Annotated in this window: 89 protein-coding genes, 2 tRNA genes and 8 pseudogenes (2 of these 99 only partly in view); 41 read left to right on the top strand and 58 right to left on the bottom strand. The window is 53.5% G+C overall.

Annotated elements, in window-relative coordinates:
- The 6 genes from ybtE to ybtA form a co-directional block, all read right to left on the bottom strand.
- A protein-coding gene (ybtE, locus tag AM379_RS23335; RefSeq protein ID WP_032414542.1) for a yersiniabactin biosynthesis salycil-AMP ligase YbtE crosses the window boundary here: on the bottom strand, nucleotides 1-133 show its 5' portion. It extends 1,445 nt beyond the left edge of the window; 133 of the gene's 1,578 nt are visible here — the first part of the coding sequence; the start codon lies at nucleotides 131-133; its stop codon lies off the left edge, out of view.
- A 3-nt stretch (nucleotides 134-136) separates the two neighbouring features.
- Nucleotides 137-940, bottom strand: a complete 804-nt coding sequence (gene ybtT / locus AM379_RS23330; RefSeq protein ID WP_000194282.1) for a yersiniabactin biosynthesis thioesterase YbtT — start codon at nucleotides 938-940, stop codon at nucleotides 137-139.
- Nucleotides 937-2,037 carry a yersiniabactin biosynthesis oxidoreductase YbtU gene (ybtU, locus tag AM379_RS23325; RefSeq protein ID WP_000982853.1) on the bottom strand — a complete coding sequence of 367 codons (1,101 nt, stop codon included), beginning with the start codon at nucleotides 2,035-2,037 and terminating at the stop codon, nucleotides 937-939. Before ybtU ends, ybtT begins: the two co-directional genes overlap by 4 nt.
- Nucleotides 2,034-11,525 carry a yersiniabactin polyketide synthase HMWP1 gene (irp1, locus tag AM379_RS23320; RefSeq protein ID WP_024622777.1) on the bottom strand — a complete coding sequence of 3,164 codons (9,492 nt, stop codon included), beginning with the start codon at nucleotides 11,523-11,525 and terminating at the stop codon, nucleotides 2,034-2,036. The genes ybtU and irp1 overlap by 4 nt, the downstream gene beginning before the upstream one ends.
- Before the next feature lie 87 nt (nucleotides 11,526-11,612).
- A complete protein-coding gene (gene irp2 / locus AM379_RS23315; protein WP_024622776.1) occupies nucleotides 11,613-17,720 on the bottom strand; it encodes a yersiniabactin non-ribosomal peptide synthetase HMWP2 in 6,108 nt (2,035 codons plus the stop codon).
- Between the two features lie 190 nt (nucleotides 17,721-17,910).
- Nucleotides 17,911-18,870, bottom strand: coding sequence for a yersiniabactin transcriptional regulator YbtA (ybtA, locus tag AM379_RS23310; RefSeq protein ID WP_000140406.1), 960 nt, complete (start codon nucleotides 18,868-18,870; stop codon nucleotides 17,911-17,913).
- 256 nt (nucleotides 18,871-19,126) lie between these two features.
- On the opposite strand from ybtA, the gene ybtP reads away from it, so the two are divergent.
- From ybtP to ybtS, 4 genes are read left to right on the top strand one after another with little or no spacing between them, the layout of a single operon-like run.
- Nucleotides 19,127-20,839: a yersiniabactin ABC transporter ATP-binding/permease protein YbtP gene (gene ybtP, locus AM379_RS23305; protein ID WP_001327262.1), complete on the top strand. Its 1,713-nt coding sequence runs from the start codon at nucleotides 19,127-19,129 to the stop codon at nucleotides 20,837-20,839.
- Entirely contained in the window at nucleotides 20,826-22,628 is a 1,803-nt protein-coding gene (ybtQ, locus tag AM379_RS23300) for a yersiniabactin ABC transporter ATP-binding/permease protein YbtQ (RefSeq protein WP_024622775.1), read from the top strand. Before ybtP ends, ybtQ begins: the two co-directional genes overlap by 14 nt.
- Nucleotides 22,621-23,901 carry a yersiniabactin-associated zinc MFS transporter YbtX gene (gene ybtX, locus AM379_RS23295; protein WP_001286279.1) on the top strand — a complete coding sequence of 427 codons (1,281 nt, stop codon included), beginning with the start codon at nucleotides 22,621-22,623 and terminating at the stop codon, nucleotides 23,899-23,901. The genes ybtQ and ybtX overlap by 8 nt, the downstream gene beginning before the upstream one ends.
- A 27-nt stretch (nucleotides 23,902-23,928) precedes the next feature.
- Nucleotides 23,929-25,233, top strand: coding sequence for a yersiniabactin biosynthesis salicylate synthase Irp9/YbtS (ybtS, locus tag AM379_RS23290; RefSeq protein WP_000703034.1), 1,305 nt, complete (start codon nucleotides 23,929-23,931; stop codon nucleotides 25,231-25,233).
- A 193-nt stretch (nucleotides 25,234-25,426) separates the two neighbouring features.
- Here the strand turns inward: ybtS and AM379_RS23285 are convergent, their stop codons facing one another.
- Nucleotides 25,427-26,689: a tyrosine-type recombinase/integrase gene (locus tag AM379_RS23285; protein WP_000059622.1), complete on the bottom strand. Its 1,263-nt coding sequence runs from the start codon at nucleotides 26,687-26,689 to the stop codon at nucleotides 25,427-25,429.
- 173 nt (nucleotides 26,690-26,862) lie between these two features.
- On the opposite strand from AM379_RS23285, the pseudogene AM379_RS23280 reads away from it, so the two are divergent.
- The 3 genes and pseudogenes from AM379_RS23280 to AM379_RS23265 form a co-directional block, all read left to right on the top strand.
- Nucleotides 26,863-27,180: pseudogene (locus AM379_RS23280) on the top strand (ABC transporter ATP-binding protein); the annotation flags it as partial.
- Between the two features lie 21 nt (nucleotides 27,181-27,201).
- Nucleotides 27,202-28,158, top strand: a complete 957-nt coding sequence (locus AM379_RS23270) for an ABC transporter substrate-binding protein (protein WP_000732537.1) — start codon at nucleotides 27,202-27,204, stop codon at nucleotides 28,156-28,158.
- Entirely contained in the window at nucleotides 28,158-29,177 is a 1,020-nt protein-coding gene (locus AM379_RS23265; protein WP_000930220.1) for a FecCD family ABC transporter permease, read from the top strand. Before AM379_RS23270 ends, AM379_RS23265 begins: the two co-directional genes overlap by 1 nt.
- 205 nt (nucleotides 29,178-29,382) lie before the next feature.
- On the opposite strand, the gene AM379_RS23260 is transcribed toward AM379_RS23265, so the two are convergent.
- Complete coding sequence (locus AM379_RS23260) at nucleotides 29,383-29,865, bottom strand: Fur family transcriptional regulator (protein ID WP_021575198.1); 483 nt, start codon at nucleotides 29,863-29,865, stop codon at nucleotides 29,383-29,385.
- Nucleotides 29,866-29,997: 132 nt separating this feature from the next.
- On the opposite strand from AM379_RS23260, the pseudogene hisI reads away from it, so the two are divergent.
- Together hisI and zigA are read left to right on the top strand one after the other, a co-directional pair.
- Nucleotides 29,998-30,417: pseudogene (gene hisI, locus AM379_RS24580) on the top strand (phosphoribosyl-AMP cyclohydrolase).
- A 36-nt stretch (nucleotides 30,418-30,453) separates the two neighbouring features.
- Nucleotides 30,454-31,677, top strand: a complete 1,224-nt coding sequence (gene zigA, locus AM379_RS23250; protein WP_000005768.1) for a zinc metallochaperone GTPase ZigA — start codon at nucleotides 30,454-30,456, stop codon at nucleotides 31,675-31,677.
- A gap of 266 nt (nucleotides 31,678-31,943) precedes the next feature.
- Here zigA and AM379_RS23240 read toward each other — a convergent pair whose 3' ends face one another.
- Complete coding sequence (locus AM379_RS23240; RefSeq protein WP_001190536.1) at nucleotides 31,944-33,593, bottom strand: nucleoside recognition domain-containing protein; 1,650 nt, start codon at nucleotides 33,591-33,593, stop codon at nucleotides 31,944-31,946.
- A gap of 11 nt (nucleotides 33,594-33,604) precedes the next feature.
- Nucleotides 33,605-34,342 (bottom strand): NAD(P)-binding domain-containing protein, encoded by a 738-nt coding sequence (locus AM379_RS23235; protein ID WP_228705405.1) that lies wholly within the window; start codon nucleotides 34,340-34,342, stop codon nucleotides 33,605-33,607.
- 95 nt (nucleotides 34,343-34,437) lie between these two features.
- On the opposite strand from AM379_RS23235, the gene tnpA reads away from it, so the two are divergent.
- The 3 genes from tnpA to tnpC are packed head-to-tail and all read left to right on the top strand — an operon-like array spanning nucleotide 34,438 to nucleotide 36,811.
- Nucleotides 34,438-34,845: an IS66-like element accessory protein TnpA gene (tnpA, locus tag AM379_RS23230; protein ID WP_015632445.1), complete on the top strand. Its 408-nt coding sequence runs from the start codon at nucleotides 34,438-34,440 to the stop codon at nucleotides 34,843-34,845.
- Nucleotides 34,842-35,192 (top strand): IS66 family insertion sequence element accessory protein TnpB, encoded by a 351-nt coding sequence (tnpB, locus tag AM379_RS23225; protein ID WP_032414478.1) that lies wholly within the window; start codon nucleotides 34,842-34,844, stop codon nucleotides 35,190-35,192. The genes tnpA and tnpB overlap by 4 nt, the downstream gene beginning before the upstream one ends.
- Nucleotides 35,193-35,221: 29 nt before the next feature.
- Nucleotides 35,222-36,811: an IS66 family transposase gene (gene tnpC / locus AM379_RS23220; RefSeq protein ID WP_015632444.1), complete on the top strand. Its 1,590-nt coding sequence runs from the start codon at nucleotides 35,222-35,224 to the stop codon at nucleotides 36,809-36,811.
- Nucleotides 36,812-36,840: 29 nt separating this feature from the next.
- Here tnpC and AM379_RS23215 read toward each other — a convergent pair whose 3' ends face one another.
- From AM379_RS23215 to AM379_RS23205, 3 genes are all read right to left on the bottom strand, one after another.
- Nucleotides 36,841-37,236, bottom strand: a complete 396-nt coding sequence (locus tag AM379_RS23215) for an NAD(P)-binding domain-containing protein (RefSeq protein ID WP_071562427.1) — start codon at nucleotides 37,234-37,236, stop codon at nucleotides 36,841-36,843.
- A 70-nt stretch (nucleotides 37,237-37,306) separates the two neighbouring features.
- The gene (cysS, locus tag AM379_RS23210) at nucleotides 37,307-38,689 is read right to left on the bottom strand and encodes a cysteine--tRNA ligase (protein ID WP_024622774.1); all 1,383 of its coding nucleotides are present in this window, start codon (nucleotides 38,687-38,689) and stop codon (nucleotides 37,307-37,309) included.
- 81 nt (nucleotides 38,690-38,770) lie between these two features.
- Nucleotides 38,771-39,223 carry a Fur family transcriptional regulator gene (locus AM379_RS23205; RefSeq protein ID WP_000211298.1) on the bottom strand — a complete coding sequence of 151 codons (453 nt, stop codon included), beginning with the start codon at nucleotides 39,221-39,223 and terminating at the stop codon, nucleotides 38,771-38,773.
- Between the two features lie 97 nt (nucleotides 39,224-39,320).
- On the opposite strand from AM379_RS23205, the gene AM379_RS23200 reads away from it, so the two are divergent.
- From AM379_RS23200 to AM379_RS23180, 5 genes are all read left to right on the top strand, one after another.
- On the top strand, nucleotides 39,321-40,520 hold the full coding sequence (locus AM379_RS23200; protein ID WP_000831732.1) for a CobW family GTP-binding protein: 1,200 nt from the start codon (nucleotides 39,321-39,323) through the stop codon (nucleotides 40,518-40,520).
- Between the two features lie 70 nt (nucleotides 40,521-40,590).
- Nucleotides 40,591-41,013, top strand: coding sequence for an RNA polymerase-binding protein DksA (gene dksA, locus AM379_RS23195; RefSeq protein ID WP_000165782.1), 423 nt, complete (start codon nucleotides 40,591-40,593; stop codon nucleotides 41,011-41,013).
- A 63-nt stretch (nucleotides 41,014-41,076) separates the two neighbouring features.
- Nucleotides 41,077-42,012 carry a GTP cyclohydrolase FolE2 gene (gene folE2, locus AM379_RS23190; RefSeq protein ID WP_000020322.1) on the top strand — a complete coding sequence of 312 codons (936 nt, stop codon included), beginning with the start codon at nucleotides 41,077-41,079 and terminating at the stop codon, nucleotides 42,010-42,012.
- Entirely contained in the window at nucleotides 42,002-42,562 is a 561-nt protein-coding gene (locus AM379_RS23185) for a carbonate dehydratase (RefSeq protein WP_000944851.1), read from the top strand. The genes folE2 and AM379_RS23185 overlap by 11 nt, the downstream gene beginning before the upstream one ends.
- Nucleotides 42,563-42,691: 129 nt before the next feature.
- Entirely contained in the window at nucleotides 42,692-43,558 is an 867-nt protein-coding gene (locus AM379_RS23180; protein WP_001419903.1) for an isocitrate dehydrogenase, read from the top strand.
- Nucleotides 43,559-43,574: 16 nt separating this feature from the next.
- Here AM379_RS23180 and AM379_RS23175 read toward each other — a convergent pair whose 3' ends face one another.
- The 4 genes and pseudogenes from AM379_RS23175 to AM379_RS23160 form a co-directional block, all read right to left on the bottom strand.
- Nucleotides 43,575-44,384, bottom strand: coding sequence for a DUF1460 domain-containing protein (locus tag AM379_RS23175; protein WP_000709111.1), 810 nt, complete (start codon nucleotides 44,382-44,384; stop codon nucleotides 43,575-43,577).
- Between the two features lie 15 nt (nucleotides 44,385-44,399).
- Nucleotides 44,400-45,227, bottom strand: coding sequence for a metal ABC transporter permease (locus AM379_RS23170; protein WP_021575195.1), 828 nt, complete (start codon nucleotides 45,225-45,227; stop codon nucleotides 44,400-44,402).
- Nucleotides 45,221-45,580: pseudogene (sitC, locus tag AM379_RS23165) on the bottom strand (iron/manganese ABC transporter permease subunit SitC); the annotation flags it as partial. The gene AM379_RS23170 and the pseudogene sitC, both read right to left, overlap by 7 nt.
- Nucleotides 45,577-46,488: a metal ABC transporter substrate-binding protein gene (locus tag AM379_RS23160; RefSeq protein ID WP_024622772.1), complete on the bottom strand. Its 912-nt coding sequence runs from the start codon at nucleotides 46,486-46,488 to the stop codon at nucleotides 45,577-45,579. The gene AM379_RS23160 and the pseudogene sitC, both read right to left, overlap by 4 nt.
- 252 nt (nucleotides 46,489-46,740) lie before the next feature.
- Here AM379_RS23160 and thrS point away from each other — a divergent pair, with 252 nt between their 5' ends.
- The 7 genes from thrS to AM379_RS23125 all read left to right on the top strand — a co-directional run bounded on the left by thrS (nucleotide 46,741) and on the right by AM379_RS23125 (nucleotide 54,301).
- Nucleotides 46,741-48,699, top strand: coding sequence for a threonine--tRNA ligase (gene thrS / locus AM379_RS23155; RefSeq protein WP_106504310.1), 1,959 nt, complete (start codon nucleotides 46,741-46,743; stop codon nucleotides 48,697-48,699).
- Nucleotides 48,692-49,543 (top strand): M14 family metallopeptidase, encoded by an 852-nt coding sequence (locus AM379_RS23150; RefSeq protein ID WP_000595497.1) that lies wholly within the window; start codon nucleotides 48,692-48,694, stop codon nucleotides 49,541-49,543. The genes thrS and AM379_RS23150 overlap by 8 nt, the downstream gene beginning before the upstream one ends.
- A complete protein-coding gene (locus tag AM379_RS23145; RefSeq protein ID WP_000803506.1) occupies nucleotides 49,540-50,886 on the top strand; it encodes a dihydroorotase in 1,347 nt (448 codons plus the stop codon). The genes AM379_RS23150 and AM379_RS23145 overlap by 4 nt, the downstream gene beginning before the upstream one ends.
- A 60-nt stretch (nucleotides 50,887-50,946) precedes the next feature.
- Nucleotides 50,947-51,969, top strand: a complete 1,023-nt coding sequence (hemB, locus tag AM379_RS23140; protein ID WP_004175376.1) for a porphobilinogen synthase — start codon at nucleotides 50,947-50,949, stop codon at nucleotides 51,967-51,969.
- A 152-nt stretch (nucleotides 51,970-52,121) separates the two neighbouring features.
- Nucleotides 52,122-52,457: a hypothetical protein gene (locus tag AM379_RS23135; RefSeq protein WP_000230473.1), complete on the top strand. Its 336-nt coding sequence runs from the start codon at nucleotides 52,122-52,124 to the stop codon at nucleotides 52,455-52,457.
- A 41-nt stretch (nucleotides 52,458-52,498) separates the two neighbouring features.
- Nucleotides 52,499-53,683, top strand: coding sequence for an NAD(P)/FAD-dependent oxidoreductase (locus tag AM379_RS23130; RefSeq protein WP_024622770.1), 1,185 nt, complete (start codon nucleotides 52,499-52,501; stop codon nucleotides 53,681-53,683).
- 363 nt (nucleotides 53,684-54,046) lie between these two features.
- Nucleotides 54,047-54,301 (top strand): hypothetical protein, encoded by a 255-nt coding sequence (locus AM379_RS23125; RefSeq protein WP_001419900.1) that lies wholly within the window; start codon nucleotides 54,047-54,049, stop codon nucleotides 54,299-54,301.
- Between the two features lie 223 nt (nucleotides 54,302-54,524).
- Here the strand turns inward: AM379_RS23125 and aztD are convergent, their stop codons facing one another.
- From aztD to AM379_RS23090, 7 genes and pseudogenes are all read right to left on the bottom strand, one after another.
- Nucleotides 54,525-55,775, bottom strand: a complete 1,251-nt coding sequence (aztD, locus tag AM379_RS23120; protein ID WP_000746719.1) for a zinc metallochaperone AztD — start codon at nucleotides 55,773-55,775, stop codon at nucleotides 54,525-54,527.
- Between the two features lie 38 nt (nucleotides 55,776-55,813).
- On the bottom strand, nucleotides 55,814-56,764 hold the full coding sequence (gene aztC, locus AM379_RS23115; RefSeq protein ID WP_004175378.1) for a zinc ABC transporter substrate-binding protein AztC: 951 nt from the start codon (nucleotides 56,762-56,764) through the stop codon (nucleotides 55,814-55,816).
- Nucleotides 56,765-56,795: 31 nt separating this feature from the next.
- Complete coding sequence (aztB, locus tag AM379_RS23110; protein ID WP_001104308.1) at nucleotides 56,796-57,653, bottom strand: zinc ABC transporter permease AztB; 858 nt, start codon at nucleotides 57,651-57,653, stop codon at nucleotides 56,796-56,798.
- Nucleotides 57,650-58,387, bottom strand: coding sequence for a zinc ABC transporter ATP-binding protein AztA (gene aztA / locus AM379_RS23105; protein ID WP_000544020.1), 738 nt, complete (start codon nucleotides 58,385-58,387; stop codon nucleotides 57,650-57,652). The genes aztB and aztA overlap by 4 nt, the downstream gene beginning before the upstream one ends.
- Before the next feature lie 278 nt (nucleotides 58,388-58,665).
- A pseudogene (locus AM379_RS23100) lies at nucleotides 58,666-60,638 on the bottom strand (PhoX family protein).
- Between the two features lie 184 nt (nucleotides 60,639-60,822).
- Nucleotides 60,823-62,079, bottom strand: a complete 1,257-nt coding sequence (locus AM379_RS23095) for a tyrosine-type recombinase/integrase (RefSeq protein ID WP_000059621.1) — start codon at nucleotides 62,077-62,079, stop codon at nucleotides 60,823-60,825.
- Nucleotides 62,080-62,240: 161 nt separating this feature from the next.
- A tRNA-Asn gene (locus AM379_RS23090) sits at nucleotides 62,241-62,316 on the bottom strand.
- Between the two features lie 320 nt (nucleotides 62,317-62,636).
- On the opposite strand from AM379_RS23090, the gene nac reads away from it, so the two are divergent.
- A complete protein-coding gene (gene nac, locus AM379_RS23085; RefSeq protein ID WP_014170773.1) occupies nucleotides 62,637-63,554 on the top strand; it encodes a nitrogen assimilation transcriptional regulator NAC in 918 nt (305 codons plus the stop codon).
- A gap of 96 nt (nucleotides 63,555-63,650) precedes the next feature.
- Nucleotides 63,651-64,601: an HTH-type transcriptional regulator Cbl gene (gene cbl / locus AM379_RS23080; RefSeq protein ID WP_073396092.1), complete on the top strand. Its 951-nt coding sequence runs from the start codon at nucleotides 63,651-63,653 to the stop codon at nucleotides 64,599-64,601.
- A 286-nt stretch (nucleotides 64,602-64,887) separates the two neighbouring features.
- Here cbl and AM379_RS23075 read toward each other — a convergent pair whose 3' ends face one another.
- On the bottom strand, nucleotides 64,888-65,496 hold the full coding sequence (locus AM379_RS23075) for a glutathione S-transferase family protein (protein WP_106504309.1): 609 nt from the start codon (nucleotides 65,494-65,496) through the stop codon (nucleotides 64,888-64,890).
- A gap of 203 nt (nucleotides 65,497-65,699) precedes the next feature.
- Here AM379_RS23075 and AM379_RS23070 point away from each other — a divergent pair.
- Nucleotides 65,700-66,820 (top strand): IS3 family transposase gene (locus AM379_RS23070; protein ID WP_106504308.1). Its coding sequence is split into 2 segments (ribosomal slippage): nucleotides 65,700-65,958 and nucleotides 65,958-66,820, totalling 1,122 coding nucleotides; the frame shifts between segments, so codons are not numbered across the junction.
- A gap of 30 nt (nucleotides 66,821-66,850) precedes the next feature.
- On the opposite strand, the pseudogene AM379_RS24180 reads toward AM379_RS23070, so the two are convergent.
- From AM379_RS24180 to AM379_RS23060, 3 genes and pseudogenes are all read right to left on the bottom strand, one after another.
- A pseudogene (locus AM379_RS24180) lies at nucleotides 66,851-66,958 on the bottom strand (RHS repeat-associated core domain-containing protein); the annotation flags it as partial.
- Between the two features lie 194 nt (nucleotides 66,959-67,152).
- Nucleotides 67,153-67,488, bottom strand: a complete 336-nt coding sequence (locus tag AM379_RS23065) for a DUF7716 domain-containing protein (protein ID WP_032678492.1) — start codon at nucleotides 67,486-67,488, stop codon at nucleotides 67,153-67,155.
- A 22-nt stretch (nucleotides 67,489-67,510) separates the two neighbouring features.
- A pseudogene (locus AM379_RS23060) lies at nucleotides 67,511-69,010 on the bottom strand (RHS repeat-associated core domain-containing protein); the annotation flags it as partial.
- Between the two features lie 347 nt (nucleotides 69,011-69,357).
- On the opposite strand from AM379_RS23060, the gene AM379_RS23050 reads away from it, so the two are divergent.
- On the top strand, nucleotides 69,358-69,705 hold the full coding sequence (locus tag AM379_RS23050) for a hypothetical protein (RefSeq protein WP_106504306.1): 348 nt from the start codon (nucleotides 69,358-69,360) through the stop codon (nucleotides 69,703-69,705).
- 182 nt (nucleotides 69,706-69,887) lie between these two features.
- Here AM379_RS23050 and AM379_RS23045 read toward each other — a convergent pair.
- The 7 genes and pseudogenes from AM379_RS23045 to AM379_RS23015 form a co-directional block, all read right to left on the bottom strand.
- A pseudogene (locus AM379_RS23045) lies at nucleotides 69,888-71,171 on the bottom strand (tyrosine-type recombinase/integrase).
- Between the two features lie 167 nt (nucleotides 71,172-71,338).
- Nucleotides 71,339-71,414: transfer RNA gene (locus tag AM379_RS23040), tRNA-Asn, on the bottom strand.
- Between the two features lie 164 nt (nucleotides 71,415-71,578).
- Nucleotides 71,579-73,768, bottom strand: coding sequence for a TonB-dependent siderophore receptor (locus tag AM379_RS23035; RefSeq protein ID WP_106504305.1), 2,190 nt, complete (start codon nucleotides 73,766-73,768; stop codon nucleotides 71,579-71,581).
- Between the two features lie 26 nt (nucleotides 73,769-73,794).
- Nucleotides 73,795-75,120 carry a lysine N(6)-hydroxylase/L-ornithine N(5)-oxygenase family protein gene (locus AM379_RS23030; RefSeq protein ID WP_020883310.1) on the bottom strand — a complete coding sequence of 442 codons (1,326 nt, stop codon included), beginning with the start codon at nucleotides 75,118-75,120 and terminating at the stop codon, nucleotides 73,795-73,797.
- A complete protein-coding gene (gene iucC, locus AM379_RS23025; protein ID WP_106504304.1) occupies nucleotides 75,117-76,859 on the bottom strand; it encodes an IucA/IucC family protein in 1,743 nt (580 codons plus the stop codon). The genes AM379_RS23030 and iucC overlap by 4 nt, the downstream gene beginning before the upstream one ends.
- Nucleotides 76,856-77,803 carry a GNAT family N-acetyltransferase gene (locus AM379_RS23020; protein ID WP_106504303.1) on the bottom strand — a complete coding sequence of 316 codons (948 nt, stop codon included), beginning with the start codon at nucleotides 77,801-77,803 and terminating at the stop codon, nucleotides 76,856-76,858. Before AM379_RS23020 ends, iucC begins: the two co-directional genes overlap by 4 nt.
- Nucleotides 77,803-79,545: an IucA/IucC family protein gene (locus AM379_RS23015; RefSeq protein ID WP_106504302.1), complete on the bottom strand. Its 1,743-nt coding sequence runs from the start codon at nucleotides 79,543-79,545 to the stop codon at nucleotides 77,803-77,805. The genes AM379_RS23020 and AM379_RS23015 overlap by 1 nt, the downstream gene beginning before the upstream one ends.
- A gap of 138 nt (nucleotides 79,546-79,683) precedes the next feature.
- Here AM379_RS23015 and AM379_RS23010 point away from each other — a divergent pair, with 138 nt between their 5' ends.
- A complete protein-coding gene (locus tag AM379_RS23010; protein ID WP_106504301.1) occupies nucleotides 79,684-80,895 on the top strand; it encodes an MFS transporter in 1,212 nt (403 codons plus the stop codon).
- On the opposite strand, the gene mtfA is transcribed toward AM379_RS23010, so the two are convergent.
- Nucleotides 80,892-81,689 (bottom strand): DgsA anti-repressor MtfA, encoded by a 798-nt coding sequence (mtfA, locus tag AM379_RS23005; RefSeq protein ID WP_014170764.1) that lies wholly within the window; start codon nucleotides 81,687-81,689, stop codon nucleotides 80,892-80,894. The genes AM379_RS23010 and mtfA overlap by 4 nt on opposite strands.
- 314 nt (nucleotides 81,690-82,003) lie before the next feature.
- On the opposite strand from mtfA, the gene AM379_RS23000 reads away from it, so the two are divergent.
- Nucleotides 82,004-82,903 (top strand): LysR family transcriptional regulator, encoded by a 900-nt coding sequence (locus AM379_RS23000; protein WP_032678483.1) that lies wholly within the window; start codon nucleotides 82,004-82,006, stop codon nucleotides 82,901-82,903.
- Here AM379_RS23000 and AM379_RS22995 read toward each other — a convergent pair.
- The 3 genes from AM379_RS22995 to AM379_RS22985 form a co-directional block, all read right to left on the bottom strand.
- Entirely contained in the window at nucleotides 82,878-83,666 is a 789-nt protein-coding gene (locus AM379_RS22995) for a substrate-binding domain-containing protein (protein WP_032678482.1), read from the bottom strand. The genes AM379_RS23000 and AM379_RS22995 overlap by 26 nt on opposite strands.
- Entirely contained in the window at nucleotides 83,663-84,976 is a 1,314-nt protein-coding gene (locus AM379_RS22990; RefSeq protein ID WP_020883317.1) for an MFS transporter, read from the bottom strand. The genes AM379_RS22995 and AM379_RS22990 overlap by 4 nt, the downstream gene beginning before the upstream one ends.
- A 295-nt stretch (nucleotides 84,977-85,271) precedes the next feature.
- Nucleotides 85,272-86,579, bottom strand: a complete 1,308-nt coding sequence (locus AM379_RS22985) for a serine hydrolase domain-containing protein (protein WP_032679710.1) — start codon at nucleotides 86,577-86,579, stop codon at nucleotides 85,272-85,274.
- A gap of 95 nt (nucleotides 86,580-86,674) precedes the next feature.
- On the opposite strand from AM379_RS22985, the gene AM379_RS22980 reads away from it, so the two are divergent.
- On the top strand, nucleotides 86,675-87,580 hold the full coding sequence (locus AM379_RS22980) for a LysR family transcriptional regulator (RefSeq protein WP_106504300.1): 906 nt from the start codon (nucleotides 86,675-86,677) through the stop codon (nucleotides 87,578-87,580).
- Here AM379_RS22980 and fumA read toward each other — a convergent pair.
- Nucleotides 87,569-89,218, bottom strand: coding sequence for a class I fumarate hydratase FumA (fumA, locus tag AM379_RS22975; protein WP_032678480.1), 1,650 nt, complete (start codon nucleotides 89,216-89,218; stop codon nucleotides 87,569-87,571). The genes AM379_RS22980 and fumA overlap by 12 nt on opposite strands.
- A 55-nt stretch (nucleotides 89,219-89,273) precedes the next feature.
- Nucleotides 89,274-90,782, bottom strand: coding sequence for an anion permease (locus AM379_RS22970; RefSeq protein WP_106504299.1), 1,509 nt, complete (start codon nucleotides 90,780-90,782; stop codon nucleotides 89,274-89,276).
- Nucleotides 90,783-91,394: 612 nt separating this feature from the next.
- Between AM379_RS22970 and AM379_RS22965 the strand changes: the two genes are divergently transcribed.
- Both AM379_RS22965 and AM379_RS22960 read left to right on the top strand, forming a co-directional pair.
- Complete coding sequence (locus tag AM379_RS22965; protein WP_032678479.1) at nucleotides 91,395-94,175, top strand: flavocytochrome c; 2,781 nt, start codon at nucleotides 91,395-91,397, stop codon at nucleotides 94,173-94,175.
- Between the two features lie 65 nt (nucleotides 94,176-94,240).
- Nucleotides 94,241-95,203: an FAD:protein FMN transferase gene (locus AM379_RS22960; protein ID WP_032678478.1), complete on the top strand. Its 963-nt coding sequence runs from the start codon at nucleotides 94,241-94,243 to the stop codon at nucleotides 95,201-95,203.
- Here the strand turns inward: AM379_RS22960 and dcuR are convergent.
- Nucleotides 95,184-95,903, bottom strand: coding sequence for a two-component system response regulator DcuR (dcuR, locus tag AM379_RS22955; protein ID WP_014170753.1), 720 nt, complete (start codon nucleotides 95,901-95,903; stop codon nucleotides 95,184-95,186). The two genes, AM379_RS22960 and dcuR, sit on opposite strands and share 20 nt — an antisense overlap.
- Nucleotides 95,900-97,516 (bottom strand): sensor histidine kinase, encoded by a 1,617-nt coding sequence (locus tag AM379_RS22950; RefSeq protein ID WP_032678477.1) that lies wholly within the window; start codon nucleotides 97,514-97,516, stop codon nucleotides 95,900-95,902. Before AM379_RS22950 ends, dcuR begins: the two co-directional genes overlap by 4 nt.
- A gap of 164 nt (nucleotides 97,517-97,680) precedes the next feature.
- Here AM379_RS22950 and AM379_RS22945 point away from each other — a divergent pair, with 164 nt between their 5' ends.
- Nucleotides 97,681-98,544 carry an N-acetylmuramic acid 6-phosphate etherase gene (locus AM379_RS22945; protein ID WP_032678476.1) on the top strand — a complete coding sequence of 288 codons (864 nt, stop codon included), beginning with the start codon at nucleotides 97,681-97,683 and terminating at the stop codon, nucleotides 98,542-98,544.
- Nucleotides 98,545-98,600: 56 nt separating this feature from the next.
- Here AM379_RS22945 and ompC read toward each other — a convergent pair whose 3' ends face one another.
- Nucleotides 98,601-99,767, bottom strand: coding sequence for a porin OmpC (gene ompC / locus AM379_RS22940; protein WP_106504298.1), 1,167 nt, complete (start codon nucleotides 99,765-99,767; stop codon nucleotides 98,601-98,603).
- Nucleotides 99,768-100,119: 352 nt separating this feature from the next.
- Here ompC and AM379_RS22935 point away from each other — a divergent pair, with 352 nt between their 5' ends.
- From AM379_RS22935 to AM379_RS22925, 3 genes are all read left to right on the top strand, one after another.
- Nucleotides 100,120-100,821, top strand: a complete 702-nt coding sequence (locus AM379_RS22935) for a phosphohydrolase (RefSeq protein ID WP_086532336.1) — start codon at nucleotides 100,120-100,122, stop codon at nucleotides 100,819-100,821.
- A gap of 61 nt (nucleotides 100,822-100,882) precedes the next feature.
- Entirely contained in the window at nucleotides 100,883-102,298 is a 1,416-nt protein-coding gene (locus AM379_RS22930; protein ID WP_063156598.1) for a DNA cytosine methyltransferase, read from the top strand.
- Complete coding sequence (locus tag AM379_RS22925; RefSeq protein ID WP_106504297.1) at nucleotides 102,279-102,770, top strand: very short patch repair endonuclease; 492 nt, start codon at nucleotides 102,279-102,281, stop codon at nucleotides 102,768-102,770. The genes AM379_RS22930 and AM379_RS22925 overlap by 20 nt, the downstream gene beginning before the upstream one ends.
- On the opposite strand, the gene yedA is transcribed toward AM379_RS22925, so the two are convergent.
- Nucleotides 102,742-103,656 (bottom strand): drug/metabolite exporter YedA, encoded by a 915-nt coding sequence (gene yedA / locus AM379_RS22920; protein ID WP_020883329.1) that lies wholly within the window; start codon nucleotides 103,654-103,656, stop codon nucleotides 102,742-102,744. The genes AM379_RS22925 and yedA overlap by 29 nt on opposite strands.
- A 178-nt stretch (nucleotides 103,657-103,834) precedes the next feature.
- Here yedA and AM379_RS22915 point away from each other — a divergent pair, with 178 nt between their 5' ends.
- From AM379_RS22915 to dgcQ, 3 genes are all read left to right on the top strand, one after another.
- Entirely contained in the window at nucleotides 103,835-104,746 is a 912-nt protein-coding gene (locus AM379_RS22915) for a DUF808 domain-containing protein (RefSeq protein ID WP_106504296.1), read from the top strand.
- A 78-nt stretch (nucleotides 104,747-104,824) separates the two neighbouring features.
- The gene (locus tag AM379_RS22910) at nucleotides 104,825-105,007 is read left to right on the top strand and encodes a YodC family protein (RefSeq protein ID WP_014170745.1); all 183 of its coding nucleotides are present in this window, start codon (nucleotides 104,825-104,827) and stop codon (nucleotides 105,005-105,007) included.
- 73 nt (nucleotides 105,008-105,080) lie between these two features.
- Entirely contained in the window at nucleotides 105,081-106,781 is a 1,701-nt protein-coding gene (gene dgcQ / locus AM379_RS22905; protein WP_106504295.1) for a cellulose biosynthesis regulator diguanylate cyclase DgcQ, read from the top strand.
- On the opposite strand, the gene AM379_RS22900 is transcribed toward dgcQ, so the two are convergent.
- Together AM379_RS22900 and yodD are read right to left on the bottom strand one after the other, a co-directional pair.
- The gene (locus tag AM379_RS22900) at nucleotides 106,766-107,566 is read right to left on the bottom strand and encodes a mannosyl-3-phosphoglycerate phosphatase-related protein (protein WP_032678470.1); all 801 of its coding nucleotides are present in this window, start codon (nucleotides 107,564-107,566) and stop codon (nucleotides 106,766-106,768) included. The two genes, dgcQ and AM379_RS22900, sit on opposite strands and share 16 nt — an antisense overlap.
- A gap of 302 nt (nucleotides 107,567-107,868) precedes the next feature.
- A complete protein-coding gene (gene yodD, locus AM379_RS22895) occupies nucleotides 107,869-108,096 on the bottom strand; it encodes a YodD family peroxide/acid resistance protein (protein WP_032678469.1) in 228 nt (75 codons plus the stop codon).
- Between the two features lie 129 nt (nucleotides 108,097-108,225).
- Between yodD and dsrB the strand changes: the two genes are divergently transcribed.
- Nucleotides 108,226-108,414: a protein DsrB gene (dsrB, locus tag AM379_RS22890; protein WP_020883333.1), complete on the top strand. Its 189-nt coding sequence runs from the start codon at nucleotides 108,226-108,228 to the stop codon at nucleotides 108,412-108,414.
- A 104-nt stretch (nucleotides 108,415-108,518) separates the two neighbouring features.
- Here dsrB and rcsA read toward each other — a convergent pair whose 3' ends face one another.
- From rcsA to fliI, 11 genes and pseudogenes are all read right to left on the bottom strand, one after another.
- Nucleotides 108,519-109,142, bottom strand: coding sequence for a transcriptional regulator RcsA (gene rcsA / locus AM379_RS22885; RefSeq protein WP_008500313.1), 624 nt, complete (start codon nucleotides 109,140-109,142; stop codon nucleotides 108,519-108,521).
- Between the two features lie 278 nt (nucleotides 109,143-109,420).
- A pseudogene (gene fliR / locus AM379_RS22880) lies at nucleotides 109,421-110,222 on the bottom strand (flagellar biosynthetic protein FliR).
- Nucleotides 110,223-110,229: 7 nt separating this feature from the next.
- Nucleotides 110,230-110,499 (bottom strand): flagellar biosynthesis protein FliQ, encoded by a 270-nt coding sequence (gene fliQ, locus AM379_RS22875; protein ID WP_008500315.1) that lies wholly within the window; start codon nucleotides 110,497-110,499, stop codon nucleotides 110,230-110,232.
- A 9-nt stretch (nucleotides 110,500-110,508) separates the two neighbouring features.
- A complete protein-coding gene (gene fliP / locus AM379_RS22870; RefSeq protein WP_008500316.1) occupies nucleotides 110,509-111,246 on the bottom strand; it encodes a flagellar type III secretion system pore protein FliP in 738 nt (245 codons plus the stop codon).
- Nucleotides 111,246-111,620 (bottom strand): flagellar biosynthetic protein FliO, encoded by a 375-nt coding sequence (fliO, locus tag AM379_RS22865; RefSeq protein ID WP_025203802.1) that lies wholly within the window; start codon nucleotides 111,618-111,620, stop codon nucleotides 111,246-111,248. Before fliO ends, fliP begins: the two co-directional genes overlap by 1 nt.
- A 2-nt stretch (nucleotides 111,621-111,622) precedes the next feature.
- Nucleotides 111,623-112,036 carry a flagellar motor switch protein FliN gene (gene fliN / locus AM379_RS22860; RefSeq protein WP_014170738.1) on the bottom strand — a complete coding sequence of 138 codons (414 nt, stop codon included), beginning with the start codon at nucleotides 112,034-112,036 and terminating at the stop codon, nucleotides 111,623-111,625.
- Nucleotides 112,033-113,037 (bottom strand): flagellar motor switch protein FliM, encoded by a 1,005-nt coding sequence (gene fliM, locus AM379_RS22855; protein ID WP_014170737.1) that lies wholly within the window; start codon nucleotides 113,035-113,037, stop codon nucleotides 112,033-112,035. Before fliM ends, fliN begins: the two co-directional genes overlap by 4 nt.
- 4 nt (nucleotides 113,038-113,041) lie before the next feature.
- Nucleotides 113,042-113,512: a flagellar basal body-associated protein FliL gene (gene fliL, locus AM379_RS22850; protein ID WP_020883336.1), complete on the bottom strand. Its 471-nt coding sequence runs from the start codon at nucleotides 113,510-113,512 to the stop codon at nucleotides 113,042-113,044.
- Between the two features lie 106 nt (nucleotides 113,513-113,618).
- A complete protein-coding gene (gene fliK, locus AM379_RS22845) occupies nucleotides 113,619-114,857 on the bottom strand; it encodes a flagellar hook length control protein FliK (protein ID WP_032678468.1) in 1,239 nt (412 codons plus the stop codon).
- The gene (fliJ, locus tag AM379_RS22840) at nucleotides 114,854-115,297 is read right to left on the bottom strand and encodes a flagellar export protein FliJ (RefSeq protein WP_014170734.1); all 444 of its coding nucleotides are present in this window, start codon (nucleotides 115,295-115,297) and stop codon (nucleotides 114,854-114,856) included. The genes fliK and fliJ overlap by 4 nt, the downstream gene beginning before the upstream one ends.
- Nucleotides 115,298-115,318: 21 nt before the next feature.
- Nucleotides 115,319-115,343 carry the final stretch of a flagellar protein export ATPase FliI gene (fliI, locus tag AM379_RS22835; protein ID WP_032678467.1) on the bottom strand. Its footprint extends 1,346 nt past the window's final position, so only the last 25 of its 1,371 coding nucleotides appear in the window; its start codon lies beyond the right edge, outside the window — the gene reads right to left on this strand; its stop codon occupies nucleotides 115,319-115,321.

Below are 115,343 nucleotides of genomic sequence, written 5' to 3'. Positions count from 1 at the left end.
GCGCGCTGTAGGTTAACGACCCCTTTGCATCAACGACGGCAATTCGCGAGGCATAACGGGCCGCCCAGTGGCGCAACTGTTCGGCAATGGGTAAGGGATACTGTTCAATCAGAGATTTAAAGGAAGAATTCATGCGTCACCTTTCTGAAGTACTGGGCTGTTTTTGCAACGCGGTCATTGCAGAAAATGCGTGGGGAAAATGGCGGACAATCTGCGTAAAAAAGGACCGGGCTTGTTGAATGGGATAGAAATGATCGCCGTCAATCACCACCGGGCCTGTAACGTGGCTCAGCCACTGACGCCAGGCATCGACCTGCTGCCAGGAGGCTTCGCGATCGTGGCTGCCGCACAATAACAGCGCAGGCGTGCGCAGCGGCGGACAGACGTCGGGCGAGTCGTAGTGATAGCTCTCGGTGGCGTAAAAATCAGCGCGCAGAAGAGGAAGAAACAGCGACATTAATTCCTGGTTTTCCCGCAGTTCAGGAGAACATCCGCCAATGTCTATCAGCTCAGCGATAAAGTCGGCATCATCGCGATGGCTGAGCTGGCGTTCAGAATGCAGATGCGGGGCATGGCACCCGGAAATAATCAGTCCTTGTGGCGCAAGCCCCCGTTGCTCCAGAAGTCGGCAGGTTTCAAACGCCACCTGCGCCCCCATGCTGTGCCCGGCGAGTAAAAGCGGCGTGTCAGGCGATACGGATGCTTCCAGCTCGTTCGCCAGCAGTGCCGCCAGTTGTGTAATGCTTCTGAGCGGTTCCAGATGGCGAAGGCGATCGCGCCCCGGCCAGGTCACCAGAGAAAGCGCGCAATCAGCCAGTTGCTCAGCTTGCCAGTGGCGAAACGCGCTACTGCTGCCGCCAGCGAAAGGGCACATGACCAGATGCGCAGTATTGCCGTTCCGGGCGGGCCACAGCGGGATGCACATTGCAGATTGCGTCACAGCGCCTCCTTATCATCATCGTTGTAGAAACCGGCTAACCGGTCGTGGTGAGGCGGTGTCAGGCGTCTGATCTCCGCATTGCCGGTCTTACGTAAAATCTGCTGCCATAAACGTGATAACGCGATCTGATGTACGCTTTGGCAGGCCGCTGGTGGATGTTCGCCCGCCAGATGGCTGCGCAACTGGTGTAGCAACCAGCTGACGCCCTCCGGCCCGACGGTTTCGCAGCAGTCGCGCCAGCTCAGGGGCGCCGCGCTGCGCGTCAGACCCGGCAGATCGCGCAGGATCTCCGGTCTGCGGTAGAGGCTGTGGGCGTTCTCCTGATGGTCTGCGACAAACAGGCTGGATGACCAGATGACGGGGCCGTAGCTCGCCTCCAGCGAAAGATGACCTTCCGGCCAGCCCAGCAGCAGGCGGTGCATGATAAGGCTATGCATATCTGGATCGTCAGGATCGAGATAGCGCTGAAGCAGCAGGCAGGCTTCTCCCTCCGGCCAGAAGAGTCTCAGACAGTGAAAATCGCTAAAGCTGCCAACCACGTCGCACTCCACGGCGGCGGCATCAACGCCCAGAGCCAGCAACAACAAATCCAGAGTGGAGTAGAGCAACTGTCGGCTGGTGGTGGCGTGGACTACCGGCGGCGTCTTAGCCAGGCAGCGACGCAGCTGCTGAGCATCGCGAAGCCATGTGCGTCCCGCGCGCGTATGCGGATAAAACGTGTTTACCCAATAGCAGCAGCCCTGTTCCTGCGCCAGCGTTTGTAAGGAACTGATGTCATCCGGGTGGAGGGGATGCTCCTGAATGACGTGTACGCCGCGCGTCAGAAAGTGTCTGGCAAGCTGCGTACCGGTTCCTCCGGCGACGGTCGAACGCACGACAATACAGGCGATATCCGGCATCTTGGTTATCTGTTCCGGCGAGGTATACAGCGGAATGCCAAACGCATGAGCCAGCTCTCTTGAACGGGCGCTTCCCTGCGCCAGCAGGCCGACCAGTTCCAGCCCCTCCGGGGGCTGCATAAAGGCATTCAGGTACATTTCGCCAAATTTGGCGCCCACAATCAGTACGCGTTGTTTTGGGGAGGCGGACGGCATCATAACGTGTTCTCCGGTTGCATTGAGGTTGCGCAAAGCCAGCGCGTAATGTGTTGCGCACAAGCCTGAACGTGGGGGGCTTCCATCATGATTTGCCAGTGGCTGGCTTCAATCACAGCGTCGTCGGCGTTGTTTATCCAGCCCTGCCACTCGGTTTCTGCTGGCGTCCAGCGCGCGGGTCTCCCGGCGGCATACACCATGAGACAGGGGACCGGAACGCTTTCGCCCGGCGTATGCTCAGTCAGTAAACGCAGCAGATGCGCGATGTTGTCGAGCCACGTTTCTGCCGCTTGCAGCGTCAGGTTTTGCGACACCATACCGGCCGTTTTAGCGAGGCTGATAAAGTCGGCAAGCTGGCTGTCGGGCGTCTGCTGGTCGAAATGTTCGGGCAGTGCCAGAGGCGTTTGTCCTTCGGCTAACAGGCGCAGCAGGGCCGCCCGGTTTTCGCAACAGAAATCCTGTCGGCACACGGGATCGATTAACACCATCCGAACCTGCTCGCCTTTGGCGTACAGGCGCTGTGCGGCGCCCGCTGCAAGAAACGCGCCATACGACCAACCCGCCAGCACATAAGGGCCGTGAGGCTGCTGACGACGGATGCACCCGACATACTCATCGATCATCTGGTCGAGCGTGGCAAAGCGCTGCGGCGATTTTGCTTGCAGGCCGAAAACGCGCCTGTTCAACGCGCTAGCGAGCGGCAGCCAGGCGCTGATATCGCCGTCTGAAGCGTGGAAGACAAACAGGGTTTCCTCACCGTCGCCCTGGCAAAGGGGTATCGGGTTGTCCTCTCCTGACGTAGCCGCCTGTAGATGGGCGCAGAAGTCGCTCAGCGTCGAATGGCTGAACAGATCCTGAAGGTTAGCCCTGGCAATCCCTCTCCGGTTTAGCTGCGCGACCATCCTTGTCGCCATCAGGCTGTCGCCGCCCAGTTCGAAAAAGTCGTGATGCCTTGCCACGGGGCGAGACAGCAGCGATTGCCAGAGTTCAGCCACCTGTTTTTCCAGCGCCGGATTCCCCCCGGCAACTGGCGTGGGTTTGGCTGGCTCAGTCGGCGTATCAGACGGGGCATGCAGCGGCGTAAATAACGCTTCTCTTTGCCGGATCTGTAAAATGGGCAGACCGGTGCCAAAGCGCTGCTGTAAATAGCGGCTCACGGCTTTTTTATCCGGGCGATTTACGCCAGGCGAACGCGCCACCAGCAGATGCTGGCGCAGCGGCGACGATTCCTGCGCGGGCCACGCCAGCTCGTTTGCAAACCCGGCCTGAACGAGAACCTCCTGCCATGCGGAGCGGGTGAGCATCGGTTTCTCATCCCGGCGGCGGAAATCGCGGTATCCGCTTAATCCCTCAATAAAGCCCACGCTCGCCAGCTGGAATACGCTGTTTCGCTCCGTCGCTTCAACGATCAGCAAACGTCCGCCGGCTTTCAGCAACAGTTTTAATCTGCGCAACGTCTGGACGACATGGCTGGCGTCGTGGAGCACATTGACGGCAACGATCAGGTCGTAACCCGCCTCCGGGTGGGCGGTGAAATCCAGCGGCTGGTTGATGTCGAACAAGGCATAAGACACCTGCGATTCATCATGGAAACGGGCTCTGGCGTCATTGAGGAACTGCGCGGAGACGTCCGTGAAGTGGTACGACTGCCGCGTGTTCCGCGTGGCCTTCAGCACCGGCGCGGTAGTGGCTGCGGTTCCGGCGCCAACCTCCAGAATCCGTTCTGCGCTGCACAAGGCGGCAATCTGCGCGGTATAGCGATTCAGACAGGCGCTGGCGGGGTTGTCGCGATACAGCGCGTCGGTAACGCGATGCTGCTCGTTGAACAGCAATTCCAGCGGAGAACACCGCCCGGAGAAGAGGGCGTCGTGCCGGGCGATGCAGGTTTCCAGATACTGCGCCAGCGCCTGGCTCCATTGGCTTTGCGGGCACGCTTCCTGAGGCTCAGGAATCTCGCTGAGCGGAATGCGGCAGCGCCAGCTTTCACCTTCGCGGATTAACCACTCTCTTTCCGTCAGACACTGTAGCCACTGGCGCAGCAGACGCTGGTGAGACGCTTGCGCGGACAGCGCCTGTACTATTGCGCTAAAGCGATGGGCGATCTCCGGCGTGGTAAACAGGCCGTGACGATTTAGCGTAGCCGCGATCCCCTGTAGCGCACGCGCCTCCAGCCAGCGCCAGGTCGCCTCCAGCTCATCAAGCTGCGCCTGCTCAGGCAACGGCAGCGCCAGTTGGGTAAGTTCGTGCTCATCAGGCATCGCCGCTGATGGCGACGGATCGTCGGCCATCACGATATCCAGCGTCAACGCGCCCTGTTCGGTTATTTCCGCTCTGGCCTGCCGGATGCCGGGGTATTCGAGCGTCGCCTGCTCAATATCCCGCAGGTCGTAGTCCGCCTGCGCGTTCAGCGGCCAGCGTCGGCGGGGAATGTGCCCGGCGATGCCGCTGGCGAGAGTCTTCAGGCTTTCAGGGGCGGCGATGACGGCTTGCAGGATGGCGCAATAGTCATTAAACATCGCCTCGGCAGCGCCGGGTTCCAGCACGTTGTCCATGCAGTACCAGCTAAACATCAACTCGCCGTCGCTCTCCATGACCTGATGATCCAGCCAGACCTGCGGCGTTTGCGTGAATACATAGCAGGGTTCGCCGAACAGATGGCTCATCGCCTGATCGATAGTCATGCCTTCCAGCGTCATCCCCAGCATACTGGTAAACACTACCGGCATCAGCGGTTGACGTTGTGATCCGCGCAGGCGGCCCAGCTCACGGATCACCTCAACACCGTTCATTTCACTGTGCGCCATGTTTTGCCAGAGGCGCTGTTGGGTCTGTTGCATCTGCTCTTGCAACGTCACCGGCGCTGAGAAGTTAAAATCAACCAGCGTGACGGAGGTAAAATCACCAATCAACTGGTTGATTTGCGGATGGATCGGCTGGCGATTGAAGAACGTCAGGTTCAGCGTAAATGTTGTGGTACGGCTCCAGCGCTCAAGGGTGGCGGCAAACAGCGTGAGCAGCGCGGCAGACGGTGTGACGCCTTGCTGCTGCCAGCGCTGTTTCACGGCCTGCCATTCTGTCTTGCCGATCGTCGATTTGAAGGTGGTGAAGTGTGGCGTTTCCGGGGGCGTCTCAACCACCGGCAGCTCTGGCGCTAAGGGCAGTTGCGGCAGTTTTTCCTGCCAGTAATCCCAGGCATCGTGCCATGCCGATGTCTGTCGGCGCGCCTGTTCAGCCATCACATAATCACGGAAGGTAATAGCGAGCGGCGCCAGCGTTTCACCGCGCCAGACCTGCGCCAGGTCGTCCATCATGACTTTAAAACTCTGCACATCAAACTGCAAAAGGTCGAGGTTCATATGCAGACGGTAATGGCAATCGTCGATTTCGCTGACCACCAGCTCAAAAAGAGGCCACTGGTCGGCAGGCAAAACGCGATAGCTCAGTTCATGCCGCCGTTTTTCCAGCGCGATGCGCTGTTCTTCCGGGGAAAGCGCGCGCAGATCGTCACGCGGGATGTGATACTCCGGCGTTGTCGCCAGGATTCGCTGCTGCCCGTCGGCATCAACCACCATACGCAACATATCGTGGCGTGCGATGAGCTGGTTCCATGCTTTCTCCAGTATGGCGAGATTGAACTCATCGTGGCGTTTATCCCACTCAAACAGGACGTGACAGGCGACGCCGCCATAGCCAATGAGGTGGGTTCGCCCCAGCCAGTAGGCGTGCTGAATGGGCGTCAAAGGGAAGGGCGCATAACGCTCGTCGGCGTCGTGCCGCAACACTTCCGGCTGCGAAGCGGCAGGCGTCGCCTCTGGCTTAGAACAGATAAGCTGCGTGAGTCCATGAGGAGACAGATCCTGCCACGCCCGTTCCGCATTGATGCGTACGCCCAGGTAGTGCTGAATATCGCTACTGAGTTCAAGGAAGAGCAGCGAGTCCATGCCGAGTTGCAACAGATCCTGGTTTGGATGCAGTGACGCCGGATCGCTCAGCCTTAGCTGAACCGCAATCCGCTTTTTCAGCCATGCCATCACCGCTGTTTCATCGCTCAGGCTGCCGTTAAAGGCGTTGTCATCAGCAGGAGGAATGACCGGCGTTGCGGCTTTTTCTGTGGCGCTGATGTTAAACAGAGCCTGTTGTAACGGGGGCATTTTGTCGGTAAAAACGCGCATCGCCAGTCGCCACGGGGCGCCGCGCATCACCGCCTGTTCCAGGTGCCAGCAGCCTTCGGCATCGCTTAACGCGCCCATACCTCGGCTGGCGAGCGTCGCCAGCATTTCCGGCGTGGCCGCCCGACCGCTTTCTCCCCATGCGCCCCAGGCGACAGAGAGCGTTTTCGGCGCATCAAGGGTGGAAAACTGCTGGGCCAGCCCGTCCAGGTAGCCGCAGGCCAGCGCATGGGCGCTCTGACCCGGCGCGCCGAGGGTGGCGGCAGCGGAAGAGTAGAGAATAAGATAGCGTCCGTCGTGGTTGCGCAGGGTTTGCAACAGCTGGCTTGCCGCCTGCGCTTTTACCGCGAAAACGGCAGCCAGCTGGTGGTCATCAAGCTCCTGCAAGGGCGCGTCAGCCAATACGCCAGCGGCATGAATCGCTCCGGCAATGCCGCCGTTGGCCGCCAGATCGTCAAGAACCGTGGCCAGTTGCCCGGCATCGCCCACATCACAACGGCAGACGCGCGTCTGCCCGCCCTCCACGTCGCGTAGCCATGACTCATCCACGCGCGGCGCCAGCAGGGCGATGCGTCGCGCCCCTTTTTCTCTGAGCCAGTTCACGGCAAGGCGGCCTAATCCGCCAAACGCTCCGGTCACCAGATGCCAGCGGCTATCGCCGGTAAACACGTTTGCCGGTAATTCAGCGGCGCATCCCGTATTGGGCGCCAGTGAAGGGAGCCAAAGGGTGTCACCCCGTGCGGCGAGCCAGCGCTGTGATAGTGAGACTGCGCTCAACCCTTGATGCAGCGTTTCCCACGGGGGGTTTTCGGCGAGATCGATGGCGGCAAGCAACCGTTCCGGCTGTTCGTTGGCCGCGACGCGAAGCAAGGCCCATAGCGCGTGATGGGATGCAGAGAGTGCTTCATTTTCCTCGACTCGCCACGCGCGGCGAGTAACCACAATCAATCCGGCTGCGCTGGCGGTGAGCGCTGCTATCACTTTCTCCGCTAAGGCCAGCGTATCCTCGCTCTCCTCAACAATCATCAGTCGCGAAGAGGCGTGCGGATCGTGAATGATGCCGTATTGCGCCAGCTCGTCGCTGCGCGCAAGCGTACCGGCGCTGAAGCTAAAGGTAAGCGGTTGGTCAATGCTGGCGACGTTGAGGGGCGTCCAGCGCCATTGATAATGCGTCTGCGGCGCAGGAAGAGGCGCGGCGGGCGATAGCGGCAGCCACTCGCCAGCAGGATGACGGGCTTCAACGCGCATCTGACCGCGGGAAAAGGCTTCGTTTTGCCAGCTTAAGCGAACCTTCCCCAGCCACTCCGGGGCGGCGACGGGGGGCGGTTCCACAGGCAGAGCGTCGCCATGACGCTGTGAAAGCAGACGCCAGGCCTCCTGCCAGCGGGTGTTAAACCGTTCGGGCTGACCTGCGCAATCAGACCAGTCGGCGAGATAATCACCGTTATCCGTCAGCGCCTGCCCCAACACGGGTTCTGATGGCGCGGTGAATGTTACGGCGCTAACCGCCTGACCGGGCAGCGTGGCGAGAATGATATGTTCGCTCATCCCGGCGGTCGGGCTGCCATCCTGCGGTAGCCACGCCACTTTGCTGAATCCGGCGTGGCGGCACTGTTGTTGCCACTGAGCGGTGGTGAGGAATAACTCACCTTCGCGGGCGTCGAGATCCTGTAGCGGAAGAACCAGCGGGCCGAAAACGAAGTCAAACAGACGCATTGGCTGGGTGATTTCGCGCATCAGCAGGCGCCCGCCCGGCTTGAGCAGGGGGCGCAGATTATCGAGCGTGCGGCCAATATGGCGGGTGGCGTGAATCACGTTCGCTGCCACGATAAGATCGTAAGACTGTGCCTGGAAACCCTGAGACTGCGCCTCTTTTTCGAGATCCAGCTCGCTATACTTCACAAAATCATAGTCGGCGAATTTCTGCTGGGCGCGACGGGTGAACAGCGCCGAGATATCGGTGAAATGGTACTCCAGTGCCGGAACGCCGTTGAGTTCCGGCAGCAGCCACGCGGTGGTGCCGCCGGTTCCGCCGCCAACTTCAAGAATACGCAACGGCTGGCGGGGCTGACGCGTCTGGACAATGCCGCGTAATACCCCGGCGGCGATTTGGTTGAAATAGCGGCCAAAGCTGAATTCCTGATACAGCACTTCCACGCCGTCGGAGGCGCTTTGCGGGAAGATAATCGCCACCGGTTCTTCCGCGCCGCTCATCATTTCATATAACCGATCGCCGGCACGGGCGATGGTGTCGGGAATAGCCTGAAAACCTTCACAATAACCGGCAAGTTCCGTCAGCAGTGATTCCCGCTGTTGATGTTCAATGGGGCGGGCGCGGACGTATCGCCCGTCGGTGCAGCGGTAATCGCCGTCGACCACGCAGTTATTCAGCAGGCGCTGGAGTAGCTGCTGGTAGCGGGGCAGCAGACGTCCACGGCGCATGATGGTCATGGCGTCCACGCCGTTCTCAATGGCATCGCCGGTACAGCGTTGTACCAGTTGATCGACGTAGATGGCGTGCAGTCGCGTGGCGCACTGTTTAAGCGCTTCCAGGCGAGGGAGATCGAGCGCTGTCGCGGCGCGACTCGCCACCTCCAGCCCGGCAGACAGCGCTGCGTCGGCAGGCTCGCAGGCCGGGGAGACGCGCTCTTTCCAGTAACGCTCAGTATCAAACGGATAACATGGCGCAGCGATACGTTGTCCATCGCCCGCCAGCAGGTCGGCCCACGGTAGGGCGACGCCGGCAGCGTAAAGCTGGAGCAGGGCCTGATTGAGGACATCGCTCGCCTCTTTGTTACGCCGGGCGCTGGCTATCCAGTATGCGTTATCGCGGTATTCGCGCTGCCCGCAAGCAACCAACTGGGCATCGGGCCCCATCTCCAGAAAAACGCGGGCGCCGAGCTGATGCGCCACCTGAATACTCTGGATAAAACGCACCGGCTGGCGCATGTGTCGGCGCCAGTAATCCGCCTGGTTGAGCGTTGACTCATCAATGACGTCGGCGGTGAGCGTGGAAATAATCGGTATTTGCCCCGGCTCCGCGTGCAGTCCCGCGCAGGCGTCCTGGAACCGATCGAGTATCGGCTCCAGTAAAGCGGAGTGCGCCGCACCGGTTACGCTCAGGCGACGATAGTTAATGTCATGCTGCGAGAGCGTGGCGCAAAATACTGCGAGACGGGCTTCCGGCCCGGAAAATACCGTATGTTGCGTACCGTTATTGGCGGCGAGATCCAGCTCAAACTGGCGAGCCAGCGGCATCAGCGTGTCTTCGTCTGCAAATACCGCCACCATCGCGCCGCTTGCGCACTGCTGCATTAGCGCGCCGCGCCGACAAACCAGTGGCATGACCTGTTCAATCGTATAGTGTCCGCAGACAACAGCAGCGGCAAATTCACCGACGGAATGCCCAATGGCGAAGTCTGGCTTCAGTCCTTCAGCACGCCAGTGCGCCGCCATCGCGATTTCAAACGCGACAATCGCCGGCTGCGCCCAGGCCATATTGTCCAGTTGCGCCGAATCGGGGTTAAACATCGCTTCGCGCAGTGACGGCGTGAGCATTTCGCTACAGGCGGAAAAACAGCGATCCAGCGTGTCGGCAAACGCCGTTGAGTGCTGGTACATCGTTTGACCCATAGTGCGCCAGTGCGAGCCCTGGCCGGTAAACAGCCACACCTGCTTGCCGCTGGCGCCGTGGCCGCTGTAAACCAGCGCCCCCGATTTCTCACCGGCCCAGGCGCTGAGCGCCTCGGCGGTTTCACGGTTTAATGGCGCCGCCAGGCGGAAGGGGAGATCGAGACGGCGCGCGTGCAGGGCTGTGAAGGCCAGAGAGCTGGCATCCGCATTCTCTCTCAGCGCCCCGGCATAATCCGTCGCCAGCCGCCGCAACGCGCTGTCGCTGGCGGCGCTGAGCAGCAGCGCGGTACTTTTTCTGCCGCTATCCGTATTGGGGAGGCGCGCGTTGAGCGCGTCGGGCAGCGAGGCGACGATCATATGGCAGTTGGTGCCGCCAATACCAAAGGAGGAGACGCCCGCATAGCGCATTTCGTCCTGCCATGCCTGTGCCGACACCGGTATGGTAAAGGGGCTCTCTTCAAGTTTCAGCGCCGGGTTGGGGGTGTGAAAATTCAGTAAGGGAGGAATTTGCCCGCGACTGACTGCCAGAACGGTTTTCAGCAGTCCGGCAATGCCCGCCGCGGTATCCAGATGGCCCATGTTACTTTTCACGGAACCGAGCGCACAGCGCTGATCCTGCGGGCGAGGCGCATAGACGTTGCGTAACGCTTCAATTTCAATCGCGTCGCCCAGCGGTGTGCCGGTGCCGTGGGTTTCAATGTAACCTACCTGCCTGTCGTCGATGGCCGCCAGCATTAACGCCTCTTCGATGACTGCCTGTTGCCCTGCGACGGAAGGGGCGGTATAGCCGACCTTTCTGTTGCCGTCGTTGTTGACCGCGCTGGAGAGGATCACCGAGATAATCGGATCGCCTGACAGCAGCGCGTCTCTCAGGCGACGCAGCACCACGCAGCCGAGACCGTTACCGGCCCAGGTGCCCTCAGCCGAGGCGTCAAAGGGACGACAGTGACCATCAGGAGAGAAAATCATTCCGGGCTGGTAGCGGTAGCCTGCCTGCTGGGGGAAAGAGAGCGCCACGCCGCCGGCAACCGCCATATCGGATTCGCCTGCGCGCAGGCTTTCACAGGCCAGATGCACGGCAACCAGCGAGCTGGAGCAGGCGGTCTGTACCGATAACGCCGGGCCGTGCAGGTTGAGTTTGTACGCGGCGCGGGTGGCAATATAGTCTTTATCATTGCCCATCAGAGATTGCAGACCTTTTACCTGCGCGACTTCTGTCACGTTCAATGCTTCGCGACCGGGGTAGGTACTCATCCGGGAAGAGGCGAAAACGCCGGTCTTATGGGGGACGGCGCCGGGGGCATAACCGGCATGTTCCAGCGCATGCCAGACCGCCTGCAAAAATAGGCGCTGCTGCGGGTCCATCGACTCCGCTTCCTGTCGCGAATAGCCAAACAGGGTGGCGTCGAAGCAGTCGGCGTTGTCTAACACCGTACCGATATTGACATAATGAGGATCGTCAATGATGGCGGCATCCAGACCGACGGCCAGAAGCTCTTCGCGCGTAAAGCGTCGGCTGCATTCACGACCTTCCAGCAGATTTTGCCAGAACGTTTCGCCATCCGGCGATTCAGGAAAATGGCAGGCGTAGCCGATAACCGCGACAGGTTCGCAGTCCGGGTAGTGTTGAGCGATCGATGCATCAATGGAATCTGCTGTCGGCGCAGAAGAGAAGCGCAAGTTATCCATAATCGGTCCCGTTTCCTAAGATTCACAAAGTCAATGGAACGCCATGCGTTCGCGATGGCGTTCCGGGGAAAATCAGTTTGCTTCGCGCTATATCCGCCGCTGACGACGGCGAACAGGGCGAGGTCGTTTTGTTTTCTCCACCGTGGCGACGCCGGCCAGATAATCGGCCAGGGCAGCAGGAGAAGGGTGGGTGAAGAGGTCAAGCAACGTCAGGGTGGAAAATTCGTGACGTTGTAACAAAACGTGCAGTTGCACCAGATTCAGCGACGTTGCGCCCGCCTCAAAGAAGTTTTCTGCGGGCGTGACAGACTCGCCAACCACCTCGCGGAAGGCGTCGCAAATCAGGCTGACGGTGCTCTCGTCCGCCGCAATGTGTGGCTGAGATTGCTCAGGGCATACGCGCGGTGAGCGCTCTGCGCATTGCCCTGCGTGTTTAACGGGAGGCACCAGCGCGGCGAGCGGCAGTTGCCAGCCGCTTTCATCCTCGGCCATTCGGTTTAGCAATGCGCAATACTGTTCAAACTGGCGCTCCACCTGCCCGGCAGGAAACAGCGCGGCGACAAAATCCCAGTTAAAGCGCAGTTCGCCTTCGGATTCATAAATCTGGTGATCGAGCCAGACCTGCGGCGTCTGGGAGATGCCCCAGACCGGTTTGAGCAGATTACGCCGGGCGAGGAAGTTATCCTGCTCAAAGCCCAGCGCGCTGGTAAAGACGACGGGCATCGGAACGGCAGGCACGTTTTGCTGTTGCGCCAGTTGACGCATCACGCGGATGGCTGACACATCGCGGTGGTTGAGGTTCTGGCTCAGCCGCTGCTGTAGTGACTGCGCGCTGTGCAGCCAGCTTTCGCCGGGATGCCAGCTCAGCAGCATCAGCGAGGTGAAATCGCCCAGAATCTGGTTGATTTGCGGGTGCAGCGGTCGCCTGTCGAAAAGCGTAAGGTTAAGCGTGAACTCAGGCTGTGCACTCCATGCAGAGAGAACCGTTGACCACACCGACAACAGTACGGCCGACGGGGTGAGATGGGCGTCAGCCGCCCGTTTTTTCAGCCGATGCCAGCGCGTGCTGTCCAGCGCGCCGTTCAGGCGGGCGAAGCGCGGTGTTTCAACCTCCTGAGGCAAGCAGCGCAGCGGCAACGCAGGCGCCGGAGGAATATCATCAAGCTGCGCCTGCCACCATGCCAGAGAATCTGGATTGGGCGACTGTAGCGAGGGTTGTTGCAGATAATCCCTGAAGGTGACGGGCAGCGGCGGAAGCAGCTGTTGCGGGTAGCGGTAGCCGTGCTCCAGCTCCGCCAGCAGGATCTGCATGCTCAGACCGTCAAGCAACAGGTTATCCAGACACAGCCACAGGCGGGCAGGCATCCCGTCCACGTATCCGACCTGGAGATCGAATACCGGCCACACTTCGGGGTTGAGTACCTGATGCGCCAGTTTTTCGCGCACCCGCAACGCCTCTTCAGGCGTATGGAGGGTGTGTGCGGGTATCACCCAGGGGGGCGTCTGTTCGAGCACCTGTTGCTGTCCATCACGCACGATGGCGCGCAGCATATCGTGGCGGGCGATTAATCGGTTCCAGACCGTCTCCAGCCGGGTGAGGTCCAGATCGGCAATTTCAAATTCAACAAAGAAATGTGAGCCGACGCCGCCCAGGGCAAAGCCCGGCTGACGCCCCACCAGGTAAGCCTGCTGCACGTCGGTAAGCGCAAAGGGCTGGTAGCGATCTTCAGGGGAGTGGACGAATGGTTGTTCGACCGGGACGTCGGTTTTCCGCAGCGTGGCGGCAAAATCCGCCAGCCGGGGATGATTAAACAGGTCGCTTAATTGCGCTTCATAACCTGCCTGATGAAGTTGCCCGGTCAGACGGGTCGCCAGCAGGCTATCGCCGCCTTGCTGGAAGAAGTCGGTTTCTCTGGTGACATTGCCAGTTGATAAGAGTTGCTGCCAGAGGGCGGCAACCTGTTTTTCAATGTCGCCCTGGGGTAAATCCGCTTCGGCCGGGTTTTCCGCTTCAGGGGTATGACGACGCTTCAGCGCCTGGTAGTCAATTTTCCCATTAGCCGTCAGCGGTAAGGCGTCGAGGAAGACGATCCGTTGCGGCACCATCCACCCCGGCAGACGTCCAGCGAGGGCGGCCTGAAGTTGACGGGGATCGCGGCGCACCTGCCTGTCAGGACATTGTACGAGGAAGCGTTGTAACCCCGCGACCTCATCGCCATGCTGACAGTTGAAGGCGGCCGCGCTAAATAATGCCGCCCAGTCGGCGCTGTTATGCAGCAAGGCCTCCGGCTGCCCATTGGTTAACAGGAGCGTGCTGAGCAGGGCGGACGGCGTTAACTGGCGAAACTCCATCACGTAGAGCAGCGCGCCGGGAACGGCAAGCTGTTGTAATGTCGCAAGGAGCCCGGGATCTTCCGGCAGCAGACGATGCAGGGCGTTATTAAGCCAGATAATGTCCGCCGAGTGAGCGTGCGCCGCCAGCGTGTCTGCATTCCAGAGGGACAGACGGGCGCCAGGCCAGGGGGCGAGCCTCTGCCGGGCGCTCAGCAGCATCTCCTGGCTCTGCTCAAGCCCGACATACTCAATCTGTCCGGCGTTGAGCTGTGCTAACAGCGATTCTGCGGCGCGGCCAGTGCGGGTTCCCACCTCAAGCAGGCGTATCGGGCGCTGTAAGCGCTGTGCAAGCTGTTGGCAAATTGTCGCCAGTTCCTGAATATACGGGGCGCTGGCCGGATGGTTAAAGGCCAGGCTTTCCGGCGACCACTGCGCGTCGTTCAGTAACGACAGTTCGTTACGGGCACCGCGAAGAATTTGCGATAACGTTAAATCATGTCCGCTGAAGTGCGGGTGCTCATCCTCGCGTTCTTCACCAGCGCAGACCTGATAACCTTCAGCAGCGGGCTTCAGTCGCCGTTGTGTCACCAGAAATGCTAACCAGCGTTCCACCACGGCCTGCCAGCGCGGCTGGATAGCGAGTGAGTTCATCAGGGGGAGAGGATCGGCGCCAGCGGTGTGACCCGGCTTCAGTTTTAGCAGGCGATGCTGAAGGAAATCGGCTACCTGTTCTGCGGAGATCTCTGGCGAGATGGCGCAACAGGGCAACGTTCCCGCAAGCGTGTGCCACGCCTGCGGCAGTGCCGGGTTCCGATGATCGGTAATGCAAAAAGCCTCGCCTTGAGGAACAACGTATGCCGCCAGCGTTTTTTCTTTTTCGCCGATCGCCAGAACGGTTGCTTGTTTCACCCCCGCCAGCTGGCTGAGCGCGCTTTCGATTTCGCCCAGCTCGATGCGATATCCTCCGACTTTGACCTGCTTGTCGCGACGACCGAGGAACTCGATTGTGCCATCTGGCCAGTAGCAGCCGAGATCGCCGGTGCGATACCAGCGCTCGTCCGGGAGCGTCAAAAATTGCTGCTCGCTACGCAGGGGATCGTTGAAATAGCCTTCCGCGACCCCAATGCCGCCAATCCATAATTCACCCGGCACCCAGTCAGGGCAGTCCCGGCCCTGTTCATCCACCACCCGGTAGCGTTGGTTGGTTAGCGGAAAACCGTAAGGGATGGAACGCCAGTGGGCGGGGACGTCGTGAATTTCGCAGGCGTTAGACCAGATAGACGCCTCGGTGGCGCCGCCCATCGCGATAAATTGTCCTTGTGGCCGGAAGGCCCGATAACGGGCGGGGAGGTCAAGCCCGATCCAGTCGCCGGAAAGCATCACTGCGCGCAGGTTTTCCGGCGTGGCGTCGGCGAAACCTTCACACCAGGTCAGCAGCATATCGAACAGCGCCGGGACGCTGTTCCAGAGCGTGACCTGATGGCGCTGGATCAGCTCACACCATGCGTGAGGATCGCGCCGTTGATTTTCCATCACCATCACCAGCGCGCCGCCCGCGCGCAGTACGCCAAAAATGTCGTAAACCGATAAATCAAAATGTAGGGCGGAGAGGGCCAGCACCCTGTCATGCGGGCCAACCTGATAGCGGGTATTGATATCGCAACAGGTGTTAAGCGCTCCCCGGTGAGAAATGACTACCCCTTTCGGCGTACCGGTAGAGCCGGAGGTGTAGATAATGTAGGCCGGTTGCGTGGGGGCGCGTACTACCGGGTTGGCGATCGGCTCCGCCTCAATGGCCTGCTGCCAGGCAAGGACGGGAATATCGTCTGACCCGGCGCTGGCGTCGTGCTGACAAATGAGCACCAGCCGGACGCTGGCGTCAGCGTAGATTTTCTCGCGCCGTGCGGCAGGCTGATCCAGCGAAACCGGAACGTAAACCGCCCCGGCCAGCAGGACGGCCAGAACCGCAACAAGTTGTCCTGCGCCTTTCGACATCGTGATAGCCACATTATCGCCGGGCTGAACCCCGCACTCGATTAACCTGCCCGCGCAACGGCGGGCATAGTCTGTCAGCTCATGATAATTCCACTGATAACGCATGTCCGTTACCGCCAGCGCCTGCGGCTGTTGCAGAGCGATACGGAAAATGCCTTCATGCAGCAAGCCTTCGGGAATGGGGGCGCCGGTGGCGTTGACCCGTTCGCGTATCGCGCGCTGGCTGGCGGGCATCATATCTGCGAACGGCTTTTGCCAGGCGCTTTCGTCATCGCAGAGTTGGTTAATCAACTGGCAGTAGGCGTCGAACAATGTTTCGACTAACGCCGGAGGGAACAGCGCGTCGTTGCTGTCCCATTGTAGCCAGACCTCGCCGTGATGCTCGAACGCCAGATGATCTATCCAGACCTGCGGCGTTTGCGAGATGCCCCATTCCGGCTCGCCCAACGGCGATTCTGCGCGGCTGCTGTAGAGGGAATGCCCCAGATTGCTGGTAAATACCACCGGGGCGCCGTGGGGGTAGCGCTGCTGGCGTTTGAGTTCACGGAGTAATTCGACGCCGGACCAGTGGCGATGCTCCCAGTCCTCCGTAAACGTGAGCTGGTTTTTACGCGCCAGGTTGCTGACGGTATCGCCATCGCAGGCGGTATCCAGCAGAAGAATATTGGTGAAGTCGGCAAGCATCGCGCCAACCGCCGGGTGCAGCGGCTGGCGGTCGAATAAGGTGATGTTAAGCAGCAGACGCGTCAGGCCGCCCCAGCGAGCCAGCACGGCAGAAAAACAGGTCGCCAGCGCCATTGTCGGCGTCACGCCATACTCGCCGGCCCGGTTGCTAAAGGCGTGCCAGCGTGTTGCCGGGACAATCATGCGGCGTCGGGTATTACGGACTTCACGTAGCGTGGCGGGTTCGCAGGCCAGCGGCAAGACGGGCGCGGGGGGAAGCGTCGATGCTTTCGCCAGCCAGTAAGCGCGCGCGTCGTCTCTCAGTGGTTGATTGATCTTCTGCTGGTGCAGCAAATACGAGCGGAAATCATAGCGGGTGTCGATAGCCGGCAGCGATTCTCCGGCCAGCAGGGCGTTAAGCTCATCGAAGAAAAGCGTAAAGCTGGAGGCATCCATAATCAGCAGGTCAATATTGACATGGAGGCGGTGGCGATTGTCCGGCAAGAGCGTCAGCTGAAAATCAAACGTTTCGCCGATTTCCACGCGTAAAAGACGGTGGCTCAGGCGCTGGCGCAGTGCGTCCAGATAGGCCTGGCGGCTTTCAGCGTCGTTATGGCGTAAATCATGAACGGTGACGCCGTTCCAGTAAGGTTGCGGTAGCCAGACCTGCTGCCCGTCGGGGCGAAAGGCGATATGCAGCATTGGGTGGCGTTGCAGCAAGGTCGTGATGGCCTGCTCCAGCTGCGACGCCGTCAGACAATGGCCTTCAAACTCCTGATACAGGTGGCAACCCACGCCGCCAAGCTTCTGCCCCGGCATGCGGCCCGTCAGGTAGGCGTGCTGTACTGGCGTCAATGGGAAGGGGGTACTTTCGGTCATGTTCGGCCAGGATGATTCGTCGGGCGGCGTTTCTTCTTCCGCGTTCTCAGGCGACCGGCTGAGCATTAACTGGTTCCATGCCGCCAGCGTGGGGGCGGCATACAGCTCGCGAAGGGTAAGGCGGTAGCCATTTTTACGAAACCAGTGTAACCATCTCATCAATCTTATGGAATCCAGGCCGGCCTGGATCAGGTTGCTCTCTTCATGTAACTGCTGCGGCGTTAAATTCAGTTCCTGTATGAGCCGCTCGCGTAATTGTTGGTAATCAGCCGCGTGGCGGTTGTCCGGTAACAGCGAATCCTGAGATGGTGCGCCAGAAATCATTCTTCCTCCTGATGGCACGTCTTACCGAAAAGCATTGCTCATATGAGAATAATAATTATTAACAATTGGATGCTACCCGAAACGGGTTTATTTATGCCCGTTTCGGGTTGGTAACAGGCGGAAAGAACAGAGGCCCGGATGGGGTATCCGGGCCTCTGTCAGGGAGGAGTTTAGGGGGGCGCGACCCCGGTTACATCACGCGTTTAAAGGTCGAAGGGGTTACGCCAAACTGTTTCTGGAAGGCGGCAGAGAAATGGCTGGCGTTGGCATAGCCCAGATCGGCCGCCACCGTCATGACGGAGGTATTGCCGTTGGCCAGGCGTCTTCTGGCTTCCTGCATTCGTTCAGCCTGAAACAGGCCATAGACGCTGTTGTTGAACAGAACGCGGAAGCCTCGCTTAATTTTGAGAACGCTCAGACCGGACTCTCTGGCCAGCTCCGCGACGCCCGGCGCTTGCGTCAGATCAGCCAGCAGCAGATCCTTCGCCCGCAGCAGTTTCTGGCGTTCCATCGGGTTGAAGTGGCAGGAGAGGCAACTGGCGTCTTCGCGATGTTCATCCAGCACCAGACTGAGCATGACCAGACTTTGCCCCTGCAACCATAGCGTCGACGGCTTTTGTTCATGACTGAAGCCGCCGTGCATGCGCATCAGCGCGTGACGCAAGGCCTGAGCCGTTAAGTGGGTTTCAGCATTACAACGCTGCTGCTGGCAACAGCAGTGGGAGTCGATCTTATTCTTAATGACCGCGCTAATATCCGGCACCCACAGCGCGAGGGTTTCAGGGCTGAAGGAGAGGGTAATGCTCTCGAATCGGCCACAATAGGAGGCGCTGCCGCGACAGTCTGGCGTATGGGTAATGTAATGGCGATTGCGCGCAAGCTCCCAGTCGGTGTGGCGCCGGAGTCCCTGAATCGCAAAGCGCGATGTGCCTTCCAGGATGCACGAGAAGTTAATCCTGCCCAGATCGTCGTGTAGCTGCAACGTCTCAGGCCGCGCAAAATGGCCCCTCCAGAGCAAAATATCCATACCTTCCTGCAACGAACAGCGCAGCAGTTCACACTGAGCAGGAATATTGCCATCGTTTGCAGGTTTCCCGACCACCAACTGGTGAATAGAGATTTCAGATTGCGTTTGCGGTGACTCCGTCATGACCTGGTTATCTCCCTGTGGCTTAGACCAATGCGGGTATAAATAGAACCGAATGGGGTAGATGAGTTATTGATAATGGTTATTATTCACATTAATTCTCAGAACGCCACCCTGAATTGTCGTTTTTGGCGTCCGTAAAAATTCATCAGGAAATTCAGTTACTCCCATGTCATCTCAATCATCCAATACTGAATCGCTGTCCCGATTTCCTCTCTGGCAGGTGATTACACCGGTTCGCAGGAAGGTTATTTTAGCTATGGCGCTGGCGGGGCTGGCGGCATTAACCAGCCTGGGGGCGCTCCTTTTTCTGGCGTGGAGCCTGCGTGACATTCGCGCGACGCCTGACGCTATTCCGGCCTGGCCGCTGGGCGGCGTGATCGGCTGCGTGGTCTTAACTTTTGTTCTGCGCTTACAGGCGTTCAACACCTCTCATTACGCGGCTTTTCATCTGGAGAACATTCTGCGCAGCAGGTTAGCCCGTAAAGCATTGCAGCTTCCGCCTGGCGTGTTACAGCAAATGGGCAGCGGGTCAGTGGCGAAAGTGATGCTGGATGACGTGAAGTCGTTACATATTTTTGTGGCCGACAGCACGCCGCTCTATGCCCGCGCGATCATCATGCCGCTGGCGACAATCGTTATCTTGTTCTGGCTGGACTGGCGGCTGGCAATCGCGACGCTGGGGGTACTGGCGTTTGGATCGGTTGTTCTCGTGCTCGCCCGCCAGCGTTCGGAAGATATGGCTCAGCGTTATCATAAGGCGCGCGAGCAGGTTAGCGCGGCGGTGATTGAGTTCGTGCAGGCCATGCCCGTGGTGAGAACGTTTGATAGCGGCAGCACCAGTTTTTTGCGCTATCAACGCGCCCTTGAAGAGTGGGTCGATGTGCTCAAAACCTGGTATCGCAAAGCCGGTTTTTCAGCGCGTTTTTCCTTCTCGATTCTGAATCCTCTCCCGACCCTGTTTGTCCTGATCTGGTCGGGATACGGCCTGCTGCACTATGGCAGTTTCGATTTTATCGCGTGGGTGGCCGTTTTACTGCTGGGCAGCGGAATGGCCGAAGCCGTAATGCCAATGATGATGCTCAATAACCTGGTCGCGCAAACGCGTTTAAGCATTCAGCGTATTTATCAGGTTCTCGCGATGCCGGAGTTATCGCTGCCGCAGTCTGACCAGCAGCCGCAAGAGGCGAGCATTACCTTTGAGCAGGTGAGCTTTCATTATCCGCAAGCGCGTACTGGCGCCGCGTTGCAGGAGGTGAGCTTTCATGTGCCTGCCGGGCAAATTGTGGCGCTGGTCGGGCCAAGCGGCGCCGGAAAAAGCACCGTGGCGCGCTTGCTGCTGCGTTACGCCGACCCGGACAAAGGCCATATCCGTATTGGAGGCGTGGATCTGCGTGATATGCAGACGGACACCCTGATGAAGCAACTCTCGTTTGTGTTTCAGGACAACTTCCTTTTTGCCGACACGATAGCCAATAACATTCGTCTGGGCGCGCCGGATACGCCGCTGGAGGCGGTAATAGCGGCGGCCAGAGTGGCGCAGGCCCATGATTTTATTAGCGCTCTGCCAGAAGGTTACAACACACGAGTCGGGGAACGTGGGGTATTTCTCTCCGGCGGCCAGCGGCAGCGCATTACTATCGCCCGGGCGCTTTTGCAGGATCGCCCCATCCTGGTGCTCGATGAGGCGACGGCGTTTGCTGACCCGGAAAACGAAGCGGCGCTTATCAAGGCGCTCGCGGCGGCCATGCGTGGCCGGACGGTCATCATGGTCGCGCATCGTCTCTCAATGGTGACTCAGGCCGATGTGATATTGCTGTTTTCCGACGGACAGCTCAGGGAAATGGGGAACCATACGCAACTGTTGGCGCAGGGCGGCCTGTATCAACGGCTCTGGCAACACTATCAGCAGGCGCAGCATTGGGTGCCGGGTGGAACACAGGAAGAGGTGGTGGAAAATGAAAGACAATAATCCTGCGGATAACCTGGCCTGGCGCGTCAACTGGCGCCAGCTTATCTCCAGCGTTGGCAGTCAGGCCAGGATGCTGCGACGCAGTATGCTGGCGCTGTTGCTGGCGGCATTCATGCAGGGGATCGCCTTTGCCTGTCTTTATCCGATCATTGATGCGCTGTTACGGGGAGACGCGCCGCAACTTCTTAACTGGGCTATGGCCTTCAGCGTCGCCGCAATTGTGACGCTGGTGCTACGCTGGTATGGCCTGGGCTTTGAATACCGTGGTCATCTGGCGCAGGCCACCCATGAGTTGCGCCTGCGACTTGGCGAGCAGTTACGCCGCGTGCCGCTGGAGAAGCTCCAGCGCGGCAGGGCGGGTGAAATGAACGCCTTGCTGCTGGGCAGCGTGGATGAAAACCTCAATTATGTTATTGCGATAGCCAATATTTTGCTGCTCACCATTGTCACGCCGCTGACGGCGTCGCTGGCGACATTGTGGATAGACTGGCGGCTGGGGCTGGTGATGTTGCTGATCTTCCCTCTGCTGGTGCCGTTTTATTACTGGCGCCGCCCGGCGATGCGGCGACAAATGCAGACGCTGGGGGAAGCGCACCAGCGTCTGAGCGGCGATATCGTTGAATTTGCTCAGGGGATGATGGTATTGCGCACCTGCGGCAGCGATGCCGATAAAAGCCGGGCGCTGCTGGCGCATTTCAATGCGCTGGAAAACTTACAGACCCGCACTCACCGTCAGGGCGCTGGCGCGACGATGCTGATCGCCAGCGTCGTGGAGTTGGGCCTACAGGTGGTGGTGTTATCCGGGATCGTCTGGGTAGTGACGGGCACTCTGAACCTCGCCTTTTTGATTGCCGCCGTCGCGATGATTATGCGCTTCGCAGAACCGATGGCGATGTTTATCAGCTACACCTCGGTTGTGGAACTGATCGCCAGCGCCCTGCAACGGATTGAGCGGTTTATGGCGATAGCACCGCTTCCCGTCGCAGAGCAAAGCGAGATGCCGGAACGTTACGATATCCGCTTTGACAACGTCAGCTATCGCTACGAAGAAGGCGACGGCCACGCGCTTAATCATGTTTCTTTGACGTTCCCGGCAGCCAGTATGAGCGCGCTGGTGGGTGCCTCCGGCGCAGGCAAAACTACGGTCACCAAACTGTTAATGCGCTATGCCGATCCGCAGCAAGGGCAGATTTCTATTGGCGGCGTCGATATTCGCCGCCTGACGCCGGAACAGCTCAATAGCCTGATTTCTGTTGTTTTCCAGGATGTCTGGCTGTTTGATGACACGCTGCTGGCGAATATCCGTATCGCGCGCCCACAGGCGACGCGGCAGGAGGTAGAAGAGGCCGCCCGCGCGGCGCAGTGCCTTGAGTTTATTTCCCGTCTTCCGCAAGGCTGGCTGACGCCAATGGGAGAGATGGGCGGCCAGCTATCGGGCGGCGAGCGCCAGCGGATTTCCATTGCCAGAGCGTTATTGAAAAACGCGCCGGTCGTCATTCTCGATGAACCGACTGCCGCGCTGGATATTGAAAGCGAGCTGGCGGTGCAAAAAGCGATCGATAACCTGGTTCACAACCGGACGGTGATTATCATCGCTCACCGTTTATCCACCATCTCCGGGGCCGGAAACATTCTGGTGATAGAAGAGGGACAGGTGGTTGAGCAGGGTACTCATGCGCAATTGCTCTCACATCATGGACGTTATCAGGCGCTGTGGCAGGCGCAAATGGCCGCGCGCGTGTGGCGCGACGACGGGGTTTCCGCGTCTGGAGAGTGGGTGCATGAGTGATGTTCAGTCGAATGTGAAACCGCTGACGTTGACGACCGGGCGGGTGATTTTTGCTATTGCCGGCGTCTATGTGACGCAGAGTCTGGTATCGGCGCTGTCTATGCAGTCCTTACCCGCGCTGGTGCGCGCTGCTGGCGGATCGCTGGCGCTTGCCGGTGCGACAACCCTGTTCATGCTGCCCTGGGCGCTGAAGTTTATTTGGGCGCCGTGGATCGAACGCTGGCGGCTTCCGCCCGGTAGCCAGGAACGCCGTTCGCGGATGTTAATCCTGCGTGGTCAGGTCGCGCTAGCGGCGATCCTGATGATTGCCGCAGCGATTGGCTGGTTTGGGCGAGAAGGAGGATTTCCCGATACGCAAATCGTCGCGTTATTTGTTCTGTTTATGGTGGCAGGCACGGTCGCTTCCACCATTGATATCGCCAGCGACGGCTTTTGCGTCGATCAACTGACTCGCGCGGGTTACGGCTGGGGAAACAGCGTGCAGGTCGGCGGCAGCTATCTGGGAATGATGTGCGGCGGCGGGGTGTTCCTGATGTTGTCGGCAGCATCCGGCTGGCCTGTCGCCATGCTGATGATGGCGATGCTGATTATGGCGCTGTCATTCCCGCTGTGGCGCATTACGGAGCCGACGCGAACAGCGCCTATCCCGCATGTTCCGGCGTTAGGTTATGCGCTAAGGAGGAAGCAGGCGCGCCTGGGCTTACTGCTGGTATTAATGCTGAATTCAGGCATGCGGTTTGTGCTGCCTCTTCTGGCGCCGCTGTTGTTGGATCATGGGTTGAGCATGTCTGCGTTGGGCGCGCTGTTCAGCGGCGGCAATATTGCAGCGGGCATAGCAGGAACGCTGGCCGGCGGATTACTGATGAAATACACCTCACCCGGCAGAGCGCTGTTGACGGCTTATGGCGTCCAGGGGATCGCGCTGCTGGCGGTGGTGATGACGTTCATGATGGCGCCGGGTCATCTGTTGCTGCCGATTCTCCAGTGTCTGGTCATTGTCCAGTCCATTTCGCTGGCCTGCGCGCTGGTCTGTCTTTACGCCACGCTGATGTCGCTTTCATCGCCTTTGCAGGCCGGTGTCGACTTCACCCTCTTTCAATGTACTGACGCGGCAATCGCCATCCTGGCTGGTGTTATCGGCGGCGTTGTTGCTCAACATTTTGGCTATGCGGCCTGCTTCCTGTTTGCCGGGGTATTCACGTTGCTGGCGGCGTGGGTTGCTTATATCCGGCTGCATTCGGCAAGAGAACTGATGACAAGCGCAATTGATTGATCCGGGAATAACACAGAGAGGTAAGGGATGAAAATCAGTGAATTTTTACACCTGGCGTTACCAGAGGAACAATGGCTGCCGACGATTTCTGGCGTTTTACGCCAGTTCGCAGAAGAAGAGTGTTATGTCTATGAGCGTCAACCCTGTTGGTATTTAGGCAAAGGGTGCCTGGCACGGTTGCACATTAATGCCGACGGAACGCAGGCGACATTTATTGATGATGCCGGGGAGCAACAATGGGCGGTGGATTCCATTACCGACTGCGCGCGTCGTTTTATGGCACATCCTCAGGTCAAAGGACGTCGGGTTTATGGACAGGTTGGGTTCAACTTTGCGGCGCATGCGCGGGGGATTGCCTTTAACGCCGGGGAGTGGCCGCTGCTGACGTTAACCGTTCCCCGTGAAGAACTTATTTTTGAAAAGGGAAATGTCACCGTTTATGCGGACTCCGCCGACGGGGGCCGACGTTTGTGTGAGTGGGTAAAAGAGGCCAGTACAACGACGCAGAACGCACCACTGGCGGTGGATACCGCCCTCAATGGCGAGGCGTATAAACAACAGGTTGCACGCGCCGTTGCGGAGATCCGCCGTGGCGAGTATGTCAAAGTGATTGTCTCGCGCGCTATTCCCCTGCCATCGCGGATTGATATGCCCGCCACGCTGTTATACGGGCGGCAGGCAAATACACCTGTGCGCTCGTTTATGTTCCGTCAGGAAGGACGCGAAGCGCTGGGCTTTAGCCCGGAACTGGTGATGTCAGTGACGGGCAATAAAGTGGTCACTGAACCGCTTGCGGGCACCCGCGATCGCATGGGAAACCCGGAGCATAATAAGGCGAAAGAGGCAGAACTGCTGCACGACAGTAAAGAGGTGCTTGAGCATATCCTTTCTGTCAAAGAAGCGATTGCTGAACTGGAGGCCGTTTGCCTGCCGGGCAGCGTGGTGGTTGAAGATTTAATGTCGGTTCGCCAGCGCGGCAGCGTTCAGCATCTGGGGTCCGGCGTGAGCGGTCAGCTTGCGGAAAACAAGGATGCCTGGGATGCGTTTACCGTGCTGTTTCCGTCGATTACCGCCTCAGGTATCCCTAAAAACGCTGCCCTGAACGCGATTATGCAAATTGAGAAGACGCCGCGAGAGCTCTATTCCGGCGCAATTCTGCTGCTGGACGATATGCGCTTCGATGCGGCGCTAGTTCTGCGTTCCGTATTTCAGGACAGCCAGCGCTGCTGGATACAAGCGGGGGCGGGAATCATCGCGCAATCTACACCGGAACGCGAACTGACGGAAACCCGGGAGAAATTAGCGAGCATTGCGCCCTATTTAATGGTGTAGGAGTAACTGTTTTCTAACCTCACAACCAGACTGTCCAAAGACAATTGAGTCGCTCTTTGATTCCTCTGTGACTCTATTGTCTTCTTTTTGGATAAAATAGGTGTTTTTCGTCATGAAGTTGATAAAAGTCTATATAGAACCACCTCCTGTAGAGGTGGTGGTAATTTGCCAGAGTGTGGGATTCGTTAGTATACTATGGGATAAACTTATTTTTACCAATTGTATAAGGCGGTGCATAAGATTCTCGGCATGCTTCCAGATAATCCGACCACCACTGCATCATCGCTTTGCGGGCTTCTAGGTGCTCTGCCTTATGAATATAAGCCATGCGCACGGTATTGCGCTCCTGATGACTCATCTGGCGTTCTACTGCGTCCTTTGCCCATAAACCCGATTCCATCAGCGCACTGCATGCCATTGCCCGGAAGCCGTGACCGCAGATATCCTTTTTCGTGTCGTAACCCATCACCCGCAGTGCCTTATTGACCGTGTTTTCACACATTGGCTTATACGGGTTATGGTCGCCGGGGAAGATCAGTTCATTATTACCGGTGATATCCTTAATCTGTTTCAGAATGGCGATGGACTGTTCTGAGAGGGGGACGATATGCGGCATTCGCATTTTTGCCCCGCGGCCGGAATAACGCACGCCAATAATGGGTTCTCGCGTCGCGGGTATCGTCCAGACTCGGTTTGTGAAATCAATCTCTGACCAGCGGGCGAAACGCAGTTCACTGGAGCGAATGAACACATGCAGCATCAGCAGAACGGCATGCCGGGTCAGTTCACGGCCCTGATGATATGCCCCAATACGTTCAAGCAGTTCAGGCAGCCGCTCCAGCGGCAGGGCAGGATAGTGCCGTCTGACAGGAGGTGTGGTCACGCCGCCAAGGTTTGCTGCAGGGTTCGTATCGATTAACTCCTGATGGACCGCATGGCGCATTATGTTACTCAGGTGCTGCCGTGTGCGGGACGCAACCTCCAGCAGACCTTTTTCCTCGATCCCTTTCAGCAGGTCAATGAAATGACGGGGTTTAAGTTCTGATACAGGTAGGTTCCCGATGACCGGAAAGATGTGATTGTTCAGGCTGGCAAGCAGACGGTCGGCGGTGTTCTGCGACCATTTCCTGTTACTTTTATGCCACGCCAGCGCCACGTTTTTAAAAACTTTCTCCGGTGTTCGTGAGCCACGTTCAGCAGCCCGCTGCTGTACCGGGTTGATATTCAGCGCCAGCATTTTACGGATACCTTCACGTTGCTGTCGCGCATCAGACAGGGAGATGGCTGGATAGGCACCCAGCGCAATGCGGGATTCTTTACCGCTAATACGGTATTTGAGATACCAGTGGCGGGAGCCACCCGGCTTGACCAGCAGATACAGACCGTGGGAATCGGAGACTTTAAAGGGTTTATCAGAAGGCTTGAGGGTGCGGATTTTTGCGTCGGTAAGGGACATATGGGGGTCACTCCATTATCGAACTAACCTGACCCCAGATTTGACCACCAATTTTTCCCGATGCGTAGGGTAAAATCAAAATGCACCGGGAAGAGTTTTCACACTAACCTGTTGAATCAACATCAGATAAGGATTCGCAAGGAAGCATGAAAACAGAAAATTGGCTCCTCTGACTGGCACAGACGCCCGACCTGGTATTGCTTGATGAACCCACCAATCATCTCGATCCTCCCGGGCGCGAGGAACTACTTTCCCTTGTAAAAACCAAGGGAATTACCGTCGTGGCGGTATTGCACGATCTGACACTGACAGAATCATTTGCTGACCGTGTTCTCCTCTTGTCGCAGGGGCAATCAGTGATCTGTGACACACCGGAGAGGGTATTGGTATCAGAATACCTTTATCCCATCTTTGGCTTGACCAGTTTTACCGTACCGCATCCCCATACAGGAAAGGCGTTGCGTATTTTTGAAGTTCCGCATTGTGCATAAATTACTTTCTGAGAGTCAGTGATGAAAAAATTGTTTATATCCCTGCTGGCGGTACTGTCTGCCTCAGTAGCCAGTGCTGCTGATTTTCCTGTTACTATTGAAAGTTGTGGGACTCCTGTCACATTCGCCGGTCCGCCGAAAAGGGCTGTTATCAACGACCTTAATATGTCAGAAATGGCGTTTGCACTGCATTTACAGGATCGTATTGTTGGGCTGACTGGTATTAGTGGCTGGTACAAAATGACGCCGGAATTTAAAAAGGCGATGGGCTCGATCCCAGAACTGGCACCCAAATATCCCACTCTGGAAACATTGCTGGCAGCCGAACCTGATTTCTTTTTCGCTGGCTGGAACTATGGGATGAAGGTGGGTGGCGAAGTGACGCCGGATACGCTAAGCAAATATGGCATCAAGACTTTTGTTCTGAGTGAAAGCTGTGTGTTCACCACTGCGCACAAAAATAAAGCCACCATGGATCTGCTGTATAACGATGTCCTCACGCTGGGTAAGATTTTTGGCAAGCGCAATGACGCACAGTCCCTGGTCAGCGGCTGGAAAAAGAGGTTGAATGAACTGCCGAAGCCAGCGGCAGGTACCCGTCCTTTAAAGGTGTTCGTCTACGACTCAGGCGAGGATAAACCGTTTACCAGTGGTAAATATGCGATGCCTACGGCCATAATTGAGGCGGCTGGTGGTAAAAATGTAATGGAGGCGGTGGATACCAGTTGGGGAACGACTTCCTGGGAAAGCGTGGCCGCTACTGAGCCGGACTTCATTATTTTGTTGGATTACCAGACGGGCAGCGGTGCGGATGCACTGCGTCATTTTCTTGAGAATCATCCGTTAATGAAACTGACTCCGGCTGTTCAGCATCATCGATACCTGAAATTACAATATGCTGAACTGACACCGGGGCCTGCCAACGTTGATGCGGTGGAAAAACTCGCGCGGGCGATGTACCCGTCAACGGCGAAGTGATGCTCATGTCGTACCGTTATCACTGGGCGATGTGGGGAGCCATGGTAGTGCTGATTGGGTTGATGTTATTCAGTATTACCAGAGGGACAGTTTCACTGTCGCTAATGCAGGTGCTGGGAGCACTGAAGCTGGTGGATGAGCCGGTATCTGCCATGGTCAGCAGAATTGTGACGGATTTACGCGTACCGAGGATGTTGCTCTCTGTGCTGACAGGGGCGGGACTGGCAATGGTAGGGGCGTTGTTACAAACTACCACCCGTAACGATCTGGCCGATCCTTTTTTGTTCGGGCTATCCTCCGGCGCGTCAGCGGGGGCGGTGCTGGTGATCACCCGTTTTGGTGATCGACTTGGTGTATTAACGCTCCCCGTATCGGCGTTTGTTGGTGGTGTGTGTTCCGCCATAGCAGTAATGCTGTTGTTTCATTTTAAAAAGCAACGCGGAGCTGAGCATCTAATTCTCTGCGGTCTTGCCATCTCTTTTTTGTTCGGGGCGCTGACCAGTTATTTCATTTTTTCGGGCGATCAGCGAGCTGCCAGCTCTGTGCTGTTCTGGTCACTGGGTGGTCTGGGATTAGCCACCTGGAATAATTTGCCTTTCGCAGTGTTCAGCCTGGTGTTGCTGTTTGCTTTTGTCCTGTTACGGTGGCGCTCTCTGGATGGTGTGCTGGCAGGAGAACAGACAGCGTTGTCGCTGGGGATTAACGTGAGTCGTCTGCGCATCGAGATTTTTCTTTGTTGCGCACTGGCAACATCGTTGATGGTGGCATTAACCGGCGTGATTGGATTTGTTGGCTTAATGGTGCCTCATCTGTGTCGGCATTTTGCAGGAGTTAAGCATCTGTTGTTGTTACCTTTGTGTGGCGTCTGGGGTGCAATATTACTGTGTGGCGGCGATATAGTCAGCCGGACGATACTGGCACCGCAGGAACTACCAATTGGCATTATTACGGCGGGCATTGGAGGGTTGTTTATTATCATGTTACTCGCACGAAATTCGTCCAGAAATACGGCCTGTTAAGCACATATAAGACAGAAAAATAAGGCTCTGATGTCTTTTATTCATTCTGAAGGTTGAGGTTGTTGACGCCAATTATGAAAGCAACCGACAATCCTTGTTGACGGTTATATTTATTATAGAGTCAGGTAATAGTGTGATGGCTTTTAGATATTTTAAAATTTATTTATCGCCTGACTCGATTTCAATGATTATTCGTATTGGTGATTTAACCCTTTCCTCGACAATCAGGGCAAATTACTTTAACTTCAATATCTTTTTTTTGTACAGCACAACCATAATCTATTGCTTTTTTCTCAATGTAAGTATGAATGAGGTGGTCAGTATGTTGGATTATTGTTCCGCAGTTTGAGCAAATCAAAAAAATAGTCACAACATCAGAGGATAAATTATTTTTTTTGATAAATTTGCTACAGCATTCTATTTTTACGATAATCCCTGCCTGTTGCAAATAATCCAGAGAACGATAAACCGTAGCCGGTTTTGCATTCGGATTATATTTCTTCATTAATTCCAGTATCTGGTATGCGCTAATGCCTTTTTCTTTAGCATGACTGACGAAATTATAAACTCTCTCCCGGAGCGGTGTGATTCGTATTTTCTTACTCTCAATCAGCTCTCTCCGCCCGGAACAATCCGTAGACGATAATGCAGTGTCCCTTGTACTTAGAGAATATGGGCTATTACTCACCGGGCCTCCTGTAATTTTCAAGCGATGTTATCTTTTCTTGTCCTGAAACGATGGAAATCTACTGATGTTTTGATCGTGCCATGTAAGGAAAGAAGAACTGGCAAATTTTATTGTTACGTTATAACATAACACATGATAAGTGAGGTGCCAATGTTTCTCTTACTGGAAAAAGCCCATGCAGGTGCAGTTTTTAAACTTGAAGATATCCTGGCATCAATACCCTGGGATTCTCATGGATTGATCGCTGCGATTGCACAGCAATATGACACTGGAGAGGTGTTGATGCTTGCCTGGATGAATCAACAGGCTCTTGATGAAACCTTATTGACTGGCAGAGCCTGTTACTGGTCGCGATCCCGATCATGCCTTTGACGAAAAGGTGAGACCTCCGGCTGCGTTCAGCAAGTACATGATATCCGTCTGGATTGTGACGGAGATGCGGTACTACTGCTTGTGGATCAAAAAGGTGGAGCCTGCCACACAGGTCGGCGGAGTTGTTTTTACAACGCCATTAAAGGCGATGAGCTAACCGTGCTCAACGATCCTGGTTAATCCGAACACAACGAATATCTGAGGAGATGTAAGGTAATGTCCGAAGTCAGTGCAAATTTTCATGGCGATAAACGCCTGCCGGTTACCGTACTTTCGGGATTTTTGGGAGCAGGGAAAACGACACTGCTTAACCATATTCTGAACAACCGGGAAGGCCGTCGTGTTGCTGTCATTGTTAATGATATGTCTGAGGTGAATATTGATGCTGCCCTTGTGAGGGAAGGTGGTGCAGAACTCTCCCGGACTGATGAAAAACTGGTAGAAATGAGCAACGGTTGCATTTGCTGCACATTGCGCGAAGATCTTCTTCTCGAAGTTAATCGTCTGGCAAAAGAAGGGCGTTTTGATCAGCTTGTCATTGAGTCCACCGGTATATCTGAGCCTCTGCCTGTTGCTGAAACATTTACCTTTGCGGGCGATGACGGTGAAAGCCTTTCGACGGTGGCCCGCCTTGACACCATGGTCACTGTGGTGGATGCGTACAATTTTCTGAAAGACTACGGTTCGGAAGACAGCATTCAGTCACGCGGAGAATCGTTAGGTGAAGGTGATGAAAGGAGCGTTGTTGACTTGCTGATCGATCAGATTGAATTCTGTGATGTGCTGGTCCTTAATAAAGTTGACCTTATCAGTGAAGCGCAAAAAGAAAAACTGATGGCGATTTTACGTTCGCTTAATCCACGGGCCAGAATCGTTGTTTCACAGTTTGGACAGGTTCCGCTGGGCAACATACTTAATACCGGGCTGTTTGATTTCGAGCAGGCCGCTCAGGCACCCGGCTGGCTTAAAGAACTCCGGGGCGAACATACGCCGGAGACAGAAGAATATGGGATCACCAGCTTTGTCTTTCGCGCCCGCCGGCCTTTTCATCCGACCCGTTTCTGGCAGGTGATGGAAAATGAGCTGGATGGAGTCGTCAGATCAAAAGGTTACTTCTGGCTGGCCAGCCGTCCGGAATTCGCAGGTTCATGGTCGCAGGCAGGTGGCATTGCGCGCCAGGGGCTGGGGGGCATGTGGTGGGCTAGTGTGCCGAAAGGACGTTGGCCAGAGGATGCTGAGTCACTGAAGTTCATCATGTCTAACTGGATAGATGGCATTGGTGATGCCCGTCAGGAACTCGTTTTTATTGGAATGGATATGAATGAATCAGAACTGCGCAACAGACTGGATTCCGCCCTGTTAACGGATGCAGAAATGGCAGAAGGGCCTCAAAAGTGGCGGCATTATTCCGATCCTGTTGAGCCCTGGTTCGAAGAATGAATCGAAGGCACCCGCATTTGTCGGGTGCCTTCGTATGAAAGCGAAAAGGGGGCAGATTTACAACAATTCTTCCCCAGCTTTTTTGAACCACTGTACAACACTATTCAGATGTTGTTGCCCATATAGCGAGACAAAACGTCTGGTTTCCTGATGATCTTGGGACTCAAGGACTGCCAGACGGGATGCAATAAATGCCTGCGTCAAGGGAATTCCACATTCTTCTGTGATGCACCGGTACCATTGCTGGTAAGTCTTGGGGATCATACTTATGCCTCATGAATAAATAACTGGGATATCACCAGAGCCACCACCAGAGAACTTAATACCTGTTTTCCCGCCACTGCTGCTGCAAACCGCCAGTTTATTTCCCGGGCGATGGTAAATACCGTGACAAGGCAGGCCATCAACGTAGAGGCGAGCCAGACAAGTAGCAGTAACTGAGATGTGCTGAGAGACTGTATTAAGCTGCCGCCATCCTGATTGAGCACCATCAAACCATCTTTCCTTAGCAGTGAAAAAATGATCCCGGGCATCAGTTCTGCTGGCAGTTTAAAAAGATGAAGTAAAGGTGCCGTCGTTTCACTCAGCCAGCGAGTGATCCCTGCGTAATCAAGCATCCCCGCAACAATGCAGATAATCAGGAATAACGGCATGGCTTGCGTAATGAACTGACGGAGGATATTTTTCAGCATCCATGTCACATTTCGCCAGCGTGGCCATTGTAGCCAGGTGAGCTCTGTCAGACGCTGGTTTTGGCCAGGCTTCAACGACCCGTTCCAGAGGCGCGTATGTATTGCGCCTGTGAAAAACAGCAGACTGAGATAGGGGATAAAGAGCCATGGTTGATGGGCGGCATTAAAAAGAGAAAGCGTCGCCCCCGTCTGATAGCTGCAAGCGGACCCAAAGCTAATCATACTTATACAAGCATGCCGGGTGCATCGCGAACACGAACGGCTCTGAAAAACCGCCACGACATTACAGCCGAAACCGCTTAATACAGGAATAAGGTCCTGACCGCTGAGGCCGAGTTTTCTCAACCAGGGATCCAGCGTCGCTGTAATTCTTTCCTTAAGTCCACTGTCGTCAGTCAGCGAAAGAGACAACCCTATCAGTACCACCACAGGAAATGCCCATACAAACGAATAAAGTCCCAGACTAAAAAGACCGTAATTGCCGACAAATAGTGTCTTCAGAACGTCGGGCCAGCTCGTCGTTATATTCTTAAGCGGCTGAATAACCGCACTGTCAATGACAGGCTGAATAAAATCTGACAGCAGCCATGCCCCCCATACCGGAACGGCAAACAGCAGGAAAAGGCATACTATTGCAGCAACTTTTCCACACCAACGATGTTCAAATATCGTTTGTTGAGGAAATTCAGCCAGCAGATTAATTACCGGTATCTTTTGACGGGGTAAAGAGACAGCGGAGGGTGCAGGTTTATCCTGCAACAGCAACTGCACTATTCCCTGGCGAACATTGCTGCCAGCTTCCCGGGCATTGACTGCCAGTACCGGCGCACCTGATGTTTCACTCAGGTATTCAGTCACTTCCAGAAGGCCCTTTCTGATCTTATCAGCAAAGGTCAGGAGTATAACAACGTGTTTTGCCTGTGGCGGTATGAGGTGACAGAGCGTTTGCCACTCCTGCTGAGCGTGCGTGGCCCGCAGAACCACCAGAATGCCATCATGCTGATTTAGCGCATCAAGGGCGAGTTTTGTGGTTTCACTGTCGCTCTGAAAACGTATGCCTGGCGTATCAACCAGGCAGATCCCTGCATCATTAATGAGACCTTCCCGACATACAACGGTCGATCCCCTGAAATTACGCTCATCACTGGCAGCACTTTCCGTCAGGATATTAAACAGGGTAGATTTTCCTGCACTTTCTAATCCCATTAAAACGAATGATTGCATAAACACGGACCTCAGCACGCACAGTCCTCATCGGCACAGCAGTCAGGCTCTGAAGGCAGAACCCACCAGTCCCGTACTCCTTCAGAGGACAGGCCCAGATGACGCGTGATACTTTCTGCCACGACGGGAAAGCGCTGACGGAACTTATAGATAAAGCAATAAATATTACCGGCATGCCGCACATGAGGGCCGACAAGGTACAAACCAGGAAAAAGGGTTGAGCAGTCTTCGTCCGTTAAGACCGGATAGCCATCATCATTCCATTCAAAAAAAGCAGCCAGTTGCCTTGCTCCTCCGCCACACTGGAAGCCGGTAGCAAGCACAGGCACCTCGTCAGTAGCCCAGGCGCGTCCGTTTGTGGTATGGACTTTGTACGAACTTCCCGGGCCGGGCATTCTGATTACTTCACAGACATCCGCATCTTCATAAATTTCGAAAAGACGGTGATTCATCACTCTGTTCAAACGCTCACGGGTATAAGGGGAAAGCGATAGACTGGGATCGCTGATGTGGTTAGTTGACCAGGGGGCTGAGCGGGTTAACATTTTTACCGATGAGCCATTTTCCAGCAGGTTTACAGCGGCATCCACCGCGCTTTCATAGCCGCCTATAACAATGTATTCACCTTTCCTGAAATCCTTCCAGCTGGTCACATCACCGTAATGGCAACAAATATCTGCTCCAGGAAAAATCTGCCGGTCTGGGAACTGGAATTCGCCTGTAGCCCATATTAAAGAGCGTGTTTCCAGCTTCTCTCCGTAAGCGTCATCTCAGTACCGTCTGTTGAAATTTCCGGTGATTGACGATGATAGAGTCCTCTTATAAACGTTAATGGACTCTATCAATGTCAGATTCTCTTCGTCCCCGCAGGGTTCGTGCGTCTTACTCCATGGACTTTAAACTGGAACTTGTCGAAAAATCTTATCAGCCTGGAGCCTGCGTGGCCCAACTGGCCAGAGAACACGGGATTAATGACAATCTGTTGTTTACATGGCGCCAGCGCTACAGCCACCTTTTGCCCGATGAAATACAACGTTCAGTCAGTAAACCTGATGCTGTCATCCCTGTTGTGGTATCTGACATGTCCCTGTCACATCATGCAGAACCACACTATGAACCATCCGGTTCCGCTTACGGTGAGGTGATGACCTGCGAAGTGGCTGTCGGGAGCGCCAGTCTGCGCCTGACAGGGAACTTATCTCCCGCTATCCTGAAAACACTGCTTCGCGAACTGACCGGGAGGGGACGATGATCTCCCTCCCGTCTGGCACCCGTATCTGGCTGGTCGCCGGCGCCACCGACATGCGTAAATCCTTCAACGGTCTGGGCGAGCAGATACAGCACGTACTGGATGAGAACCCCTTCTCCGGCCACCTGTTCATCTTCCGTGGCCGCCGGGGTGATACCGTCAAAATTCTCTGGGCAGATGCGGATGGACTGTGCCTCTTCACCAAACGCCTTGAGGAAGGGCAGTTCATCTGGCCCGCCGTGCGCGACGGCAAGGTGGCCATTAGTCGCTCGCAACTGGCCATGCTCCTCGATAAGCTGGACTGGCGTCAGCCCAAAACACCCCGTCTTAACTCACTGACAATGTTGTAAAAAAAGCATGGCCGCATTATAAATGGGTCATGAGTCAGGACTATCTCGCCCGTATCACCGCGCTGGAAGAAGAACTTCGCCGGAAAGACAGCCAGCTCAGTCTCGTTGCCGAGACTGAGGCCTTCCTGCGCTCTGCGCTGACCCGCGCTGAAGAAAAGATCGAGGAAGACGAACGGGAGATAGAACACCTGAGGTCTCAGATAGAAAAACTGCGCCGTATGATGTTCGGCACCCGTTCTGAAAAACTGCGCCGCGAGGTGGCACAGGCCGAAGCGCTGCTGAAACAGCGCGAACAGGCGAGCGATCGTTACAGTGGGCGGGAAGACGACCCGCAGGTTCCCCGCCAGCTCCGTCAGTCCCGGCACCGTCGTCCGCTTCCGGAACATCTTCCCCGTGAGATACTCCGACTGGAGCCGGAAGAAACCTGCTGCCCGGCATGTGGCGGTGAAATGGCGTACCTCAGCGAAGTCAGCGCGGAGCAGCTGGAGCTGGTTGCCAGCGCCCTGAAAGTGATCCGCACAGTGCGGGTAAAAAAAGCCTGCACAAAATGTGACGGTATCGTGGAAGCTCCCGCGCCGTCACGTCCTGTCGAGCGGGGTATCGCCGGACCGGGTCTGCTGGCCCGTGTGTTAACAGCCAAATACTGTGAACATCTGCCGCTGTACCGCCAGACGGAAATCCTTGCCCGCCAGGGGGTGGAGCTGAGCCGCGCACTGCTCTCCAACTGGGTGGATGCGTGCTGCCGTTTAATGGCGCCGCTGGACGAAGCCCTTTATCACTACGTGATGAACTGCCGCAAACTGCATACAGATGATACTCCAGTGCCGGTGCTGGCGCCGGGCAGGAAAAAGACGAAAACCGGGCGTATCTGGACGTATGTCCGGGATGACCGGAATGCCGGTTCGTCAGATCCTCCGGCAGCGTGGTTCGCGTACTCACCGGACCGGCAGGGAAAACACCCGGAGCTGCACCTTCGCTCCTTCCGTGGCGTCCTGCAGGCAGATGCCTTCGCGGGGTATGACCGGCTGTTCAGTACATCGCGAGAAGGCGGCGTGCTGACAGAGGCGGCATGCTGGGCGCATGCCCGCCGAAAAATCCACGACGTGTACATCAGCAGCCAGAGCGCCACGGCGGAGGAAGCGCTGAAACGCATCGGCGAACTGTACGCCATCGAAGCGGAAATACGCGGCATGCCGGAGACAGAGCGTCTGGCGGCCAGACAGTCGCGGAGTGCGCCGCTGCTGGCGTCACTGCATGAGTGGATGGTGGAGAAAAGTGCGACACTGTCGAAAAAATCCCGGCTGGGAGAGGCGTTCACGTATGCCCTGAACCAGTGGGATGCCCTGTGTTACTACTGCCGTGACGGTCTGGCGGAACCCGACAATAACGCCGCGGAGCGGGCGCTTCGCGCCGTCTGCCTGGGAAAGAAAAACTACATCTTCTTCGGGAGCGATCATGGTGGCGAACGTGGTGCACTGCTGTACGGACTGATCGGAACGTGCCGTCTGAACGGTATCGATCCAGAAGCGTATCTGCGCCACATCCTGAGCGTTCTGCCTGAGTGGCCTTCCAACAGGGTTGGTGAACTTCTGCCGTGGAACGTGGCTATACCTGCCTGACCAGTGTCAATACGGCGTCCGGTTAACGCTTACTTCTCTCCTGCTTCTGTTATCAGTATAAAATTACCGGAACTGAGCAACGCAACCTTTGCAATCCTGGCGGGAGCCATGACGGGTATCTGATACTCATCCAGTACGGCCTTAAGGTAACTGGCATAAGTTTTCCCCCCAGGATGTTCTTCACCGCAGAAAAGCGCCAATGAACTGTCAGGGGTCACAGAGTTCAGGTCTGGTTGTCCAAACGGATTGGAAAAAAAAGAAGGAGTAATAAAACGGGTTTCTTCCGGCCAGCGCATAAAGGAGGCACCTACTTCGTGACTGTCAACGACCAGGATATCCTGTATGGCACTACGACGAAGAAGCGCCGCCATACCCACCCCGGCCGGACCCGCACCGACAATAACGACTTCGCGTGGTTGGTTCATAAAATTACCCTTTGCATTACGTTATAACATAACAATTGATATTGAAATTTTTTACATCCAGAGGGACAACTTATCGGATACGCCATGAGGTATTTTCGCCGACATCTTCAAGATCAATGCCTTGCTCCGCTAATTCATTTCTTAAACGATCGGCCTTGTCCCATTTGCCCATACGTCGTGCCTCACTGCGTTGGTGAATTAACTTTTCAATAAGTTGCAGTTCTGCAGGATGAAGATCACTGCGGTTTTTCAAAAAGGCATCCGCTGATTGTTCAAGCAAACCCAGCACATTCCCCAGGTCTTTCAGCGTGGTGGCAAGTGCTGCGGCTTCATCATCATTCGTTCCGCAAAGCCTGTTAATCTCTCTTGTCAGTTCAAATAAAATGGCAAGCGCCTGGGGTGTATTGAAATCATCATCCATTGCCTCACAGAATCTGGCCCGCCATGCATCGTGCTGTTCAGATCGAGACCCGTCAGCGAACTGGCATGCGGTGTAGAGCCGTGTCAGCGAGGCGCGCGCGAGGTGAATATTCTCCTCGCTATAATTCAGCGGCTTACGATAATGTGCGCTTAGCAGGAAGAAGCGCACACTCTGGGCATCGAACCGATTCAGAATATCGCGCAGGGTAAAAAAGCTATTCAGCGATTTCGACATCTTCTCTTTATTCACCGTCACCATGCCGGTGTGAAGCCAGTAATTTACGTAAGGGCCATCATTGGCGGAGGTGGATTGGGCAATCTCATTTTCATGATGGGGAAATATCAGGTCAGAACCACCGCCATGAATGTCGAAATGGGTACCAAGGTAATGGCAGTTCATTGCGGAACATTCAATATGCCAGCCAGGTCTCCCTTCACCCCAGGGTGATGGCCAGACGGGCTCGCCGGGTTTTGCCCGCTTCCAGAGAACAAAATCCAGCGGATCGCGTTTATACTCATTCACTTCGATGCGGGTCCCGGCACGAAGCATGGTAATATCCTGTCCCGAAAGCTTTCCATAGCCTTTTGCCGATGCAGTGGAGAACATGACGTCACCATTCTCTGCAATGTAAGCAAATTGTCGATGCAGAAGTCGTTCGATCATACTGATGATTTGTGGGATGTGCTCTGTGGGACGAGGTTCGATGTTTGGCGGCAGGATGCCTAACTTTGCAAAATCAATGTGCATTTCATGCACCATCCGCTCTGTCAGGCTGCGCCAGTCCTCTCCCGTATCACGGGCGCGCTGAATAATTTTATCATCTATATCAGTAATGTTACGCACGAAAGTCACATCGTATCCGCGAAAACGCAGATAGCGGACAATCATATCAAAAGCTACAAAGGTTCTGGCGTGCCCAAGATGGCAAAGGTCATAAACCGTCACGCCGCATACATACATGCCGATTTTGCTCTCTTTAACCGGAACTAATAGCTCCTTTTGCATACCAAGCGTGTTTGTTAGTTTAATCATTACGTTTACCTCATTATTTTTAGATAGCAGCACACGAACACGCCTGGCGCTAATTAACAGTCGTCCGGAATAAGAAAAAAATTATTTGGTGATAGTACGATTACAGTCCGGACAGATACCATGACTGGAAAGGGTAATTTCCCGTTCGGTCATACCATGTCCAGTGAGATGTGATTTTACCAATTCAATGGCCGCTTCCAGGGCTGGATCCTGCTCAATAGGAATAACATGATGGCAGTTATCGCATTCAAAAAGTCCTACGGCAGCCCGTTGGGTCAGAGCGAAACGCTGAGTTCTTGCCGAGTCGGTATAACGCTGGACAATACTGACCTGCATTAGCCGTTCCAGTATTCGGTAAAGGGTCACACGATCGGGAGCCTGCTCGCCCAGTTGCTGAGTTAAATCGTCATGGCTCATGGCCTGGCTGGCATGTTCAAGGCACTGCAGTGTAGCAAGGGTGGATGGCGTTGCCCGCAAACCATGTGTGCGCAACGTTTGCTTCCAGTCATACGTTTTGGCTACTGGTGTTGTCATATTTCCCCCTCCGAGTCATGTCATTTGAATTTTGGCAGGAAGCCGGTATTATTGCAACTTGATTGCATTAACGTTTAGCGGCATAAGGCTGGATGCTATGAAAAGAACACCGCTCATTATCCTTAATGGTTTTCTGGGGGCAGGGAAAACTACTCTGCTAAAAAACCTTCTTACACAGGCACACAAACGGCGAATGACTGTATCCGTCATCGTTAATGACATGAGTGAACTTGATGTGGATGGCGTCCTGATAGCCAACACAGAAATCGTTGATGCAGCCAGTAACAATTTTGTGAGTATTTCAGCAGACAGTATCAGCAGCAGAAGCGGGATCCAGAAGCTGGATTCCGCGCTGAAAAACCTGCTCGAAAAACGGTCTGCGGATTTTATTTTACTGGAAACCTCAGGTAGCAGCCATCCTCTTCCCCTGGTCCGCTATCTGCGAGAACATACCCAGGTAAGTCTCAAAGCATTTTTGTCTCTTGTTGATACGGTCATGCTTAATGATGACTACGACGGTGGAAAGAAGCTTATTCCGGTTTTCCAGGAGCACCTCAATAAAGGAACCCGGGGAGTGGAAAGCCTGCTGGCAGAACAGATTATGTTCTGTAATAAGCTCTTATTAACCAAAAACGACCGGTTACCCTTCTATGTGGTTACTGAGGTAGCCAGAGCCATACATCCCCTTAATCCCCAGGTTGCAATTATGGCCGTGCCCTGGGGAAATTTACAGCTGGATGAATTGCTTTCCATGCCGGATTACGATTTTCATCGGGTGGCGTTACTTATCGATGAGCTTCAGGATGCCATTGACGCAGTTTTGCCGGATGAAACCGATAAAAAATACGATATTTCGTGGAGGGTCATTGAGGATGACCGTCCATTTCATCCGCAGCGGCTGTGGGATACCTGCCATCGCTTCATGGGCGCAGGCGTTTACCGCAGCAAGGGGTTTTTCTGGCTACCGGGAAGGGATGACCTGGCATTATTGTGGAACCAGGCAGCAGGGAGCATCAATCTCGAATTCATAAGCTACTGGAAAGCCGGGGTCCTGACTCACACTGATAATTCATTGACAAAGGAAGAACGCGCAGCTATCCGTCAGCAACTGGCAAAAATGCCTGGCAGATTTGGTGACCGGCGCTGCCGCCTGACTGTTATTGGCGAGAGCGGCGAAATTGACGATTTTGCCCTCGCATTGCGCCAGTGTTTACTCACTGAAGAGGAAATTCTCTGGTGGCAGCAGGGGGGGATTTTCCACGATCCCTGGCCCACGAAAGTGGCCCGGCTGGCTTAACAGGTTATTTTGCAGCGGCAGTTAATGTTATGTTATAACGTTTCATTACGCAATTTTATCGGTACAGGACATGACTAAACCTACCCGCGCTGAACGAGAAAAAATCCTGGCGATGCTGCCAGAAGATTACATGAATCCTGTGCAACAGGACTACTTCCGGCGGCTTATCCGCCACGAAAGGCAGGAGGTGCTTGATCATATAGACCAGATGAAGCAACAACTGCAGGATAATCCAGAAACGGGTGACGAAGGTGACATCGCCATTCGTGAAGAGCAGTTACGTCTGCTGTTCAGACAGATAGACAGAGAAAGCCGCCTGTTGCCGAAATATGATGCAGCGCTTATGCGGCTTGAAAAAGGAGAATATGGCTTCTGCCGGGATACAGGCGAACCTATCGGTCTGCAACGCCTGCTACTCAGGCCCACCGCAGAATTAAGTATTGAAGCCAAAACAAAGGAGGAAAAAGTTGAGATTCAGTACCGAAAGAAATAAAGCGGTGGCTCAGGCAGGGGGCAGGGTAGGGATGAGAGTAAATATCAGATCAGGCAGGTATATATGAGTATTGCAGCCAAACAAACCTTATGCCCCGGAATGCTACCGGATATTCAGTCCACTAAGGGGGACGGTGAGGGCGAGTCATTATCCTGGGTTGGCATGGAACAAATTGACCTGCCGATAGACATCGCAGGCAGGCCGGTATCAGCAAAGGTCAATGCTGGCATAAACCTTCTCAGTTCACCTGAAGCTGAAAAGGGGATCCATATGTCTCGTCTTTATCTTCTTCTGGACGAACTGACACAAGGGGAAATCACACCGGCATTATTGCAACATGTGTTGAAAGCATTTCTGGTATCTCATCAGGGACGTAGTGATGAAGCCAGTATTGAGATTTCAGGGGATTTGTTACTGTCGCGTAAGTCGTTAAATTCTAATCACTCCGGCTGGAAAGCTTATCCTCTGACTCTGAGCGCCGAACTCAGGCAATCTTTTACGGTTACCCTCAAAGTGGGTATCCCTTATTCGTCCACCTGCCCGGCTTCCGCTGCACTTAGCCGCCACGTCGCGGGTTTGCAGTTTAGCAAAGACTTTGGTAACAGGATCGACAGGCTCCCGGCAGCAGAAATAGCCGACTGGCTTGTTGAGAAAGGAATGCCGGCAACCCCGCACAGCCAGCGAAGCTGGGCATGGGTGAGTATCCGTCTTAATCCTGAAGCAAAATCACTGCCTGTGATTGAACTGATTGATTATGCTGAAGTTGCTCTCGGGACAGCCGTGCAAACGGTTGTCAAGCGGAGCGACGAACAGGCTTTTGCGGTGGCTAACGGTCAGAATCTGATGTTTTGCGAAGATGCTGCCCGTCGGCTCAATAACGTTTTTCGTTGTGCACCCTTTTGTGAAGCATTTGATATCAGGGTTGAGCATCAGGAAAGCCTGCATCCTCATAATGCCGTTGCCCGTATTCACTGGAAAGGAAGTAAAAATGTTACGTAAAAACCCATCAGGTCATACCCCAGTGGTGTCAACAAAGGCCTATATCGATCCCACCGCGGTAATTTGTGGACGTGTCATTATTCATGATTATGTTTACGTCGGACCTTATGCGGTTATCCGGGCTGACGAGCTAAATGCAGACGGGGATATGGATCCTATCATTATCCATTCCCACTCTAATATTCAGGACGGGGTGGTTATTCACTCAAAAAGCGGCGCGCCAGTGACAATAGGAAGCGGAACGTCTATTGCCCACCGTGCAATAGTGCATGGCCCCTGTCAGGTTGACGAGCGGGTATTTATTGGATTCAACAGCGTGTTGTTTAACTGTCATATTCAGACTGGTTGTGTTATTCGCTATAATGCAGTTGTGGATGGCGTTACCTTGCCTGAGAATACCTATATTCCATCAACGGAACGCGTGGGGCCTGATTCCGATCTTAAAAGTTATTCGAGGGTAGACCCCGCTTCTTTACAATTTTCAGAAGAAGTGGCCAGTACCAACGTTAAACTGGTCGAAGGTTATCAGAAGTTACGCAATGAATTCTGAGTATGGCTCGGCTAGTGCCGTTAACGTAACACCGTATTATTAACGATTTGTTATTAATGTAGCAAAATGATACTTGCCTCTTCTTTCCTTTTGCGGAAGAGGCTTTTCTGTTTTATTAAAGAGGTAGCGGTGAAACTTTTTATTAATGATCTGACGGTCATGGATTTTAGTTTCCTTGATGCGGAATCCGGGTTGATTGGCGATAGCCTTATTGTTGATATTATTCTTGAGGGAGATCTGAATGCTGAGTCAATGGTAATGGATTTCTCACATGCTAAAAAAAGTATCAAACATGAAATTGATAAACTGGCCGATCATGTCCTGATTGTGCCGGAACAAAATAGTCATATTATTGTTAGTCATGCAGGCACTACGACGGAAGTCGCCATGCTGCGTAAGAATGGGGAGACCCAGTGTTTTATTTCCGGGCCGCAGGAGAGTTTCTGGCTGGTCCAAACAGATAATATTAATTCCCGTTGCCTTGAATCCCAAATAGAAAAACATTTACTGGCGTGTTTGCCGCAAGGAGTAAAAGACATAACGATAACGTTACGGCCGGAAAGTATTAATGGGGACAGTTATCACTATTCGCATGGACTGAAAAAACACCGCGGAAATTGCCAGAGAATAGCGCATGGGCATCGCTCTGCGATCAGAATTTTTGTGGATGGTGAGCGAAGCCATATGTGGGAACAGAAGTGGGCAACGCGATGGAATAACGCTTATCTATTAAGCCGGGAAGATGTCGTTACAGTGACAACACTTTCACCGCGTGGCGTTGCATACTGGCATAAGGGGCTGACATGTTCTTCCTGGCGGAGTTCTCAGGGATACTTTGAAATCATGCTTTGTTCTGAGGTAGTAGATATTCTGCCGTGTGATACCACGGTTGAGTCACTGGCTTTATTTATCAGGCAGTCAATTGAGCACGGTTTACCCGCAGCGAAAATAGAAGTCCATGCCTTTGAGGGAGTGGGGAAAGGCGCTATTGCCTGACACACTATTCTACTTTTCAGGGGTATTGATCTGTTTTGTCTCGTAAAACTACAATACCCGGTTTTGTAGCCATGTATCTAATAAAAGGTGAGTCAACTACCTTTCTATTTTTCGCTAATGACGATGCATTTCTGAACCAGATGTTATTGTGGTCTTTGATAATGATCCCAACATGTGAAACATCCAGGCCTCTTTTTGTTGAATAAATACCCACATAATCACCTGTTTGCAGTTTATTTATTACCTCTTTATCTATTGCAGAAGCCGGTATGTAACTTATCCGTCGTGAGATAATGCCGAGACCCTTAACATATTCTTGTTTTTTATTCTTTTGGTTTAGCTGTTTGTTGACAGTAATAGTATACGGACTGATGTCCTGAGTAACATCTTGTGCATTTCGCGGAGATATGACCGCCCAGTCCGTGAAAAAATGTTTTCTGCCAGTAAAATCAATCATTCCGTTTGTATAACGAGTCTTAACAAGTTCAGATACATAAGTTTGCCAGCTACTGGCGTGCGCCATGGAGCGAACATAATCAAGAAAAGTAAAACAATCCACGGTACTGGGATTAGTGACCAGCCTCTCTTGCATCGAAGATGATCCAATCAGTGTATGCGCCTGGTAAGGCGTTCCGAGGAAACGGGAGGATATCTCAGCAACGCGTTCATTATAGCTGAGGCCATTTCTGTACAACGAAGTGGTATGAAGGATTTTGTTAACTTTCGCCTGACTTTCTTCAATAGAATAGTCGCTTCGTGCCTGCTGAGGCTCAGCGAATCCCACGCAGCTATAAAATGAAAGGAGAAAGATAATTGCTTTTTTCATAAAATATCAACTTCCTCAGAGATATTTCTCATTATATTTAAAGCTTGAGTATATAAAAATAACTATAAATATCAGGGCAAAAAGCAAAACAACCGTTGGCGCAGGCGCACTATCAATGAAATAAGAGAGGTAAACGCCGGTCGTTGATACCAGAGCCGATAAAGCCACAGCGATGAATAATGCGTTGCTAAATCGTTGCGTCAAAAGAACTGCAATAGCACCGGGCGCGATAAGCAAAGAGACGGATAAAATAATCCCCACGGACTTTAGCGTGGCGACAACAGTAAGCGAAATCATGCTCAGTAATCCGTAATAGAGCCATCCCGTCCGTAGTCCACTGACCCTGGCCTGCTGAATATCAAAACAGTAAAGCAGGAAATCACGCCATTTAATTCCGGTAATCAGCAGTATAAATAAGGCAATGGTGCCCGTCTGGAGTATGTCGGTGGCGTTTATACCAAGCATGTCGCCAAAGAGGATATGTTCAAGCGGAACATCCGGACGGACTGAGACATACAAAATCAGTCCGGAGGCGAACATACCCGAAAAAATGATACCCAGCAGCGTATCCTGCTTTATGCGGCTGTTATCTTTAATATATCCGGTAAGTAAAGCACAGGATAATCCAGCCACAAAAGCTCCGGTGCCTAATGGCAACCCTACAATCCAGGCCAGTACAACCCCGGGAAACACGGCATGGCTCATGGCATCCCCCATCAGAGCCCAACCTTTCAGCACGAGAAAAACAGACAGCAGGGCGCAGGGAACAGAGACCAGCAGCGCGATTATCAGGGCATAATTGATGAAGTCAAAGCGGAAAGGTTCAATGAGCATATTCAGCATTTACGCGGTCCTTTTGACTGAGAAACCGATCGGCGGTTCGCCAGTAAGCCATGTACCGGGGCGAAAATGAACACCAGCAAGAAAATGAGGGTCTGAGCGACCACGATAATGCCACCCGTTACGCCATCAAGGTAGTAACTTGCCCACGCACCCAGAAAGCTGGTGACACTGCCTATGGTCACCGCAATACAGACCAGGCGGGGGAAGCGATCAGTAAGCAGCCAGGCCGTTGCGCCAGGCGTTACCACAAGGCAGATCACCATGAACGCGCCTACGGTCTGTAATGCCGCAACGGTGGAGAGGGTTAACAGAAGGAAAAATAATATCTTAAGCCTTTCCGGATGTAATCCTACCTCATTCCGCTGTGCAAACCCTGTACCACTGTCCGGGTAGTGACGTTCAGCAGATCAAGGTAGGTGGGAACCGGGCCATTTGCTGCGCTCAGGGAATCCACATAAAGTACGCCCCCATAATGTGCACCTGTTTCGCGTGCGACCTGACGGGCTGGTTTATTGGAAACGGTACTTTCGCTAAATACCGCCGGAATTTTATTCTGCCGGACTTTATCGATTACGTTACGAACCTGTTGCGGGGTTCCCTGTTGATCGGCATTAATCGGCCATAGATAGAGTTCTTTCAGTCCCAGATCGCGTGCCAGATAAGAAAATGCGCCTTCGCTCGATACCAGCCAGCGCTGTTCGGCAGGGAGGGTTTCTATTTGTTTACGCAGCGGTTCAAGCGTCTGACGGATCTTTTGTTTATAGGCGTCCGCATTGGCTTTGTAAGTTTCAGCATTTCCCTGATCGTATTTCACCAGCGCATCACGAATATTATCTACATAAATCAGTGCATTATCAGGCGACATCCAGGCATGAGGATTTGGTTTTCCATCATACGGACCCTCGGTAATGCTTATTGGAGTGATACCTGTAGTGACCACCACATCCGGTACGTTTTTCAATCGTTGATAAAATTTTTGAAACCAGAGTTCGAGGTTGAAGCCATTTGAAAGGATTAGCTGTGCCCCCTGAGCACGCTTTATATCTCCGGTTGTAGGCTGATATTCATGGATTTCTGCGCCAGGCCGGGTAATCGAACTGACTTCGGCGGCGTCCCCTGCCACGTTCTGTGCCATGTCAGCAATTACCGTGAATGTCGTGATGACCTTAAACTTTTCAGCAGCATAAGCGCCATGAATAGCTGTCAGTCCTGTGATAAAGGTGCTTAACAGGATTATCTTTACCGTCTTTAGTTGAAGCATGGTTATCTCCTGATGAAATCACTGTTTGTTAATAATTGGTAATGTTATAACATAGCTTATACTATGCAACATAGCACAGGCTATATTTAAATGAGAAAAATTATCTTTATCATTTAAGAGCTGATGGCACAGTATTTCATGGCTTATGCAAGCGCTGATATCTCAGACATGCCACTTTTAATGCAACATGGTTGCGTTAAAATGTGCATTAATGCAACATAGTTGCTGTTAATCACTGAGCTATGTTGGGATATGAAAATGTCAGAAGCGCCTATAACAGAGTCAGAACCTCTCACTTTTACTCTTCCTGATGGCTCTCTGAAGCACGTCAGAAAAGGGGCAACTTTGCACAACGTTGCAGAAAGCATCGGTTCTTCCGTCGCGAAAAGCGCTGTGTACGCGGAAATTGATGGTAAATGTGTGGATCTGCTTGAGAAAGCAAAGAACAGTGGAAAGCTCAATATCATTACAGTTTTTGATGAAGAAGCGTTGGGCCCGATTCGCCGAGGTTGTCTTCTCCTTCTCGCAGCGTCTGTAAAACAGCTGTTTCCCTCGGCCAGGATGGTAGAAGGGCAACTGACTAAGGAAGGGTTTTATTACGATTTCGCGGTAGATAAACCTTTTACTCGCGATGACCTGGGGATGATTGAGCAGCACATGACAAGTCTGATCGCTGAAAACCCGCCGATTATTAAAGAGCAGGTCACGCGGGCACAGGCTATTGACTGTTTTGAGCAGCGGGGCGAGAAATTCAAATCAACGGAGTTGATGGAAATACTGGCAGATAAGTCGGTGACACTATGCCATCTCAGGCAGTTCACGGACGGCTTTAATGGCCCATTGGTTCCGGATCTTCGTTTTCTAAAAAATATGAAGTTGCTTAACGTATCCGGTGCTTACTGGCGTGGTGAAGCCAACAATGTACAGCTACAGCGGATTTATGGCACGGCATGGGCCAGCAAAAAACAGCTTGATGGCTGGCTTGAGAAAACGGCAGAAGCGGAGAAACGTGATCATCGCAAGCTGGGTCGGGAGCTGGATTTGTTTCATTTTCAGGACAATGCGCCAGGCGCGGTTTTCTGGCATCCCAGGGGGTGGACAATCTTTCAGTCGCTTATTGCCTATATGCGTAGCCGCCATGAGGTGGCGGGTTACGTTGAGGTCAATACGCCTGATGTCATGGACCGCAGCCTGTGGGAAATTTCCGGTCACTGGGATAATTATCGTGATCATATGTTTACGACACAAACCGAGGATGGCCGGAATTTCGCTCTCAAGCCGATGAACTGTCCTGGGGCGGTATCGCTGTTTAAATACGGGATCAAGAGTTACCGCGATTTACCCGTTCGCCTGTCTGAATTTGGTAAAGTCCATCGTTATGAACCCTCTGGATCGCTGCATGGCTTATTACGGGTCCGCCATTTTACTCAGGATGACGCGCATATCTTTTGCACGCTGCAACAGGTCGAGGGGGAATGTAAAAGTATCCTTCAGTTGGTGCTTGATATTTATAAGCAATTTGGATTTGAAGAGGTCGCAATCAAGTTATCCACTCGTCCTGAAAAGCGGATGGGAAGCGACGCAGACTGGGATAGGCTGGAAAACGCGCTCTCAGCCTCTCTGGAAGCGCAGGGATTACAATGGTCGGTAAATCCCGGTGAAGGTGCCTTCTATGGCCCTAAACTGGAGTTTGTGTTACGCGACGCGATTGGTCGTGACTGGCAGTGCGGAACGCTACAGGTGGATATGAATCTGCCTGAGCGATTTGATATTGGCTATATTGCCGAGGATGGCTCGACAAAACGCCCGGTGATGTTGCACAGGGCGCTCTTCGGCTCCCTTGAGCGGTTCACCGGTATCCTTCTTGAACATTACGTCGGTAAACTGCCCGCCTGGCTGTCGCCGGTTCAGGCCGTGGTCATGACGATTACCGACAAGCAGCATCACTATGCGGAGCAGGTTTTGAAGGCGCTTCGCAAGAAAGGGCTGCGTTGTGAGGCCGACCTCCGCAATGAAAAAATTGGATTTAAAATCCGTGAACAGACTCTGGCCCGCATTCCTTTCCTGCTGATCGTTGGCGATGCGGAGGAGAATGCGGCGCGTGTCACGGTGCGCGATCGTACCGGGAGGTGCATGGGGACGCTGTTACTCAATGAGGCGGCAGACGCTATCAAAATATGTTGCCAGCCACCGGAGGTTCACCTTGATTAAGCAAAGCAGAAGCGATATCCCCCGACGCGAGAGCGGTCGTCACGTCTGGCCGGTGAAGGAGGATGATACCCAAAGCAACGATATCGATTTTTATAAAACGGCGTTCAGAGAACAGTCCAGGCGATGGGGGCTTTCCGAGATCATTCTTAGTAATACTGGTGATGGAGAAATATCACTCTATCAATCTGTTAATCAGGGGGCAGATGTTCCTCACGTACTGATTGCGGCAGGGTTTCATGGAGAAGAACCCGCGGGATGTTGGGGGATGCTGGATTTTTTGCGCGAGGGCTCCCCTGAATTGTTTGATAACGTAGCCGTGAGTTTTTTACCGCTTGTAAACCTCTCTGGTCTGCGCACTGGTAGCCGCCTTAATAGTCTTGGACAGAATCCAAACCGAGGCTTTACCAAAGGTGCAGAAGTCGAGCCTTCTATTGAAGGAAAAGTACTGCTCAACTATGAAACGCTTCTGAAAAACGCAGCAAGTCATGGTGTGCTCTGTTGCCATGAAGATATTCTTCGTCATAAGGCGTATCTCTACACTTTCGAACATGCTACTCGCTTGGGTCATTTCAGCGTGGCATTACGTGATGAACTTGAACGCTTTTTCCCGGTCATGGAAAAAGAGCGAGTTGATGGTTGTGAATGTGAGGATGGCATTATTTTTAACCATTTCGATTCGTCATTTGAATCATGGTTGTTTTCTTCCTGTTCCGACGTCGCAGCGTGCACTGAAACGCCGGGATTGCAACCCTTTGCAAAACGAGCAGAAGCAAACCGTTATTTAATCGGCGCGTTTATCTCATCGATACTGGAGCGCAACAGCATCGGGAGCGGGATGTCATGAAGCCTTTATTACTGACCAATGCATTAATAATCAATGAAGACTTGCGCTATCCGGCCGACATCCTCATTGATAAAGGACGGATCCAGAAAATTGCCTCGCTTATTCCCTCCCGAACGGAATGGCAGGTTATTGATGTGCGAGGGAAATGGGTGATCCCCGGTATGATTGACGATCAGGTTCATTTCCGCGAACCCGGTCTGACGCATAAGGGAACCATTGCCAGTGAATCAGCTGCCGCTGTAATGGGAGGCATTACCAGTTTTATGGAAATGCCTAACGTTACGCCACCAACAACGACCCTTCAGGCGCTGCGTGAGAAATTTCAACGTGCCTCGCATTCTTCGCTGGCGAACTACAGTTTTTACTTCGGCGCGACGAACGATAATCTTGACGAACTGAAAGCGCTTACGGCTTCGCAAGCCTGTGGGGTGAAGGTGTTTATGGGAGCTTCTACCGGAAATATGCTGGTGGACGATGAACAGATCCTGGAAAGTATTTTCGCCAACGCACCCTGCCTGGTAGCAACACATTGCGAGCATACCCCGACAATAAAGCATAATGAGGAGACATGGCGGGCTCGTTTGGGGGACGCTATTCCTGCTGGCGAACATGCCGCTATTCGTTCTGTGGACGCCTGCCTGACATCTTCCCACCAGGCCGTCTCTCTGGCGAAAAAACATCGTACCCGATTACATGTCCTGCATATCACCACCGCAGATGAACTCGCTCTCTTTGATGCTGCTCCCACGCTGGAGGCGCTGCGCCAGAAAACCATTACAGCTGAAGCCTGCGTTCATCACCTGTTTTTTAATTATGACGATTATGAAATGCTGGGGCATAAGCTCAAATGTAATCCATCCGTAAAATCCTCTTTTCATCAGGAAGCCCTCTGGAGAGGCGTTAATGAAGGCATTATTGACGTTATCGCGACTGACCATGCGCCGCATTTGCTGGAGGAAAAGCAGAATGACTATTTTGCTGCGCCTTCCGGCTTACCGCTGGTGCAGCATGCTCTTCCTGCACTGCTGGATATGAGCAGCAGGGGGATTTTTACCCCGGAAATGGTGGTGAGAAAGACAAGCCATGCTGTAGCCGAGCGCTTCCAGCTCAAAGATCGTGGCTATATCAGAGAAGGCTATTGGGCGGACCTGGTGGTTATCGATCCGTTTAGTCATCAACAGATAATCCGGGAGGATGTGGCATACAAATGCGGGTGGTCCCCCTTTGAAGGCCGGATTTTGTCAGGCGGGGCGGTTGATATGACGCTGGTAAATGGCCACGTTATCTGGAATGGGCGCACCATACAGCAGAAGTACGGCCTGCCACTGGAATTCTGTCGCTAGCCACGTATTTATTTTGCTCAGGCATAACTTCTCCCCGAGAATTCAGAAGAGGCAAATCTTGTGAGTATTATTATTCCTGGTTCTTTCCCGGCACGACGACTGCGCCGTTCTCGCACCCATTCTTTCAGTCGCCGTCTGGTCGCTGAAAATCAGCTGACCGTAGATGACCTGATTTTACCGGTATTCATTATTGAGGGGCAAAACCTGCGACAGGAAGTGCCGTCGATGCCGGGCGTATTTCGTCTGTCGGTTGATATGTTGCTTCATGATGCCGCGCAATTTGTTCAGGCAGGTATACCTGCTATTGCACTATTTCCGTGTATAGAAAGTTCTGCTAAATCGCTGATGGCAGACGCTTCGTGGGATCCATCCGGTTTAGTACCGCGAGCTGTAAGGGCGCTGAAAAAGGCTTTTCCTGAACTCGGGGTGATAACTGACGTTGCTCTTGACGCCTATACGACACATGGTCAGGACGGCATCACTGACGAAAATGGATATGTACTTAATGAGCCGACAAAAGAAATTCTCACCAGACAGGCGCTTACCCACGCCGAAGCAGGCGCAGATATTGTCGCTCCAAGCGACATGATGGATGGCCGCATCGGTCATATCAGACAAGCGTTTGAAACGAATGGACTGCTTAATATCCAGATAATGGCGTATTCAGCAAAATACGCGTCGAACTATTATGGTCCTTTTCGCGAGGCGACGAAATCTGCTGTATCACTGGGTAAACGGGACAAAAAAAGCTATCAGATGGATCCGGCGAATGCAATGGAAGCTATGCATGAAATTGCCCAGGATTTGCAGGAAGGGGCAGACATGGTGATGGTTAAGCCGGGCATGCCTTACCTGGATATTATCAGGGAAGCCAGGAAAACTTTTGCAGTACCCGTCTTTGCCTATCAGGTTTCAGGGGAATATACGATGCATATGGCCGCTTTCCGAAATGGTTGGCTGGACGAAGAAAAAACGGTGCTTGAATCACTTATGTGCTTCAAACGCGCCGGGGCGGATGGAATACTGACTTATTTTGCCAATACAGTAGCCCAGTTGCTTAATCAACATAAACGGGAATATTGATTCCCTGTTGACAAAATTCCTTAGTCGCTAAGCAGGAGCACCGCTGAGAGTAAACGTCATAATCAGCGAGAATTTCTATACTTTAATTCTTATCTTTATTGCGAATTCTGACGAATCGTTTGTATCAGCCCAATAATCTGGAGGAAGCAGTTATGGTCGAAACCAGTAAACAGGACCGTATGCCTTATCTACTTTTCCTGTGTGAAAACCGCATTCTTGCACAGAATATCGATGGTCATGTCATTGATCTTGGTGGATTAACCAAACAAAACGGCACCATTGACTGGCTTCTGGATAGCAATAAGGAAAAGGGGGAAAATCTCAAAACAGAAATCGAAGCGCTGGAGGATATTGCCAATAAGATAGATTTTCTTTTTCTTGATGGTCAGTTTACCAGCCTTCCTGACATATCGGCTGAATATAAAGATAAGCTTACATCAGCCCCTTCAATGGAAATCGTATTGAATGAACTTGGCGATAAGCCATAAGAAAGCCCAACGTCAGGAAGCTGATAAAAAGGAGGAAAGGCATGTCGGTCAAAAAAATAGCAGTTATTGGTGCAGGCGTACTCGGCCTGTCCGTGGCCCGCTCCCTGGCGCAACAGGGAGCAAAAGTCACTGTTTTTGAGCGTAGCCATGTGGGGGCGGGGACAAGCAGCACGACTTTTGCCTGGATTAATTCAAATGGCAAAACACCAGAAAGTTATCATCATCTCAATGCCCTGGCGATTGACGAACATATCCGGCTACAACAGGAACGGACTACAGAAGGTCATTGGCTAAAAGCGACTGGGACTTATGAATGGGCGGCTGGTGCGCCAGAGCAAAAACGGTTACAAGACCGGGTCAGCCGTCTTTTGGAACTGAACTATCCTGTTCAGAACCTTTCCGCAGATGAACTTAAGCGCAAAGTTCCTGAAATCCGCGTGGGATCTCATGCCGGAGATATCTGGTATTTTCCAGGTGAATGCTTACTGGTACCTTCCGTTTTTATGGCATGGCTGGTGTCCGAGCTTCATGTTCATAACGCCGAACTGAAAACACAAAGCGAAGTGACAGAGTTAACTGAAGAAAAAAATAGGGCAGAGATAAGCCTTGCCAATGGCGAACGTTGGCAGGGAGACAGTATAGTCATTGCGGCGGGAAGATGGTCTGCCGAACTCGCTTCGCTACTTGGGCAGCAACTGGCAATGATCGATCCGAACCAGCCGAATAAAATCGCATGTGGTTTTCTGGGCTATACGCGCCCGGTGTTAACCCAGTTACAGGCGAATTTAATCACGCCAGGGTTAAATGTCCGGCCAGAAGGAGGGGGGCGATTACTGCTTCAGTGTCCCGACCTTGACAGCTTTGCCAATCCTGCAAATCCGGCACCGGTAGATAGCTATATCGGTGAAGAAATGCACAAAAGGCTACGGAAGCTATTTAATAATATGGAAATGGCACAGCTGGAACGTATAGCTGTTGGGCGGCGTTCCCGACCGGCAGATGGTCTTCCAGGGCTTGGTTATATCTCTGGTAAGCGACGAATCTACCTCATGGTGACGCACAGTGGTATGACTCTGGGGCCGTTGATCGGACGGCTTTGCGCGGAAGAGATTCTCCACGATAAGCGTTCTTCGCTTTTGAGTGATTTCTCTCCTGAAAGATTACTTGGGAAAACGGCAAAGGATTTTCCTGCTTTTACTACGTTACATTTCCCGGCTGCACAGTAATTTTTCAGTCGATGTTCACCACTGAAATGAGGATCAGAAAGCTAATAAACTAGATCCTGTTCAGCGGCATTAACAAAAAGCCTGTCCAACATGGGCAGGCCTGAAGCGTTTAAGCTTGCAAAAATACGACAAGGTGTGTGATGTCAGGCTATATCTGGCCATTATAGCCCGCGTACGCATTGGTTACAGTCAGCCAGAACGCCTTCTGTAGAGGAACATCACTACCCAATAGTATCATTTTTTTGTGGGTGTGTTATGTTATTTTATAACATCCAGGCTCATATTCCGCATACCGAAAGATAACTAGTTGTTATGCGTTTTCTCATACTGTAGTTTCAGAGGAAGATTTAACAAGAGGTTAACATGAAAATCAGTAAGATAGTTGCATTCTCCCTGACAATGGCTTCGACTCCGGCTCTGGCATTTCAGGCGAAAGATACGACTGGTTCAGATCTTTCAGGAAAGCAGTTGCGCGCAACAGAAGACAGCATCATCAGTAACTTTTACAGCCAGCATAGCAGGCAGTTTCAGACGACGACTTTAGGAACCTGTGCTGCTGTGGCAGTACCTGGATGCAATTGCCCTTTCTGTTCAATGTTGCGTAATCAAAAGCTTTGAGAGAGTTAAATAAATATATTACTTGTAAGAGCTGAAAGCTGAAAAGATTCTGGTGTAATCAACTAGAGCAGTAAATGCTGTAAAGTGAGGTGAATAGTATGAAAGGGAATTTGATATTCATGGATGTTATTCCCAGGGTAAATTCAAAAAGATTATTAAAGCCAGAAAGTAGATCTGCTATCAGCAGATCTACTATGAAAGGCGTTGTTAGGTTTGACAAGTATTAATGAGCGTGATCATCATGATGATGAGCTTCATGATCGTGATGTTCACCATGTACTTTTCCTGAACCGCCGACTGCAACAATATTAAATGGCTGCCCTTCGACGCTAATTTCACTGGTCTTTTTAAAAGAAGTAGCGTCTAACACAATAATTTTACTTTTCAACGGATCGGTGACGTAAATTTTATTGTCAGCGACTGCGATTCTCGGCCGTGGATCATTCCAGTGGCCATCCATTGAATAGGGATCAGTGACACGCACTGACTGCGAAATTTCCCCTTTCAGGACATCTATTTGATTAAGCTTTCCGTCTTCTGTAAACACATAGGCGAATTTCGCGCGTACCGGGTCTACAACGAAATGGACTCGACGGGTAGGCAACTGAATCAAACGGAAGCTATCCGATTCGGTAGGATCGACCAGAATAATCCGGTCTGGCCCATAATTACCGATAAAATATTGCATTCCCTTACCACCGATCAAGGTGGATGTGCTTCCCTCTGGCAACGTTTTCGCGTAGGGAAGGTGCCTGATAACCGGTGCCGCATTTTTTTGCGTAATCAGCAGGAGGCCAGTCTCACATGATAGGGCAAAAGTATCACCCGAGCCGGCTGAGCCGTGAAGTCCGGGGCATAAGGCATCATCACCCACTTTTTTACCTTGCAGGTCCACCACGCGAGCGCCGACAGGTCGTTTTGACGCATCATCAGGGTTGGGAATGGATACGACAGCATAATTATCGTAAGGAACAGCAACGCCGTGATGTGGCGCAACAACATTTACTTTCGTTATATTCTTCTGACCTTTAAGAACGGCGCTTTCACCCAGGATTTGCGCGCTATCTTCCCCGTCAAACCACTGGGCAATTTTGCCCTGACGTTCAACAAAATGACCAGGTTTTTTACCCGTTAGTTCCAGCGGTAATAATTTGGGAGCGTCAATATCAATGTCTGCATGATCTCCGTGATCATGGAAAGCAATGCCTGAAGCGATTGTAGATACTACGCCAGCACTACCCTGGATAGCGAAAATTGTGGCACCACTTTCGCTGCGAGATAAATTTGCAGGGCCTTTAACATTAAATGTTGCGAGCTTATCTCCATCCAGTGCATCAATAACATTCACAACGGGTTTATCATGATCGGCGATGAACAGACGCCATGCGGTTACGTCTTCATCTGCGAAAGCAGGCATCACAGAAAGGCCCAAAAGCAGCGTTGAGATTGAAGTAGATAATAAGCGTTTCTTCATAATGTTCTCCATCATATATAAAACTGTTCGGCGGGTATTTATGGCTGGGTATTACGGCTATTGCTCGCCGCTGTCGCAATCGCCGTTACGTTATGTTCCATCATTTCCAGGTAGGTAGAAGCCGGTCCTCCTGGTTCTGACAAGGCATCTGTATAAAGCACGCCAGCCACGTTAAGGCCAGCTTCTCTGGCAATTTGTTCAACCAGACGTGGATTGGAAATATTTTCAGAAAAAACAGCTGATGCGTTATTTTCTTTAATTTTCTTAAGTATGCCGGCAACGTCAGCGGCAGAGGCCTCTGATTCGGTGGATATACCCTGAGGGGAAAGGAAATGTATACCATATGCCTGTTCAAAATATTTGAATGCATTATGGCCTACGACGACAGTACGCTTTTCCTGTGGGATCGTAGCGACAGTCTTAATAATTTTATTTTCCAGATCCGCAAGTTTTGCATCATAAGCACGGGCATTAGCCTGATAAAAATCACAATTACTTTTATCTTGTGCACAAAAGGCTTCTGCAATATTTTTCACATATATTCTGGAATTCCCTACTGATTGCCAGGCATGTGGATCAAACGGTGCAGCATGAAAGACCGCTTTACCGTCATAAAAATGATAGTGTCCGCCTGCCGGGTCCTGGAGAATATTTGCTCCTTTTGTTGTTTCAATTACCGGTGCGGAAGTTTCACTTGCCTCGATCAACCGTGAAATAAAGCCTTCAAGTTGTAAACCATTTACCAGTATGACATCCGCTTTAGACATAGCGATCGCGTCAGCAGGAGAGGGCTCATAAACATGGGCATCGCCATTAGGGCCGACAATAGTACGCAGTTCGATGCGGTCCCGACCGATGTTTTTTGCCATATCGCCAATAACAGAAAAGCTTGCTATGACATTAATTTTCGCTTTCGCCGGGAAAGTAAAAAGTAAAAAAAGCATTGATGTCGTCAGGATGCATAAAGATATAAAACCGGGTTTTCTCATTAAATAATTTCCTCGATTTGTAGTGAAAAGATTAACGAAGTTTTTTTAAGTGGATGTTTTTCACCATCATGGCAGCAGCAGAGACAAGATACATAATTCCCACAGATAATATGATTGACGGTCCTGAAGGTAGTGAAAAATGAAATGAAAATAACAAACCGCTTATACATGCAAGCATTCCTATCAGGACAGAGGCTATGCACATTGTTGCTACACGTCTCGTCCAGAAACGAGCCGTCACAGCTGGCAAGACCATTACCCCGACAGAGAGCAAAGTGCCGAGTGCCTGAAAACCAGCGACAAGATTCAGTACCACCAGGGCCAGGAAAATAAAATGGACTGGCGATCCCAATCGTGAAACGGAGCGAAGAAATAAAGGGTCAAGGCACTCAGCAATAAGTGCGCGCCAGAATATAGAAACCAGCAGAAGTGTGAGCAGCGCGACAGAGAAAATTAACAACAGCGCTTCGTGATTGAGTGCAAGCACAGTTCCAAATAGGACATGCATAAGATCCACGCTTGAGCCTCGAAGCGATACAATGAGCACGCCGACTGCGAGTGAGATTAAATAAAAAGCAGCCATTGAAGCGTCTTCTTTTTGCACTGTTAAGCGGGAAACCGCCCCTGCAAAAATAGCGACTATCAGCCCTGCGACAAGCCCACCAATAGTCATCGGTAATATATCTAATCCGTAGAGTAAGAAGCCAAATGCAGCACCGGGCAAGATAGCATGTGACATGGCATCACCAACCAGACTCATACGGCGTAATGTTAAAAAAACGCCAACCGGGCAAGCGCTTAAACAAAGCAGAAATGAACCATAAAGCGCCCGGCGCATAAAACCGAAGCCGACAAAAGGTGCTAGAACCCATTCATGAAGCCAGTTCATGAATGTGTAGCCTCATGTTGCCCAGGTAAAGCACGTGCTGTGCCCATATTCTGTGCCGGTAGAAGTGAGGTATGGCGCAGAACTTGTTCTGTTTCGTCCCATGCCACTAATTTACCGTTTAACAAAATGGCCTGTGGAAAATGATTTCTAACCAGACCGATATCATGCATGACAGCTAAGACAGTACGTTTCTGAGCATGCCAGCGGTTTATCAGCACAAGCAAGTCATCAATAGTAGTGGCGTCAATGGCATTAAAAGGCTCATCAAGCAAGATGATGTTTGCCTGTTGAAGAATGACCCGTGCGAAGAGCGCGCGTTGAAGCTGCCCCCCGGATAATGCACTAAGCTGTCTTTTTTCAAACCCTGCTAATCCTACTGATCCCAATGCATCAGTAAGCCGTTTACGATCCTCAATTCTGTGATGACGGAATAACCCTCTTTCAGGCCATAAACCTAGGGAAACTAAATCTGAAACAGTTGCAGGGAAAGTGCGATCCAATTCCGATATTTGTGGCAGATAGGCAATGCGCGCCTTTGGTTCTACGGTACAGGAGCCACTTAACGGAGCCAGAATCCCTGCGATACCTTTAAGCAGTGTTGACTTACCAGAACCGTTAGGGCCGATGATGGCTGTAAGGGACCCTTTTTGTATCGTCCCGGTAATATTTTGTATCGCAGGTAAACCCTCATAACCCAGCGCCAGATTTGCAAAACGCAAAGAGTAGTCGTGCATGACATCCATTCCACATAATAAGTTACTTTTTGTAACGTTATAACATAACAAATGTAATGTAAACGTTTAATCGATTTTTTGATATGGAACGTGCATGTACGAAGCCAGGCTTAAGGTAGCGTTAAAATTGATAATCGTTTCAGCGAGTAAGAGAAAACATAAAAGGCTAAGGTTAATTCCTTCAGATAACAGCGAGATTAAATATTTGATACCTAGGGAATGTTGGGAGGATCAAGCTGTTGCCATAAAAAATGGTGCCCAAAAGGGCACCAGATGCATCAGGTACCGATTATCCCGCCATTCGATTTAGTGATAACGACTGTTGAAGAACGTGGTCGTCCGTCTGATCTTGAATCTGGCCAGTTGGAGATAGCCCGAGGGTTGCTCGGATCGGTAATGTCGTCGCCGCCTTCGCCGGGATGCTGGATATTAATAAACAGCGTACGGTTGTCCGGCGTAAAGGCGATACCGGTAATTTCACACCCGCGTGGCCCGGTCAAAAAGCGGCGATACTCATTGGTGCCGGGCAGGGTCGCTATCATCTGGTTATTCCCCATCCCTTCATACGCCTTTTTATTAATCGTACTGGAGGAAACATCAGTCTGGATCCACAGCACGCCGCGGTGATCGAAGGAGAGCCCATCAGGGCTGCCGAATTCTGCCCCCTGCATGGAGCCTTTCGCTTTAGGATCGTCACTGTCAGTACGCCCGGCGAGCACCAGAATATTCCACGTAAATTTCGCTGAGGCGGGGTCTGCCCTCTCTTCGCGCCAGTGCATGATATGGCCGAACTGGTTGTTGGCGCGCGGGTTGGCTGCGTCAACCGGGGCTTTGCCCTCTTTACCGCGATCGGAATTGTTGGTGAGCGTGCAATACACGCTGCCTTTCGCATGGGTATCAACGGCTATCCATTCCGGGCGATCCATTTTTGTTGCGCCCACCGTATCGGCAGCAAGGCGCGTTTTGATCAGCAGATCGCCCTGATTGTCGAAACCCTTGCTTGATCAAGGCCATTTTCACCGAAGATTAGCGGCAGCCAGTCGCCGGAACCGTCGTCATTGAATCTGGCGACATAGAGCGTGCCTGACTCCAGCAACTGCATATTTGCCTTGCGATCGCCAGGGTCATATTTGTTCTCGGAGATGAATTTATAGATGTATTCAAATTTCTGATCGTCGCCCATATAGACCACAACGCGATTATCCCCCGCCAGCGTCACGGCGGCACCTTCATGCTTAAAGCGACCTAATGCGGTATGTTTGCGCGGTGTGGAGGTCGGATCGTAGGGGTCAATCTCCACCACCCAGCCAAAGCGGTTCGGCTCGTTGGGCGTTTTATCGACGCTGAAACGTTCGTCAACCTCGTTCCAGCGGTAGGATTCATCGCTATCGCTAATGCCGTAGCGCTTCTCCAGCACGTTACGCGGCGCTTTTTTAACAAAAATATCCGACCAGTTCTCTTCACAGGTCAGGTACGTCCCCCACGGGGTTTTACCATTGGCGCAGTTTTGCATGGTGCCCAGTACCACTTCGCCTTGCGGATCGGCGGCGGTTTTCATCAACGCCTGATGACGCGCCGGACCGCTCAGTTGCATTGGTGTATTAACGGTAATGCGACGAGCAAAGCTGGAGGGACGGACTACCTGCCAGCCCACGTTATCTTTTTTCACCTCGATAACTGATATACCCATCGCATTCTGACCCTTACGGGCCTTATCAAGATCCCAGTTGGCGGTACCGTCTTTAAACAGCATGCCGTTATCAATGTACTCATGGTTGAGCGCCAGCAGACCGTGTGCCGGGTTCTCTTTGCCCTGCGGCAGGCTAAACCAGGCCATGCCGTCATGGTGCATACCGGCCTGCGCCGCCTGTTCGTCGGTGGTGTTGCTAGCGTCGAATTTAAATTCCGGCAGATTACCCTTTATGCCCACAGCATCGCCCCAGCGATAAAACGGACGGGCTATATAGCCTTCCGGCACGGTGACAGTGTCTGCTGTCGAAACGGGAATGCTGGTGAAGCCCAGTGACACCGCTTTAGATAATGCTGAGGGATTTGCCTTCGCCGCGAAGGCGTTTTCTGGCTTGACTAGATAAGGAAAGGAGACGGCAGCGCCCGCCACCATTCCCATTTGCAGAAAGCGGCGACGGGACATAAAAGCGCTGACTACCTCAGAAAAGACGGGGTTCACGCTGTGGTTACTGATCTCATCGCTGTGCTCCTTTTTAAACACCGATTTAAGGGGGCTGCTCATATCGTTTTCCTGTAATTTCCATAGATTTGCGTGGCAATACAGGACAGTTTAAAAAATATTTGTTACAAATTTATAACATGAGAAATAACGGAGGTTCAGGAGAAAAAGCTCACTGGCATTTTTGTATTACTGATAAATAAAGCCGTCCCCACCTAAGCGGAGACGGCTTCGTTATACTAACAATTCAGCGGTTCTCCTGAACCATCATATAAGGCGACACATATGCTTTTCTGCATATATCCAGATAGTCCGACCACCACTGCATCATCGCCTTGCGGGCTTCCAAGTGTTCTGCCTTGTGAATATAAGCCATGCGCACGGTATTGCGCTCCTGATGACTCATCTGGCGTTCTACTGCATCCTTTGCCCATAAACCCGATTCCATCAGCGCACTGCATGCCATCGCCCGAAAGCCGTGGCCACAGATATCCTTTTTCGTGTCGTAGCCCATCACCCGCAGTGCCTTATTGACCGTGTTTTCACACATTGGCTTATACGGGTTATGGTCGCCGGGGAAGATCAGTTCATTATTACCGGTGATATCCTTAATCTGTTTCAGAATTGCGATGGACTGTTCTGAGAGGGGTACGATATGCGGCATTCGCATTTTGGCCCCGCGGCCGGAATAACGCACTCCAATAATGGGTTCTCGCGTCGCGGGTATCGTCCAGACTCGGTTTGTGAAATCAATCTCTGACCAGCGGGCGAAACGCAGTTCACTGGAGCGAATGAACACATGCAGCATCAGCAGGACGGCCAACCGCGTCAGTTCACGGCCCTGATGATATGCCTCAATACGTTCAAGCAGTTCAGGCAGCCGCTCCAGTGGCAGGGCAGGATAGTGCCGTCTGACAGGAGGTGTGGTCACGCCGCCAAGATTTGCTGCCGGGTTCGTATCGATTAACCCCTGATGAACCGCATGGCGCATTATGTTACTCAGGTGCTGCCGCGTGCGGGACGCAACTTCCAGCAGACCTTTTTCCTCGATCCTTTTCAGCAGGTCAATGAAATGACGGGGTTTAAGTTCTGATACAGGCAGGTTGCCAATGACCGGAAAGATGTGATTGTTCATGCTGGCAAGCAGACGGTCAGCGGTGTTCTGCGACCATTTTCGGTTACTTTTATGCCACGCCAGCGCCACGTTTTTAAAAACTTTATCCGGTGTTCGTGAGCCACGTTCAGCAGCCCGCTGCTGTACCGGGTTGATATTCAGCGCCAGCATTTTACGGACACCTTCACGCTGCTGTCGCGCATCAGAGAGGGAGACGGCAGGATAGGCACCCAGCGCAATGCGCGATTCTTTACCGTTAATACGGTACTTGAGATACCAGTGACGTGAGCCACCCGGCTTGACCAGCAGATACAGACCGTGGGAATCGGAGACTTTAAAGGGTTTATCAGAAGGCTTGAGAGTGCGGATTTTCGCGTCGGTAAGGGACATATGGGGGTCGCTCCATTATCGAACTAACCTGACCCCAGATTTGACCACCAATTTTTCCCGATGCGGAGGGTAAAATCAAAATGCACCGGGAAGAGTTTTCACGCTAACCTGTTGAACCAACATCATATAATGATTCGCAAGGATGCATGAAAACAGCAAATTGGCTCCTCTGACTGGACTCGAACCAGTGACATACGGATTAACAGTCCGCCGTTCTACCGACTGAACTACAGAGGAATCGTGTGAACGGGGCGCATATTATCGACGTCAGCCGGCCTTGTCAAAGGATGGATCAACGCCTTTTGATCGTTTGCTGACAAAATCAGCAAAATGGCGTTTTTGACGCCGGAATGCACCGTAATGGTGCGCACATACCCCTAATGGGGCAGATCATAAACTGCTGTTTCAGTAATAAAACCGCTGCTTATGATTAGCTTTCCTTATTTTCAGCCGCTTAGCGACAAATCAGACCTCTTCGTAAAACTGGCATTCATATTGCAAAACCCTATCAACAATGAAAAGCCAGTACCGGCACAGCATTTCGAACAGGGGGCAAAATGAACTTAAGACGACTGAAATACTTCGTAAAAATCGTCGATATCGGCAGCCTGACTCAAGCGGCGGAAGTGCTGCATATCGCGCAGCCTGCGCTGAGCCAGCAGGTGGCTACTCTGGAAGGCGAGATGGATCAGCAGCTGTTGATCCGCACCAAACGTGGCGTGACGCCAACGGAAGCAGGCAAAATCCTGTATACCCATGCGCGCACCATCCTTCGCCAGTGCGAACAGGCGCAGCTGGCGGTGAATAACGTGGGCCAGACGCTGAGCGGCCACGTATCCATTGGGCTGGCTCCGGGAACGGCCGCGTCCTCTATTACCATGCCGCTGCTGCAGGCCGTCCGCGCAGAGCTGCCAGAAGTGCTGGTTTACCTGCATGAGAACAGCGGTTCTGTGCTGAATGACAAACTTCTTAGCGGCCAGCTGGATATGGCGGTGCTGTACGACCGCTCACCGGTGGCCGGGATCACCAGCCAGCCGCTGCTGAAAGAAGATCTCTACCTTGTGGGCACCCGCGACTGTCCGGGGCAGAGCGTCGATCTGACGGCCGTAGCAGAAATGAATCTTTTCCTGCCACGTGACTACAGCGCGGTGCGCGTGCGTGTGGATGAAGCGTTCTCCCTGCGCCGCCTGACGGCAAAAATTATCGGTGAAATTGATTCCATCTCCACGCTAACCGCCGCTATAGCCAGCGGTATGGGTGTGACCGTCCTGCCTGAATCCGCAGCACGTTCGCTGTGCAGCGCGGCAAACGGCTGGATGGCGCGCATCACCACGCCTTCGATGAGCTTACCGCTGTCGCTGAATATGTCCGCGCGCGGATCGCTGTCACCTCAGGCGCAGGCGGTAAAAGAGATTCTGATGTCGCTGGTCAGCAAACCGTCTCTGGAGAACCGTGAGCTGCAGCTGGTGAGTTGATATTCCATAAAAGCATAAGATGCTGGTTTTTATTATTTGTTCTGCAGGTCGGCTGACTCTAACAATAGCGTTATGTCAGATGCGCCGGAGTGAATCGTGAATTTCCAGCAACTTAAAATTATCCGTGAGGCGGCCAGGCGGGACTACAACCTGACCGAGGTCGCCAATATGCTTTATACCTCTCAGTCCGGCGTCAGTCGCCATATCCGCGAGCTGGAAGAAGAACTGGGGATAGAGATTTTTATCCGTCGCGGCAAGCGTCTGCTTGGCATGACGGAGCCGGGCAAAGCCTTGCTGACCATCGCGGAGCGGATCCTCAACGAGGCCAGCAATGTGCGTCGCCTGGCGGATCTCTTTACCAATGACGCCTCGGGCGTCCTCACTATCGCCACCACCCACACCCAGGCGCGTTACAGCCTGCCGCCGGTGATTAAAGCCTTCCGTGAACTTTTCCCTGACGTCCGTCTGGAGCTTATCCAGGGCACACCGCAGGAAATTGAAGTGCTGTTGCAAAACGGTGGGGCAGATATCGGCATTGCCAGTGAACGCCTGAGCAACGATCCGCTGCTGGTGGCTTTCCCGTGGTTTCGCTGGTACCACAGTCTGTTACTTCCCGTCGACCATCCGCTGAATCAGGTCACTCCCCTGACGCTGGAAGATATCGCGAAATGGCCACTGATTACCTACCGGCAGGGTATTACCGGACGCTCGCGCATTGATGAAGCCTTTAACCGCAAAGGCTTAACGCCGGATGTGGTGCTGAGTGCACAGGACTCTGATGTAATCAAAACCTACGTCGAGCTGGGGCTGGGCATTGGTCTGGTGGCGGAACAGTCCGGTGGTGAACGCGAGACGGAGAGCCTGGTACGACTGGATACGCGTCATCTCTTTGATGCCAATACCGTATGGCTCGGCCTGAAGCGTGGACAACTGCAGCGCAACTATGTGTGGCGCTTTATCGAACTCTGCAACGCCGGGCTGTCCGTGGATGAGATTAAACGTCAGGTGATGGAGCCAGAAGAAGTGGCGATTGATTATCAGATTTAAGCCCCTTATAGCACCCGTCCCCGTCGACAAGAAGCACAAGCCTGCAATTAAAGCAGGCTTTTTTATTGAAACCGTTTAATTTCCTGACCGCTTGTTCTCAAGAATACCCTGATGAATAACGATACCCTGTGACGTCATAAGATTGTTTTATATTGAAATGTTTCTCATATTTTCCATTGGGTTACATATAAGAATAAATAAAGAAATATGATTCTTTTAGATGAGGATAATATTCGCGTGCGGCAAAAAAAGGGCTGAAAAGTCCCATAACACGCCGAGCGAAGCGTTAACTAAAAGGGTACTTTTTAAATGCCGCCTGGTTTTCGAAAACGTCGGCTACCGCCTGAATTCTTTTAAAATCCCCGGCGTTAACGACGTGAGGGATCATTGACTGAATAAATGTCCAGATAACCGTACTGGTAACAGCAACCTGATCGGCCACCGCGTTTTCCGGGCGCGCTTCCAGCAGCGCGTTCCATTCCCGACAGGCAGCCAGCAGCTGGACGGTAATACGTTCTATCCACGGATTATGTTGTTTCTCCGCCGGGCGCAGGTTGTGTTCGTACACATTTTGCACAGCTTTCTCCGCGGCGGCGAGGATAAAGCCCAGCGTCTGGAGATCGTTCGCCAGTGCATCCGGCGTCACGGGCAGGAGTCTCCGTTCAGGCGCGGCCTGAGCCTCAAAATAATTCAGTATGAGAGACGAGTCCATCAGACGTGTTCCATTCTCCAGAACCAGCGTTGGCGCTTTTACCGCAGGGTTAATCCGGGAAAATTCCTCAAATGTGCTGAATACGGACAACGGCTGGCTTTCAAACGCAACGCCATAAAGTTCCAGGGAGACCGCCACGCGGCGTACATAAGGAGAATCCATCATGCCAATCAGCTTTATCATGATTCCAGTTTTCCTGTCTGTGTGAAATAACGCTTCATTGAAGATGATAAACAGACATTACAATAAATTCGTTATGGCGAATATCATCAGTATCTTACGGCCTGAGTGAGTATTACTGACAGATTGGCCGGTTGACCTGCTCCCCGTTGATTAATACACCGCGATGTTAGTAATGTCTTCATAAGCCACATGAGGACATGCCCATGAAGAAGCGTTTTTCCGACGAACAGATCATCAGTATCCTCCGCGAGGCTGAAGCCGGGGTTTCTGCCCGTGAGCTCTGCCGTAAGCACGCCATTTCCGACGCTACCTTTTACACCTGGCGTAAGAAGTATGGCGGTATGGAGGTGCCTGAGGTTAAGCGCCTGAAGTCGCTTGAGGAAGAGAACGCCAGGCTCAAGAAGCTGCTTGCCGAAGCCATGCTGGATAAGGAGGCGCTTCAGGTGGCTCTGGGGCGAAAGTACTGACGACAGGGCAGAAGCGTGAAGCCGTGGTGTTGATGTGTGATGCGACCGGTTTGACGCAACGTCGTGCCTGCAGGCTTACAGGTTTGTCCCTGTCGACCTGCCGTTATGATGCTCAGCGTCCGGCTGCTGATGCACATTTATCAGGGCGTATTACTGAGCTGGCGCTTGAACGCAGACGTTTTGGTTATCGGCGCATCTGGCAGTTGCTGCGTAGGGAGTGCCTTCACGTCAATCACAAGCGGGTATACCGTATTTACCACCTTAATGGACTGAGCGTAAAACGCAGACGACGCCGTAAAGGGCTTGCGACCGAACGGTTTCCGCTTCTGCGCCCGGATGCGCCGAACCTTATATGGTTGATGGATTTCGTTATGGACGCACTGGCCAACGGTCGCAGGATCAAGTGCCTGACCTGTGTGGATGATTTCACGAAGGAGTGTCTGACGATCACCGCTGCTTTCGGTATTTCAGGCGTTCAGGTCACGCGTATTCTGGACAGCATCGCGCTATTTCGGGGCTATCCGACGACAATAAGAACCGATCAGGGCCCGGAATTTACCTGCCGCGCGCTCGATCAATGGGCCTTTGAGCATGGCGTGGAACTACGGCTTATCCAGCCAGGTAAGCCAACGCAGAACAGATTTATTGAGAGTTTTAACGGACGCTGTCGCGATGAGTGTCTGAATGAATACTGGTTCAGCGATATTCTTCATGCCCGGAAAACGATTAATGACTGGCGGCAGGATTATAACGAGTGTCGGCCACATTCGGCACTGAATTATCAGACGCCATCAGAGTTTGCAGCACGGTGGCGAAATGGAAAATGTGAAGGTAAACAAACCGACATTACTAACTGACGGTTGTAGCTAATACTGGGGGAAGGTCACCTGCACCGTAAAACGCCCGACCTGCGGATCGTAATAACGGAACAGATTATAGTGTAATCCCGTTTCACTGTCGGAATAGCGCAATGGCTGATGAGCGAGGGCTGTTTGAAAATCATCCTCAACAAAAGAATTAAGTTAGAATAATGGCTTTCACGAATGTCATGAAATGATTACAAGTGATTGTCCTCGCGAGACTAACGTCTGTTCATATCCTCAGTTAATTTCTGATGAAGATGGCGCTGAAAATAGTTTAATACAGCCTGCAACCCTTAAAAATAGTGTGCAGGCTGTCTGGATAAATGTCAGAAATCTAAAAAATCATCATTCTCAAGGTAATAGTTTAAAGCATCAATAAAATCTTGATTACTGGCAGAAGGTTTTTGTTCGATTACTGATAAGATTACATCAGCAAACTGCTCACCAGAATAAATATATGATAAATCTCTGCTAGCCGCATCTTGCGGATAGACTTCTTTATCGTTTTCATCTACCTGTGGATAACCGGAGACAAAATATTCTTTTTCTCCGAATAACTCTCCGTCTGAGCCATAAATGCAAAAATTATCATCTTCACAACGCGATTTAACCATGATATCAATTATATCTTTCAATTTCATATGGTTACCTTTAATCGACATACTATCCCCTTTTTATTTAGGTTTAGCTACAAATTTTTCTACCAGTAGGACCATCAAGCTTACCTTGTCGTCCAGGTTTTCCACCACCCCATATATCACGTCCACCTTTACCAGTTGGATGATATAAAGAATGATTAGATCTGTGGTCTGCTCTGTCGACCAGAGTCAGTCTGTTTATATCTTCATGGTGATGCCAGGTTAATCCCGAAGGACTTCTGCTCATATCCCCATCTTTGAGCCAGTCATTTAGTTTTGGATATCTGTTGAGCATATCTTGGCGAAATTCCGGATTCGTCTCCATTTTCTGAACAAAATCCACATTAGCTCTGTTGAACTGGACTGCATCACTGGAATATCGATATTGAGGGTCAAGTGAATAATCATGAAAAATATGATATTCACCATTATTTGGCCTGTTAGCTAACCCCCACGGATCAATCCAACCCAGCGGATTCGGTGCATACTGATAAAGATTCCAGCCTCCCAGTAATCCAATCGGGTCCTGCACCGTAAACCGCCCAACCTTCGGATCGTAATAACGGAACATATTATAGTGTAATCCCGTTTCACTGTCTGCGTACTGCCCGGCATAGCGCAGTGGCTGATGAGCGAGGGCAGTTTGCTGCGTGAATCTGTGGAAGCCTTCCGTCTGTCGTGCAACCTCACCAAAACTCCCGTAATGACCGCTCCACCGGAGTTGTCCCTGTTCATCAGTGATATCCAGCGGTGCACCGTTCAGATCGGTTGTGAACCAGAGAACCTCTCCGCTGGTTTCGTCACGCAAATGGTCAATACGCGCCAGCGGGCTGTATGTTTCGTTCGGGTCGTAAACATATGTCTGACACTGTCCGTTCTGCTGCTGTTCCTGCAACAGCCGGTATCCCTGCCACAGAAAGCGGGTCTTTGTGGTGCCGTGTGGCATGGTGACCGTTTTGCGTGTGCGGCGGCCCAGGGCGTCATAATGGTAGCGGGCGGTAAAATTGCCTTCTGGTCCATTGCCCCCGGCCCGTATCAGGCGGTTTTCCGCGTCGTATACATAATGCTGTTCATACAGACCACTTCGGCGAAAGACCAGGTTACCCCACCAGTCGTATTTCATAAACAGGTTCTGCCAGTGCGTGAGGCGGTTATCCCTCAGCGACAGGGCAGGAAGGTCATCATCCGGCAGCAGGTTATCCGCAGCGTCGTACCGGAACCTCCTGTTACTGTGGTCCGGACGGGCTTCGTAGTGCCTGAGAAAACGGCCTTCCTCATCATAGCCGTAAATTGTGTTGCCACGCAGGGTGTCACTGACGTCTGACAATTCTCCACGCCCGGTGTAGTTGAAGGCGCGTTCGAAGATTGTCTGTTCCGGCAGGTCGGGTGAGAAACTGCGCTGCCCGGTACGTCTGCTGAGACTGTCATACCGGCGGGTCTGTTCACGGGTTCCCTGAGTGCGGGCCACCTCCCTGTGAAGGCGGTCGCGTTTAAATTCAGAGATGATTTGCTGACCGAACCGGATGGCACTGACGTGTCCGGAACCAATTGTGCTTGGCGGTGAGGTGGCAAAGTATCTGGGGGCTGGATATTAATCATGATTTGTTAATTGGTTTTCTACTGACTTTCGCCAGCTCGACAGATGTACAACGAAAAACCTGGTTAAGTAACGGGGTCAGAGCCAGAGAAAATGAAAGTCTGAGAAAAGAGCAAAGAAATAAAAATTATATAAAAATGCTCATGAAAAAGACGATATTAAGTTATATCATGAATCGGGAAGTGTTATTCAGCCTGATACAATGACAAAAAATACTGAAAAGGGAAAGGCAATGCAGCTTAATAACACTTTTTCCGCAATGCTCGAAAAGAAACTGACAGAGAAGAAAAATAAAAATGAATGAAATTAATTTGGAAGGTAGAGAAAACAATGATGAGGTCATTGCTGCAGCAACAGATCATATGGCTTTTTTTCTGTTCTCCATTCTCTCAGGTTGTTATCCGGAGATTGCGACATCTGAATTTGAAAACATCTTCAATGATGAGTTTAAGTTTGATATTGAAAGTTTTATTAAAAATTACAGGAAAAACGGTGGAAACATAATGACGATGTCGGGTAAAGATATCGCTCAGATATATTCAAATCAGCGGTTTCATGAAAAGTTGTCCAGAGCACTCGAACAGTGTAAAAAAGATAAGACAGCTTTAACTGCTATGAATCAAATAAAGGCTTTTCAGATATAACGCTGAACTGACTAAAACTTGTTTTGGTCTGTGAAGGGTTGGACAAACCCACCGGGTGCGGCAGGAATTAAATTTAATATTCAGTATTAACATTTTTTGCTTGAATGTCATTGCTGGATTTTATTATTAATTTTTCTTTACCATTTAGCCCCTTATAGAGGGGCCTTCCCGTTATCATTATTCTAATGATTTTTATTAGTTGCGAAATCAAACGGTCTTACTATAGAATTCTTATTTGCATCGAGAAAATCAGCCCACCATTGTAACATTAAGCGGCGCTGTTCAAGATGTTTGGCCTTATGTGTGTAGGCTGCACGGACATTGTTCTTTTCCATATGGCTCATTTGAAGTTCAACAACATCTTCTGACCAGATACCTGATTCAATCAGAGCACTACAAGCTAGGGTACGGAAACCATGACCGCACAAGTCGGTTTTGGTTTTATAGCCCATTTTACGTAGCGCCTTGTTGATTGTGTTTTCACTCATAGGCTTCATCGCGTCATAACAGCCCGTAAAGATAAAATCGTTATCATTGTTTACGCCATAAGTCAGCGTCTTTATCTCTTCAATAATGATTAGAGCCTGATTACACAGTGGCACGTAATGTTTCCTTCGCATTTTAGCACCACGAGCAGAATGCTTAATGCCTTCAATTGCTTCATGCTGTTCCGGGATGACCCAAAGCCCACCCTTAAAATCGATTTCTGACCATCTGGCGAATCGAAGTTCACTGGAACGCACAAACGTCAGGGGATTGAGCTTGATCGCCAGTAACGTGAGCCTGCTACGTCCCTGATAACCATCAATACGTTCCAGAAGTGCTGGTATATCTTCCAGTTCAATTGCAGGTCGATGTTCTGTCTGTGGCTTCTGTACTGCACCTTCCAGATCATAGGCAGGATTGAAGCGGATTATCTTTTGCTGAACAGCATATCGTAGGATAGCGGTAGCGTACTGTTTTACACGCATAGCGATTTCAAGATAACCGAGTGTTTCAATCTTCTTGATTGGAACCAAAAGATCACCCGTATCTAACTCACCTATATCTTTGTTACCGATATCAGGAAACAGGTAAGTTTCAAGACGAGTCCAGACTGAGCGCTGATAATCTTCTGACCAGTTAGTTTTGGTTGCAAACCAGCTTTTAGCAACGGTTTTAAAAGCGCGGGTATTGTTACGCTTTTCCATCGTGGTTTTGTTGTCAGCCTGTTTTTTAGCGCTGGGATCAACTCCTGATGCTAAAAGCTTTTTGGCTTCGTCGCGGCGTTGCCTTGCGTCTGCCAGAGAAACGGCAGGGTAGACACCTATGGAAAACACCTTTTGTTTCGCTTCAAAGCGATAACCCAACTGCCAGTACGTTGAACCGTTAGGATGTACCAGAAGGTAGAGGCCGAACCCACCAGTGAGCTTAACGGGCTTTTAAGCGGGTTTAGCATTTTTTACTTTAGTATCAGTAAGTGGCATGGCGGTTACCCCTGGATGCTGGTAAAAGAAAAACCGAACCAGCTTTACCAGCAAAAGGGTGTAGCTTCGAGTGTTTTTTACTAGACGTGAGTAGACAAGCTAGAAGGATTAACCAATTGATAGAAAGCAAAAAACCAGACGTCAGTAGACATCTGGTTTCTTTAAATTGGCTCCTCTGACTGGACTCGAACCAGTGACATACGGATTAACAGTCCGCCGTTCTACCGACTGAACTACAGAGGAATCGTGTGAACGAGGCGCATAGTATCGACCTCAGTTCGTCTTGTCAAAGGGGGAAAACGCACTTTTCGTTCGTTTGCCGACAATTTCAGCAAATCGCTGATTTTATAGCAAATTTGTGCTGAAATTACACAGCAAATTGCGCCGCCCGCAGGCGGCGCGCAGGATTAGAACAGTACGGAGTAGTTCAGACCAAACGTACGGCCACGGCCTTTATAAGTATACAGACCTGGTGCACCGTAGGTTGGGCTATACAGCCCCGGCGCACGCTGACCCCAGGCGGTGGTGTAGTCTTTGTCCAGCACGTTTTCCACGCTGAAGCTCACTTTACCCACCGGCAGGTCGTAGCTGCCCAGGAAGTCGACCGTGTTATAGCCATCGATCTTCTTACCGTCGGCATCTGACACGTCAAAGGTCTGAGTACTCTGCACGCGCAGGGTCCAGTCGCCCGGTGCCCAGTTGACCCAGGCGCTGGCTTTCGACGGGCTGGCGCTGTCTACAGTCAGCTTCTCCCATTTACCGTTTTCGCGGGTTTCAGACTTAATGGCGTTAAAGTTCGCGCCGGTGCTCCAGTCGCTGTCGGTGAAGAAATAGTCCACCTGGCCTTCAATCCCGTAGATACGACGTTTGTCGTCTTCCAGGTTGATGGTCATGTCCGTTTTGTTGATGGTGATGGTTTTATCCGAGAGCGAGTAGTACGCCGCAACCTGCGTGCGCAGGTTATCGCCGGTGTAGCGCCAGCCCAGCTCATACGCGTTAACCTTAATGCCGTCCAGCGTCGAGTCGTTAACGTTCACGCTGTTCAGCAGGCGATAGTGCCCGTCGACAAGCTGGTAAGTACCGGAGCCGTAGTACTTCGCCAGGTCCGGAATTTCGAAGCCCTGGGAGAAGTTAAACCACAGCTGCTGCTGTTCGGTCAGACGGCCAAGGATCCCGGCGTTGAACAGGAAATTGTTGTAATTGGTTTTCCCGCCCGGTACCGCATCAGCCGATGTGGCTTTCCCGTTAGCGATGGCCTGTTGCTGGGTATAACCAACGAAGTCATCCACCTTGTTTTCGGTGTACTGATAGCGCACGCCGCCGCTCAGGGTAATGGCATCAATGTCGTAGCTGGCCTGCAGGAACGGGGCGAGGTTGGTAATGCTGTAACCCGGGTAACGGCCAACGTTATAGGCGTTCTCCAGATCCATACCGCCGCTTGCTGCCGCTTTGTCCAGATTGAAGAACTGCTGGTTAGCGTCGAAGGTTTCGTGGTCAGCATCCACACCCCAGGTCAGCGTTAAATCCTCCATCGGTTTGCTGTTCAGCGTCAGCTTGCCGCCGTAAAAATCGGTTTTCTGCTGCGACGCACCGATGCTGCTCACCACGCCTTTGGTCAGTGTCGAGAACGGGTAGTAGGTCAGGCTTTCGTCACGATAGTAAATCTGTGCGACCAGATCCTGGCCCCAGAAATCGGTGTTGGAGTACTGCAGGTTAATCAGATGCCGCTCTGTGCCCGGCAGGCGGTCAGAGTTCAGGTTGCCTTTATTGTAGGCTTTGGCATCACCCGTAACCGCGGAGAAGTTTTCCCCGAGGAACAGGCCGTGCTTCCCGTCGGACTCGCTCTTGTAGTATTGCGTCGTAAGCTGCAGCTGCTGGTGATCGTCGATGTTGAGGGTGCCTGTTCCCATCACATCCAGACGGTCGGAATACTGTAATCCGGTCTGGGTGTTATCAATAATCACCTCGTTGCCTTTGCCGTCGTACCAGCCGCCGTAGCGCTGATACGATACTGACAACCGGCCATAGGCATTGTCGTTGCCGCCGCTCACCGCGGCTGACACGTTCTCATCATGATCGTTATGGCTGTTAAAGCCACTCTTTGCTCCTGTCTGGAACTCCACTTCGGTATCCGGCTGGCCTTTTTTGGTCACGATATTCACCAGACCGCCGGTGCTGCCGCCGCCGTAGAGGGACGTGGCGCCGGAGATGACTTCGATACGGTCAATGTTGAACGGATCGATGGAGTCGAGCTGGCGGCTGTCGCTGCGGGAGGAGTTCAGGCGCACGCCGTCCACCATCACCATCATGGAACGACCGCGCAGGTTCATACCGTAGTTGGTGCGGCCCTGGCTGCTGACGTCCATGCCCGGGATCAACTGCGCCAGCACCTCTTTAATCTCTTTTCCACCCTGAACCTGCTGTTCAATCTCAGCACGCTCAATAACCCAGGTAGTCTGCGCCATCTCCGCCACGCTGCGGTGCGAGCGGCTGGCGGAGACAACAATATTTTCTTCCTTTTGTTCTTCCGCCCACGCAGAGGTAGAAAGCATTGCAAGCAAGCAAGGATTTAAAACCCAAAGATGAGAACGTTTCATTGTTATGTAGTTCCTGAATGTGTGTGTCAGTACTCGGTGGTTCTTGCTAAAGATTGATAAACCTGACTGCTGTCCGGGCGGGGAGTGCTTCGCCAGTGGATCACGCCAGGGGTGGTGGCCAGCTCAAACGGCTCGTCGTCGTGCGCGCGATTCAGAATTCGCGCGGCGCGCCAGGCCATCAGGCTGAGCTGGGGTTCGGCAATGCCAAGACGGTGCATCCCGGCATTCACGGCGAACAGGCGGTTGCTCTGCGGACCGTCCCATTCAAGGGTGAAATCATTGTTGATGCAGAAGGTTTCGTCGGCGTCCAGACGCAGGCGATGGGAGAGCGGTGCCAGAAACGCAGGCTGCACGGTGCGATAGCCGGTCGCGAAAATCACCACGTCGGTATCGAGTTGTTCACGGCCGCCGTCAAGGTGATGCTGTAACGTCAGGCGCTTGCCGTTCTCCTGCTGCGCGATCGCGGTGACCGAGCGAGAGGGCAGGAGGTGTGCCCACGGTTTTTCCCGCAGCACTTCGAAGCGGTGATACATGGCGCGATAAATCGCCAGTAGAGACTCCGTGGTGATGCCGTCGGAGGTCATCTTCTGCTCGTGCAGCATCTGACGACGCGCCTCTTCGCCAAGCGTGGAGAAGCTGTCTACATATTCCGGCGTGAAATACTCGTTGGCGAAAGCCGCTTCATCCAGCGCGTTATAATTGTTGCGTCGGGAAACCCAGTTCAGGCTCAGTGGCTGACCCCACTCCCCGCGGAAGATATTCAGAAAAAGATCTGCACCACTCTGACCTCCGCCGACGACGGTGACGCGCTTGCCCGCTAAGTCCGGCGTGCGCAGCATCATCTCGCTGGCGTGGAAGCAGCTGTCATCCTGCGCCGGAGCGCAGTCAGGCAGGTTAATCTGTTTGCCAATTCCCACGCAGACGTGACGCGCCAGGAAGCGATCGCGCTGAGTCACCACGTCGAACAGACCGTTTTTTTCATCAAAACTGACCTGCTGTACCTGCTGGCTGAAGGACAGGTTGGTGAGGTTTTCCGCGGCCCAGCACAGGTAATCGGCAAACTCTTCGCGAGAAACGGTACGCTGCTCGGTGGTCAGAAAACGATAGAACTTTTTACGCTGCACCAGATAGTTAAGAAAACTGTGGCGATTGGTGGGCTCCACGGCGCTCACCAGATCTTTCAGGAAGCTGGTTTGCATATGGCAGTCCGGCACCATCATGCCAGGGTGCCAGGAGAAATGCGGCTTGCGTTCAAGAAACAGCGAACTAAAACCGTCCAGTCCCTCAGCCAGTGCGGCGATGCTGAGGTTAAACGGGCCAATACCAATGCCGATGAAATCATACGTTTTCATTGCGCTGACTCCTGGGAGACCAGAAAAAGAGGGTTATCAAGATCGGTGACATAGTTCGGCAACATGCGGCTGCCGCCGTCGTGTTCGGAGAAGGTCAGTTTGACCGGGTTGAGGATCACGCGAATAATTTGCGGCTTAAACAGATCAAACGTCGCAAAGCGTTCGGCGAGATCGGGATGTGCGGCCATATAGCGGCGCAATACCTCGGCCAGGATCTGGTAGAAACGGGTTTCGCTGACGCCGCTTTGCAGGGTAAGTCGTGAAATAAACCGCAGCACCGTGACAAAGTTACCGGTTTGCAGATCGTGAATGATGTAATCCGCACTCAGGCGCGCCGTGACGGACTTCACCTGTTCAGGCAGGCTTGCTGACTGCGGGAAATCTTCATCCACCAGGCGCATGTCCCCCTGGAAATCTTTCAGCAGGATGCGTTGCGGGATGGCGTCTTTCATCACCAGCGTCACGTTCTGGCCGTGGGCGATAAGCGCCACGCCGTAGCGGCAGAGCAGGTGATAGAAGGGGATGACCGTCGCGTCAAAGAGCTTTTCCAGCCAGGTTTCAGCGGTCAAACCGGATTGGGCGATCCATGCGTCAATCAAGGGGCGTCCGGCGTTATCGCTCTCCATCAACGCAGCCATCAGCACCGCTTCTTCACCCTGCTGAAGATAACAGGACGGATTTTCGCGCCAGATAACTCCCAGCATCTCCTGATAACGGTAAGGCGCTTTCGGCAGCGCGGCGTAACCCGGGTGGGAAAGATACCCGGCCGCGGGCTCGCCAAGCACCTGCGCGCCACAGCGAATAAGCGTGGCATCGCTGGCGAACTGCTGCTGTAACCAGCGTGAGGCCAGCGGGCCAGCGGCAATGTACTTACCCGGAATACCGCGATAGCAGGAGGTGTTGTAAATGGTCAGCGGCAGCTTGATGTCAAACTGCGCGCGGCGGCTGGCATTGGTGAGGGTACGCAACGATTGCTGCGCCAGGTACTCGTCGCCAAACTCGCCCAGCTCAACCATTTCGCCGCGCGCGAGTTGCGCCAGGAAATGGACAGCAATCTTTTGTTGCCACTGCCACGGATGCAGCGGCACGGGCAACCAGTTATCATCAAGATCCAGCGCCTGCCAGCGGGCATCAAACCGGGCGCGCTCGGCGTTATCCATGGCGCTCGCCAGCAGGGTATTGATATCGCAATCAACATCGCTGCTCCAGACCAGGTGCGCACGTTGCACGGCGACCCAGTGCAGGCGAAAACGGCCACGGTATTCCGGGGCATACTGGCGTAGCGCATCCAGCCCCCAGCCGCGCCGTCCCTTGTTAAAGATAAACTTAGGATGGCCGCTCATCAGGCACTGTAATTCGTCCGGGTCGAGATGAATGAGCGCGTCAGCATCCAGCGTTTCGCGCGCCTGTAACAGCTGAATATCACCCCGCAGCGTGGCATAGAGATCTTCCAGATGCTCCGCGGTCTGCGCGTCGCTCATCTCCAGTACCGTCGCAAGCTGCAGCAGTGCAGTTTCTGCGTCCACTGCGTTACCGCTGACGGTGGTCAGGCTCTCGGGGTCGATATGCAGCCAGCCCCAGATCCCGCGCGTGGCCTGGAACTGCCAGGTCTCCGCGCCCATGGTGATTTGCCAGCGATTGTCTGCCAGCTGCCGGGCGCTCAGGGTGCGTTCATATTCCAGCTCGGCGAGGATTTTCGCCACCATGTCGCGGTTCACTTTCTGCCAGTACACGTTCACAGTCCCACCTCGCTGAAGAAGCGGTGACGCTGGTTCATGATGAGGCGCGAGCGTTTATGCGGGAAGTCGAACTCTTTTACGGTCTCGAAACCGGCAGACGAAAGATGGCGGAACAGGCGCTGGTTGTCGAAACGCGGCTCGGCAACGATGCGTGTTGTGCGTGGCTCATCCAGCCACAGATAATGGCTCAGACCGCGCAGCCAGCTGCGGATATACTGCGCGCCGCGCCAGTTTTCTTCCCCAACCAGCATGTGCAAGCCGCGGTCAAACGGCTGCCAGCGATAGTGACGGCCAATACGGTCTTCCGCCGCCCAGTAAATTTCAAAGTAGCCGAACGGCTGGTCATCAAAGCAGCCGATAAGCGGATAACAATAGGTCGAGTCGAGCTGACGGCGCAGGTAATTTTCCTGCTCCGCCTGCGGGCCGGCCATCTCCCAGAAGGCGTTAACGCGCGGGGTGTTCATCCAGCGGGTGAAACGTTCGCCGTCCTGCGCCACATCGGCCACGCGGAAACTCAGGGTGCGTTTAATCTGCGGGTCGTAACGGCGATAGACTTCGCCTTGCGGACGGTGAGGGCGCAGCGGGAAGTAAAGCTGACGGCTTTCATCGAACTGCATGCCGCCGTGGTTCTGGGGCCGTTCTCCCTGCAGCCACAGGGGTAACTGCCAGAACGTTTCGCGCGCCAGATAATCTCCGCTGGCAAGCGTAAACAGCGCCTGCGCCTGCGGTTCATCCTGCCAGGCAGACCAGGGGAGCGTGACGCCGGTCAGTGCCGGCGCGCCGATAAACAGCTGATCCAGCGCGTCGACTAACCAGCCTTCCGGGATACCATTCACGCGCTCAAGCACTGCGCTGCCGTCGAGACCTAACGTCAGGGGCAGAGCGTTCTCCGTTGCGGTGCAGCGAAAGCCATAGCCAGAATGGGCGATATTCGCGTTTGCCATCACGCCTTCTCCTTGTAAAACGGGTTGCTAAAGTCGAAATAGATCACTGCCGGATCGGCGATGGTGTTTTCGTTGCGATCGTGCAGATAGCAGAAAAAGTTGCCTTTACAGTTCCAGGTTGGGCTGTCGAGCACGTAGTCGAGGCAGCGGGTCTGTTTCGCTGTTTTGCGTAATTCGGCCAGTGCGTCACGCACCTGCGCCATCAGGCTCTCTTCGCTGTCGAAACCGGCGGCGGCGAGGGCGGCAGTCACGGCAAGCGTTGAGTTCAGCAGCAGGTAGTAGGGGAAGTAGCGCAGCAGCTGGCTTTCGCCAAAACGGTTTTCCACATCATGTTCACCCGCCTCTTTTAGCCATTCATCGGCGCCTTCAGTCCAGGCGCTGCCCTGACAATCGCGGTAGATCAGCCCGACGGGGAAATCCTGCTGCATCTCAACGAGGATATTTTGCTGGTGCGCCAGCAGAACCAGGCCGTAATCCGCTTCCACGCTAAACAGCGGAAGTAAGACGCGATCGCAATACGCCTGCACCCAGCAGCGCGCAGCCTCGGCAAGGGGTAAATCCAGGCGCTGGCTCAGACGACGTACCGCCGCAACCAGCAGACTGTCACCTCCGTCCGGTGCCGCCTGCGTCAGGCTCACCAGTACGTTGGTCTGGCTCTCTGGCGTCTCAAACAGCAGGTTCACGCGCAGGGCCATCAGGCTCTCTTCCTGGATGACGCCATTTTCATCACGCAGCCCCGCCCAGCCGTCTTCCTGCATAACACGCAGGGTCGGGTAGCGTGCCTGTAAGGTCTGCCAGCGCGCTGTCTTAGCCAGACGCGCCAGGCGCATACCGCGTTTAACCTCTTTCACTGACAGCGTGCGCACGGAGTTGGTCAGGCGCACGCTGAGGGAAAACTTGATCATGTCGCTGTTGGTTTCGCTGTAGAGCGAGCGCGAGGAGCTGGTGGGCAGCCACTGCGCGCCCGCTTCGCCCAAATCCTGCAGGTCGCCGTTAGCCACAAGACGCTGGCACCAGGCCTGACCCAGCAGATGCTCGGCCTGCCACGGATGCATCGGCAGCAGCCAGCAGGTATCAGTGAAGTGACCGAGGAGCTCAGGGGCACTCTGCGCTGCGAAGCGTAGCAGGCGTTCGCGAAGAGAGACGGCCAGGCTGTCGCCGGCAATCAATTCACGCTTAACCGCAAACCAGCGCAGCGGGAAGCGGGAGGCAAAATCAGGCAAATAGCGGCGCGCTTCACTTTCGTTAAACGGCTCGTGAGATTTGGGGGCCGGGTGAAACGCATGCCCCACCAGCAGCGCCTGTTCTGCTTGCGCAAAATTCAGCGGTTTGTCACGCAGGTTTGCCCAGTTGTGGCGCAGATCTATGGCCTGCCAGGTGTGGGCATGGCTTTCATGGGCGCGTTGCTTAAAGCGAGCCAGCGTTTCGGTATCAAGTGAGCCTTTAACTGAAGGTTTTTCCAGAATTAAGTCAATCAGTTGCGTGAAAGTGACGGTGTCACCGCTGTCGCTGTCGCGCTGGATAAGCGTCGCCGGAAAGTGATACTGATGATGCTGAGTTGGAGAGAAATAGCGTACCGGAACCCGAATGGCCTGGGTTGAAGAGAGCGGAATATGAATCTGCGATAGCTCATCCGCAACGGTAGCGGGGAGATAGCGCCAGTCCTTCGTTTCACGCAACAGGGCGTTCAAAAAACACTGGGCCGCAACGTCTGTACCGGCGGAGCGGGGCAGAGTACGCATAGGTGTACCTCATTCCATGATTGATAATAATTATCGTTATGATATGCATTCTGTTTACAGTCGCAACTATTTTTGCAATATTTGTTTTCATAAACTTCATGATTTCCACACATTTATTGACACTATGTTCACATTCTCATGCGCACTTACCCTGAAACACTGACGGAAAACCTCACCCCGAAAGCGAACTGGCCACTGGCGTTATGCGCCGGATTGTTAGGTATTGGGCAAAACGGTTTGCTGGTCATGCTGCCGCAACTGGTCACCCTGACCGGGTTATCGCTCTCCGTCTGGGCGGGGCTGTTAATGTTCGGCTCCATGCTCTTTTTACCCGCATCGCCGTGGTGGGGACGCCAAAGTGAGCGACACGGCTGCAAGGTCGTGATGCTGGCCTCGCTAAGTGGCTATCTTGCAAGTTTCGTCGTGATGGCGCTGGTGGTCTGGGCGATGGCAAGCGGGATGATGAGTGCTGTCTGGGGGCTGGCGGGCCTGATCCTCTCGCGTACGCTGTACGGCCTGACCGTCTCAGGGCTGGTGCCCGCGGCTCAGACATGGGCCATTCAGCGCGCGGGTCTGGATAAACGCATGGCCGCGCTGGCGACCATAAGCTCCGGCCTCAGCTGTGGTCGTCTGCTGGGGCCACCGCTGGCGGCGATGATGCTCAGCGTCAATTCGGTGGCTCCCCTCTGGTTGATGGCGATTGCACCGTTTATCGCTCTCCTGCTGGTCCTTCGAGAGGTCGCCGATCCGCCGCTGCCGCCGGTCGCGCATCAGGCGACGCGTGTGCAGGTTTCAATGCTGCCGTACCTTGTGCTGGCGTTGCTTCTGGCCGCACTGGTGAGCCTGATGCAGCTTGGCCTGTCACCGCATCTCAGCCCTCTGCTGGACGGTAACCCACGAGAGGTGAGCCATCATGTCGCGCTGCTGCTGAGTCTGGCCGCGCTGGCAACGCTCGCTGCGCAATTTCTGGTGGTCCGTCCACAGCATTTCAGCCCGGTGACATTGCTCTGCCTGGCCGCGGTACTGATGGTGACGGGACTGGGGCTAATGTGTATTGCCGGTCTGGTGTTGTTCTACGTGGGGATTGTCATGACGTCGCTGGGAGCCGCCATGGCGACGCCGGGATACCAGCTGCTGCTGAATGAACGGCTGACCACCGGAAAAGGGGCGGGAGTGATTGCCACCAGCCACACGCTGGGCTACGGCCTGAGTGCGCTGCTGGTGCCTGTCGTCACGCGTTTATTCGGCGAGGTATTTTTAACGCAGGCCGCCTGGGTGATGGCGCTGATGTTTCTGGTGATGAGCCTATGGGTACGGGCGGTCAATCGTACCCATGTCGACCCGTCTTAATGGAGCTGGTGAGATGAATTGCCGGCAGGATCCTCATTTTGCCGCAGACGCAGCAGAGGGTCTTGCTGATAAAACTGACAGAACCGTTGCCAGAGGGCCGGGAAACGGGGGGCGAAAAGCTCAGGCGCGCTAAAGAAATATTCTGACAGCACCGCAAAGCACTCCGCAGGATCGGTTGCCGCATAGGCATCGATGCTGGCGGCACTTTCGCCCACCAGATCTATCTCATCCTGGATATTATCCATTGCCGCATGCAGATCGTGTTCCCAACCTGCAACCTCACGAAGCGGGATCAGCGGTACACCGCTGGCGCGATCCCCATTGCGGGTATCCAGCTTATGCGCCACTTCGTGAATGATCAGGTTAAAGCCAGATGCGTCGAAGGAATCCTGAATATCAAGCCAGTTCAGGATGATGGGCCCTTGCTGCCAGCTTTGCCCGGACTGCACCACCCGCTGGTTATGCACCAGGCCGAAATCGTCCTGCCATTCATCGTCCACCACAAACGGTGCTGGGTAGATGAGTACTTCATGGAAGCCATCCAGCCACTCAATACCGAGTTCCAGTACCGGCAGACAGAAAAGCAGGGCGATACGCGCGTTTTTCAGGGGATCCAGCTCGAAGCCCTGCAGCGGAACCAGACGTTTTTGCTGCAAAAAGCGATCCGCCAGTTGAACCAGTTTTGATTGTTCATCCGGCTGAAGATTAGCCAGAACAGGGATCGCCAGCGCTTCATCCCACGGTAGCGCCATATTTCGGCCAGCGTCATTCGTTTTCCAGGGCCACTTAATCATCGCTTTGCTCGCAAACTCGTCACTTGAACAAAAGGGGAAGGTAAGGTTCTGTTAAAATGCCAGACATTCGGTCATTGCTTCAATTCCAGCCTGGATAAACTATCACTTCGTACGTAACGGTGGATAGCGGTTTGCTGGTATCACCTTCATTTTGTGAACTCAGTCGAAGCCTAATCTTATGACACTTACCCCATTATGGTCAGCGTGAAAACCAACTCCTTAAGGGATTCCGGCGCTTCACCGGTTGCGGCAGGACAATAAGCCGCTATTATTTTGACTTTCGTTCGTATTGCCAGACAGGACATTCAGACGCTATGCCCGTAAATTTTGACCTTAACGATCTTTATGCTTTCAGAGCGTTAGTGGAATACGGCAACTTTCGGGTTGCTGCTGAATCTATCTGTTTGTCCCCGTCAGCACTGAGCCGCAGGATTGAAAAACTGGAGGTGGCGCTGGGAGCGAAGCTGTTTGACCGGACCACCCGCCACGTGGCTCTGACATTGTACGGGCAGAACTTTGCTGAACGTTCAGCGCAGTTGCTCGATAACGTTGAGTCCATGCTGGCTGATATTGATAAAGTGAGTGAAGAGCGGACCGGGCTGATTACCGTCGCTACGGTACCGTCTGCGGCCTATTACTTTATGCCGGATGTCATTCGTCGCTTTCAGTCCCGTTATCCGCGTGTCCGGATTAAGCTCATCGACAGTAGCGCGGGGAATGTCATTGATGCGGTTGCCCGTAGCCAGGCGGATTTCGGGATCTGTTTCGCCGGGAGTTTGCCCTCTGAAATCGAGTTTTTCCCCCTTGTGGAAGATAGCTATGTCGCCGCGTGCAGGCGCGATCACCCTCTGGCAAAAAAGACTCACCTGACGTGGCAGGCGTTTTATCAGCAGGACTATATCATCCTCGACAAAACGTCAGGCAACCGTAACCTGCTCGACCGGATGCTGGGGGATATCGTGCCTGAGCGTCCCAGCGTTTGCGAAACGCGCCATGTGACCACGATGCTCGGTATGGTAGAGGCGGGCATCGGCATTGCTGCCGTGCCCGCCATGTCGATGCCGACGTCAGAGCACTCGCTACTGACGTCTGTCCCGCTCGTGGCACCGGAGGTGAAACGCACTGTGGGGTTGATTCGACGCCGGGGGCGTATCCAGTCTTACATTGCGGCTGAACTGGAAAAACACATTACTGAGCAGTACCGCGGGACGTGACGGGGCTCATCCCCGTGTCGCGAATCACGGCGCTGGACTGTGTCGAGGAAAGGTAATCCAGCAGCGCTTTCCCTTCGCCAGGATGGTCGGCGTGGCGGGTCACGGCACCCGCAAAGCGGGTGATGTATTGCAGGTTGTCCGGGAGTTTGCCAACAAACGTCACCCCTGGAATCGGCAGCAGTTCGCTGACCTGCTGGAAACCTACCGCATATTTCCCTTTCGCCACTTCTTCGGCGACGGGGATGCGCTCAACCTTCGTTGCTTTACCCATCACCTCTTTTTCAATCCCCAGCGTTTTGAACAGCGTCTGGCTGACGTATCTGCCGCTGGCGCTGTCGGAGTAGGCGATGGACTCCGCCTGAAGCAGCGTATGGCGAAGTTTCGCCTCGTTACTGATATCCGGGACGTCTGCGCCTTTTTTTACCACCATACCGACAGGGGAGTCCGCAAGTTCCGTGCGCGAGCCTGGCTGAGTCAGGTTGTCCTTTTCAAGTGTTGCCAGCGCATCGCCCACCATGATCACCACGTCGGCTTTTTCCCCGCGCGCAAGCCGGTTAGGAATTGCCTGCGGAGTCGTTCCCATAGACGGGCCGGGAATGAGCACAATGTTATCTCCGGTCTGGCGTTCATATTCCGGTGCCAGCTTTTCAAGGGCGGCTTTAAAACCGCCTGAGATCATGACCGTCACCTCTTTCGCTGAGGCACTGAAGCTCAGGACGGTCAGTATCAACGCGCTGGTGGTCAGTCGAGGAATCAGTCTCATGCCGCCCCCTCTGATTTCACGGTATTTTGCAGCGTCACTGCACGACGACGGTACAGGTAGAGCGTTGCCAGCAGGGCGCACACCGCAGCGAAACTCATCCAGTAGCCGGGAGAGGCTTTATCCCCGGTATATTCAATCAGCGCGGTAGACATTACCGGCGTGAACCCTCCAAATACCGCCGTTGCCAGACTGTAAGCTAGGGAGAACCCCGCTACCCGAACTTCAGAAGGCATGATCTCCGTGAGCGCCGGGATCATCGCACCGTTGTACAGGCCATAGAGGAAAGAGAGCCACAGCAGGACGCTCAGCATCATTGAGAAGCTCGGTGCCTGCGCCAGCAGCGTCAGTGCCGGGTAGCTCGTCGCCAGAGCCAGCAGCGTCATGGCGATAAGCACCGGTTTACGCCCAAAGCGGTCCGACAGCGCACCGCCTATCGGCAGCCAGATAAAGTTGGAAATTGCCACCAGAAGCGTAACCAGCAGGCTGTCCGAAGCGCTGAGCATCAGCACTTTTTTCCCGAAAGTCGGCGCGTAAACGGTGATCAGATAAAAGGCCGTGGTGGTCATTGCCACCATCAGCATGCCGGCAATGACCACCTGCCAGTTACCGAGCAGGGTTTTAAAGACCTGATGCATCTCCAGATGATGGCGGCGTGCGTTGAATTCCTCTGTCTCTTCCAGCTTGCGGCGCAGGAAAAAGATAAACGGTACGATTAAACAGCCGACCAGGAACGGGATACGCCAGCCCCATTCACGAATGGCGCTCTCTGCCATCAGCGCATTCAGCGCAAACCCCATGGCTGCCGCAACCATAATCGCGACCTGCTGGCTGCCAGACTGCCAGCTGGTGTAAAAACCTTTGCGGCCGGGCGTGGCAATTTCTGCCAGATAGACCGATACGCCACCCAGCTCCGCTCCGGCAGAAAACCCCTGCAACAGTCGGCCAGTCAGAACCAGTAACGGTGCCCACAGACCTATGCTGTGATAAGACGGAATAAGCACGATCAGGAAGGTACCCGCCGCCATAATCGACAGGGTCACGATGAGTCCTTTTCTGCGCCCAACCTTGTCGATATAGGCACCCAGTACGATTGCCCCGATGGGGCGCATTAAAAATCCTGCGCCGAAGACGGCAAACGTCATCATCAGGGAAGCAAATTCACTGCTCGCCGGGAAAAAGGTGTGCGCGATGTAGGTCGCATAAAAGCCGAAGAGAAAGAAGTCGAATTGCTCGAGAAAGTTGCCGGACGTCACGCGAAGTATCGCGCCCGCTTTCGAGCGAACGGTTGCAGGTGAGGTTGAGGAAAACATGGTTATCTCCAGTTTATTGTTGACGTTTTGCTCGTCTGTTTCTGAAAACTGGATCAAGAACCCCAAATTTATAAGCGCAATTAATACATGGACTGATGCATTTAACGCATCAATGGCGAAGAGCCGATCGGGAGTGATTGTCGTAACAACAACTTAACAATTAATTGATTTTTTATTCACCAGTTTGGGTAAGTCACTGATATTGCCGTTTTGTGACATCGCGCAGAGGCACCCTTGTTTGCAGCGAATACAAAAGCCAGGCGATGCCTGGCTGTTAACTATCACTTACCGCGACTTACCGCAACGCGTTGGCAATCGCACTGAACATCAGTGAGGCTTCCAGCGGCTGTGCGCTAAACGACGGTTCGGCCTGCGGCCAGGTGGACCACTGAACGATCACCAGATTTTCCGCCTGGTTTACCATGATCATCTGCCCAAAGATCCCCAGCGCCCAGAGCGAGCCTTTCAGCGACTCATTCGCCGCGGGCACCACCTTCGTGGCCGTGACGGGCACTTCGTTGTTCCACCACTGATAGCCGTACAAGCCGGTCGGGTGTGCGTCAGAGACAGATCCATCAGCCTGCGTCCAGCGTGAGGCGTCTTTCACCCAGTTGTCGGGCAGGATCTGTTTGCCATTCGGTAGTGTGCCGTTATGCAGGATAAACTCCCCGAAGCGTCCCCAGTCTTCCAGCGTGGCGTTAAAGCCATGCGCGCCGACATCATGCTGACCTTTACGGTAGGCATGCCATACACCGTCGCTCGCCATGCCGTACGGCTGCCAGATGCTCTTCTCAAGATAGGCGGCCAGGGTCATGCCCGTTGCACGCTCAAGCACGTCACCCAACAGCCAGGCGCCACCGGAGGAGTAAGACCAGTGCTGGCCTGCCGGGTGTTCGCGTTTTAGCCCGGACACCAGCTTACGCACGCAGTCATAGGTGCCTGGTTTCGCTTCACACTCGGTGAGCTGTGCGAAATCGGAGGCGGGATTGGTGTAGTCTTCGTTCCATGCCACGCCGGAGGTGTGGGTGATCAGCTGTTTTAACGTCACACCGTCCCAGGCGGTGCCTTTCAGGTCTGGCTCGTATTGCGTGACCAGGTCGTCGAGTGAGCGGATTTTTCCCTCTTTGAGAGCCACGCCAACCAGCGTTGAGACCACGGATTTCCCGACCGAACGGGAGGTCCAGAGCGTCGTATCCGTATTGCCTTCGCCGAGATATTTCCACGCGATTTTGCCGTCTTTCAGTACCAGCATGCCGCTCACGTTCTGACGTTTCAGGTAGTCCTGCAGGTTATAGGTCTTGCCGTTGACCTGATAGCGGGCGTCAGTGAGCGGTTTCTCTGCGCTGAGCAGCGGCGTGGCGTTGCCGTGATGGAACACATCTCCCGCGTAGTTGCGGTAGTCATTTCGAAAGCCGACCACGCGATCCGCCTGGCTCCAGGTGAGCATCTTGTGCGTGTCAGGAAGTTGTTTGTCGAACGGAGCAGGGCAGGTGTTCAGGTCAGTACCGTCGCAGGCCGCCAGCGCGACAGGCGCAAACAGACCGCTGCACAGGCTAATTACAACGCCCGCCAGCAGCGTGCGGTTCAGTGAAGGATAATTCATCATTTTTCTCGCTGTGATTAGGAACGCCTTCAGTTTAAGAACCCGCGACTTATAATAAAAAACGCGTAATGGGGGAAATTCCCCCCGAAAACTGAATGGAGAGTGGCGTGTCGACGGTAATTTATTCCTTTGCCCAACTGGAAGCGTTTACCGCCGTGGTGGAATACGGTGGCCTGGCAAAAGCGGCGATGAAGCTCGGGAAAGATCGTACGACGCTGCGCGACCTGATTGATTTTCTCGAAGATGGATTAGGGTACAGGCTGTTTGTGCGTGAAGGACGCACGCTGCGTCTGACCCCTGAGGGCGAGCAGCTGCAGCGGCAGGCGCACCTGCTGATGCGCCAGGTGAAAGCCTTTGAGGCATTTGCCAGCGCGGTACCGGAGCGTGCTACGCAGGACATCACGCTGGTTTACGATCCCTTTACCTCGAGACCATTTTTGCAGGCGCTGATTGGCGAGATGGCGAAGCGACACTTACGTCTGAGCCTGGTCAGCGCCTCCCGGGATGAGGCTGAAGCGATGCTGGCCAGCGGGCAGGCGGATCTGGGCATTTGCCAGGCACGTAATCGCAGTGTGGGTAATGAAATGGAGTGGCGGGCGCTCGGGGCGATCGATATGGATTTCTACGCCTGCAACACGCTGTTCGCTGAAGCCACGCAGCCGCTGTCGCTGCTTGAGTTGTCGCTGGTGCCGCAGGTGATTATGCACGCCGCCTCGGATGAGCCGGTGGCACGTCGTCTGCAGATTTCGGGGCACACCCTTTTCACCAATGAGCTGGAGATGTTGCGGGGCCTGCTGGAGCAGGGATGCGGCTGGGGATTTTTACCGACGCATTTCCAGCCGACCGGGTGGAAAAAGGTAAAAAGGCTGCACACCGAAGTGGGCAGCCAGGGGATAAGTCAGACGATGGTGATCATCTGGAAGCCGGGAAGCGACAAGCGAGAGAGGATCGCTGAAACGCTGTCGCTGTTACCGGCGTTGTGGAAAAACTCAGCGCTGTGAACACCCATTGCACTGCTGATTCTGGATCTGCTGGAAGAAGTCGTTACCCTTGTCATCCACCAGGATAAACGCCGGGAAGTTTTCCACTTCGATTTTCCAGATGGCTTCCATACCCAGCTCAGGATAGGCCACGCACTCCAGACGCTTGATGCTGTTTTGTGCCAGTACCGCCGCCGGGCCGCCGATGCTGCCGAGGTAGAAACCGCCGTGCTTATGGCAGGCATCGGTCACCTGCTGGCTACGGTTGCCTTTCGCCAGCATGATCATGCTCGCACCGTGAGACTGCAGCAGGTCGACGTACGAATCCATCCGTCCTGCCGTGGTTGGGCCGAGAGAGCCTGATGCATAGCCTTCCGGAGTCTTGGCCGGGCCTGCGTAGTAGATTGGATGGTCTTTGACGTACTGCGGCAGTTCTTCACCGTTGTCGAGCAGCTCTTTCAGCTTCGCGTGGGCAATGTCGCGCGCCACGATGATGGTGCCGTTCAGCGACAGGCGGGTAGAGACCGGATGAGCAGAAAGCTGGGCCAGGATCTCATTCATCGGCTTATTCAGATTGATGCTGACCACGTCGCCTTCACCCTGTTGACGCAGGGATTCTGGAATATACTGGCCCGGATTGTGCTCCAGTTTTTCAATCCAGATACCGTCGCGGTTGATTTTGGCTTTGATGTTGCGGTCAGCGGAGCAGGAGACGCCCATGCCGATTGGGCAGGAGGCACCGTGGCGCGGCAGACGGATCACGCGAATATCATGGGCGAAGTATTTCCCGCCAAACTGCGCGCCCAGGCCAAGGTTCTGTGCTTCCTGAAGCAGTTCCTGTTCGAGCTGAACATCACGGAACGCCTGACCGTGTTCGTTACCTTCGGTGGGCAGCGCGTCGTAATAGCGCGTGGAAGCGAGCTTCACGGTTTTCAGCGTCGCTTCAGCCGACGTTCCCCCAATCACGAAGGCAATATGGTAAGGCGGGCAGGCCGCGGTACCCAGGGTACGCATTTTCTCAACCAGGTAGTTTTTCAGCTTCGCCGGGGTAATCAGCGCTTTGGTTTCCTGATAGAGATAGGTTTTATTCGCGGAACCGCCGCCTTTTGCCATGCACAGGAATTTATACTCGTCCCCGTCGACGCTGTAGAGATCGATCTGCGCAGGCAGGTTAGTGCCGGTGTTGACCTCTTTATACATATCCAGCGCGGCATTCTGGGAATAACGCAGATTATCTTCGATGTAGGTGTTATAGACACCCTGACTCAGCGCGGCTTCGTCACCGCCACCGGTCCAGACGCGCTGGCCTTTTTTACCCATGATGATCGCCGTGCCGGTATCCTGGCAGGTGGGCAGCACACCTTTGGCCGCGATTTCAGAGTTGCGCAGGAACTGCAGGGCAACGTATTTATCATTTTCGCTGGCTTGTGGGTCGTTAAGAATAGCGGCAACCTGTTTCTGATGCGAAGGGCGCAGCATAAAGGCGGCGTCGTGGAAGGCCTGCTGTGCCAGCAGCGTCAGCGCTTCGGGTTCCACTTTCAGGATCTCCTGACCCTCAAATTCGGCAACAGAGACGTGTTCTTTGGTCAGCAGATAGTATTCGGTATCGTCGTGTGCGAGAGGGAAGGGGTTCTGGTAGTAAAACGGTTTGTTTGACATAGCGTATTGCTCCAAAAAAATAAAACCGCCGGAGAGGTAGCCCGGCGGTCAGGGATCAGAACATCATGGACATCCACGGATAACCAATCAGCAGCAGGGCCGCCAGGAAGATGGCACCAAAGATGGTGCCGAGGCGCCAGTAGTCTTTGGTTGGCAGGTAGCCGCTACCGTAGTAGATAGGGCTAGGGCCGGTACCGTAAGGGGTGATAATCCCCATGACCCCCAGGGAGGTCACCATCAGCAGGACGAACACCTCCATATTCATGCCCGGAATGGTAGAGGCGATGGTCAGCATCGCTGGCAGCAGCGCCGTGGTGTGTGCGGTGGTGCTGGCAAACAGGTAGTGCAGCAGGTAGAACGCCAGCAGCAGTACGATGGTGGCAACACCCGGCGAGATACCGCTCATCAGCAGACCGCCTTCTTTACCCAGCCAGCTAATGAAGCCCGTGGAGGAGAGGCCATCCGCCAGCGCAACCAGGGTGGCGAACCAGACGAAGGTGTTCCAGGCGGCTTTATTCCCGGTGATATCGTTCCACTCCAGCACCCCGGTCCACAGCATCAGACCCACGATTAACAGTGCAGCCATCGCCGGTTCAATCCACGCGGCGGCGAAGATCCACATCAGCAGCGCACAGCAGACGAAAATCAGCAGCAGGATTTCGTTACGGGACAGTTTGCCCAGTTTTTCCAGTTCTCGGGTCGCCCACAGCGGCACTTCGTTGTTCACTTTAACTTCAGGCGGGTAGAACCAGTAGGCCAGCAGCGGCATGGTCAGAATCAGCAGCACGCCCAGCGGCAGGAATGCGATAAACCAGGTGCCCCAGGAGATGTCGATCCCCACGGTGCTTTTCACCAGCGCCAGCGCCAGCAGGTTCGGTGCGAGGGCAGACAGGAACATTGAGCTGGTAATACAGGCCGCGGTGATCGCCACCCACATCAGGTAAGAACCAATTTTACGCGCGCTTGGATCGTTCGGTTTTGAACCATACAGCGGCGGCAGGTTAGCGATAATCGGATAGATGGTCCCGCCGCTACGCGCGGTGTTGGAAGGTGTAAACGGTGCCAGCAGCAGGTCCGCGAAGGTGATAGCGTAACCGAGCGTCAGGCTGCGACGACCCAGATATTTCACCAGAATCAGTGCCAGACGGCGGCCGAAGCGGGTTTTGTCATAGCCTGCGGCAAACATGAAGGCACCGAAAATCAGCCATACGGTAGAGTTACCAAAACCGCTCACGGCCCATTTAAAGGAGGCACCCGCCAGTTTGAATTTCGGGTCAGCCAGCTGTTCCGGGCTGAACAACACCCACTGGCTGCAGAGCGCAATCGCCACGACGCCGGTCAGGCCAATGACCGCGCCTGGCAGCGGTTCGAAGATCAAACCGACAATCACGCCGACAAAGATAGCGAAGTAGTGCCACGCGTAAGGAGGAAGCCCTTCCGGGACCGGAACAAACAGTAACAGCACGGCAACGACAACGGGCAATGCCATCATTAGCAGACGTTTTGCCTTTCCGTTGGATGCGTGACTCGCCCCAGGGGGCGTTACAGCAGTTTTTGTATTCATAGTTTCGCGTCTTAAGTTGTCAGGAATTCGGTTATGCGCTGAAATATTCATTTGCTTTCTTTAGTTTGTTTTTATTTTATTTAGTTGCTAAAGGTGCGCATTTGCTATTTCAGTAATAGCGATTTAACGCATTTTTGATGCGCTAAATTAAAAATTGATGATATTTATATATTGCGCTTTTGACTGTCTCGATGCTTGATCGCGATCAAAAAAATAGAATTGCGGGGGTGTTTTTGTTCAGTTGATAATAACCACTCTGGCGTATGTGGGTATTATTTATTTTTGATATGGATTTTACTCAATATTGTTAACATTTCAAATAACCATTTTCATATAACTCTATGTTTTTAATGGTTTGTTTTTGTCTCTTGGGATCGTGAAAAGGTCATTGATACGTTAACAGTGTTTAAAGGATTGTGAATAGAGTAATTAATATTGCTAACACCAATGTGTTATTAATGTTATTGAAGGGATTAAATAGTTTTTTAACTAACGTAATGGCTTTAGAAACTAAAAAAATCATTATATTAGTATTATGACATCGGAATAAAAAATCGAAATAAAACTGAGCCCGATAACGAATTCTTAATTTTAAAGTTTGGAGTTTCTATTATGAGCACTAACGAACGTATTCTAAGCCCCTTCACATTACCGAATGGTACCGAACTGAAAAACCGTTTGTTAATGGCCCCTATGACGACCTGTACCGGTTATTACGACGGTACGGTGACCAGCGAGCTGGTTGAGTACTATCGCGCCCGCTCAGGCAGTATTGGTACCATTATTGTTGAGTGCTGCTTTGTTGACGATCTCGGTCTCGCCTTCCCGGGGGCGATTGGCATTGATAACGACGAGAAAATCGCCGGGCTGGCGAAGATCGCTGAGGCGATTAAGTCCAAAGGATCTAAAGCGCTGCTGCAGATCTACCACGGCGGCCGCATGGTTGATCCGAAACTGATCGGTGGCCGCACGCCGGTGGGGCCAAGTGCCGTTGCCGCGCCACGTGACGGCGCCGCCACGCCGGTTGCCCTGACGGGAGAAGAAGTCGAAGGGATGATCGGTAAGTTCGGTGAAGCAGTACGCCGTGCGATTCAGGCGGGTTTCGATGGCGTTGAAATCCATGGGGCCAACACCTATTTGATTCAGCAGTTCTACTCTCCAAACTCTAACCAGCGTGACGACGAGTGGGGTGGCAGCCGCGATAACCGCGCGAAATTCCCGCTGGCCGTGCTCGACATCACCCATAAAATGGTGCGCCAGTACGCCGATGACGCCTTTATCATCGGCTATCGCTTCTCCCCTGAAGAGCTGGAAGAGCCGGGCATCCGCTTTGAAGACACCATGTACCTGCTGGAAAAGCTGGCCGCGCGCGGTGTGGATTATCTGCACTTCTCCGTTGGCGCAACCCTGCGTCCTTCTATTGTCGACACGCAGGATCCGACCCCGCTTATCGAAAAATACCGCGCAATGCGTTCTGACACGCTGGCGCAGGTGCCGGTCATGGGCGTCGGTGGCGTGGTCAATGCCGCGGATGCGAACGAGGCGCTGGAACATGGCTACGATCTTATCGCCGTAGGCCGCGCCACCATCGCCTATCCGGACTGGACAGACCGCATCGCGGCGGGAGAAACGCTGGAACTGTTTATGGACAGCACCCGACGCGAAGCGCTAAGCATCCCTGAGCCGCTGTGGCGTTTCTCGCTGGTGGAGGCGATGATCCGCGATATGAGCATGGGTGAATCGAAATTTAAACCGGGCATGTTTATTGAGAATGTTCGGGACGATAGCAACGAACTGGTGATTAACGTCAGCCTGGAGACCGACCGCATCGCCGACATTGAACTGGCTTCTGGCCCGACCCAGGACGTTGAGTTTGTCACCAGCTTCGAAGAGATCCGCACCCGTATTCTGGATGCAAACACCCCGCACGTGGATGCCATTACCGGTGCAACCAGCCAGAGTGAAGCGGTCAAAAAAGCGGTGTCCAAAGCCATGCTGAAATCCAGCAAAGCGCTGGCAGCCGAAGAGGGTGTCGACCCGAACGAGACCCGAAGCGTTGACGTTGTGGTGGTCGGTAGCGGTGGCGCGGGTCTGGCCGCAGCAATCCAGGCGCATGACGAAGGCGCAAGCGTGCTGATTGTCGAGAAAATGCCCTCCATCGGCGGTAACACCATTAAAGCGTCTGCGGGGATGAACGCCGCGGAAACACGCTTCCAGCGGGTGAAAGGGATTCAGGACAGCAAAGAGCTGTTCTATCAGGAAAGCCTGAAAGGCGGTAAAAACAAGAACAACCCGGCACTGCTGCGCCGCTTTGTTGAAAATGCCCCACAGGCGATCGAGTGGCTGGCGACCCGCGGCATTATGCTCAACGACATCACCACCACCGGCGGGATGAGCATCGACCGTACTCACCGTCCAAAAGACGGTTCTGCGGTGGGCGGCTATCTGATTAGCGGCCTGGTGCGTAACGTCAACAAACGCAACATCGAGGTCATGCTCGATACGTCGGTCAGCGACATTCTTTTCGAGAACGGCGAAGTCACAGGCGTACGTCTGACCACGGAAGAAAACGAAACCCTTACCGTAGCAACCAAAAGCGTCATTGTGGCTACCGGTGGTTTCAGCGCCAATAGCCAGATGGTGGTTAAGTACCGTCCTGACCTGGAAGGTTTCGTGACCACCAACCACAAAGGGGCGACAGGGGGAGGTATCGCGCTGCTGGAGCGTATTGGCGCCGGTACGGTCGATATGGGTGAAATCCAGATCCACCCAACCGTTGAGCAGAAAACCTCGTACCTGATTTCCGAATCCATCCGCGGTGGCGGGGCGATTCTGGTGAACCAGCAGGGGAACCGTTTCTTCAACGAGATGGAAACCCGCGATAAAGTCTCTGCACAAATTATCGCCCTGCCGGAGAAATACGCTTACATCGTCTTTGATGAGCATGTCCGCGCCAAAAACAAAGCGGCAGATGAGTACATCGCCAAAGGGTTTGTCACCAGCGCCAGCTCACCTAAAGCGCTGGCTGAAGCCCTGGGTATGGATTATCACGCCTTCCTGGCGACCCTGGAGCGTTACAACGGCTTTGTTGAAAAACAGCACGATGACGATTTTGGCCGTACGACCGCGCTGCGTGCACCAATCAACGAAGGGCCATTCTATGCCATTCAGATTGCGCCGGGCGTGCACCACACCATGGGCGGTGTGACCATTAACACCGAAACCTGCGTACTGGACAGCAACCTCAACGTGCTGCCAGGGGCATTTGCGGCCGGTGAAGTGGTCGGTGGTATCCACGGTGGTAACCGCATCGGGGGTAACGCGGTGGCAGATATCATTATTTTTGGTACGCTTGCCGGACATCAGGCGGCGATGCGCGCGAAAAGGGCGTAAGTCAGCCGTAAGGGTATGCCGGATACGCCCCGTGTATCCGGCATTTCAACCAGGGAGCTTGCACCATGTCTTCTGACCACCGCGTCTACAGTTACTCCGCCGTTCTGATGGGATCGCCCATTCTCCTGAAGCTTTTCTCTCATGATGAAGCCCTCGCTTCTCGCGTTTTTAGACTGATTAAACAGTATGAAGACCTGCTGACCGTCAACCGTGCCAGCTCGCAGGTGATGGATATCAACCATGCTGCCGGCCAGCATCCTGTCACCGTCAGTCGCCCGGTTTTTGAGCTTATCCGCTGTGCGAAAGCGGCAAGCCAGCTCAAGGACAGCGCATTTAACCTGGCCATCGGCCCGCTGGTGAAACGCTGGAAAATCGGTTTTCGGGGAGATAGCGTTCCGCCTGCCGATGAAATCGCGTCGTTGCTCGCCATTACCCATCCTGAGGATGTGGTCCTTGATGAGGCCAGCAGCAGCGTGTTCCTGACCCGGGCGGGCATGGAGATTGATCTGGGGGCCATCGCCAAAGGCTATATCGCCGACAGAGTGCGCGATTACCTGCGTAAAGAGGGTGCTCAACTGGGGCTTATTAATCTTGGCGGTAATATCCAGACGCTGGGTTCACCAGAAGGGGGCTGGAGCGTGGGGCTCAAAAAACCGTTCGCCGGGGAGGCGCTGATCGGTACGATGACCGTAGAGAACATGTCGGTGGTGACATCGGGTACCTACGAACGCTTTTTTGAGCAGAACGGCAGGCGTTATCACCACATACTTGACCCGCGCACCGGCTATCCGCTGGATAACGAACTGGACAGCGTCACCATCATTTCGAAAAACTCCATTGATGGTGATATCTGGACCACGCTGATGTACGGCATGGGCGTCAGTAAAGGCTGTTCAGCGCTGCGTGCACGACCCGACATTGAAGCAATCTTCGTGACCAAAACAAAAGAAGTGGTGCTCTCTTCAGCGCACCACTTCCGCTTTACCTTGCTGGATAACAGCTACCGCGTTACTGACAGTACTGCTTGAGCAGTGCCGTCTGCTCGGGCTGCAGGCGATAGCGATATACCGGCCGCCCGGTGGCACCGTAGTGAATGCTGGTGAACAGAATGTTGATTTGCGCCAGCCAGATCAGGTACTTGCGACAGGACACGCGCGAGATATTGACCGCGTTTGCCAGATCATCGGTGGAAAACTCCGTCTCCGGGTGCGCATCAATCCACTGACAAATCGTACGCAGCGTTTGCGGCGTTAACCCTTTCGGCAGTTTTTTACTGTCCGCCAGTTCCGGCGCACCGCCGTGGATCAATCTGTCGACGTCGGCCTGCTCATAGTACTGATGCGATCCCATCAGGCTGTGCTTTGCCTTCCAGCCGTTCAGCGCCTCTTCAAAACGCGGGAACTGGAACGGTTTAATCAGATAATCCACCACACCGTAATGGATGGAGGTCTGGATGGTGGCGGCATCGGCGGCGGAGGAGATCATAATGACATCGATCGGCCGGCCTGAGGCACGGATGACGGGAAGGAGATCCAGCCCGTTATCCTGCTGCATATAGACATCCAGCAGCACCAGATCGACAGGCTGGCTGGGGTCGTTAATGATGGCCCTGGCCTGGTTGAGCGTGGAGGCGACGCCGCAGCAGCTAAAGCCTTCAACACGGTTGACATACAGACGGTTGAGGTCGGCCACCATGGCATCATCATCGACAATTAACACATTTATCACGCGATATTCCTCTCGCTATCCCAGGGGATGTGAACAAAAAATTGGGTAAATACGCCAGGCTCAGACTCGACGGTAATGTCTCCGCCCAGGTTCTGGATCTGCTGACGAGCAAGGAACAGCCCAACGCCGCGATTTTCGCCTTTGGTTGAGAAGCCCTTTGTAAAAACAGCCTCGAGCTGAGCCGGATCAATACCGGGGCCATCGTCGCTGACTTCGCAACTGAGCCAGCCATTCTGATAATGTAGCAGCAGGCCAATTTCGCCTTCCTGCTGTCCTTCCATCGCGTCGAGCGCGTTTTCAATGAGGTTACCCAGCACGGTAATCAGCACCGCAACCTGCTCTTCGTTGGCGGTATCCGGTATCTGGCACTCATCGGCCAGCGTCAGGGCGATCCCTGCTTCCTTAGCCCGGTTGATTTTACCCAACAGGAACCCGGCTATCACCGGAGATTTAACTTTGCTCTGAATGGTACCAATATCGGTCTGATAATTATGCGCCGTCTGGATGATGTACTCTTCAAGTTTGTCGTAGCGCTTCATATGCAGCAGACCGAGGATCACGTGCAGTTTGTTCATAAACTCGTGCGTATGGGAGCGCAGGGCATCGACATAATTGACCATGCCATCAATACGCTGCATCAGCTGGCTGATTTCCGTTTTATCGCGAAAAGTGGTGATGGCACCAATAACCCGCTCCTGGCTTTTAACAGGCACCATGTTGCACAGCAAGAGTCGCCCGTTGCAGCTGATCTCCTGATCCTTGCGTGAAATGCCACTCTTCGAGACTTCCCGCAGGCTTGCCAGCAGGGGAGCACTGGCATTTTCGGTCTGTTTGCCGGAAGGCAGAAGCAATATTTCTCTGGCGGTGTGGTTAATCATCGTCACCCGACCCTGAATATCCACGGCCAGTACCCCTTCGCGAAGCGACTGCAGCATCGCCTGCCGCTGTTCGAACAGCGCCGAGATCTCATACGGCTCAAGGCCGAACAGGATACGTTTGAGCACGCGAACCAGACCCCAGATGGCCAGCGAGCTCATTAATATACTGAATAATATGGTCCAGATGGCGTTAAGCCGCCCACGGGCAATCTGATCTTCCACTTTTTTAAGGGAGATTCCGACCACCACTACGCCGATCTGCTCGTGCTGGCTATCAAAGACGGGTGTGAAGACGCGAAGCGCTTCGGCGAGGGCACCCCGGTTAACGGCGACATGCTCCTTTCCTTCCAGCGCAGGCGTCAGGTCATCGCCGATAAAGTGCAGACCTAGCAGGGCTTCGTTCGGGTGCGAGTAACGAATACCGCGCATGTCGGTGACGACGGTGAAGAGCAGGTCGTTGCGCCTGGTGACCGCCTGGGCGATGGGTTGAATAATATCCGCCTGGGGAGCCTGCATCAGACCGCGTTGAATTTCGGGACTGTCGGCCAGCGTTCGCGCGATCCCAAGGGCCGTATCCTTAACATCATCGCGGGTGGCGCGGGTGATTTGGACGGAATAGAGCGCAAATACCAACAGCAGCACAGAACCGATAATCGCGCACACCATTAACGTGACCAGGGTGTTCAGTTTCATGGGGCGCTTGCGCGTCAGGGGGAAGGGCTGCAAATCGCTCATCAAAACTCCGCGATGATTAAGAAAGGGGTAATTATCGCCGATGACGCGCGTTTCTTAAAGCCATGTAAAGGCATGGATTCGGTCCTCTTTTCGTGACCCTCCTCGCAGGTCACCTGTCTAAAACACTTTATAGTGTAGGGGTACTCATAATAAGGAGGTTGTTTATGAGCATTACGCTTACCGGTTCGGTCAAGGAAAGACGGCACGCCAGCACGATGAATATCGATAGATTGTCCACGCTGGACATGCTGAAAGTCATTCACCAGGATGATGCCCTCATCTCCGCTGCAATAACCCCATGTTTAACAATGATCGCCCGCGTGGTGGATAACGCCGCTGCGACCCTGAGTCACGGTGGTCGTCTGGTCATTGTTGGCGCCGGCCCGTCAGGCCGTGTCGCGCAGCAGGCAGCCGATGAGTATGCCCCGGGAAAAACGCCAGTGATCGCCATAACGGCGGGAGAGGAGGCGGGCAGCTACGAGCGCGGTGTCGCTGACCTGCAGGCCATCAAATTTGGTGAACAGGATATGATGCTGGCGGTCACCGTCAGCGGCAAAACACCGTGGGTCTGGGGCGCGATGCGCCATGCGTGGTCGTTGGGTTCCCCGGTCGCGGCTATTACGGATGACGCGCAAAGTGAAGCCGCGCAGCTGGCGAGCATGGTGATTGCCCCGGAGCTTGGCGCGGACGCGATCGCGGGTTATATCAATACCAAAGCCGGGATCGCACAAAAAATGATCCTGACCATGATAACCACCGGCCTGGCGGTTCGAACCGGACGCGTGTTCAGCAACCTGCGCGTGGATCTGGACGCCAGCAACACCAAATGGTCTGAACGGCAAATTGCCATCGTCATGGAAGCGGGGGGATGCACCCGGTCAGCGGCGAAAGCCGCGCTGGAGAGTTGCAACCATAACTGTAAAACAGCGGTGCTGATGGTGCTGACAGGGCTGGATGCCTGGAAGGCGCATGAACTGCTGGCGCAGAACAACGGCTTTATTCGTCTGGCACTGCAGGAAGCTCCGTAACATTTCTCTGTTGAATAAAAAAAGCCCGCGATGCGGGCTTTTATCGTATTGGGAAGTTAGAACTGGTACGTCATACCTACGCCAACGATGTCATCTGTAGAGATGCCGTTTGCTTCGTAGAAGCTTTCGTCGTTGTCCAGCATGTTGATTTTGTAATCAACATAGGTGGAGAAGTTTTTGTTAAAGTTGTAGGTCATGCCGACGTCGATATAGTTAACCAGATCCATGTCGCCATGCTGGCCCTGTGGGTTACCCGCATTGCCAGGATAAGTCATATCCTTGCCTTTGGAGTAAACCCATGCCAGGGACGGACGCAGACCGAAGTCGAACTGGTATTGCGCCACGACTTCAAAGTTCTGCGTCTCATCCGCAATCCCGGTATCGCCATATGGCGTCATATTACGGGTTTGCGCATACATCATCGCCAGATAAACGCTGTTGGCATCATATTTCGCGCCAACGGTCCACGCTTCCGCAGTCTTACCGCCGGCGAAACGTGCGCTGTCTTGTATACCCTTCGCTTCCTGCTCATTGGTACGGTCAGAAGAGGAGTAGGCCGCGCCTAAGGTCAGGCCAGACAGATCGCCGGAGAAATCATAGGTCGTGGACATACCGAAGCCGTCACCGTTCTGGAAACGCACGTCGTTATGACCGTTCTTGGTCCCTTCCTGATCTTCTGTTGCGTCCTGACCTTCGTTTGCCCCCTGATACTGCAGCGCAAAGTTCAGACCCTCAACCAGGCCGAAGAGATCGGCATTACGGTAGGTCGCCACACCGTTTGCACGGCCGACCATGAAGTTGTCGGTCCAGGTATAAGAATCGCCCCCAAATACGGGCAGCATATCGGTCCAGGCTTCAACATCATACACGACGCCGTAATTACGACCGTAATCGAATGAACCGTATTCGCCATATTTCAGGCCAGCGTACGCCAGACGGTTAAATGAAGTATCACCGGCGTCTTCGGTATTATTGGCGTAGGTTTTATATTCCCACTGGCCATAACCAATAACATCGTTAGTGATTTGTGTTTCGCCTTTGAAACCAATTTGTACATAGGTTTCATCGCCATCATCCCCAGGGTGATCAGAGAAGGTATGGCGCGCATCGATCTTACCGTACAGATCAACTTTATTGCCGTTTTTGTTATACATTTCAGCTGCATGTGCTGCGCCAGTCATTAATAACGCGGGTACGAGAATTGCCAGAACTTTTCTTTTCATTATATATTCCCTTTAAAGATAATTAATATGAATATATGTAATCACTCTCTGTCATTACAGAATTGATACTATTCTACGCAATGTCATTTTGGTTCAAAAATAAATGTAATTAAAATCGTAGAAATATTGCAAAACATTTCTATCTGTCGCTTTATTTTTCTGGTGAATTAGAGTTTAGAATATATAGAAATAAATTATCATTAAGTATTTAGCGGCAGTATTATTTAATATCTCCAATTGATATTAAATATATTTCCTCGGGAATGCAGGGTACACGCGTCCCTGTCAGGACAAGCCGTGATAGCGGCGGGGAAAGTTGCTATTGTAGCCGTTTTAACAACAGGACGTGATGATGGAACTTACGCAGTGGCAGTCTCGCTTTGAGCGTTGGCTCGATAAAAACCACGCGACCCACGACGCTGCGCATGATATTTCGCACTTTCGTCGTGTCTGGATGACGGCGCAAAAAATCATGGCGAACCAGGCGGTCGATTCACTGGTGGTACTGACCGCCTGTTATTTCCATGACATTGTCAGCCTGCCGAAAAACCATCCCCAACGCAGCCAGTCATCACGTCTGGCGGCCAGCAAGACGCTCGATATTCTGCGTCGCGATTTTCCGGATTTCTCCTCTGAACGCTTTGCGGCCGTGGAGCATGCCATTGAAGCGCACAGTTTTAGCGCCGGTATCGCGCCGCACAGTCATGAAGCCAAAATTGTTCAGGATGCTGACCGGCTGGAAGCGCTTGGTGCTATTGGTCTTGCGCGCGTCTTTGCGGTATCGGGGGCGCTGGGCGTGGCGCTCTTTAACGCTGAAGACCCGTTTGCCGACGCGCGCACCCTTAATGATCGCGCCTTTGCCCTCGACCATTTTCAGACCAAGCTGCTGCGCTTGCCTGATACAATGCACACAGACGTGGGGCGCGAACTTGCGCAACACAACGCCGATTTTCTCATCCAGTTTATGGCGAAATTAAGTGCCGAATTACAGGGCGACTGCCTGGGGCTGGATACCCAGGTGCTGAGCCGCTTCCGTCGCAGTTTGAGCGAGTGAACTGTGGTAATCTGTTTCCAGTCTTTATTCTCCGGTTAAAAGAATGCAGGAAAATCGATCAGTGAGTGAGCCCGCGCCAGAGCAGGCTGAGAAATCAACGGCAACGGTGCAGGCTTTATTGCGCCAGCTGCTGGATATCTATGATGCTAAAACGCTGGCGAATCAGCTGGTGGCGCACGGTGAGAGCCACTGGAGCCCGGCAATCCTGAAGAGACTGCTGACCAGCGAGCGGGCAGGGCAGCGTCTGAGTGAGGGCGAGTTTCGTTATCTGCAAAACCTGCTTCCGCGTCCTTCAGCCGCGCACCCGAACTATGCCTTCCGTTTTATCGATCTGTTTGCCGGCATTGGCGGCATTCGACACGGGTTTGAGGCCATTGGCGGGCAGTGTGTGTTTACCAGCGAGTGGAACAAACATGCGGTCCGTACCTACAAAGCCAACTGGTACTGCGATCCCCATGAACACCGTTTCAACGCCGATATCCGTGATGTTACGCTGAGCCACAAAATCGGCGTGAGTGATGAAGAGGCGGCTGAGCACATTCGCCAGTCAATTCCGGCCCATGATGTCCTGCTGGCGGGCTTCCCGTGCCAGCCTTTCTCGCTGGCCGGCGTGTCGAAAAAGAATGCCCTCGGACGCGCCCACGGTTTTGCCTGCGATACGCAAGGCACGCTGTTCTTTGATGTTGTCCGCATTATCGATGCCCGTCGTCCGGCGATTTTCGTGCTGGAGAACGTCAAGAATCTCAAGAGCCATGACGGCGGGAAGACCTTCCGCATTATCATGCAAACGCTCGATGAGCTGGGGTATGACGTAGCGGACGCTCAGCATATGGGCGCGGATGACCCGAAAATCATCGACGGTAAGCATTTCCTGCCGCAGCACCGCGAACGCATTGTGCTGGTTGGTTTTCGCCGCGATCTCAACCTGAAGGGGGATTTTACCCTGCGGGATATTCCCTCTTTATACCCTGCGCGTCGCCCAACCGTGGCCGACCTGCTGGAACCTGTCGTCGACGCGAAATTTATCCTCACCCCGGTGCTGTGGAAATACCTCTACCGCTATGCGAAAAAACACCAGGCCAAAGGCAACGGTTTTGGCTTCGGGATGGTTAATCCGAACGATCCGCACTGTGTGACGCGCACGTTGTCCGCTCGCTACTATAAAGATGGCGCAGAGATCCTGATCGACCGGGGCTGGGATAAAGCGCTGGGGGAGAAAGATTTTGACGATCCCGATAACCAGCGTCACCGTCCGCGCCGCTTAACGCCGCGTGAATGCGCTCGGCTGATGGGGTTTGAGACCCCGCAGGGTTACACCTTCCGCATTCCGGTGTCGGACACCCAGGCTTATCGGCAGTTTGGTAACTCGGTGGTCGTTCCCGCGTTTGCGGCGGTGGCAAAACTGCTGGCCTCCCGCATCAGACAGGCCGTGGCGTTACGTGAGAGTGAGGCCGTCAATGACGGATGTTCACGATAAGGCGACGCGCAGTAAAAACATGCGTGCCATCGGCACGCGTGATACCGCCATTGAAAAGCGGCTAGCCGGGCTGCTGACCGAGGCGGGGTTTGATTTCCGCGTGCAGGATGCCGCGCTTGCGGGCCGTCCGGATTTCGTTATCGATGCGTATCAATGCATCATCTTTACCCACGGCTGTTTCTGGCATCACCACGACTGCTACCTGTTTAAGGTTCCCGCGACGCGTACGGATTTCTGGCTGGAGAAGATTGGCAAGAACGTCGCGCGGGACAACCGTGGCCTTAGCACGCTTCTCGCGCAGGGCTGGCGGGTGTTGATTGTCTGGGAGTGCGCGCTGCGCGGCAGATTAAGACGTACCGATGCCGACCTGACAGAACGGCTGGAAGAGTGGATCTGCGGCGGCGGGCAGGCCGCGCAGATCGACACCCAGGGTATTCACCCGCTTACGGTTTCTCCACCTCACACGGCGTAACAACCGGCTTCGCAGGAAGCAGATATTTCCCCAGCGTTACCAGCACAACGGCAAAGACAATCACGCCCAGCGCCAGCCATTCCACCGGAGACAACGTTTCGCCGGCAAAGCTGGTGCCCAGCAGTACGGCAACCACCGGGTTCACGTAAGCGTAGCTGGTCGCGATCGCCGGCGAGACATTGCGGATCAAGAACATATAGGCGTTAATGGCGATGACAGAGCCAAATAATGCCAGGTAACCCACGGCCAGGAAGCCCGAAAGGTCCGGCATGGCTGTCAGTTTTTCGCCCGTCAGCGTTGAGGCAATCAGCAGCACAATTCCCGCCGCGAGCATCTCAATCGCGCCCGCCATCATGCCGGTCGGCAGCTCAATTCGTGAACCGTATACCGACCCAAATGCCCAGCTCATCGAGCCGATCAGGATAATCACTGCGCCCCACGGATTTCCGCTCAGGTTACCGCCGCTGTTGAGCAGGATGATCCCAGCAAGCCCGATCCCAATCCCTACCCATTCGAGCTTGCGGGTGCGGATGCCGAAAAGACGGCTAAAGCACAGGGTAAACAGCGGGACGGTCGCGACCACGACGGCGGCAATTCCGGACGGCACGTTCTGGTGCTCGGCGACCGTCACAAACCCATTCCCTATGGCCAGCAGCAGCAGGCCAATCAGAGCGGCATTGAGCATCGGGCGAAGCGGAGGCAGCTTATGACCCCGTAACAGCAGGAAGGCCATCAGTAACACGCCCGCCGAGAGAAAGCGTACGCCCGCCATCATGAGCGGCGGCCAGCTCTCCACGCCGATACGAATGACAAAGTAGGTGGAACCCCAGATGATATACAGCGAAAAAAGTGCCCCAATGAGCGGTAGCAGTTGCCGGAAACGCATAATCCCTCGCGACAAAATGAAAAGGTCGCTGACAGTAAACGCCAAAACTATCGGGCTGGCGAGCGCTTTAATTGTGTAGTTGACGTGAATTTTTTGTTGACGCGAGGTGCCTGTTTCCGGGTTTACACTTTTGCTCCATACTATTCACTTAATTACCAAAAAAAGAAGGAATGAGATTTTGGCAGGAAGTAGCTTATTAACATTACTGGATGATATTGCCACCTTACTGGATGACATTTCGGTGATGGGGAAACTGGCGGCGAAGAAAACCGCCGGGGTTCTGGGAGACGATTTATCGCTCAACGCCCAGCAGGTGAGCGGCGTTCGGGCCAACCGTGAATTACCGGTGGTATGGGGCGTAGCGAAGGGTTCATTCCTGAATAAGGTGATCCTGGTGCCGCTTGCGCTGCTGATCAGCGCGTTTATCCCTTGGGCGATCACGCCGTTGCTGATGATTGGCGGCGCATTTTTATGCTTCGAAGGCGCTGAGAAAATCCTGCACTCGTTCGCCGCACGTAAGAACAGCGACACGCCGGAAATGCGCCAGCAGCGTCTTGAGGCGCTGGCCGCGCAGGATCCTAAAACCTTCGAGCGTGATAAGGTGAAAGGTGCCATTCGTACCGACTTTATTCTGTCGGCGGAGATCGTGGCCATTACGTTAGGTATTGTCTCTGAAGCACCGCTTCTGAACCAGGTCCTGATCCTCTCCGGGATCGCCATTCTGGTCACGGTGGGGGTGTACGGGCTGGTGGGGCTTATCGTTAAGCTGGATGATATCGGCTACTGGCTGGAAGAAAAATCGAGCGCTATCGCCAAAGGTATCGGTAAAAGCCTGCTGGTGACCGCGCCCTGGCTGATGAAGAGCCTGTCAGTGGTGGGTACGCTGGCGATGTTCCTTGTCGGAGGCGGTATTGTGGTTCACGGTATCGTGCCGCTGCATCATGCTATTGAACATTTCGCTTCGGCGCAGGGCCGCATAGTGGCGGCAATTCTGCCCACGCTGCTTAATCTTGTGCTGGGCTTTATCATTGGCATTATCGTGGTTGGGGCCGTAAAACTGGTCGAAAAAATCCGCGGAACGTCGCACTAATTGTTACCTGTTGCGGGGTGCAAAAAGATCATTCCTCGTCTAAATTGAAAACGTTTCACCCTGATACAGGAGGCAGGTATGGTCTTTTTGGTCAGTGATGAAGTTAAGCCTAAGAAGGGCGGCCCACGTATGATTGTCACCGGGTATTCCAGCGGTATGGTGGAATGCCGGTGGCACGACGGTTATAGCATCAAGCGGGAAGCGTTCCGTGAGGATGAGCTTCAGCCGGGAGACGGGCAGCGCAAGCGAGACAAGGCTTAATGACATAACGCCCGGCTTTGCCGGGCGTTTTTACCTTCCGTATCCGGCGTCGGGCAGTAATCAGGGTGTGTGTGTGCAGCGCGAGACCTTTGTTGTAAGACGATCTTTTCTGCAATGGCTGCATATGCGTAGCAATCCGGGGTTGATTGTTAATCTCTGTTTTCTCATCGTACTGATATTTTCCACGCTCCTGACCTGGCGAGAGGTGGTGGTACTGGAAGATGCGTATATCTCCAGCCAGCGTAATCATCTGGAAACGGTAGCCACTTCGCTGGACCGGCAGTTACAGTACAGCGTGGATAAAATGCTTTTTTTCCGCAAAAGCATGCGTGATGCCATCCAGACGCCGCTGGCCTTTGATGTCCTGTATGAAGCGATTTCACGCTTTAACGCCTTTCGCACGCGCCCCAGCTGGCAGCTCGCCGTTGATAAAAAACGCACTCTCCCCATCAACGGCGTGTCGGATGCGTTCGTCGAAAAAACCACGTTGTTGAATCGTGATCCTGAGCGTATCAGCAATGAAATTTCTGCCGCCCTCGAAGTGGGGTATTTACTCCGACTGGCGTCCTCGGTGGGGCAAAGTGAAGAGCGGGTTATCTATGCGTCACGCGCCGGGTTTTACCTTGCGACGGACACGCCTGAACAGACGAGTGATATTAGCCAGCGCTATTACTATCTGGTTACCCAGCCGTGGTTTACCCAGCAGTCTGAACGTAACAATCGCGCTCGCGCGGTGCGCTGGTTTATCTCCAGCCCGTCGCCCTGGACCGGTGGTGAACGGATGATCACGGCCAGCGTACCGATCTATTTTGACCATTACTGGTATGGCGTTGTGGCGATGGATTTCTCATTGAAGACCATGAAACATCTGCTGGAAGAGGCAACGCAAGAGCGTACAGAGGGGGAATATCAGCTGTACGACACCCGGCTGAATATGATTGCCACGTCAGAAGAGACCGGTAGTCTGGTGAACCGGTTTGACGAACGCGAAACGGCGCAGATAGCGCACGCGATTGAGAACGATACCGGCGGGGGGATCCGCCTCGGAAGCCGCTTTATCAGCTGGGAGCGGCTCGATCACTTCGATGGTGTGATTTTACGCGTTCATACCCTGCATGAAGGCGTGAAGGGGGACTTCGGCAGTATCAGTATCGTGCTGGCGCTGCTCTGGGCACTCTTCACCGCCATGCTTCTTATCTCGTGGCTGGTTATCCGTCGGATGGTCAGCAATATGTATACGCTTCAGCACTCTTTGCAGTGGCAGGCCTGGCACGATCCGCTCACCCGCCTGAATAACCGTGGTGCCCTGTTTGAGCGTGCCAAAATGCTGTCGGAAAGATGTCGGCAGCAGTCGCTGCCGTTCTCGGTGATTCAAATCGATCTCGACCATTTTAAAAGCATTAACGATCGCTTTGGCCATCAGGCCGGGGACAAAGTGCTTTCCCATGCCGCAGGCCTGATTGGCAGTGCACTGCGCAAGAATGATGTTGCCGGACGCGTGGGTGGGGAAGAGTTCTGCGTGGTACTGCCCGGCAGCGGGCTTGAAGAGGCGAGGGGGATTGCGGAACGCATTCGCTCACGCATCAACAGTAAAGAGATCCTGGTGAAAAAGAGTACCACCGTGCGTATCAGTGCCTCACTGGGGGTAAGTAGCGCCCAGGAAAAGGACAATTACGATTTCGAACAGTTGCAGTCAGTGGCGGATGCCCGGTTGTATCAGGCCAAGCAGTGCGGGCGCAACCGGGTGTTCTGGCACGATCAGGATAAGAAGTGATCCAGCCCCTCCTGCCAGCCCGCGGGTCCGGGCTGTTGCGTGTGGTACACCCGGGCGGGGTTATCGTCACGTAACGTGATGCCCTGCCGGTTAATACCCTTGATCACCACGGCGTAGTCCACGCTGTCCAGCAGCGGGGCATCATTTGGACCATCGCCAAGCCCCAGAGTGACCGGCACAATGCCTTCCCGCTCACGGTACTGCTCAATCAGCCAGTCAACCGCAACGTCTTTACCGCAGCGAGCATCCAGAACATGCCAGAAGCGGGCTCCCTGCAGGCATTTCAGGCCGCACTGCGCCAGCGCCTCGTCAAATTGCGCCATTTTTTCATCGCTGTCGCGCCAGATGAGCGTAACGGAGGCTTCGTGTCGGCGCGCGAGGGTCGAACGATAGCGCGTCAGCCCCGTCCACTCGCTGATTACCCGTTCGTCGACGTCATCAAAGGTGGTGAATTTAAAGCCCCGCTGCTGGCGAATCTGGTCGATCAGCGGGCGAATATCACGGTGCGTCATCCCCCTGATGTGGCGTCGACCTGTCTCCCAGCGCACGTCGGGCTGAATCACCGCGCCATTCTCAGCTATGAAGGGCAACCCCTCCAGGCCCAGATCCTGCTGGATATCCAGCATTTCTGCCGCGGTCTTGCTGCTGCAGAGAATAACCGGCACCTGGTTATCCTGGAGGGTGTCCAGCCAGGGCATGGCCGGTTGCCACTCGTACGTATGAATATCGAGCAACGAGCCGTCGAGATCGGAAAAGATCAGCAGGCTATCCTGCAGTGAAGGCATAACGACTCCTGATAACTGACAAACTGCCACCTAAGAATATTCCTAAAAAAATTCCTAATGCTTAAGTGAGGCAAAAGGGTATCTTTCCTGCCAAACCCGCATTCGGCGCATGTTGTCCCTCATAACTAAATTTATTATGTACCAAATATTATATTCGCCATGAGAATATATGCTTGTCATACAAAATGGTTGAGGATAGTGTTTTGTGTACATCAGATTTCCTGGTGTAACGAATTTTCAAGTGCTTCTTGCATAAGCAAGTTTTGATCCCGGCCATCCCCATGACCGGGATTTTTTTCGTCCTAACGATTTGCTTCAGACACGCTAAAATCATGAATATCAAGCTCGAAGGCCTCCGCCAGTTCACGGTAGGTGTGATAATCCCTTCCGTTCACAATGACCCTGTCTGAATTGTCGTCTGAACGAAGGACTTCTGACTCACTGATCTCATTGATGGCGGCCAGCAGGGCATCGACATCCACCTCAACCTCGCGTTTGATGGTGTCGCTGTACTCTTTGTCGGTCTTCATTACGGGGTACCTCATTTTGCCGTCTCCAACCGTAAGTATAGACTGCGCACAAAAACGCCATTCACACCGGGCAGCGATGCCAGTTAAGGCGTTTTGTTCTACACTGGCTCAAAACCAGAGGAGGAACGTATGAAGGTCAACGATCGGGTAACCGTTAAAACGGACGGTGGACCGCGCCGCCCGGGTGTGGTCCTGGCAATTGAAGAGTTTAGTGAAGGCACGATGTACCTGGTATCACTTGAAGACTACCCGCTCGGCATCTGGTTTTTTAACGAACTGGGACACCCGGATGGCATCTTTGTAGAGAAAGCGCAATAGCATGGCGTCGGGTGGCGACTGGCGCGCCCGACACTGTCCACAGAAGCAAAAATCTCTGGCCAGGCCAGAGATCAAAGGTAGGGTGCAAAGGGTTTTTTTAGCGACTAACGCATGTTGACGAAAATCCCGTTCGTCACATTATCGGTGAGGCGTACCACGTGATAGATCACTTGCTTATTATGCGTTTTAATTTTCCTTTTAATATTTCCTTTATGTGACGAAACGGTTTTGGCTTTAATATTCATCTGGTCTGAGATCTGAATAGTCCCTTGCCCTGCCATCCACATTCGCAGCATGCTTGATTCAGTCCTGCTTAATGATAGGGTGGGTAAGTTAACCGCTCCTACATTTTTAACTTCTTTATTCAAATAATCACCCAGAATGTCATCCAGCGACTCTGGTTTAATCGATTTAGAACTGATCAATAAATTTTTGCGAACCAACAAATACTCATCGAAATGGATATTCGCGATCGCCATAAAAACAATAAACAGGGTTTTTGGATGCTGATTAATGATTTGCTTAATGTGCTGACTGTTGGCTGGATCGTGAATGAAACAGTCCTCATTAATAAACACCACGCCTGGTTTAAGTTCGTCACAAGCGGCTGCGAGTTCGTCAACGGTGTGTGCATCGTTGATGTCTCTCTTTCTTACCCCTCTGCTTGCCAGGTACCCGGTTAACCCTAGCCGGGTGTAGCTGCATAAATCCATAATGATCGTTGACATGGCATACCCTCACTCAATGCGTAACGATAATTCACCATCTGCCTGAGAGCTCATAACAGCCATACGGGATGGAAAAAATTAATAAACCTGTGAGCATGACAAAGACTTTCAGGCGGACTCACTATCCCGTAAAGTTACGTATAATTTGCCAGGAATCTTCTTAAAGTAAAGTAAATATTAAGTATTGTGAGGTGGTTAGAAACAATTAAACCGCGTCAGATATATCCTGGAAGATGTTTTTCACGTTTTATTTTAGGAATATCCTCAGAAAGACAATATCAACTGTGAGGGCTATTATTTACGCGGTAGCTCACTGACAATATCTGCTAACAGATTGAATATCTCGCCGAATAAGTGCTCACAGAAGGGGGCGATAAGGGGCATCAGTAATGACATTAATAAAATACCGACCGTCAGCGTCAGCGGAAAACCAATGACGAACACCGAGAGCTGCGGTGCCATTCGGTTGAGTAACCCTAAGGCGAGGTTCACGGTCAGCAGCAGGGTGATAATCGGCAGCGCCAGCATCAGGCCATTCAGGAAAACAAGCCCGGCCGCACGCGTAAGCGCCAGAAACGCGTTGCTGTTCACCGGGTTTTCCCCAATCGGCAGCGTATGGAAAGTATCCACCAGCATGGAGATCAGCCACAGATGGCCGTTGAACGACAGGAACAGCAGCATGGCGAGCAGATCGATAATGCGCGCCAGCACCGGCATGTTGAGGTGGCTGCCGGGATCCACAAACGTGGCGAATGATAAACCCATTTGCAGGCCAATCAGTTCGCCGGCGGTCCGCACGGCCGCGAAGGCAAGCTGCATGGTAAAGCCTACGGCCACGCCAATCATCACCTGTTGCAGTGCAACCCACACCGCTTTCGCCGAGAAGATCGGAATATCCACGGGCGGGAGAGAAGGGGCGACGATAATGGTGATGATGATGCCCAGCCCCACTTTGACGCGCTTGGGTATCGTTTTCTCACTGAGAATGGGGGCCGTTGTAATCAGCGCCAGAATACGCAGCATCGGCCAGAAATAGACGCCAAGCCATTGAACCCACTGGTCACTGGTGAAGTGCAGCATCGTCGGGTCAGCCGATGATGTACGGCAGATTGGTAAACAGGTTGCGCATATAGTCCAGCAACAGGTTCAGCATCCACGGCCCGGCAACGATAATCGCCACGAACACGGCGATAATTTTTGGGATAAATGACAGCGTCATTTCGTTAATCTGCGTGGCGGCCTGCAGGATACTGATAATCAGACCGGTCACCAGCGCGACAAGCAGTAACGGCGCGGCAACGGCTATCGCGATTTTCATCGCTTCCGTGCCCATCATCATGACCGATTCTGGCGTCATTACGGCTCCTTAACTGTAGAAACTCTGCGCCAGCGAACTGACCAGCAGTTGCCAGCCATCGACCAGGACAAAGAGCATGATCTTAAAGGGCAGGGCAATGGTGGCCGGGGGCACCATCATCATCCCGAGCGCCATCAGAACGCTGGCGATCACCAGATCGATAATCAGGAACGGAATAAAGATGGTAAAGCCAATCTGAAAGGCCGTTTTCAGCTCACTGGTGACATACGCAGGCAGCAGAATACGCATCGGAACGGCTTCCGGTCCCTGAAGCTCGCCGGTATTGGACAGGCGGGCGAAGAGTGCCAGGTCCGCTTCCCGGGTCTGGCGGAGCATAAACTCCCGCAGCGGCTGAGCCCCTTTATCGAGCGCCTCCTGCATGGAGATTTTATCTTCGCTAAACGGCTGGTATGCGTCGGTATAAATCTTGTCGATAACCGGCGACATAATGAAAAAGGTTAAAAACAGCGCCAGACCCAGCAGTACCTGGTTAGGCGGCGCGGACGGGGTGCCCAGCGCATTGCGCAGCAGGCCAAAGACGATGATGATTCGGGTGAAGCTGGTCATCATCAGCAGGATCGCCGGAATAAACGTCAGCGAGGTGATGAAAACCAGCGTCTGCACCGGCAGCGACCAGCTTTGCCCGCCGCCTGCAAGAGGGGTTGAGACCAGACCGGGCAGTTGCGCGTAAACCGCAGGGGCAAACAGGCCGACGCCCGCAAGCGTAAGGGATAACAAACGGCGCATCAGGATCTCCCGGAACGCTTAAGCAAACTCTTCATGACGGACTGAAAATCCGCAGGGACTTCTGCGCGCTCGTCACCCGTTGCCGGGGCTGGCGGCAGTTTATGCAAGACGTTGATGCTGGAGGCAGTCACGCCCAGCACCAGCCGTGCATCTTCCACATCGACAACGACCACGCGCTCGCGTGGCCCCAGTGTCGTGCTGGCGCTGACCTTCAGACCGCGGGTGCCGGCGGTTTTACCCGCCAGGCCGAAGCGCTTCGCCAGCCATGCGGCGATAAGAATAAAGGCAATAATACCGAGCAACGCGCCGCTCACCTGGAGCAGCGGAGAGCCGGGAACGGCAGAGGGCTGTGATATTGTTGCCTGGGTTTTCATGCTTAACGGCTCAGACGACGCATACGTTCAGATGGCGTAATAATGTCGGTGATGCGCACGCCGTATTTATCGGCAACCACCACGACTTCACCCTGGGCAATGAGATAACCGTTGATCAGAATATCCAGCGGTTCGCCGGCGAGACCGTCAAGGGCCACCACGGAACCCTGCGTCAGACGCAGCAGCTCTTTAATGGTCATCCGGGTGCGGCCCAGTTCCACGGTCAGCTTAACCGGGATATCCATAATCAGATCAATATCCTGCAGCGTACCGCTGACATCGCCGCCGCCGAGCTGCTGGAACACAGCATCCGCTGCACTTTTGGCCGGAGTCGTTTTTTGCTCGTTTAACGCGTCAGCCCACAGATCGTCCAGTGCTCCGCTGTTTTCATCGGACGGATTGTTCATGTCACTCATTTGGGCTGTTCCTCATTCAGCGAATTCAATATCGGGTTGATCAAGTGCTCAACGCGTAACGCATACTGACCGTTAATTGTGCCGTACTGACTTGTCAGCACGGGGACACCATCCACATGGGCAATAATGCGGTCGGGTTTTTCTATCGGCAAAACATCGCCGGGTTGTAATTTCAGGATCTGGGATAAGCGCAGCGGGATATCCGCGAAGCTCGCCACCAGCTCAAGCTGAGAATGCTGAACCTGACGCACCAGGTTTTCACGCCAGTTCTGATCTTCGTTGCGTGAGTTCTCCAGCGGCGGGTTGACCAGCAGTTCACGCAGCGGTTCGATCATGCTGAACGGCAGGCAGATGTTGAACTCACCGGTCAGGTTACCGATCTCCACATGGAACGGGGTATTCACGACGATATCGTTCGGGGAGGTGGTGATATTGGTAAATTTCACCTGCATCTCAGAACGTACGTACTCCACTTCCAGCGGGTTAATCGCTTTCCACGCGTCGCTGTAAGATTCCAGCGCCAGCTTCAGCATGCGGTTGATGACGCGCTGCTCGGTGTGGGTAAATTCACGCCCTTCCACTTTGGTTGGGAAACGCCCGTCGCCACCAAACAGGTTATCCACCGCAATGAACACCAGGCTTGGCGAAAACACCACCAGACCTGTGCCGCGCAGCGGTTTCAGGTGGATCAGGTTAAGGTTCGTTGGCACCGGCAGGTTGCGGGCAAACTCATGATACGGCTGAATACGGATCGCACCGACCGTGATATCCGGGCTACGACGCAGCAGGTTAAACAGCCCCATACGGAACTGACGTGCAAAGCGTTCGTTAATGATCTCCAGCGCCTGCAGACGTTCACGTACTACGCGGCGCTGGGTATTGGGATCATAAGGACGAATATCGCTATCGCCGCCAATACCCGGTTGCGGATCATCGTTCTTATCGCTGTCGCCGTTAAGAAGCGCATCGATTTCTGCCTGAGAAAGAATACTGTCGCCCATGTCGTTACCGCAGTATGAAGGCTGTATACAGAACGTCAGTGACTTCCTGCTTGGGTTGACCGTTTACCAGCGGGGTCGCCAGCGTCTGTTTAATGGCGTCGACCAGCTTTTGCTTACCGTCATCGGTAGCAAGCGTTGAGGCGTCCTGACGAGAGAACAGCAGCAGCAGACGGCTACGCACTTCAGGAAGATAATCATTCAGGCGCGCACGCGTGGCTTCATCTTTCAGGCGTAACGTAATACCCACATACAGCACACGATCCGCATCACCCAGATTCACGGTGAAGGTATCCAGTGGGAAGAATACCGGTGCCGGCGGAGGAGGCGGTTCGGCTTTGGCCGCAGCGGTAGAAGGTTCCTGCTGCATACGCCAGTAACTATAGCCCGCGGTAGCGCAGGCGGCGAGCGTGATTAACACCAGCAGCGGGATCCAGATGGAACGCTTGCTTTTTTTGGTGATCGCGGAGTCAGTCATCTGATACGAGCTTCCTGTTTCGGTACAGCTTAATAAGGTGATTATCCCGTGTCCTGCTGTCGTCAAAGCGTGGAAAAGACGGGGATAATCACGCTACCTCTGGCGTTTAGGCAAAGATGTCTACGGCACTGTTGCCACGCGCCGCGGATTGCAGGGCGGCAGGGGCAGGCAGTAACTCATCGCTCTCCTCATTAAAACCGCCGGTATTACCGGAACGTGAAGCCTGTTGCTGCTGTTGAGAGGGGGACTGCTGCTGTCCGGCAAAGCTCTCGCTGCTGACACTGCTTTGCGCGAGCTGAATGCCACTCTCAGCAAGCGACGTGCGCAGGACAGGCAGTGCAGCTTCCAGGGCCGCACGCACGTGGCTGTGCGCCGACACCATTTGCAGTTGTGCCTGGTTATCATCCAGTTTCAGGGTAATCTGGACCTGGCCCAGATCTTCCGGGTGCAGACGCAACTCTGCGGTCTGCTGGCCCTGTTTCGTGAACAACGTAATGTGCTGACTCAGGGATTGCTGCCACTCCTGGGTTCCCAGCGGCTGGCTCAATACCGGTGCCGTGGCAACGGTTGCGGCAGCGTAGCTGTTGACGTTGCTGGAAATGACGGGCGCAAGCGTTGCGCTCGGGGCTGTTGAAGAGGGTGAACTGGCGAGATCCTGCTTCTCAGCGGCGGCGGCTACGATCGGGGTCGCCGGTGCGCTGACCGGTTGAGACGGATCGGCGTTTTGCGCCTGCGCCTGATAAGTCGACGCTTGTTGCGCTTTTTCATGGCCCGCCAGCAGGGTGCTCATGGACTGTTGACCTGCACCATTTTGCGAAAGCGCGGCAGCGTTCAGCGTTGATTTCGCCGTCAGGCCATTGCCTGTCGCGCCAGAGGCCACCGGCGTTGCCGTCTGCTGGTGGGGCAGCATCGCCATCAGCGCGCTCAACCCTGCCAGCTCTTCTTCGCTCAGCTCGCTTTTGCTGTCATCCTGCGTTTTCACCGCGCTCAGGGTCTTCAGGGCATCACCTTTTGAAACCGGCACCAGCCCGGAAACAAGGGTTTCCAGCGGGGTGGCTGCTGTCGGTTCATCGCCTGTCAGGGCTGGTTGACGCGAGAGCAGGTTGGCTATTTTGGCCTGCAGGGTATTCTCTCCCCCGGCTTCCTGAGCAACTTTTGACAGCTTACTGCCGGCTGCTTTCAGGTCAGCCAGCGTCAGCGGCGCATCGTTGCTATGGCCTGTTGCGTCCGTCAGGGCGCCTGCCAGCAGAGAAAGAAAGTCTTGTGCACCGTCGGTGCCTTTCCCTGTTTGCATGCCGCCCGACAGGTCGCTGTCGGTCATCAGCAGTTGTTGCAATGTGATCATTCCGGTTTCCTCATTGATGCGCGCTGGGCAAACTCATCCATTTTCTTCTGATCCAGGCGGTTTTCCGCCAGGGTCGTTGCCGCGATCTGTCGGTCCTGTAAGGTCTGCCAGGCCTGCAGTCGCTGCTTTTTCTCGCGCCAGAAATTCAGCGCGGTGTCGACTTTCTGGGTCCACTGGTTAAGCTGCTGGCGATGCTGTTCAATCGCCTTTTCCAGCGTCTGAATAAACTGCTGATAGTTAATCCAGCGCTGGCTTCCAATGCCCTGTGTCATATCGGTATTGAGGTTGGTGCGATATTCATGCTGATAGTCGATTAACATCTTCAACTGCTCTTCAGCCTGCTGGCACCCGCGTCGCATTGCGCCGAGCTGCAATGCGGCATCATCAACTTCTTTCTCAGCCAGATCTTTCAGCGTTGATAACGCGCTGTTTTGCGCCATGACCTTCGCCCTCCACCTGTGTTACACCTGCGGGAAAATCAGCTCC

The organism is Enterobacter cloacae complex sp. FDA-CDC-AR_0132 (genome assembly GCF_003010695.1).
Lineage (GTDB): Bacteria > Pseudomonadota > Gammaproteobacteria > Enterobacterales > Enterobacteriaceae > Enterobacter > Enterobacter ludwigii.
The sequence above is the reverse complement of the archived record's forward strand: the minus strand, read 5'-3'. Positions and strand labels throughout refer to the sequence as shown.

Bases quoted from the DNA above. Each gene is read 5' to 3' on its own strand.
- ybtU (WP_000982853.1), bottom strand. From the start codon at position 2,037: ATGATGCCGTCCGCCTCCCCAAAACAACGCGTACTGATTGTGGGCGCC.
- irp1 (WP_024622777.1), bottom strand. From the start codon at position 11,525: ATGGATAACTTGCGCTTCTCTTCTGCGCCGACAGCAGATTCCATTGAT.
- irp2 (WP_024622776.1), bottom strand. From the start codon at position 17,720: ATGATTTCTGGCGCACCATCTCAGGATTCGCTGTTACCGGACAACCGC.
- ybtA (WP_000140406.1), bottom strand. From the start codon at position 18,870: ATGACGGAGTCACCGCAAACGCAATCTGAAATCTCTATTCACCAGTTG.
- ybtP (WP_001327262.1), top strand. From the start codon at position 19,127: ATGGCGCTGGCGGGGCTGGCGGCATTAACCAGCCTGGGGGCGCTCCTT.
- ybtQ (WP_024622775.1), top strand. From the start codon at position 20,826: ATGAAAGACAATAATCCTGCGGATAACCTGGCCTGGCGCGTCAACTGG.
- ybtX (WP_001286279.1), top strand. From the start codon at position 22,621: ATGAGTGATGTTCAGTCGAATGTGAAACCGCTGACGTTGACGACCGGG.
- ybtS (WP_000703034.1), top strand. From the start codon at position 23,929: ATGAAAATCAGTGAATTTTTACACCTGGCGTTACCAGAGGAACAATGG.
- AM379_RS23285 (WP_000059622.1), bottom strand. From the start codon at position 26,689: ATGTCCCTTACCGACGCAAAAATCCGCACCCTCAAGCCTTCTGATAAA.
- AM379_RS23270 (WP_000732537.1), top strand. From the start codon at position 27,202: ATGAAAAAATTGTTTATATCCCTGCTGGCGGTACTGTCTGCCTCAGTA.
- AM379_RS23265 (WP_000930220.1), top strand. From the start codon at position 28,158: ATGCTCATGTCGTACCGTTATCACTGGGCGATGTGGGGAGCCATGGTA.
- zigA (WP_000005768.1), top strand. From the start codon at position 30,454: ATGTCCGAAGTCAGTGCAAATTTTCATGGCGATAAACGCCTGCCGGTT.
- AM379_RS23240 (WP_001190536.1), bottom strand. From the start codon at position 33,593: ATGCAATCATTCGTTTTAATGGGATTAGAAAGTGCAGGAAAATCTACC.
- tnpA (WP_015632445.1), top strand. From the start codon at position 34,438: ATGTCAGATTCTCTTCGTCCCCGCAGGGTTCGTGCGTCTTACTCCATG.
- tnpB (WP_032414478.1), top strand. From the start codon at position 34,842: ATGATCTCCCTCCCGTCTGGCACCCGTATCTGGCTGGTCGCCGGCGCC.
- tnpC (WP_015632444.1), top strand. From the start codon at position 35,222: ATGAGTCAGGACTATCTCGCCCGTATCACCGCGCTGGAAGAAGAACTT.
- AM379_RS23215 (WP_071562427.1), bottom strand. From the start codon at position 37,236: ATGAACCAACCACGCGAAGTCGTTATTGTCGGTGCGGGTCCGGCCGGG.
- cysS (WP_024622774.1), bottom strand. From the start codon at position 38,689: ATGATTAAACTAACAAACACGCTTGGTATGCAAAAGGAGCTATTAGTT.
- AM379_RS23205 (WP_000211298.1), bottom strand. From the start codon at position 39,223: ATGACAACACCAGTAGCCAAAACGTATGACTGGAAGCAAACGTTGCGC.
- AM379_RS23200 (WP_000831732.1), top strand. From the start codon at position 39,321: ATGAAAAGAACACCGCTCATTATCCTTAATGGTTTTCTGGGGGCAGGG.
- dksA (WP_000165782.1), top strand. From the start codon at position 40,591: ATGACTAAACCTACCCGCGCTGAACGAGAAAAAATCCTGGCGATGCTG.
- folE2 (WP_000020322.1), top strand. From the start codon at position 41,077: ATGAGTATTGCAGCCAAACAAACCTTATGCCCCGGAATGCTACCGGAT.
- AM379_RS23185 (WP_000944851.1), top strand. From the start codon at position 42,002: ATGTTACGTAAAAACCCATCAGGTCATACCCCAGTGGTGTCAACAAAG.
- AM379_RS23175 (WP_000709111.1), bottom strand. From the start codon at position 44,384: ATGAAAAAAGCAATTATCTTTCTCCTTTCATTTTATAGCTGCGTGGGA.
- AM379_RS23170 (WP_021575195.1), bottom strand. From the start codon at position 45,227: ATGCTGAATATGCTCATTGAACCTTTCCGCTTTGACTTCATCAATTAT.
- AM379_RS23160 (WP_024622772.1), bottom strand. From the start codon at position 46,488: ATGCTTCAACTAAAGACGGTAAAGATAATCCTGTTAAGCACCTTTATC.
- thrS (WP_106504310.1), top strand. From the start codon at position 46,741: ATGAAAATGTCAGAAGCGCCTATAACAGAGTCAGAACCTCTCACTTTT.
- AM379_RS23145 (WP_000803506.1), top strand. From the start codon at position 49,540: ATGAAGCCTTTATTACTGACCAATGCATTAATAATCAATGAAGACTTG.
- AM379_RS23135 (WP_000230473.1), top strand. From the start codon at position 52,122: ATGGTCGAAACCAGTAAACAGGACCGTATGCCTTATCTACTTTTCCTG.
- AM379_RS23130 (WP_024622770.1), top strand. From the start codon at position 52,499: ATGTCGGTCAAAAAAATAGCAGTTATTGGTGCAGGCGTACTCGGCCTG.
- AM379_RS23125 (WP_001419900.1), top strand. From the start codon at position 54,047: ATGAAAATCAGTAAGATAGTTGCATTCTCCCTGACAATGGCTTCGACT.
- aztD (WP_000746719.1), bottom strand. From the start codon at position 55,775: ATGAAGAAACGCTTATTATCTACTTCAATCTCAACGCTGCTTTTGGGC.
- aztC (WP_004175378.1), bottom strand. From the start codon at position 56,764: ATGAGAAAACCCGGTTTTATATCTTTATGCATCCTGACGACATCAATG.
- aztB (WP_001104308.1), bottom strand. From the start codon at position 57,653: ATGAACTGGCTTCATGAATGGGTTCTAGCACCTTTTGTCGGCTTCGGT.
- aztA (WP_000544020.1), bottom strand. From the start codon at position 58,387: ATGCACGACTACTCTTTGCGTTTTGCAAATCTGGCGCTGGGTTATGAG.
- AM379_RS23095 (WP_000059621.1), bottom strand. From the start codon at position 62,079: ATGTCCCTTACCGACGCGAAAATCCGCACTCTCAAGCCTTCTGATAAA.
- nac (WP_014170773.1), top strand. From the start codon at position 62,637: ATGAACTTAAGACGACTGAAATACTTCGTAAAAATCGTCGATATCGGC.
- AM379_RS23075 (WP_106504309.1), bottom strand. From the start codon at position 65,496: ATGATAAAGCTGATTGGCATGATGGATTCTCCTTATGTACGCCGCGTG.
- AM379_RS23065 (WP_032678492.1), bottom strand. From the start codon at position 67,488: ATGTCGATTAAAGGTAACCATATGAAATTGAAAGATATAATTGATATC.
- AM379_RS23050 (WP_106504306.1), top strand. From the start codon at position 69,358: ATGAATGAAATTAATTTGGAAGGTAGAGAAAACAATGATGAGGTCATT.
- AM379_RS23035 (WP_106504305.1), bottom strand. From the start codon at position 73,768: ATGAAACGTTCTCATCTTTGGGTTTTAAATCCTTGCTTGCTTGCAATG.
- AM379_RS23030 (WP_020883310.1), bottom strand. From the start codon at position 75,120: ATGAAAACGTATGATTTCATCGGCATTGGTATTGGCCCGTTTAACCTC.
- AM379_RS23020 (WP_106504303.1), bottom strand. From the start codon at position 77,803: ATGGCAAACGCGAATATCGCCCATTCTGGCTATGGCTTTCGCTGCACC.
- AM379_RS23015 (WP_106504302.1), bottom strand. From the start codon at position 79,545: ATGCGTACTCTGCCCCGCTCCGCCGGTACAGACGTTGCGGCCCAGTGT.
- AM379_RS23010 (WP_106504301.1), top strand. From the start codon at position 79,684: ATGCGCACTTACCCTGAAACACTGACGGAAAACCTCACCCCGAAAGCG.
- mtfA (WP_014170764.1), bottom strand. From the start codon at position 81,689: ATGATTAAGTGGCCCTGGAAAACGAATGACGCTGGCCGAAATATGGCG.
- AM379_RS23000 (WP_032678483.1), top strand. From the start codon at position 82,004: ATGCCCGTAAATTTTGACCTTAACGATCTTTATGCTTTCAGAGCGTTA.
- AM379_RS22995 (WP_032678482.1), bottom strand. From the start codon at position 83,666: ATGAGACTGATTCCTCGACTGACCACCAGCGCGTTGATACTGACCGTC.
- AM379_RS22990 (WP_020883317.1), bottom strand. From the start codon at position 84,976: ATGTTTTCCTCAACCTCACCTGCAACCGTTCGCTCGAAAGCGGGCGCG.
- AM379_RS22985 (WP_032679710.1), bottom strand. From the start codon at position 86,579: ATGAATTATCCTTCACTGAACCGCACGCTGCTGGCGGGCGTTGTAATT.
- AM379_RS22980 (WP_106504300.1), top strand. From the start codon at position 86,675: ATGGAGAGTGGCGTGTCGACGGTAATTTATTCCTTTGCCCAACTGGAA.
- fumA (WP_032678480.1), bottom strand. From the start codon at position 89,218: ATGTCAAACAAACCGTTTTACTACCAGAACCCCTTCCCTCTCGCACAC.
- AM379_RS22970 (WP_106504299.1), bottom strand. From the start codon at position 90,782: ATGAATACAAAAACTGCTGTAACGCCCCCTGGGGCGAGTCACGCATCC.
- AM379_RS22965 (WP_032678479.1), top strand. From the start codon at position 91,395: ATGAGCACTAACGAACGTATTCTAAGCCCCTTCACATTACCGAATGGT.
- AM379_RS22960 (WP_032678478.1), top strand. From the start codon at position 94,241: ATGTCTTCTGACCACCGCGTCTACAGTTACTCCGCCGTTCTGATGGGA.
- AM379_RS22950 (WP_032678477.1), bottom strand. From the start codon at position 97,516: ATGAGCGATTTGCAGCCCTTCCCCCTGACGCGCAAGCGCCCCATGAAA.
- AM379_RS22945 (WP_032678476.1), top strand. From the start codon at position 97,681: ATGAGCATTACGCTTACCGGTTCGGTCAAGGAAAGACGGCACGCCAGC.
- ompC (WP_106504298.1), bottom strand. From the start codon at position 99,767: ATGAAAAGAAAAGTTCTGGCAATTCTCGTACCCGCGTTATTAATGACT.
- AM379_RS22935 (WP_086532336.1), top strand. From the start codon at position 100,120: ATGGAACTTACGCAGTGGCAGTCTCGCTTTGAGCGTTGGCTCGATAAA.
- AM379_RS22925 (WP_106504297.1), top strand. From the start codon at position 102,279: ATGACGGATGTTCACGATAAGGCGACGCGCAGTAAAAACATGCGTGCC.
- yedA (WP_020883329.1), bottom strand. From the start codon at position 103,656: ATGCGTTTCCGGCAACTGCTACCGCTCATTGGGGCACTTTTTTCGCTG.
- AM379_RS22910 (WP_014170745.1), top strand. From the start codon at position 104,825: ATGGTCTTTTTGGTCAGTGATGAAGTTAAGCCTAAGAAGGGCGGCCCA.
- AM379_RS22900 (WP_032678470.1), bottom strand. From the start codon at position 107,566: ATGCCTTCACTGCAGGATAGCCTGCTGATCTTTTCCGATCTCGACGGC.
- yodD (WP_032678469.1), bottom strand. From the start codon at position 108,096: ATGAAGACCGACAAAGAGTACAGCGACACCATCAAACGCGAGGTTGAG.
- dsrB (WP_020883333.1), top strand. From the start codon at position 108,226: ATGAAGGTCAACGATCGGGTAACCGTTAAAACGGACGGTGGACCGCGC.
- rcsA (WP_008500313.1), bottom strand. From the start codon at position 109,142: ATGTCAACGATCATTATGGATTTATGCAGCTACACCCGGCTAGGGTTA.
- fliQ (WP_008500315.1), bottom strand. From the start codon at position 110,499: ATGACGCCAGAATCGGTCATGATGATGGGCACGGAAGCGATGAAAATC.
- fliP (WP_008500316.1), bottom strand. From the start codon at position 111,246: ATGCGCCGTTTGTTATCCCTTACGCTTGCGGGCGTCGGCCTGTTTGCC.
- fliO (WP_025203802.1), bottom strand. From the start codon at position 111,620: ATGAAAACCCAGGCAACAATATCACAGCCCTCTGCCGTTCCCGGCTCT.
- fliN (WP_014170738.1), bottom strand. From the start codon at position 112,036: ATGAGTGACATGAACAATCCGTCCGATGAAAACAGCGGAGCACTGGAC.
- fliM (WP_014170737.1), bottom strand. From the start codon at position 113,037: ATGGGCGACAGTATTCTTTCTCAGGCAGAAATCGATGCGCTTCTTAAC.
- fliL (WP_020883336.1), bottom strand. From the start codon at position 113,512: ATGACTGACTCCGCGATCACCAAAAAAAGCAAGCGTTCCATCTGGATC.
- fliK (WP_032678468.1), bottom strand. From the start codon at position 114,857: ATGATCACATTGCAACAACTGCTGATGACCGACAGCGACCTGTCGGGC.
- fliJ (WP_014170734.1), bottom strand. From the start codon at position 115,297: ATGGCGCAAAACAGCGCGTTATCAACGCTGAAAGATCTGGCTGAGAAA.